Below are 95,283 nucleotides of genomic sequence, written 5' to 3'. Positions count from 1 at the left end.
TTTTTTGTGTCAACCATAAAAACAATACGCCCCCACCCCCCCTTATATATCAAAACTTTGGGGCGCGGCGGGGGGGGGGGCCCCCCCCCCCGCGGCAATGATTGCCGCGCTCGATACTGCCGCCAACCCGTCGTCGGTCCATGCCGAAGGTCGTGCCGCACGGCGGCTGATCGAGAATGCAAGGCGCGATGTGGCGCTGCTGGTCAACGCCGGCGCCGAGCATGTCGTGTTCACCTCCGGTGCGACGGAAGCCGCCTCGACGCTGCTGACGCCGGATTGGCAGATGGGGCGCGGCACTGTCCGCATGAGCCGGCTCTATGTCTGCGAAGCCGATCATCCTTGTGTGCTGAACGGCGGGCGCTTTCCGGCAGCCCGGGTAACACGCGTCGGCGTCGACGCCGACGGCATTGTCAGGCTGGACGCGCTGGCGGCGGCACTTGGCCGTCATGACAAGGCGGACGGCCTGCCGCTGGTGGCGATCCATGCCGCCAACAACGAGACCGGCGTCATCCAGCCGGTCGGGCGCATCGCCGAAATCGTCAAGGCGGCAGGCGGCATCCTGGTCGTCGACGCCGTGCAGGCAGCCGGTCGCATTCCGCTCGATATGTCAGCGGGTTATGCCGATTACTTGATTCTGTCTTCGCACAAGATCGGCGGCCCCATGGGCGTTGGCGCCATCGTCGCCGCCGCGGATCTGATGATGCCAAGGCCGTTGATCGCCGGCGGCGGCCAGGAAAAGGGTCATCGCGGCGGCACCGAAAACCTGGCCGCGATTGTCGGCTTTGGCGCAGCGGCGCGCGAGGCCCTGATCGGATTGAAGCGCATCGACGCCGTCGGCAGCCGCCGCGATGAGATCGAGGCGATCGTGAAAACGCTGGTGCCGGATGCGGAGATCTTCGGAACCGGCGCGCCGAGGCTTGCCAACACGACATTCTTCGCTATTGCGGGCATGAAGGCCGAGACGGCGCAGATCGCCTTCGACCTCGCCGGCGTGGCGCTGTCGGCCGGTTCCGCCTGTTCGTCGGGCAAGATCGGCCCGAGCCATGTGCTGAAAGCCATGGGATACAATGACAGCCTTGGCGCTTTGCGCGTGTCCATCGGCCACGCAACGAGCGCGCAGGACATCGAACTGTTCCGCACTGCGCTGGCCGGCATTGCCTCACGCCGCGCAGGCAGGGAAGAAGCCGCCTGAGCGCGGCAAACAAACGCAGGCTTTTTGGCCTGGTAGAGCCGTGCGTTTCATGGTGGCCGGGTGAATTCCCGGCAGTGACGCACTATATGGAACTTACGCCGCCTCGGGTGCCTCGCGGGTACTGGTTTCGCGGTGCCATAGTTTGAAAACTGCCGGGCCTTGACCCCGGCGTGGATGGAGAACGCTGATGCCTGCTGTGCAGGACACGATCGATCGGGTCCGAAAGATCGACGTCGACCAATACAAATACGGATTCCAGACCGAAATCGCGATGGACAAGGCCCCAAAGGGCCTGAGTGAAGACATTATCCGCTTCATTTCGGCGAAGAAGGACGAGCCGTCCTGGATGCTGGAATGGCGTCTGGAAGCGTATCGGCGCTGGGTGACGCTGGACGAGCCGAAATGGGCGCGCGTCCACTATCCAAAGATCGATTTCCAGGACCTCTACTATTATGCGGCGCCCAAGAGCACGCCAGGACCGACATCGCTGAGCGACGTCGACCCCGAACTGTTGAGGGTCTATGAAAAGCTCGGCATCCCGCTGAGGGAGCAGGAGATCCTCGCCGGTGTGCAGAAGACCGACGCGTCGGAACTCGAGGAAGCCAGCGACAATGTCTACAAGTCGGGCCGCGTCGCCGTCGACGCCGTGTTCGATTCCGTGTCCGTCGTCACCACCTTCAAGAAGGAGCTGGCGCAGGCCGGCGTCATCTTCTGCTCGATCTCGGAAGCCATCCGCGAGCACCCGGATCTGGTGAAGAAGTATCTCGGCTCGGTCGTGCCGACTTCGGACAATTTCTACGCCACGCTGAATTCGGCGGTGTTCACCGACGGTTCTTTCGTCTTCGTGCCCAAGGGCGTGCGCTGCCCGATGGAACTGTCGACCTATTTCCGCATGAACGAGAAGAACACCGGCCAGTTCGAGCGCACGCTGATCATCGCAGAGGAAGGGGCCTACGTCTCCTATCTCGAAGGCTGCACGGCGCCGCAGCGCGACGAGAACCAGCTTCACGCTGCGGTTGTCGAACTGATCGCGCTCGACGATGCCGAGATCAAATACTCGACGGTGCAGAACTGGTACCCCGGCGACGCCGAAGGCAAGGGCGGCATCTACAATTTCGTCACCAAGCGCGGCGACTGCCGCGGCCACCGTTCGAAGATTTCATGGACGCAGGTCGAGACCGGCTCGGCGATCACCTGGAAATATCCGAGCTGCATCCTGCGCGGTGACGATTCCAGCGGCGAGTTCTATTCGATCGCCGTGTCGAACGGCTACCAGCAGGTCGACAGCGGCACCAAGATGATCCATCTCGGCAAGAACACGTCGAGCCGCATCATCTCCAAGGGCATCGCCGCCGGCTTCTCGCAGAACACCTATCGCGGCCAGGTCTCGGCGCACCGCAAGGCGACCAACGCCCGCAACTTCACCAACTGCGACTCGCTGCTGATCGGCGACCAGTGCGGCGCCCACACCGTGCCCTACATGGAAGCCAAGAACGCAACGGCGCAGTTCGAGCATGAGGCGACGACGTCGAAGATTTCCGAGGACCAGAAGTTCTACGTCATGCAGCGCGGCATTCCCGAAGAAGAGGCGATCGCGCTGATCGTCAACGGCTTCGTCAAGGACGTCATCCAGCAACTGCCGATGGAATTCGCGGTCGAGGCGCAGAAGCTGATTGGGATCAGCCTCGAGGGCTCGGTCGGCTGACCGGACCGAAAATTTTCAGGAAAAGAAAAAATGCTTGAAATCAGAAATTTGCATGCTCGCATCGTCGATGACGGCACCGAGATCATCCGCGGCCTGAACCTGACGGTGAAAGCCGGCGAGGTCGCCGCCATCATGGGGCCGAACGGCTCGGGAAAATCGACGCTGTCCTACATCCTCGCCGGGCGCGAGGATTATGAGGTGACCGAAGGCGACATCCTCTACAACGGCCGGTCGATCCTCGAAATGGATCCTGCCGAGCGCGCCACATCAGGCATTTTTCTCGCCTTCCAGTATCCGATGGAGATACCCGGTGTGGCGACGATGGAATTCCTGAAAGTGGCGATGAACGAGCAGCGCAAGGCGCGCGGCGAGGAGCCGCTGAAGATCCCGGAATTCCTGAAGCGCGTGAAGGATGCCGCCGCCTTGCTCGACATGGACATGGCGATGCTGAAGCGGCCGCTCAATGTCGGCTTTTCCGGCGGCGAGAAGAAGCGCGCCGAGATCCTGCAGATGAAGCTTCTGGAGCCAAAGCTGTGCGTGCTCGACGAGACAGACTCAGGTCTCGACATCGATGCGCTGAAGATCGTTTCGGAAGGCGTCAACGCGTTGCGCGCGCCGGACCGCGCCATCGTCATCATCACCCACTACCAGCGCCTGCTTCAGTACATCGTGCCGGATAGCGTGCACGTGCTGTACAGAGGCCAGGTGGTCAAGTCGGGCGACAAGTCGCTGGCGCTCGACCTCGAGGCCAATGGCTATGCCGGCGTGATCGGCCAAGCTGCGTGAGATGCCAGAAGGCCAAGAAGGCAAGCCAAACAAGGCGAGACCGATGAATATACATACGACACCCCAGCGAACGCCGACTGAGACGGCGCTGATCGACGCCTTCAGCGACCGGCTGTCGTTGCTGCCCGGCGACGGCACGGTGATGCTGAAGCGCGACGACGCCATCGAGGCGATTAAGAGCGGCCTGCCGACGCGGCGCGTCGAATCCTGGCACTACACCGACCTGCGACGCCTATTGACTTCGGTTCCGGATTTCGATCCCGCAGCCGCCCCAAAAGCCATTGCGCCTGTCGTCGAAGGATCCGCTGTCCTGCCGGTGCTCAACGGCGTGTCCAGTGCGAAAATGCCTGAAATCGAGGGCATCGCCGTGCAGCGCCTGTCGGAGAAGCTGACCGACGGCAGCATCGCACCGGGCCTCGACCTCTATGGCGCCGACGATGCCATCGGCGCGCTGAACACCGCTTTCGTTGCCGACGGCTATTTTGTCGACATTGCCGACGGCACCGAGTTGGACAAGCCGATCGAACTGCAGAACCTGCAGGCCGGCGGCCAGACGCATGTCCGCCTCAGCGTCCGCGTCGGCGCCAGCGCCAAGGCCGTGATCGTCGAGCGCCAGGCGGGCGAGGGCGCCGCACTCGTCAGTTCGGTCAGCCAGCTTCTGCTTGACGAGGGCGCCGAGGTGACCTGGCTGATCGTGCAGGAGCAGCCGGATACGGCGACGCATCTTGCCCAGTTCAAGGCGCATCTTGGCAAAAATGCGAAGCTGACGCTGTTCGTGATGAATGCCGGCGGCAAGCTGGTGCGCCAGGAGATCGTGGTCAGAACGACAGGCGAAGGCGCCGATTTCACGCTGCGCGGCATCAACCTGCTTGCTGGTGATACCCATACCGACGTGACCATGGTGCTCGACCATGCGGTGCCGCACACGGCTTCGACGGAAGTGATCCGCAACGTGGTGACGGGAAGAGCGCGCGGCGTCTTCCAGGGGCGCATCAACGTCCACCAATACGCGCAGAAGACCAACGCCAAGATGGCCTGCAACACGCTGCTTCTGTCGGATGACGGCGAGTTCTCGACCAAGCCTGAGCTCGAAATCTTCGCCGACGATGTCGTTTGCGGCCACGGCGCCACCGTCACCGAGATCGATCATAGCCACTTGTTCTACCTGATGGCGCGCGGCATCGACGAGAAGGCCGCTCGTGGCCTGCTGGTCAAGGCGTTCGTCGCCGAGGTGATCGAGGAACTCGACGACGAAGCGATCGTCGAGGCGCTGGAAACGAGGCTCGACGGCTGGTTCGCGGCGCACGGGTGACAGTGGGTGAGGGTTTGGCGCTTCGGCCAACACCCCTCATCCGTCGCCTTCGGCGACACCTTCTCCCACAAGGGGAGAAGGAAGAGCGCCTCTCCTTCTCCCCTTGTGGAAGAAGGTGGATTGGCGCGTAGCGCCAAGACGGATGAGGGGTGCTGGAAGGAACGCGGCGTAGCAAGGACTTCGAGATGGACCAGAAAGTCGAAAACATCCCCTACGACGTCGAGGCGATCCGCCGCGACTTTCCGATCCTGTCGCGGGAAGTCTACGGCAAACCGCTGGTCTATCTCGACAACGGCGCCTCGGCGCAGAAGCCGCAGGCCGTGCTCGACGCCATCCAGCACGCTTATTCCCAGGAATATGCCAACGTCCATCGTGGCTTGCATTTCCTGTCGAATGCCGCGACCGACGCCTTTGAGAACGCGCGCAAGATTGTGCAAAGATTTCTGAACGCGCCTGATACCGACAACATCGTCTTCACCTCGAACACGACCGCGGCGATCAACACCGTTGCTTATGGTTATGGCATGCCCAATATCGGCGAGGGCGATGAAATAGTCCTGTCGATCATGGAACACCATTCCAACATCGTGCCGTGGCATTTCATCCGCGAGCGGCAGGGCGCGAAGCTGGTCTGGGTGCCGGTCGACGATCTCGGCATCTTCCACATCGAGGAGTTCGAGAAACGGCTGACCGACCGCACAAAACTGGTCGCCATCACGCACATGTCGAATGCGCTGGGCACGGTGACGCCGATCAAGGAGATCGTCCGCATCGCGCATGCGCGCGGCATTCCGGTGCTGGTCGACGGCAGCCAGAGCGCCGTGCACATGCCGATCGACGTGCAGGACCTCGACTGCGATTTCTTCGTCTTCACCGGCCACAAGGTTTATGGGCCCTCGGGCATCGGCGTGCTCTATGGCAAGAAGGACATGCTGGAGCGCATGCGCCCGTTCATGGGCGGCGGCGAGATGATTGAGGAGGTGACGCAAGACATCGTCACCTACAACGATCCGCCGCACCGTTTCGAGGCAGGCACGCCGCCGATCGTCCAGGCGATCGGGCTGGGTGCGGCGCTCGAATATATGGAAAAGATCGGCCGCGAGCGCATCGCCGCCCACGAGGCCGATCTTAGGGATTATGCCCATCAGCGGCTGCGCGCCATCAATTCGCTGCGCATCTTCGGCGAAGCGCCTGACAAGGGCGCCATCATCTCCTTCGAACTGCAAGGCATTCATGCCCACGACGTGTCGATGGTGATCGACAGGCAAGGCGTCGCCGTCCGTGCCGGCACCCATTGCGCCCAGCCGCTGTTGAAACGTTTTGGCGTAACCTCCACATGCAGGGCATCGTTCGGCATGTATAACACCAGAGCCGAAGTCGACGCTTTGGCCGATGCGCTCGAAAAAGCGCGAAAGTTCTTCGGATGACGATCATGGATGATGTAGGCCACACCGCTGAGACCACGTCGGAAACGGTAACCAATGAGGTGGTTTCCGCCTCGGCCATTCCCGCCGACGAACTGGCACGGCTGACCGACGACATCGTTTCGGCGCTGAAGACGGTCTACGACCCGGAAATCCCGGCCGACATCTATGAGCTCGGCCTGATCTACAAGATCGACATCGAGGACGACCGCTCGGTCAAGATCGACATGACGCTGACCGCGCCGGGCTGCCCGGTGGCCGGCGAAATGCCGGGCTGGGTGGAAAATGCCGTCGGCGCCGTCGAAGGCGTTTCCGGCGTCGAGGTCAACATGACCTTCGATCCGCCCTGGTCGCCCGACCGCATGTCGGAAGAGGCGCAGGTCGCGGTGGGCTGGTATTGAGGCGCACTTGCGCCAGGCAGAAAACTTCACCATTTTAGGTGAAGACTCATTCCGCAGGCCTTGAACCTGCGCGAACGCGGAGAAAAAGAATGGGACGCTTCGCCGTCATCACGATGACCGAAAAGGCTGCCGATCGGGTTCGCGAGATCGTCGCGACCCGTGAGAATGCGCATGGCATTCGCCTTGGCATCAAGAAGGGCGGCTGCGCCGGCATGGAATATACGGTCGACCTGGTGACCGAGCCCAACACCAGGGACGATCATATCGAGCGCGACGGCGCCCATGTCTATGTCGCGCCTGAGGCAGCGCTTTTCCTGTTCGGCACCGAGATGGATTTCGAGCAGACGACGCTGCGCACCGGCTTCACCTTCCGCAACCCGAACCAGAGCTCGGCCTGCGGCTGCGGCGAATCGGTGGAGCTCAAGCCGGCCGATCTGAAGGCCCTGGCCGAGGCGCGCGCATCGGCCTGATCTTCCTTCGCCCCCGTGTCCCCCTCATCCGGCCCTTCGGGCCACCTTCTCCCCGCTGGGGAGAAGAGGCTTGCATCAACGCTGGCCACCTCCTCTCCCCTCGGGGAGAGGTCGGATTGCCCCGAATTGCCCTTCGCAATTCGGTTGGCAATCCGGGTGAGGGGGCTTAGCCTATGCGAACGGGGAGAAGGGACCTAATCCACCCACATTCCCGTTCGTTTGTGCCAGTCTGCGATCGATTCCTCGGGATAGACGTCGAAGACCTTGTCGTCCTTGCCGATTTCGGGCTCGACCCAGTTCGCCCTGTATTCAGCATGAGGTGCACCTTTTCAGGCGGTTTCGGCAGGTCGGTGTCGATCGCCGAGGCGAAGGGGTGGACCAGTTCCGGCCAGGTCCGGTCGTAGAGCCACAGTGCCGATCCGCATTTCCTGCAGAAGTTCCGCTCGCCTGACGAGATCTCGCACTGCGGATGCTCATCATCCTCGATCTCGGCCTGGTAGGCGCCAAGATTGCGCTTGCCCTTGATTTTCAGCGTCTCGTAATCGGCGCCGAGATTGATGGCAAAGCCACCACCGCCCTGCTGCTTGCGGCAGATCGAGCAGTAGCACAGCATGAAAGGCACCGGCGTGTGGCTTTCCACCTCGAAGCGGACAGCATTGCACCGGCAGGACCCTTTGAGCAGAAGCGGCATGAAAAACTCGGACGAAATTGGTTTTCAACTTGTCAGGATGGTGCCGGTTGCGGCGATGACAAGGGGAAATCCGGATGACATGATTGCGGCATGGACAATGAACGCATTGCCGAACTTTTCGAAGCCCTCGGCCCGGTCAGCATTCGCAAGATGTTCGGTGGCAAGGGCATCTATTTTGATGGCGTTATCGTCGCCATCGTGGTGCGTGGCGAATTGATGCTGAAGGCCGACGCGGAAAGCGCGCCCGAATTCGAGGCGGCCGGCTGCCGGCAATGGACCTATACCGGGTCGCGGCACGGCAAGCTGGTGTCGATGCCGTATTGGAGCGTTCCCGACAGCGCCTTCGACGATCCGGATGAGATGGCGGTCTGGGCGCGGCGGGCCTATGAGGCGGGGCTGCGGGCCGGCAAGTAGCTGCTGGTCGTCACCTCATGCCAATTCCTGCGGCTCGGGCACAAGGGCCAGCGCGTCGGCAAAGTCTGCCGCCGTTAAGCCCGGCACAAGCCCGGCACTTTCGATCGCGAGCATTGCCGCGGCAACGCCGTCGCGCAGCGCTGCGCGCAGCGTCAGGCCGCGCAGCAGGGCGGCGACCGTTGCGCCCGCCAGCGCATCGGCGGCGCCGTCCGTGACTTTTTTCGGCGGCAGGATCGAGAAGGCGTCGGTTTCGTCGAAACCGAGCACTGGACCGTCGCCAGCGGTGACCACGCCGCTTTTCAGGCCGGCGCGTCTTAAGCCGTCGACAATGCCACGCTCGTCAGCATCGACGTCGGCGCCGGTAAGCGCGCCGGCCTCGTGCCGGGTCATGAAGGTCATCGCCAGAAACTCCAGCACCAGCGTCAGCCGCGCCGCCTTGCTGGGCGAAACGGCAAGTGCAAACACCGGCTTGCCGGCTGCAAGCGTCACCAGCCGCTCGAGCGCCGTCGACGGCAGGTTGGCGTCGCACAGAACCGCATCGGCGGTGCTGATTGCCTCGCGCACCTTGGCACGGCGGATCTGCTTGGCAAGCGCCAGGTCGTAGAGCGCTATGTCGGCAAGACCGACGATCAGCGCGCCGTCGCCGTCGAATATCGTCGTGTTGCTCGGCGTCGTGCGATCGAGGAACACCACGGACAGATCGGCAATGCCGGCCGCAGCGACGGCGCGCGCGACCGTATCGGCCAGAACATCGCCGCCGCGAACCGAAAGCAGCGAGCCGGAGACGCCGCGGCGCACGGCGCAGCGCAGCGCATTGAAGACGGCGCCGCCAACCTCCTCGCGCATCATGCCGGGATTTGACGCCGCCGGCACAAAGGCGCCGGCAAGCCGGCCGCGCCGCTCGATATAGACGCCGCCCACTGCCAGGATCGTCGGCGACTTCATCATGCCCAGTGAGATGACCTTGTTGCCCGGATGGAGACTAGGTTGTCCGGCGGAACCCGGCAACCCGAAGCGCGATTCGGAAGATGCCCAGCAGAATCCTGCGGGTGAAGCGGGATACATCCTGGGGTGAAAACGCGAAACAAAAAAAGAACAAATCCGGATACTGTTGGTTTTTCAATCGTTTGTCTCCCCTTGCCAGACGAGAACAAAAAAGGTACAAATTAGTAAGGATTACGGATTGTCCGGCCTTCATTGACGACCAAGGGGTGATGTATCATGGCTCAGAATTCTTTGCGGCTTGTAGAGGACAAAACGGTGGACAAATCAAAGGCTCTGGATGCGGCGCTGTCGCAAATCGAGCGTGCCTTCGGCAAGGGCTCGATCATGCGGCTCGGCGCAAACGAGCAGGTCGTCGAGATCGAAACGGTGCCGACCGGTTCGCTTGGCCTCGACATCGCGCTCGGCGTCGGCGGCCTGCCGCGCGGCCGTATCATCGAGATCTACGGGCCGGAAAGCTCGGGCAAGACGACGCTGGCGCTGCACACTGTGGCGGAGGCCCAGAAGAAGGGCGGCATCTGCGCCTTCGTCGATGCCGAGCACGCGCTCGACCCGGTCTATGCCCGCAAGCTCGGCGTCGATCTCGAAAACCTCTTAATCTCGCAGCCCGATACCGGCGAGCAGGCGCTGGAGATCTGCGACACGCTGGTGCGTTCCGGCGCCATCGACGTTCTGGTGGTCGATTCGGTCGCGGCGCTGACGCCGCGCGCCGAAATCGAAGGCGAGATGGGCGATTCGCTGCCCGGCCTGCAGGCCCGCCTGATGAGCCAGGCGCTGCGCAAGCTGACCGCCTCGATCTCGCGCTCCAACACCATGGTCATCTTCATCAACCAGATCCGCATGAAGATCGGCGTCATGTTCGGTTCGCCCGAGACCACGACCGGCGGCAACGCGCTGAAATTCTATGCTTCGGTACGCCTCGACATTCGCCGCATCGGCTCGGTCAAGGACCGCGACGAGGTCGTCGGCAACCAGACCCGCGTCAAGGTGGTCAAGAACAAGCTGGCGCCGCCCTTCAAGGTGGTCGAGTTCGATATCATGTATGGCGAGGGCGTGTCCAAGACCGGCGAGCTGGTCGACCTCGGCGTCAAGGCCGGCGTGGTCGAAAAGTCGGGCGCCTGGTTCTCCTACAATTCGCAGCGTCTCGGCCAGGGCCGCGAGAATGCAAAACTGTTCCTGCGCGACAATCCCGACACGGCGCGCGAGATCGAATTGGCACTACGGCAGAATGCCGGGCTGATTGCGGAGAAGTTCCTCGAGAATGGTGGTTCCGAAGGCGGAGACGACGGTTTCGAGGACGAAGCTGGCGCCATGTAGGCTTCGGCAATGGCCGGAGTTTGGCCATGATTCCCGCACATCACCTCCAGCCTGTGTAATCGAGTTCTGTATTGTTGCGTTCGAACCGCCGGCCTAGCGCCGGCGGTTTGCGTTTCAGCGGTGGCGCCGAGATGACCGGCAAGCCGGCAACGAGATGACCGGCAAGCCCCGCAAATTGGCCCAATACCGTGTTTCTGGACAGGGTGCAACGCGGCGGCTAAAAGGCCATGTCCATTTGCCGTCGGCCGGGCCGACGGCTCTCTCTAAAGCTAAAAGGCAGTGTTATTCATGAGTGGCGTGAATGAGATCCGGTCGACATTCCTCGACTATTTCCGCAAGGAGGGTCACGAGGTCGTCGCGTCGAGCCCGCTGGTGCCGCGCAACGACCCGACACTGATGTTCACCAATGCCGGCATGGTGCAGTTCAAGAACGTTTTCACCGGCCTGGAAAAGCGACCCTATTCGCGTGCCACGACAGCTCAGAAGAGTGTTCGCGCCGGCGGCAAGCACAACGACCTCGACAATGTCGGCTACACCGCGCGCCACCTGACCTTCTTCGAGATGCTCGGCAATTTCTCGTTCGGCGACTATTTCAAGGAGCGCGCCATCGAGCTTGCCTGGAACCTGATCACCAGGGAGTTCGGGCTGAAGAAGGACAAGCTGCTGGTCACGGTTTATCACACCGACGACGAGGCTGCCGGCTACTGGAAGAAGATCGCCGGCTTTTCCGACGATCGCATCATCCGCATTCCGACCTCGGACAATTTCTGGGCGATGGGCGACACCGGACCTTGCGGTCCGTGCTCGGAGATCTTCATCGACCGTGGCGAGCACATCTGGGGCGGCCCTCCCGGCAGCCCCGAGGAGGATGGCGACCGTTTCCTCGAATTTTGGAACCTGGTGTTCATGCAGTACGAACAGGTGACGAAGGACGAGCGCATCGACCTGCCGCGCCCGTCGATCGACACTGGCATGGGCCTGGAGCGCATGGCCTCCATTCTGCAAGGGGTCGAGAGCGTCTTCGAGACCGACCTGTTCCGTCACCTGATCGAGGCTGCGTCATCCGCGCTCGGCCGCGGTCCGGATGCCGACACCGTCGGATCGTTCCGCGTCATCGCCGACCATTTGCGTTCGTCCTGCTTTTTGGTGGCCGACGGGGTGCTGCCGTCCAATGAGGGCCGCGGCTACGTGCTGCGTCGCATCATGCGCCGCGCCATGCGCCATGCGCAGCTTCTGGGCGCCCATGATCCGCTGATGTGGCGGCTGGTACCGGCGCTGGTGCGCGAGATGGGCCAGGCCTATCCGGAACTGGTGCGTGGCGAACAGATGATCACCGAGACGCTGAAGCTTGAAGAAACCCGTTTCCGCAAGACGCTTGTGCGCGGCTTGGGCCTGCTTTCGGAAGCGACGGAAAAGCTGGGTGCCGGCGACATGCTGGATGGCGAGACCGCCTTCAAGCTCTACGACACCTATGGCTTTCCGCTCGATCTGACGCAGGACGCGCTGCGTCAGCGCAACATCTCGGTCGATCTTGCCGGCTTCACCAATGCGATGGAGCAGCAGAAGGCGGAGGCGCGCAAGAGCTGGGCTGGTTCCGGCGAGGCCGCGACCGAAACAGTGTGGTTCCCGGTGCGCGAGATGCATGGCGCCACCGAGTTCCTCGGCTACGAGACCGAGCAGGCGGAAGGCCTTATCCAGGCGCTGGTCAGGGACGGCAAGATCGTCGACAGCGCCGCCAACGGCGAGGCGGTTGCCGTGGTCGTCAACCAGACGCCGTTCTATGGCGAATCCGGCGGCCAGGTGGGCGATACCGGCGTCATTTCAGGCGAAGGGTTCTCAATCGAGATCTCCGATACGCAGAAGAAGGCCGACGGGCTTTTCGTGCATCTCGGCAAGGTGGCCGACGGCACCGTCGACACGGGCGCGACCGTAGAGCTGCAGGTCGACCATGCGCGCCGCTCCAGGCTGCGCGCGAACCATTCCGCGACGCATCTGATCCACGAAGCGCTGCGCGAGGTGCTCGGTACCCATGTCGCGCAGAAGGGCTCACTGGTCGCGCCCGAGCGTCTGCGCTTCGACATCTCGCACAACAAGCCGATCTCGCCTGACGAACTCGAAGAGGTCGAGCGGATGGCGAACGAGATCGTCGTCCAGAACAGCCCGGTCACCACGCGGCTGATGTCGGTTGACGATGCCATTGCCGAAGGCGCCATGGCGCTGTTCGGCGAAAAGTATGGCGATGAAGTGCGCGTCGTTTCGATGGGCACGGGCTTGCATGGCGCCAGGGCCAACCGGCCCTATTCGGTCGAGCTATGCGGCGGCACGCATGTCAGGGCGACCGGCGATATCGGTCTGGTGCGCATCGTGTCGGACAGCGCCGTCGCCGCCGGCATGCGCCGCATCGAGGCGCTGACCGGCGAGGCGGCCAGAAAGTATCTCGACGAGCAGGACAAGCGGCTGAAGGCGGCAGCGGCGGCGCTGAAGATTTCGCCGGCCGACGTGCCGGCGCGCGTCGAGGCGCTGCTCGACGAGCGCAAGAAGCTCGAGAAGGAATTGACCGAGGCACGCAAGAAGCTGGCGCTGGGCGACCGCTCGCCAGCCGGCGTGCCTGCCGAGAACGAGACCATTGCCGGTGTTGGGTTTCTCGGCAAGGCGGTTTCCGGCGTTTCGCCAAAGGATTTGAAGCCGTTGGCCGATGCCGGCAAGAAGTCGCTTGGCTCCGGCGTCGTCGTCTTCGTCGGCGCCGGCGAGGACAACAAGGCCAGCGTCGTGGTCGGCGTCACCGACGACCTGACCGGCCGCTTCAGCGCTGTCGATCTGGTGCGTGTGGCGTCCGCGGCATTGGGCGGGCAGGGCGGCGGCGGTCGGCCTGACATGGCCCAGGCCGGCGGCCCGGACGCCTCGAGGGCCGAAGACGCGATCGCTGCGGTGAAGGCGGCCCTGGAGGCGGCTTGATCGGTCGCCGGAGGTCTGGAGGCACCCCCCTCTGTCCTGCCGGACATCTCCCCATCAAGGGGGGAGATTGGCAGCTTCATTGCCCTGCCTTTTTCACAAACGTCGAAAATTGGCGAAAACAATCGTGACATCCGATCTCCCCCCTTGAGGGGGAGATGTCCGGCAGGACAGAGGGGGGTGCTGTCCCTCGGCCTTTCGGACTTTGTCACCCGGCCTTTTCGGTCTTCGCAAAACTCTCCCGTCCGGTGATGTGACCCCACCAGGCCTGGATATCGGCGAACTCGGCCAGCAGGTTTTGCCCCTCAGTGACCTTGACGAAATAGCCGATAATGGGTGCTGCATGCAGGTCGGCCAGCGTCAGTTGCGCTCCCAACAGCCACGGCCCCTCGGCTTTCAGCGATGAGAGCGCCTTAAGTGTCGTTCTCGCCTGCAGAAGCCCATTGGCGATCAAAGCCTCGTCGGGCGTTGTTTTCTCCAGTCGCTCGACGGCGACATCCCAGACCATGGCCCGATAGGCATAGGCGTCGAGCATGCCGATGATCTGGTTCATACGTGCGCGAGATCGGGCTTCGGCCGGTTGCAACGTGAGGCCTTCGAAGGCTTCGTCGACATAGCGGGCGATCGCGCTGGTCTCGAAGAGGCGGAACCCGTCATGCTCGAAGGCCGGGATGCGGCCGAACGGCTGATGGTCGAGATACCAGCCCGGAATGCCGTCCGCCGCAAAGATGTCGACCGGCACGAGTTCGTAGCCGATGCCTTTTTCCTCGAGTGCGAGGCGGACGATGCGCACATAGACGCTGTAGTCCGCCCCGTAGACGACGGGCCTGCTCACAGCGCTGGTCAGGCCATCGCCTTCTGCAGATTCTCGTCGATCTTGTCGAGGAAGCCGGTGGTCGAAAGCCATGGCTGGTCGGGACCGATCAGCAGCGACAGATCCTTGGTCATGAAGCCGGCTTCGACGGTCTGGATGCAGACTTTTTCCAGCGTCTCGGCAAAACGCATCAGCTCGGCATTGTCGTCGAGTTTGGCGCGGTGCGCCAGGCCGCGCGTCCAGGCGAAAATCGAGGCGATCGAATTGGTCGAGGTTTCCTCGCCCTTCTGGTGCTGCCGATAATGACGGGTAACGGTGCCGTGCGCCGCCTCTGCCTCCACCGTCTTGCCGTCCGGCGTCATCAGCACCGAGGTCATCAGGCCGAGCGACCCAAAACCTTGCGCCACGGTGTCCGACTGAACGTCGCCATCATAGTTCTTGCAGGCCCAGATATAGCCGCCCGACCATTTCAGGCTGGAGGCAACCATGTCATCGATCAGCCGGTGCTCGTACCAGAGCTTCTTGGCTTTGAACTCGGCTTCGAACTCTGCCTCGTAGACTTCCTGGAAAATGTCCTTGAAGCGGCCGTCATAGGCCTTGAGGATGGTGTTCTTGGTCGAGAGGTAGACCGGGTAGTTGCGCAGCAGGCCGTAATTGAGCGAGGCGCGGGCGAATTCGCGGATCGAGTCGTCGAGATTGTACATGGCCATGGCGACGCCGGCGGCCGGCGCCTCGAACACGTCATGCTCGATCACCTTGCCGTCCTCGCCGACGAACTTGATCGTCAGCTTGCCCTTACCGGGGAAGCGGAAGTCGGTGGCGCGGTACTGGTCGCCGAAGGCATGACGGCCGACGATGATCGGCTTGGTCCAGCCGGGCACCAGCCGCGGCACGTTCTTCATGATGATCGGCTCGCGAAAGATGGTGCCGCCGAGGATGTTGCGGATGGTGCCGTTCGGCGACTTCCACATCTTCTTCAGCCCGAATTCCTCGACACGCTGCTCGTCGGGGGTGATCGTCGCGCATTTCACGCCGACGCCATGCTTCTTGATGGCATTGGCCGAATCGATGGTCACCTGGTCGTTGGTGGCGTCGCGGTGCTCAACGCTGAGGTCGTAATATTCAAGCTTGAGGTCGAGATAGGGGTGGATCAGCTTGTCCTTGATGAACTGCCAGATGATGCGGGTCATCTCGTCGCCGTCGAGTTCGACGACCGGGTTCGCCACCTTGATCTTCGCCATGGAAAGAATGCCTCATTGTTGGGGATCGGAACGGCCTTGCCCGCATGGCTTTGGCCGGGGATGCGGCCCGTATATCAAAGCATTTTTGGCCGCGCAAACGGCGATCCGCGCCAGCGGGCTCGCCCCTGGCATCGGCCGCTCCTTGCCAAAGCTTCATTTTCGCGGCCGGATATGGCAGGGGACGCTGAAATGCCGCAAACAGCAGTTCATTGAGACAATGCAAGCCAGCAACGACATCCTTCCTGCCACCGGCCCGGCGATCATCCTGGTCGAGCCGCAGCTCGGCGAGAATATCGGCATGGTCGCGCGCGCCATGGCGAATTTCGGTTTGTCCGAGCTGCGCCTCGTCAATCCGCGCGACGGCTGGCCGAGCGAAAAGGCGCGCGCTGCCGCGAGCCGCGCCGATCACGTCATCGATGCCGCAGTAGTATATGACGATCTGGCCTCGGCGGTCGCCGACCTCAATTTCGTCTTCGCCACCACGGCGCGCGCGCGCGATAATTTCAAACCGGTGCGCGGACCGGTCGAGGCGGGCAGGGCGCTGAGAGCGCGGCAGCGATCCGGACAGCGCACCGGCATCCTGTTCGGCCGCGAGCGGTTCGGGCTCTACAATGACGAGGTCGGCCTCGCCGACGAGATCGTCACCTTCCCGGTCGATCCCGCCTTCTCCTCGCTCAACATCGCCCAGGCCGCCTTGCTGATGTCCTATGAGTGGATGAAGTCGGGCCTGGAAGACGAGACCAAAACCAACTTTTCCAGTCCCGACATGATGCCGGCGACCAAGGAACAGTTGCACGGCCTGTTCGCATATCTGGAAGGCGCGCTCGAAGCGCGCGGCTATTTCCGCCCGGCGGCGAAGAAGCCGAAAATGGTCGACAACCTGCGCGCGGTGCTGACGCGCGCCGGCTTCGCCGAGCCGGAGCTCAAGGTGCTGCGCGGCATAATATCATCGCTGGACAGGTTTTCGCCGGCCATGCCGCGCGGCGACGGATCGCCGGGCGATGATCCCAGGCGGCTTCCGGCAGCGGCCCGCGCCGCCAAGGCGACAGACAAGGACCAGGCCTGAGAGACAGGCTCTAGCCGTAACCGAATGTTATTTGCTGTGGTCCATCATCCCAAAAATGATGGATCAGGCCTAAAATGATGAATAGGGATTTGTGACCATCTTCCCGCCGCGGACCCGCAGCCTTCTCCGCCTTCTCCTGTAGACGATGACAATGACCGATCCTTCAAGCGCCCGCCCGATCCTGATGTTCGATTCCGGCATCGGCGGCCTGACGGTGCTGCGCGAAGCGCGGGTGCTGATGCCCGACCGCCGCTTCGTCTATGTCGCCGACGACGCGGCTTTCCCTTACGGGGCTTGGGAGGAAGCGGCACTGAGGGCACATGTGCTGGAGCTGTTCGGCAAGCTGCTTGATCGTTTTTCGCCGGCCATTTCGGTCATCGCCTGCAACACCGCCTCGACTCTGGTCATCGATGCGTTGCGCGAAAGATTTCCCGGTCATCCTTTCGTCGGCACGGTGCCGGCGATCAAGCCGGCAGCGGAACGCACGCGCTCCGGGTTGGTTTCGGTGCTGGCGACGCCCGGCACAGTCAAGCGCCAGTATACCCGCGACCTGATCGGCAAATGGGCGCAGAAATGCCATGTCCGCCTGGTTGGCAGCGACAATCTGGCAGGACTGGCCGAAGTCTATATGCGCGATGGCTTTGTCGATGAAGAGGCGGTGCGTGCCGAGATCGCGCCGTGCTTCGTCGAACATGACGAACTGCGGACCGACATCGTCGTGCTTGCCTGCACCCACTATCCCTTTCTGGCCAATCGCATGCGCAAGACGGCACCCTGGCCGGTCGATTGGCTCGATCCCGCCGAGGCGATCGCGCGACGGGCGCTCTCGCTGCTCGCGGGCGCCGAGGCCAGCCACCGCGGCGAGGCGTTGCCGGAAGGCGCCGACCTTGCTGTCTTCACCTCGAAGCGGGCCGATTTCCCGACTCGCTGCCTGATTCAGGGGTTTGGGCTGGCGATTTCCTGATATCTGGGAACATCACCACGACCGCTGCGTTTTTCTCTCATCGCAAGACGGGAGAAACGATCATGCCAGCCACTTCAAAATCCCAGCAGAAAGCCGCCGGCGCGGCATTGTCCGCCAAGCGTGGCGAGACCAAGAAGAGCGAGCTCAAGGGCGCTTCGAAGGGAATGTACAAATCGATGAGCGAAAAGCAGCTCGAGGAGTTCGCCGAGACCAAGCGCAAGGGCCTGCCCGAGAAGAAATCGAAACACTAGCCGCTTGTCCCACCTGCAGGACAGGTCCCATGATTGATAGCCGCGGTCCCGCACACAGCGCGCGGGGATACCGCGGCGTATCGGCTGCCATCATCGACGCCTACCGCGACCTTGACACCAGTCAAATCTCCGTCTAATCAGCCCCCAACGTCGGGCCGCAACGTCCGGTGGTTTCTTTATGTGCAATGACGTGTCCCGTGGGTTTTCCGCCGCGTTGCGTGGGAGAACCCTGTCAGGTCTCGAAAACGGGGGCCAGAGGAGGGCGCGTTTCCTTCACCCGGACCATGAGGTGCCGGGTGTGTCTTTTTGAAAGGGAATGCGATGAGCAAGCGCGAATCCGCGAAATACAAGATCGACCGCCGTCTCGGCGAAAACATCTGGGGCCGCCCGAAGTCCCCGGTCAACAAGCGCGAATACGGTCCTGGCCAGCACGGCCAGCGCCGCAAGGGCAAGCTTTCCGATTTCGGCCTGCAGCTGCGTGCCAAGCAGAAGCTGAAGGGTCACTACGGCGACGTGTCGGAAAAGCAGTTCCGCAAGGTCTATGAAGAGGCGAACCGCCGCAAGGGCGACACCTCGGAGAATCTGATCGGCCTGCTCGAGTCTCGTCTCGACGCGGTCGTCTACCGCGCCAAGTTCGTGCCGACCATTTTTGCCGCTCGCCAGTTCGTCAATCACGGCCACATCAATGTCAACGGCAAGCGCGTCAACATCGGCTCGTACCGCTGCAAGCCGGGCGATGTCATCGAAGTGCGCGAAAAGTCGAAGCAGCTGGTGATCGTCCTGGAATCGGTAGGCCTGGCTGAGCGCGACGTGCCTGATTACATCGAGGTCGACCATAACAAGATGACGGCGTCCTTCGGGCGCATCCCCGGGCTGTCGGATGTTCCCTTCGCCGTGCAGATGGAACCGAACCTGGTCGTCGAATTCTATTCGCGCTGATTGATTTTTTTCATCTGCGACATCATCGAAGGCCGCCCTCGAGGCGGCCTTTTCTTTGGGGCTCCGAAAATCGATTTCGATTTTCGGGCCGATGCGCTACTCCGGGCAGCAACAAGGATTTTTGGGCCGCCGCGCCATGAACATGCTGCCAGAAACAATCGAACCGATCACTGACGCCGCAGGCGGCTTTCATCCGCTGTTTGCCGATGTGCCGTCCTCCGTCGAATTCAACAAGCTGCGCAAGCGGCTGCTGCGTCTCGCCCGTCAGGCGATCGACGATTTTTCGATGGTCAGGCCCGGCGATCGCTGGCTGGTCGCCTTGTCCGGCGGCAAGGATTCCTACGGCCTGCTTGCGTTGCTGCTCGACCTCAAATGGCGCGGGCTGCTGCCGGTCGACCTGCTGGCCTGCAATCTCGACCAGGGCCAGCCGAACTTTCCAAAGCACATTCTGCCCGATTATCTCAACACATACGCCATTGCGCACCGCATCGAATATCAGGACACCTATTCGGTGGTGACCGACAAGCTTCCCCAGGGCAGCACCTATTGTTCGCTGTGCTCGCGGCTCAGGCGCGGCCATCTCTACCGCATCGCGCGCGAGGAGGGCTGCTCGGCTTTGGTGCTCGGCCACCACCGCGAAGACATTCTCGAAACCTTTTTCATGAACCTGTTGCATGGCGGACGCCTCGCCGCCATGCCGCCAAAACTGCTCAACGACGACGGCGACGTCATGGTGCTGCGGCCGCTCGCCTATTGCGCCGAGGCCGATCTCGAAAAATTCGCCGGCGCCATGAAGTTCCCGATCATTCCGTGCGATCTGTGCGGCAGCCAGGACGGCTTGCAGCGCAATGCGATGAAGGCGATGCTCGACGACCTGGAAAAGCGCATGCCCGGCCGCAAGGACACGATGATCCACGCCATGACCAATGTGCGGCCCTCGCATCTGCTCGACAGAAAGCTGTTCGATTTCGCCGGACTCAACGAAACCCTGACCGCAAGGCAAGACGTTCCCGATGACATTTGACGATACCGCGATCGACTGGCTCGCCACGCTTCTGTCCGACGCTGCCATTGCCGAGATCATGCCGCGCTTTCGCCGGCTGGATGAGGGCGACATCCGCCAGAAGACCTCGGCAGCCGATCTGGTGACGGAGGCCGATGTGAGTGCCGAGCGGCTCATCACCGTCAGGCTGCGTGAGCGCTACCCGCAGGCGATGATCGTCGGCGAGGAAGCCTGCTCCGACGACCCGGCGCTGCTCCAGGGCCTCGGCGAAGCCGATCTCGCCTTCGTCATCGATCCGGTCGACGGCACTTTCAATTTCGCCTCCGGCGTGCCGCTGTTCGGCGTCATGCTCGGCGTCGTGGTGAAGGGCGAGACCGTCGCCGGCATCATTCACGATCCCATCGGCAAGGACTGGCTGATCGGCGCCAGCGGTGCTGGCAGCCACATACGGCATGCGCATGGCACTTTGGAGAAGGTGCATGTCGCCGAGCCTGCGCCGCTCTCGCAAATGACCGGCGCGGTTTCCTGGCAATATATGCCCGAGCCGGAACGGTCACGGCTGGCGCGCAACCAGACGAAATCCTTGTCGCAATTCGGCTATCGCTGCGCGGCTCACGAATACCGCCTGCTGGCGAGCGGCCACGCCCACTTCATCGTCTACAACAAGCTGATGCCGTGGGATCATCTGGCCGGTGTGCTGATCCATGCCGAGGCCGGTGGTTACGCCGCGCGTTTCGACGGCAGCACCTATCGGCCGTCGCATGTCGGCGGTGGCCTTCTTGTCGCACCGGACGAAGCAAGCTGGCGCGAACTGCGCCGGGAACTGTGGGCGGAATAGGCCGTTTGGCATCGGCCGGATGAAGCCAGCCGAGGATTGTGGCGCCGAGCTGATGCATTCGCACGACATGGAGAACTTCAAGACTTACATGCATTTCTACGGCCGATCGCCGCCGATGCGGAGACAAGACCATGCGCTATCTCGAACACGCCGAACCGGTCATCACGCTTACTGCCGGGCCGGTGAACGCCTATCCCGACGTGCTGCGCGGCCTCGGCCGCACCGTGCTCTACGATCACGACCCGGCGTTCCAGCTCTTTTACGAGCGTGTGGTCGACAAGGCGCAGAAGGCGATGCGGCTGTCGAACAAGCCGGTCATCCTGCATGGCGAGCCGGTGCTTGGCCTGGAGGCGGCGGCAGCCTCCCTGATCACGCCCGACGACGTCGTGCTCAACCTTGCCTCGGGAGTCTACGGCAAGGCGTTTGGCTATTGGGCGAAGCGCTATTCGCCGCATCTGCTCGAAATCGAGGTGCCCTATAACGAGGCGATCGACCCGCAGGCGGTTGCGGCAATGCTGGCAGCGCATCCGGAAATCAGCATCGTTTCCGTCTGCCATCACGACACCCCGTCGGGCACCATCAACCCGATCGACGCCATCGGCGCGCTGGTTTCGGCGCATGGCGCCTATCTGATCGTCGATGCCGTTTCGTCCTTCGGCGGCATGAAAACGCATCCGGAGGACTGCAAGGCCGATGTTTATGTCACCGGCCCGAACAAATGCCTTGGCGCGCCTCCTGGTCTGACGATGATGGGCGTCAGCGAGCGGGCCTGGGCGAAGATGAAGGCCAACGAGGCAGCGCCACGCGGATCGATGCTCAGCATCGTCGACTGGGAGCATACGTGGTCGAAGGACAAGCCGTTTCCGTTCACGCCGTCCGTCGCGCAGATGAACGGGCTCGACGTTGCGCTCGACCTCTACCTCAACGAGGGACCGGCGGCGGTGTGGGCGCGCCACGCGCTCACCGCCAAGGCCATGCGCGCCGGGGTCGCCGCCATGGGTCTGTCGATCTGGGCGGCCAGCGACATCATCGCATCGCCGACCACGACCGCTGTCAGGACACCCGAAGGCATCGACGAGGAGGCGCTTCGCCAGGCCGCACGCGCCCGCTACGGCGTGGTGTTCTCGTCTGGCCGCGGCGAAACATTGGGCAAGCTGACGCGTATCGGCCATATGGGCCCGACCGCCCAGCCGATCTATGCGATCGCGGCGCTGACGGCACTTGGCGGCGCGATGAATGCATTGGGCGAAAAGCTTGCGGTCGGCAAAGGCATCGATGCGGCGCTCGCCGTTATCGACGCCGACGTCTGAAAGGATCCATCCGCAGCGCTGATACTCGATGGAAGCTTTCGTCGATAAATTCGATTACATTTATCGCGCGAAACCGGAGACCCGAGATGAAACCTCGGTCCGCAATTGTCGCCCTTACCCTTGCCCTGGTTGCCGGTCCTAACGCGGCAACATCGCAGGAGCGCGGCTGTCGCAGTCCCGAACCCGTCGACACCATAAACGAGATGTTCTCCGCGATCGTCGCCTGTTGGGAGCCGCCGCCCGGAACCGCGGGCATGACCCTGACGCTGCAGTTCTCAATTCGCCGAAACGGCACACTTATCGGCAAGCCTCGCGCCACCTACTCCCGTCTGGGGGGTGATGGCAGCCTCAACCGGGCTTTCGTCGCTTCCGTCCTCGAGGCCCTCGACAAGGCTCTGCCACTGCCGGTTTCGGACAGGATGGGTGGGGCGATCGCAGGGCGTTTGCTGTTCCCTCGCTTCACCGCAGCGAGCGGGGATGAATCCTGAAACGCGTTCGGCCTTAAACCGGCGGGTTCTGCGGCTGGAAGAATTTGCCGCGCTCGGCGATCAGCACCATCACCAATGCGCCAAGCGAAACGCTGCAGAATCCGGCGGCCAAGGGCGTCACCGTGCCGTTGAAGGCTTGGCCGATCAGCGTGCCGAGCACGCCGCCGAGGAAGGTCTGCATGAAGCCCAGAATGGACGACGCTGTCCCGGCCAACTGGCCGAGCGGCTCCATGGCGAGCGCGTTGAAATTCGCGCCGAGTGCGCCGAACGGGACCATCGTGCAGGCAAAGAAGGTGATGAAAAGCCAGAGCGGCATCTTCATCTGGATGGAAACGACCAGCCAGGCGAGGCTGATGGCCAGAAACAAGAGCAGCGCGCTTTGCGACAGGCGGCGCATGCCGATGCGGCCGACAAGGCGCGAATTCAGATAGCTCGAAAAGGAGAGCACGCCGGCGATCCCTGCGAAAATCACCGGGAACATCTCGCCGACGCCGAAGACGTCGACATAGATCTGCTGCGCCGAGTTGATGAAGCCGAACATCGCACCGAAGGCAAAAGTGCTGGCGAAGGCATAGCATAGCGCGATGCGATTGGTCAGCACGATGCGGAAACCGCCAAGGACGGATGATGCCGTCAGCGGCCGGCGATATTCGGGATGCAGCGTTTCGGGCAGCCGCAGCAGCGCCCACGCCGACACGATCAGCGCCCCGGCCGCCATGGTGATGAAGATCCAGTGCCAGGAGGCAAACAGCATGATGACCTGGCCGATGCCTGGCGCCACCACCGGAATGGCCATGAAGACCATGAAGATCAGCGACATGACTTCGGCCATGCGCCGACCGTCGAAGGTGTCGCGCACGATCGAGACGGCGATGACGCGTGTGGCCGCCGCGCCGATGCCTTGCACCACCCGGCATAGAATAAGCGTGGCAAATGTCGGGGCGATTGCCGCCGCACTCGCCGCGGCGACGTAGATAACCAGTCCGACGACGAGCGGAGCGCGGCGTCCGAAGCGGTCCGAGATCGGCCCGAAGAAGAGCTGTCCGCCGCCAAAGCCGAGAATATAGGCGGCAATCACATATTGGCGATGGTTTTCATTTTCCACGCCCAGCGAGGCGCCGATCTGCTGCAGCGCCGGCAGCATGATGTCGATGGCCAGCGAGTTGAGCGCCATCAACGCCGCGCACAGCGCGATGAATTCCCAGCGCGGAATAGGCAAGGTGCTTGCCTGTTGCTGCGCTTCTGCATGCTGATCCACGGCAAAGTCCGATCTTCAAACGAAAAAGCGCCGGCGCACCGGCGCATTCATTCGTCTTGTGCCCCGATACCGGGGAGATAATCAGCTTGGCGAAGTGCCCTAAATGTTCGTCAGGCGGCGCCTTTGACGCTGACGCCCTTTTCGACGAGGAACGTCTGCAGTTCGCCAGCCTGGAACATCTCGCGGACGATGTCGCAACCGCCGACGAACTCACCTTTGACGTAGAGCTGAGGGATTGTCGGCCAGTTGGAGTATTCCTTGATACCTTGCCGCAGCTCGGCCGAGGTCAGCACGTCGACGCCCTTGTAGTCGGCCCCGATGTAGTCGAGGATCTGCACGACCTGACCGGAAAATCCGCATTGCGGAAAACCGGGCGTGCCCTTCATGAAGAGAACGACGTCGTTGGCCTTCACTTCGCTGTCGATGTAGTCGTTGATACCGCTCATAGAAAATCCTTTCATGCCCGCGGGAGCCGGGCTCGAAACATACCCTTTCAAATAAACCCATAGGTTGCCTGAAACAAGACGTTTGCCGCCTCGTCACGCAAATGGCGCAAAGGATGGCCTGGGCCAAGAGCATCGGACGGCTATCTTCCCAAGCCAGCAAGCCCTAAAAAAGCCTATTCCGGCACGCTGGTCTGCAGTGCGAGCGCGTGCAGCACGCCGCCCATATTGCCCTTCAGCGCGTCGTAAACCATCTGGTGCTGCTGGACGCGGCTTTTGCCGCGAAAGCTCTCGGCCACGACTTCGGCCGCATAATGGTCGCCGTCGCCGGCCAGGTCGCGAATCGTCACCTTGGCATCCGGAATGCCTTCCTTGATCAACCGTTCGATGTCGTGCGCGTCCATTGCCATGTGAGGATTCCTTGTTCAGATCTCATAGATATGATCGAAACGGCGGATGAACCACACCGCAACGACCCCGCTCGATCAAATCAGGGGTCCACGACCTCATTTGCCATGAAGCGAGGAAACCAGGATTCGTGGGCAGCGGTCAATTCGCCGACAGGAATCGCCCGCGCCTCGCCGAGTTTCAGGTCGCTGCCGCCGGTCGAGCCGATCCACGGCGCGAAGATGCCGAGCTTGCTCTGCTGTTCGCGAATGGCGTCCCATTCCTTGCTTTGCGGATCGATCGACAGTGTCAAGAGGTAGCGGCCCTGATCCTCGCCGAACCAGACCGGGATCGGATCGGTCCCGACCAGGCCGGGGACGGTCGCGCCGATGCCGGACGCCATCGCCATCTCGGCCAGCGCGACGGCAATGCCGCCATCGGAAACGTCATGCGCTGATGTGACGACGCCGGAGGCGATCAGGGCGCGCACATGGTCGCCGACGCGCTTTTCATGGTCGAGATCGACCGGCGGCGGCGGGCCGTCGGTGCGGCCATGGATGTCGCGCATATAGGCCGACTGGGCGAGATGCGTTCCCCACATCGCCGGCGCGCCGACCAGCAGGATCATCTGGCCCTCGGCGGCAAAGCCGATCCGCGCCATCTGGGACCAGTCGGCGATCAGTCCGACGCCGCCGATGGTCGGCGTCGGCAAGATGCCTTGCCTGTTGGTTTCGTTGTAGAGCGAGACATTGCCGGAGACGATCGGAAAGCCGAGCGCGCGACAGGCGTCGCCGATGCCTTTCACGGCGCCGACCAACTGGCCCATGATCTCGGGTCGTTCCGGGTTGCCGAAATTGAGGTTGTCGGTGGCCGCGAGCGGCAGGGCGCCGGTGGCGGTAAGATTGCGCCAGCATTCGGCCACCGCCTGCTTGCCGCCCTCGTAAGGGTCGGCCTCGCAATAGCGCGGCGTCACGTCGGAGGAGAAGGCGAGCGCCTTGGTCGGATGGCCCTCGACGCGCACCACGCCGGCATCGCCACCCGGAAGCTGCAGCGAATTGCCCTGGATCAGCGTGTCGTATTGTTCCCATACCCAGCGACGCGAGGACAGGTCGGGCCCGCCAAGCAGTTTCAGCAGCGCCTCAGCGACATCCGCTTGCGGTGCATCGCCGGCCGCCAGCGGCGCCGGCTTCTTCGGCTCGGTCCAGGGACGGTCATATTCCGGCGCCTGGTCGCCAAGGTCCTTGATCGGCAGATTGGCGACTTCGTCGCCCTGGTGCAGCACGCGAAAGCGCAGATCGTCGGTTGTCTTGCCGACGATGGCGAAGTCGAGGCCCCATTTGTGGAAGATCGCCTCGGCTTGCTTTTCCTTTTCGGGGCGCAGCACCATCAGCATGCGCTCCTGGCTCTCCGACAGCATCATCTCATAGGCGCTCATGCGCTCCTCGCGCACCGGCACATTGTCGAGGTCGAGCTCGATGCCGAGGTCGCCCTTGGCGCCCATCTCGACCGCCGAGCAGGTGAGGCCGGCAGCACCCATGTCCTGGATGGCGATGACGGCGCCGGACGCCATCAGTTCGAGGCAGGCTTCGAGCAGGCATTTTTCGGTGAACGGGTCGCCGACCTGGACGGTGGGCCGCTTCTCGTCGATCTTGTCGTCGAATTCGGCCGAGGCCATGGTGGCGCCGCCGACACCGTCGCGGCCGGTCTTGGCGCCGAGATAGACGACCGGCAGGCCGACTCCCTTGGCTTCCGACAGGAAGATCGCATCGGTCTTGGCCAGCCCCGCCGCAAACGCGTTGACCAGGATGTTGCCATTGTAGCGCGCGTCGAAATTGACCTCGCCGCCGACCGTCGGCACGCCGAAGGAATTGCCGTAGCCGCCGACGCCGGCAACGACGCCGGCGATGAGGTGCCTGGTCTTGGGGTGGTCCGGCGCGCCGAAGCGCAGTGCGTTCATTGCCGCGATCGGCCGCGCGCCCATGGTGAAGACATCGCGCAGGATGCCGCCGACGCCGGTCGCCGCGCCCTGATAGGGCTCGATGAAGGAGGGGTGGTTATGGCTCTCCATCTTGAAGACCACGCAGTCGCCGTCGCCGATATCGACCACGCCGGCATTCTCGCCCGGGCCCTGGATGACCTGCGGCCCGGTGGTGGGCAGCGTGCGCAGCCACTTTTTCGAGGATTTATACGAGCAGTGCTCGTTCCACATCGCCGAAAAGATGCCGAGCTCGGTAAAGCTCGGCTCGCGCCCGACCAGGTCGAGGATGCGCTGATATTCGTCGGGCTTCAGCCCGTGCGCGGCAATGAGTTCCGGAGTGATCGGCACGGAATTAGAAATGGTCATGGGCGGCAATTTATGTCCTTGGGATCGAGTCCCGTCTTATCGCAAGCTTTGCAGCCGATACACCCATCAAGCGACGAAAAACGATGGAAAGGGTGCAGCAAGTAGCGAAAGATCGCCACTCCGCCCGCCGGTTTCAAGCCGGTTCAGGAGAAACTGTCGTAGCCGGCGCGGCCCTCGTCCAGCAGCCGCCGGATCACGCCGATGCCGCCGGCGATGTCCTCTCGTCGCTCCGGCTGTGAAACGCCAAACCGCACGCCGTGAAAAACCTGCTCGGAACGCCCGGCCTTGAACTCGTCCTCGTCGTCGATGAGCACGCCATGTTCGAGACAGGCGTTCTTGAAGGTGCCGGAAAGCCATGGATCGGGCAGGGTGAGCCAGACGAAGGGCACATTGTCTAGTGCGTTGAAGTCGAACCCGGCTAGTGTCTCGCGCACGATCGCCACGCGCGCGTTGATCTCGACGATGCTGCGCTTGCGCATCTCGCTGGCCTGGCCGGACAGAACCAGTCGGCTACACACTTCCGCCAGCAGGAAGGGGAGGCCACCCGTCAGCATCTTGTGAGCGACCCGGATCCGGTGGCGATAGGCCGGCGGACAGGCGAGCCAGCCGCCGCGAACGCCGGCCGCAACCGATTTCGACAGGCCGCCGGCAACGATGGTCCGTTCGGGGGCATATTCGGCCAGGAGCGGCGTCGGGTCGTCGGTCAGATCGCCATAGAGATCGTCCTCGATCAGGATGACATTGTATTCGCGCGCGACGCGCGCGATGGCCTCGCGGCGCGTTGCCGACAGTGTCACCAGTGTGGGGTTCTGTGCCGTCGGCATCAGGAACATCATTTTCGGGTGTTTTTGCGCGCAGACGCGCTCGAAATCCTCTGGATCGAGCCCTTCCGCGTCCGACGTCACCAGCGCGGTGCGGCGGCCGATCAGGCCGGCGCTGCGAGAAATCTGCGAATAGGTGAGGTGCTCGAAGACGATATAGTCGCCGGGCGTGGTCAGCGCGGCAATCGCCGCCATAACCGCGGCATGGGTGCCGAGCGTCGGAACGATGCCATCGGGGCTTGGGCGAAACGAATTTCGCGACAGCCAGCTGCAGCCGGCCTCGACCCAGCGGTTGGGAAAATCCCGCGTATAGCTTGAAATCTCGTACGGATGCTCCTGCGCCGTGCGCGAAAGCACATCGGCGACAATGGCGCCCTGGCCGGTATCAGGCGCAGTCGTGCTGTCGAAGCGCAGTTTGCCGCGAGGCGCATCGATATAGCGCGTGCCTTCCACCTGCGGGTCGGGCGCCAGCAGATCGGTCTTGGTGTCATGCCGGCCAAGCACATAGGTTCCGCGTCCGACTTCGCCGCTCACTAGGCCCCGCTCGCGCAACAATTGGTAGGCCCTGCCGACCGTGCCGACGGTCGTGCCGATGTCGTATGCCAGATCGCGCTGCGGCGGCAATTTTGCCCCGGCGGCGATCACGCCACGGTCGATGTCCGTTTCGATGGAATCTGCAAGCCGCTGATAGAGCGGCCCGGAGCCGGCGGAAAGGTCGGGAAGCCAATTTGTCATGGTGACAATTTTCTATATTGCACCGTTTTGAGAGTCAATACATATGGTGACCGAGCAACAAATAGGTACAATCTCGAATTTTGGTAGCAAGAAAATGACTGCAATCGATACAATCCGTTACATGAGAGCTGGATTGCCCGGAGCCCGCCCGTCAGGCCGTCAAGGCTATGTCCGTCGCTTGGTGCGAAGGGTCAGCTCACTTGCAAACCGGATCGGCCGCTTGCTGGATCGCCGGCGCAGTCGGCTGGTCTTGCTGGAAATGACCGACGATCAGCTTAGGGATATCGGCATCTCGCGTGCCGACGCCCATCGTGAGGGTCTGAGGCCGTTCTGGGCCTGAGAATACGCGCTGAAATAGAAGACCAGCGAGCCGACAAAACTGCGGCCGGCTGCCATCGACGCCTGAACGGTGGTGCAGATTTGCAGGACAAGGGCGGCCAGGCCGATGCCTAGACCGGCGACCTGCGCGAAGCGGCGCGCAGCCCTATGCAGCCGCACCGCAGGCCTGATTGCCAGCCTGCCAGCGGGCAATGTCCGAGCCGATGCGTGCGCCGAGCGGTTCGGCCATCAGCGGACCGTACACGTCAACCCGGCGTGAATTGCCCTGTGCCTGCACGACCAGCAACGGCTTTCCGCCATAATGCTTGACCGGAACCAGCAGGAAGCGCGGCGTGCCGGTGAACGAATTCAGCTCGTTGGCCATCTGATAGGGCTTGAAAGCGGGATCCTTGCTGGCGATCCAGCATTTGTGGGCGGCGATCGCCACCTGTTCCATGGCAAGCAGCGCCGCACTCTTGCCCGAAGGCGCCGGCGCGTTCTTCGGCTTCGACTGGCAGGAGGCGAGCACAAGGCAGGCGGCGGCGACAAGAGCGAGGCGGGCGATCGTCTGTCTCGGGCTCATGCGGCGCCTATTTCGAATTCGGAAAAAAGATGAACGCTGAAGATATTAAGCGGCGATGCCAAGCGCACTTTCGAACAGCGCCCGGCCGTCGCTGCCGCCATGCGCCGCTTCGATCAGGTTCTCGGGATGCGGCATCAGGCCGAGCACATTGCCCTGGCCGTTTATGATGCCGGCAATGTCGTTGATCGAGCCGTTGGGATTGGTGCCTTCGGCATAGCGGAACACGACCTGGCCTTCGCCTTCGAGCCTGCGCAGCGTCTCGGCGTCGGCAAAGTAATTGCCGTCATGATGCGCCACCGGCGAGCGGATGATCTGGCCCGGCTGGTAGCGGCGGGTGAACATTGTGTTGGCGTTGGCGATCTGCAGCTTGACCTGTCGGCAGACGAATTTCAGCGACGTGTTGCGCATCAAGGCGCCTGGCAAAAGGCCGGCCTCGACCAGGATCTGGAAGCCGTTGCAGACGCCAATGACCATCACGCCCTTGGCCGCCTTTTCGGCGACCGCCCGCATCACCGGCATGCGCGCCGCAATGGCGCCGCAGCGCAGATAATCGCCGAAGGAGAAGCCACCGGGAATGGCGATCAGGTCGACGTCGGGGATTTCGGTATCGGTTTGCCAGACCGTGACCGGCGGCGTTCCCGAAATCTTGGTCAGCGCCGCGATCATGTCGCGGTCACGGTTGAGGCCCGGCAGAAGAACGACGGCTGATTTCATTTCGGTTCGTAAGGCCCCTGGGCTTCGGCAAGTCCACGCAATTCGAGACGGCGCTCTATACGTTCGAGACGATCGTCTTGACGGCCAAGAATGCCGTAGATGTTATGGATGTCGCTTTGCGTTGCGACCATGTGACCCCGAATTGCGTTCAACTCCCGCTTCACTTCGGATACATCTGGTCGAAGTTCAGCAACTTCGTGGTGCACACGCTTCAGGAGCTCGTACATCAACTCGTTCGTGGCTTCAGTCATATACCCTCCGGCACAACCTCAGGTAATGGCCACACTATAGTTCTCAATCACCGTATTCGCCAGAAGCTTGTCGCACATGGCTTTGAGATCGGCCTCGGCCTTGGCCTTGTCGCTCTCGGCAAGCTCGACGTCGAAAACCTTGCCCTGCCGCACCTGGCCGACGCCGTCAAAGCCCATCCCGGACAATGCGTGTTCGATCGCCTTGCCTTGCGGGTCGAGCACGCCGTTCTTGAGAGTGACGGTAATGCGGGCCTTGATCACGCTGGACATGCTCCTGTTCGACGTTGAGCGGCAAGAAATCTCAGTGCGGCTTGCCTTTGAGGCCATCGGTCGAGGCGACGAGCACCGGCCCGGCGGGACGCGGCGGCTCGTTCTCGTTCATGATGCCGAGGCGGCGGGCGACTTCCTGATAGGCTTCGACCAGACCGCCCATGTCGCGGCGGAAACGATCCTTGTCGAGCTTGTCCTGGGTCGCCACGTCCCACAGACGGCACGAGTCCGGCGAGATCTCATCGGCAACGACGATGCGCATCATGTCGCCTTCGAACAGCCGGCCGCATTCGATCTTGAAGTCGACAAGCTGGATGCCGACTCCCATGAACAAGCCGGAGAGGAAGTCGTTGACGCGGATGGCCAGCGCCATGACGTCGTCGATCTCCTGCGGGCTTGCCCAGCCGAAAGCAGTGATGTGCTCTTCAGACACCATTGGGTCGTCGAGCGCATCGGCCTTATAATAGAATTCGATGATCGAGCGCGGCAGCACGGTGCCTTCCTCGATGCCGAGACGCTTGGCCAGCGAGCCGGCGGCGACATTGCGCACGACCACCTCGAGCGGGATGATCTCGACTTCCTTGATCAGCTGCTCGCGCATGTTGAGCCGGCGGATGAAATGGGTCGGAATGCCCATCCGGTTGAGATGGTTGAAGATGTGCTCGGAAATGCGGTTGTTGAGCACGCCCTTGCCATCGACGATTTCGTGCTTCTTCTTGTTGAAAGCGGTCGCGTCGTCCTTGAAGAACTGGATCAGTGTTCCCGGCTCAGGGCCCTCATAGAGGATCTTGGCCTTGCCTTCATAAATGCGGCGGCGATTTTTCATCTGATCTTTTCTCTGGATTTCCGGGCAGGCGGCAAGCGACCAGTTCCTGTCCGTATGCCTAAATTAGTGCGGCAACGGTAGGGGTTCAATGCCGGTGTCTATCCCAATCGCAGTGTTTGCTCAATCGGCAAATCCTTTCAATCACCGCTTTCCGGAATGAAATGCCGCAGCGCAGCAAGTGATGTAGCATATTGACCGGCCCGCGGCCTTTTGGTTTGTGCTGGGCAAGACACATATTTCGACTGCCAACCAAATCGGATTTGACCGGAGGGATGCCATGAGCAGCATGAAAGATCGCGAGGAGGGCTTCGAGCGCAAGTTCGTAATCGACGAGGAACTCCGGTTCAAGGCTGCGGCCCGCCGCAACAAAGCGCTCGGCCTGTGGGCCGCCGAAAAGCTCGGCAAGGCCGGTGCCGACGCCGAAGCCTATGCCAGCCAGGTCGTCCTCGCCGATATCGAGGAAGCCGGCGACCACGACGTTTTCCGCAAGATCCGCAAGGATTTCGACGAAGCTGGAGTCGCCCAGTCGGATCATCAGATTCGCCGCACCATGGACGATCTGATGGCGCAGGCAATCGAGCAGATCAAGAACACCTGACCCTTGCTCTGAGCCAATCGACACGCTGGACCAATCGACCGCCTCGCCCCTCCGGGCGGTTTTTCTTTGCCTTTGCAGCTGTTTCCGGCTGAACTGCATTAGAGCGACGTGCATCCATTCGGAAAGTACGAGGTACGCTCAACTTTGACTCCTCGCATCGGGCTTGCCGATTTTGGGCCGATGCGAGGTCGAATAAGGAAGGCGCCCATGTCCCTCAAGTCACGCCTTGCGGCCGATGAAACCTTGTGCACCGCATGGTCTGGCGTGCCTGATGCCCTGACGGTCGAGATTCTTGCCAGACAGGGGTTCGATGCCGTCACGCTCGACATGCAGCATGGCGGACATCATGAGGACAGCGTGCTGCGCGGCCTTGGGCCGGTGCTGGCCGCCAACAAACCGGCGCTGGTGCGCATTCCGGTTGGCCGCTTCGACATGGCCAGCCGCGCGCTCGATTTCGGCGCCGAGGCGGTGATTGCGCCGATGGTGAATTCGGTGGCGGATGCCAGGCTGTTCGCTGCCGCCATGAAGTATCCGCCGCTCGGCGAGCGCTCCTGGGGCCCGACTTATGCCTTTCCGCGTCATGGCAAGGGCGACTATGCCGACTGGCTGCGCGACAGCAACGCGCGCACCATGGCCTTCGCCATGGTCGAAACGCGCGCCGCGCTCGATGCACTCGACGGCATCCTCGACACGCCGGGTATCGACGGCATCTTCCTCGGGCCATCGGATTTTTCGATTGCCTGGTCGAACGGCGCCGCCGTCAACTCGACGCTCGAAAGCATGATGGAAACAGTCGCCTCGATCGCCGAGCGGACGCGCAAGGCCGGCAAGCATGCCGCGATCTACGTCATCGAGCCGGCCATCGCCGGCCGTGTGGTGTCGATGGGCTATCGGCTGCTGGCGATGGGCTCCGAGCACGCGTTGATCGGGCTGGGGGCAAAAACCCTGCTGAAGAGCGTGAGGGACTCGATCAGCGCCTAAAGCGCGTCGCATTGAAGGGAATGTAACGCGCTTAAAGTCTTTGTTTTATGCATGTCGTCCCAAAACCGCTTCGCACCCTCGGGTCAGGCCCGAGGGCATGCTTTTGGGCGACATGCACTAAAGGTCGGTCAGGAATTTCGCAAAAGTCATCGAGCCTTCCGGCCACGGGCCGAAGCCGGCATCGGCGTTGAGATGTCCGGACTCGCCGGCGTCGATGAACAGCGAGCCCCAGGCGCCGGCAATGTCCTCGGCCACCTCGAAGGTGCAGAACGGGTCGTTGCGGCTGGCGATCACCACCGAGGGAAATGCCAGCGGCTCGCGCGGATAAGGTCCGAAGGTCATCAGGTGCCTGGGTTTTATCTCTGGGTTGGCGACGTCGGGCGGCGCCACGAAGAAGGCTCCGGCGACCGGACGCTGGAACTGCGGCATTGCCTGGATCACGGCAGCGACGCCGAGTGAGTGCGCGACGATGACGACCGGTCGCTCGGCCTCGTTGACCGCCTTCGCCACGCTCGCCGTCCAGTCTTCGCGCACTGGCTTCGACCATTCCGCCTGCTCGACGCGCCGCGCCGTCGACAATTTCGATTGCCAGCGGCTCTGCCAATGGTCGGGACCGGAATTGGTGTAGCCCGGCACGATGAGAATGTCTGCATCCCTGACTTTCATGGCGCGCATGTAGCGAGGGACACGGTTTCGTGCAACCGCGCATGATCCCAAAAAGTGTGAAGCGGTTTTTGAACAAGATCATGCGCAACTGGGTCTGATCATTTTGCGATTGCTCATAATTGTGAACACCATGTTCGCTTCTTGACGTCTTGTGTGAACGATCAAGAACGACGATCTGTCATCGGGAAAAGAAACAGCCGTGTACATGAGACCCAGGACTTGGAACTGACACGACGTACGATGGTAGGTGGCGCGGGCTCCTGGTTTTGGGGATCTCGTCGAAGGCCGGCCAAACGGAGACTTTGATGAGCGAATTGCCTTTTGCCGCCACGACCCCGGTCAGCGTTGCCCGCGTCGGGCTGCGGGCGCGAGATGCCGAAAGCTTGGCCGCTTACTATCGCGATGTCATCGGGCTGCAGGAACTGAGCCGCACCGGTGGCACGATCACGCTGGGCGCCGCCAATCGTCCCTTGCTCGACATCGAAGCGGTTGCAGCGGCGAAGCCTGACGATCCGCGCAGCGCCGGCCTGTTTCACACTGCCTTCCTGCTGCCCAGCCGGGCCGACCTCGGGCGCTGGATCAACCACGCCATCGCCAACAATATCGGCATCGACGGCGCTTCCGACCATCTGGTCAGCGAGGCGCTCTACCTGACCGATCCCGAAGGCAACGGCATCGAGATCTATTCCGACCGCCGCCATGAGGACTGGAAGTGGAATGGTGACAAGATAGCGATGGCGACCGAACGGCTGAATATTTCGTCGGTCGTCGCCGACGTGCCCGCCGGCAATGCCGCCTGGCAGGGCATGCCGGACAACAGCATCATCGGCCATGTCCATCTGCGCGTCGGACGGCCGGAAGACGCCGAGGCCTGGTGGCACCAGGAATTCGGCTTCGATACCATGGCGAAATATGGTGGCGCGGCGGTGTTCCTGTCGTCAGGCGGCTACCACCACCACATAGGCGCCAATTCGTGGCAGAGCGCCGGCGCCGGCCGTCGCGATCCTTCCCGGTCCGGCCTCGCCTGGGTCGAAATGCGGTCCGACAATGTGACTGATGCAGCGACGCGCGAGGACCCGTGGGGAACGGTGATCAGGACCGTTCCCGGCAAGGCTTGATTATTTGAACCTGACGGTGCGCGCTGAGCAGGTGAAGGCTGCGCTAGGCTGGAACACCCCTCATCCGTCTCGGCGTTGCGCGCCGGTCCACCTTCTCCCCCCCAAGGGGAGAAGGGCGAGCCTGCCGATTGCGCTTCGGCAAATCTCGCAGTTTGATGGTTGGCGACGAGGTCGTGTTCCAGCTTGGAACCGCCAGCCAGGACCGGTCAAAACCGCGTGGCCTCACGCTTCTCCGAACACCCGCTTGAAGATCGTGTCGACATGCTTGGTATGATAACCCAGGTCGAATTTTTCACGAATTTCGGCCTCGGGCAAGGCTGCGGTGACCTCCTTGTCGGCCAAAAGTTCCTCAAGGAAATCAGCGCCTTGCTCCCATACTTTCATGGCGTTTCGCTGCACCAGCCGGTAGGCGTCCTCACGGCTGACGCCGGCCTGCGTCAGCGCCAGCAGCACACGCTGCGAATGCACGAGGCCGCGGAACTTGTTCATGTTCTTCAGCATGTTGTCGGGATAGACGAGCAATCTGTCGATGACACTGGTCAGCCGCGATAGCGCGAAATCGAGTGTCACAGTCGCATCCGGGCCGATCATGCGCTCGACCGACGAATGCGAAATGTCGCGCTCGTGCCAGAGCGCCACGTTCTCCATCGCCGGCATCGCGAACGAACGCACCATGCGGGCAAGCCCGGTGAGGTTTTCGGTCAGCACCGGGTTACGCTTGTGCGGCATCGCTGACGAGCCCTTTTGCCCGGGCGAAAAATACTCTTCGGCCTCCAGCACCTCGGTGCGCTGCAGATGGCGGATTTCCGTCGCCAGCCGTTCGATCGACGAGGCGATGACAGCGAGCGTCGCAAAGAACATCGCATGGCGGTCGCGCGGGATCACCTGCGTCGACACCGGCTCCGGCTTCAATCCGAGTTTCTTCGCCACATGCTCTTCGACATAGGGGTCGATATTGGCGAAGGTGCCGACTGCACCTGATATGGCGCATGTCGCAATATCCTCGCGCGCGTGCACCAGCCGCTCGCGGCAGCGCGAGAATTCGGCATAGGCCTGCGCCAGCTTGACGCCGAAGGTGGTCGGCTCGGCATGGATGCCGTGGCTGCGACCGATGGTGACGGTGTCCTTGTGTTCGAAGGCGCGGCGCTTGAGCGCCGCAAGCAGGCCGTCGATGTCGGCCAGAAGGATGTCGCCGGCGCGGGTGAGCTGCACGGCAAAGCAGGTGTCGAGAACGTCCGAGGACGTCATGCCCTGATGAATGAAGCGGGCGTCCGGACCGACGAATTCGCTGAGGTGGGTGAGGAAGGCGATGACGTCGTGCTTGGTGACGCGCTCGATCTCGTCGATCGCCTCGACGTCGAACTTGGCGGCCCCGCCTTTTTCCCAGATGGTTTTGGCGGCTTCCTTCGGGATCACGCCGAGCTCGGCCAGTGCGTCGCAAGCGTAGGCCTCGATCTCGAACCAGATGCGGAACCGGGTTTCGGGCGACCAGATGGCCACCATTTCCGGCCGGGAGTAGCGAGGGATCATCGGTCAGTCCTGACTTGCGAGGGCGTTCGCCCGCGTCGTAACAGAGGCAGACAAAATGCTCAACGCTGCTGCCGCGCAAACCAGATGCTGGCGAGAGCAAGCGCGATGAAACCGAGCGGAAAATAAAGCCGGATGCCCAGCACGATGAATTGATAGAACGCCGTCGCCATGGTGTGCACGAACTGGATGGACCAGCCAATGGTCAGTGCAGGTTCATGCCACTGGGCATAGTAGGAACGGTATTGCAGCGCAAAGAGCCCACCGGTGAAGCCGATCGTGGTGGCAAGAAGGCAGACAAAGGCGGCCGCCAAGGCTACTTGCCAATGCCGCCCGAGCGAGACGAGCCGCGCCAGGAACAGGCCAACCGGAAAGGCGAGCGCACCGCCCGCCGCATAGAGCAACGAGACGAAGCGGATATTTGCCGGGGTCACCCGGTCGTCCAGCAGCAGATTGACAAGTGCGCTGGCGCCCATCGCTGCGGCCCACAGCAGCGCGCCGCAAACTGCGGCGGACGGCGACGGCAAGGCCTTGCGGATGCGATCCAGGACGCTGTTGCGTATGGCGGGGAGCGACGTCACAGCCGGCCGGTCACCGCGATCCAGCGATAGTCAGGCCCTTCGAAGCCGTACTGGCGCACCGCGATCAGCACGGCATAGGCGCTGAGGCCCTGCATGGAAAATGTCTGCACCGCGCCGATCCGATAGCCGTTCGGGCAGCCCCTGCTTTTGGGGATCGACTTGTCTTCGTGCAGGAGTTCAGTCTTGCCGCCGCCTTTCGCCTCGATGCGCATCAGGCGAAAGCCGTTGATCTCGCCAAGGTTTTGGCAGGTTTCGGTATCGTTCATGCCGATCTCGTCGAGCCGGAACTCGAGCGGATCATCGACCGGCGAAAAGATCGGCCGCGGGTTGACCACCATGCGGAACGGATCGGCCGAAAGCTCGGTCACCGGGTTGGAGCCGGCGGTGATGCCGCGATTCGCGGTCAATTCCGCCTGTTTGATGATAGCTTCACCTTTCTGCCGGGCTGCAAGGCGCGCCGCATCGAGCGTTGCGTTCTCGTCGTCAAGCCGCACCCTGATCGGCGTGCCCTTGAGAAAACTGTCGTCGGCGGTATTGATGTAATAGCGATTGGCATAGGGAAACCCCGACCCGTCCTGGACGCCATACTCCTCGAAGACGAAGGCGCCGCCATCCCCGGTGAAGCCGAGGATTTCAAGCTCGGCAACATCGCCGGCATGCGCAGCGAGCGAAGTTGCAAACTGGGCAAGGAGGGACACAGCAAACAGGACGAGAATTCGCATCGGATTTCCGTTTGAGCAGCCAGCGTTGTTTCGATCACTATCACGACATCGTCAAAACGTCGTGCGCTCTGAGACGCAACCCGATGCATCCAATCGTGCCGTCATTTGTTTATGTTGGCAGCTTCACCGCATCGACCCGAAAATCGGAATCGATTTTCGGAAAGTACGATGCGTTGATTTAAAGTGTTAGAGCGTCCTTTGCGCGGCCAAGGACGCGCGGCGCTCTAATGGAGAACCCACAATGACCGATGCAGCCAGCATTCGCGAACATATGGAAGTGATCGGCGCCGACGGCGTCCATGTCGGCACTGTCGACAAAGTTGAGGGACAACGAATCAAGCTGACCAAGCGCGACAGCGGCGAGGGCGCCCACAGGGGGCATCACCACTTCATTCCGCTCAGCCTCGTAGCCGAAGTCGAGGGCCAGAAAGTCCGGCTGTCGGCAAATTCGGATGTCGCGGTCACGTTCGAGGAAGAAAAATCCGACCCCACCTGATGACGGGCCGCGGCAGCCCGCATTCAGCGCGACGACCAGACCGGAAACAGGTCGCCATCGGCGGGCGTCGCGGCAAAGACGCCGCGGCTGATGGCGCGCGCCATGGTGGCGCCGGCCGCGGCGTAAAGCTCGATGGCGTCGTTGGGCGCGAGCTCGATGCCGCTCTTGCCGGTCGCCAGCGCGAAAACCAGATCTCCGTCGGCCGGCGTATGTGTCGGCCAAATGGCGCGCACGAAGCCGTCATGCGCTGATATCGCCAGGCGTTTTGCGGCGGCCTTGGTGAGAAGGGCGTCCGTGGCGATGACGGCGATGGTCGTGTTGCCTCCGACGTGCTTGTCGCGAAATTTCAGCAGGATCCTTTTCGCGTCCTTCGGCATCGGCGTGGGATAACCGAGCCCGCCGAACTCGTCGCCGATCTCGAAGGGCGCTGCCCAGAAGTGCCTGCTACGGGCGATCGTCACCGAGCCGGTCGGATTGACAGCGGCGAGTGCGCCGATGGTGACGCCGCTGTCGAGCACCGTCGAGGCCGATCCGAGGCCGCCCTTGAGGCCGGAACTCAGGGCACCGGTGCCCGCGCCGACCGTGCCGAGCGCAAAATCGATGCCGACTGCCTGTGCCGCCTCATAGCCGAGATCGCGGTAGGGCGGATAGCGGCCCCAGTCCTTGTCGCCGCCGTTGCGCAGGTCGAACAGGATCGCCGCCGGCACGATCGGCACGCGAAAGCCGCCGACCTCTACGCCGATGCCGTTTTCGCGCAGTGCCGCCTGTACGCCGGATGCGGCATCGAGGCCGTAAGCCGAGCCACCCGAAAGCACCACGGCATGGATCGCCTCGATCGAATTGTGCGGATCGAGCAGGTCGGTCTCGCGGGTGCCTGGCGCACCGCCCAGGATCTGGACACCGGCCACCGCCGGTTCGTCGCAGACGATGGTGGTCACCCCGGACTTCAGCCTAACATCGGAAGCGTTGCCGACGCGCAGGCCGGCGACATCGGTGATGAGATTGCGCGGCCCTGTCCGAAACATCATTTGGCCTCCGCCGGCACGAAATGTGCGCCGTTGAAACGGAAGACCCGATAGAGGTTCTCGGTCAAGTCGCCCTTGCCGTCAAAGCGGATGGGCCCGATCGCGGAGCTGAAGTCATGCGCGGTAAGCGCATCGGCCAATGGCTTGCCGGAGGTTTCCGCCAGCGCCGTCGCCGCTTCGGCGATCTCGACCGCCGCAAAGGCCGGCAGCGTGTAGCCGTCCGGCACGATGTTTTGTGCGGCAAAGCTTTCGAGCACCCTGGAGTCGGCGACATCGGCCCATTCGGGCGGCGCAATCATCAGCGTGCCCGTGGCATAAGGCACGTCGCCGGGCGGTGTGCGCAGCGCTTCGCCGCCGGCAAAAATGATGCCGGCATCGAGTTGGCCGGCGTCGCGGCCCATGATGGCGATGTCTTCGCCGTCGCCGCCGGCGAAGACATGCGTTGCACCGGCCTTCCTCAGCCGCCCGATCAGTCCGATCTGGTTGTCGAGCTGCGGCCTGAATGTGTCGACGAACACCGGTTTCAGCGCCGCCTGCTCGGCTGCCGCCCGAAGCGTCTCGGCGATTTCGCGGCCGTAAATCGTGCCGTCGTCGATGATGGCGAACAGCTCGTTCTGCCATTGGCGGGTGAGATTGAAGGCGACGGCGTTGCGCTCGTCATCGCCGCGCGGCCCGAGCCGAAAGATCGGCCAGCCGGTCTTGGCGCGCCGGTCGGTCAGGCTTTCGGTGCGCACGCCGACGGTGATGACCGGTATGTCGGCGTCCTTCAGGATCGGCAGTGCCGCCTCGATCGCCTCGGTGCAGAGGAAGCCGACGACCACGCCGACTTTCGACGCAACGAATTTCCTCGCCGCGGCAGCCCCGCCATCGGCCGTGCAGGCGTCGTCGACAACCTTGAGTTGAGCACCGTTCGCCGCTGCCGCCAGGCCGGCGCCCGCCTCGATCTGCTTGCCGAGGGTCGCCGACGGCCCGGACAGTGGTGCTGCGACGCCGACCAGCAGCATCTCAGCGTTCGCATCACCGGCGAGAGACAGCCAAGCCAGCACCGCTATTGTCGTTGTCGTGCCTATTGTCCGGGGTCGCATGCGAGCGAAGATTTCCTCCGCGCCGGTCGCGTGTTTGCCGGCGCCACTTCCTGCCAAGACCTAAAGGCTGGTCAGCTTTCACGCAACACGCGAAATTCAGGATGCATGTCAACCACTTCGCTTGTGGCATGCAATATCCCGCCATATATAACGGTTGGGTTCATCTCGCTTCAAACCAATGGAAATCGCCGGTGCTGAAGAAGAACGACATAGGGCCGCAGGCCTATCGCGACGCGATGGCCCATTTTGCCGGCCACGTCCATGTGGTCACCACCGATGGTTCCGCCGGCAGGCGGGGTGCGACTGTCATTGCAGCCTGTTCGGTGTCGGACACGCCGCCGACCATCCTGGTCTGCCTCAATCGCGAAAATCCCAAGAACGAGCCGTTCGTGAAGAATGGCAGGTTCGCCTTGAACGCGCTGGCTTCGGACCAGGAGGCGCTGTCGGTCGGCTTTTCCGGCCTCACCGGCCTGCCCGTCGAGGAACGCTTCGCGCTCGGCGAGTGGGATATGATCTCGACCGGCGCGCCGACGCTGAAGGGCGCGCTCGCCGTGTTCGACTGCGAACTGATCGACACCAAGGATCTGGCCACCCACCGTGTGCTTTTTGGCAAGGTGACAGGCCTGCGCACCGGCGATAATTTGCGGCCGCTGATCTATCACGACCGCGGCTATCACGCTCTGTAGAGGCCCTGGATGGCTGCACCCACGGAGAAAGAATGACCGAGTTGAAACCGCGTCCCGCACCGCGGACGATCGATGAGACGCTCGATCTGCTGACCGGTGCGGACTATGTGGCAGACCGGTCGCTGGCGACCGTGCTGTTTCTATCGCTGCGCATGAAGCGGCCGCTGTTCCTTGAGGGCGAGGCCGGCGTCGGCAAGACCGAGATCGCCAAGGTGCTGGCGCAAGCGCTCGGCCGCCGGCTGATCCGCCTGCAATGCTATGAAGGCCTCGACGTCTCGTCCGCCGTCTACGAGTGGAACTACGCCGCGCAGATGATCGAGATCCGCATGGAAGAGGCGGCCGGCAAGGTCGACCGCTCCGACATGGAGCGCAACGTCTTTTCCGAAAAATACCTGATCCGCCGCCCGGTGCTCGACGCACTGACCGGCAAGGCGGGCGCCGCCCCGGTCTTTCTGATCGACGAGCTCGACCGCACCGACGAGGCCTTCGAGGCATTCCTGCTCGAAATTCTCTCCGACTTCCAGGTCACGGTGCCCGAGCTCGGCACGATCAAGGCGGAGGAGCCGCCGATCGTCATCATCACCACCAACCGCACCCGCGAGATCCATGACGCGCTGAAGCGCCGCTGCCTCTATCACTGGGTAGACTACCCGAATGCCGAGCGCGAGCTGGAGATCGTGCGCAGAAAAGTACCGCAGGCCAACAGCCGGCTGTCGGCAGAGGTGGTTTCGTTCATACAGAAGCTGCGCCAGATCGAGCTGTTCAAGGTGCCGGGGGTTGCCGAGACCATCGACTGGGCCAGCGCGCTGACCGAACTCGACAAGGTGGCGCTCGATCCGGAAACCGTTTCCGACACGATCGGCGTGCTGCTGAAATACCAAGACGACATTGCCCGTATAGAACAGGGCGAAGGCCGGCGCATCCTCAACGAGGTGAAGGCCGAGCTTTCGGCGGCGGAGTAGGCGATGGCAACGCCGCATCCCGAACCGAAAGAGGCCACGCCCGATGGGAGGATCGCCGATAACATCGTCTATTTCGCCCGCACCCTACGCAAGGCCGGCATGCGGGTCGGCCCGGCCTCGGTAAAGGATGCGATCGAGGCGGTGCTTGCCGCCGGTATCGGCTCTCGCGACGATTTCTACTGGACGCTGCACGCCGTACTGGTGTCGCGGCACGAAGATCACCCTACCTTCGACGAGACTTTCCGGCTGTTCTGGAAATCGCACGAGCTGATCGAAAAGATGCTGGCGATGTTTTCGCCGGTGGCGCCTGATATCAGAGAGAAGCAAAAGCCGCGGGCTGCGGAAAACCGCGTCAGCCAGGCAATGTTCGAGGGCCACCAGAAGAACCAGCCGGTGCAGGAAATCCCCGAGATCGAGGTCGACGCTCGCTTCACGTTTTCCGGCAACGAGGTGCTGAGGGGCAAGGATTTTGCCCAGATGAACGCCGCCGAGATGACTGACGCCAAGAAGGCGATCGCCGAGTTGCGGCTGCCCTTCGACATGGTCAGGACACGGCGTTTCAAATCCAACGCGCATGGCCGACGTATCGATCCGCGCGCCATGATGCGTTCGGCCGCGCGGACAGGCGGCGAACTGATCCTGCCGAAATTCCGGTCGCCGCGCGAGGTTCACCCGCCGCTGGTCGTGCTTGCCGATATTTCCGGTTCGATGAGCCAGTACACGCGCATTTTCCTGCATTTCCTGCATGCGCTGACGGAAAAGCGCCGGCGCGTGCACGCCTTCGTCTTCGGCACCAGGCTGACAAATCTGACGCGGCAGATGCGCCATCGCGATCCTGACGCGGCACTCGCCGATTGTTCGGCGGCGGTGATGGACTGGTCGGGCGGCACCCGCATCGGCGATACGCTGGCCGAATTCAACCGGTTGTGGTCGCGGCGTGTGCTGGGGCAGGGTGCGGTGGTTCTCCTGATCACCGACGGGCTGGAGCGCGACGACGTTGCCGGCCTGTCGGAGGAAATGGAGCGCCTGCGCAAATCCTGCCGGCGGCTGATCTGGCTGAACCCGCTGCTGCGCTTCGACGGCTTCGAGGCGCGCGCCCGCGGCGTCAAGGCGATGCTGCCGCATGTCGACGAATTCCGCTCGGTGCACAATCTCGATGCGCTCGCCGACCTGTGCGCGTCGCTGGACAAGACTTCGGCGCGCTCCGTCGACCCACGCAGATGGATTGAGGGTGGCGCGAGAGACGCCGCATAGTCATATGTTTTCTCCGGGAGAAACGGTGATGGAAAACAGCATTTATCTCGATGAGGCCCGCGATCCGCTGATCATCGCGGAAGGCTGGATGAAAGACGGCAAGGATGTCGCCATTGCCACCGTGGTCGAGACCTGGGGCTCGGCGCCGCGCCCGGTCGGCAGCCACCTTGTCATCGACGCGGACGGCAATTTCCACGGCTCCGTCTCTGGTGGCTGCGTCGAAGGCGCGGTGGTCACCGAGGCGGTCGACGTCATCGACAGCGGCAAGGCCAAGATGCTGGAGTTCGGCGTCGCCGACGAGACCGCCTGGCAGGTCGGCCTGTCCTGCGGTGGCCGCATCAAGGTCTATGTCGAGCGGTTGGGTTAGAAGCATGATCCCGCAAAGTGGGAACCGGTTTGCCGACAAGAATCATGCTTAAACAAGAGATATTTCGATGGATCCCTACGCGCTGAAAACGCTGAACGCCGAACGCCGCGCCCGCCGCGCGGTGATCCTGGTCACCGATCTCGGCGATGGCCGCGATCGCATCGTGAGGGAGGGCGATCAGGTCGCCGGCGAATTGGGCGCTGCGATCGCCAAGGCGTTTCGATCAGGCAATTCCGGGTCGGTCGAGGCGGAAGGGCAAACCTTCTTCCTCAACGCCTACCTGCCGCAGCCGCGCCTGGTGGTGATCGGCGCAGTCCATATCAGCCAGGCACTGGCGCCGATGGCCAGGATCGCCGGCTACCCCGTGGAGATCGTCGATCCGCGCACGGCCTTTGCCACCGCAGACCGCTTTCCCGACGTCGCGCTGCATGCCGAATGGCCGGAGGATATCCTGAAGCGCCAGCCGCTCGACAGCTATACGGCGCTGGCCGCCGTCACCCATGATCCGAAGATCGACGATTTCGCGCTGAAGGCGGCGCTCGACGCCAACTGCTTCTATGTCGGTGCGCTCGGCAGCCGCAAGACCCATGCGAAGCGGGTTGAGCGCCTGCTGGCATTGGGCGCGACCGCCGACCAGATCGCCCGCATCCACGCGCCGATCGGTCTCGACATCGGTGCGGCGAGCCCGGCCGAAATAGCTGTGGCGGTGTTGGCGCAAGCGATCCAGGCGTTTCGTTCGCGCGGCCACGAATCCAAGGAAGCGGTGGCGTGAAGTTTGGGCCAATCCCCGTAGATACGGCCGAAGGCGCAGTGCTGGCGCATGCCACCACGGCCGGAGAACGGCGCTTGCGCAAGGCACGCAGGCTGAGCGCCGAGGATGTGACTTTGCTCAAGTCAGCAGGGATTTCGCAGGTCGTCGCGGCCGTTCTTGCTCCCGATGATTTGAGCGAGGACGCTGCCGCCGAAAAGATCGCCGAAAGCATGATCCATCGCAATGTCGAGGCGAAGCCCGCCGCGACCGGCCGGGTTAATCTGCACGCCCGGGCGGCCGGTATCTTCACGGTCGATGCCGCGATGATCAACGCCATCAACGCCGTCGATCCGACCATCACCATCGCCACGCTGGCGCAGCACGCACCGGTCGAAAATGGCCAGATGGTCGCAACCGTGAAGATCATTCCCTTCGCCGTTGCTTCTGCCCTGGTCGATGCGGTGGCAAGGATCTGCGCCAGCGGCGAGATCTTTGCCGTCAATGCCTATCAGCCGGTGCGTGTCGGCGTCATTCAGACGGTTCTGCCCGGCATCAAGCCGAGTGTGCTCGACAAGACATTGCGGGTCACCGAAGCCCGTCTTGCGCGCTCAGGTGGCCGGCTGACGGCCGAGCGCCGCACGCCGCACGAAATTGGCGCCGTTGCGGAGGCTGCGGGCTCGCTGGCGCGTGACAACGATATTGTGGTGATCTTCGGCGCCTCGGCGATGAGCGATTTTGGCGACGTCGTCCCGGCAGCGATCGAGAAGGCCGGCGGCACCGTCATCCGCGCCGGCATGCCGGTCGATCCCGGAAATCTCCTGGTGCTCGGCGCGCTTGCCGGCAAGCGCGTCATCGGCGCGCCGGGCTGCGCCCGCAGCCCCAAGGAGAACGGCTTCGACTGGGTTCTCGACAGGTTGATCGCCGGTCTCGACGTGACGGCCAAGGATATTGCCGGCATGGGTGTCGGCGGTCTGTTGATGGAAATCCCGACCCGGCCACAGCCGCGCGAGCCGCTGCCGGCGCCAAGGTCTGAGAGTGCCGAGTTGAAGGTCGATATCGTGCTGCTGGCCGCCGGCCGCTCCAGCCGCATGGGCGGCCCGAACAAGCTGCTGGCGCTGTTCGACGGCCAGCCGCTGGTGCGCCGCAGCGCCGAGCGCGCGCTCGGCTCCAAAGCTTCGGGCACCGTCATCGTCACCGGCCATCAGCGTGAGCGTGTGCGCGCCGCGTTGTCGGGACTGGATGTGACTTTCGCCGATAATCCGGATTTCGCCGAGGGCCTGTCTTCATCGCTGAAGGCCGGCATCGCGCGGGTCAGAGCCGATGCTGCCGGCGCCATGATCGTGCTTGGCGACATGCCTGGCATCGCGTCAGCCGACCTCGACAGGCTGATCGATGCATTCCGCAAATCCGAGGGCCGATCGGTGGTGCGGGCCTCGCATGAGGGAAAGCGAGGCAATCCTGTGTTGCTGCCGCGTTCGCTGTTTGCGGCGATCGCTCATCTGGAAGGCGATACCGGCGCGCGCCATTTGGTCGAGGCCGAAGGGCTCGATGTCATCGATGTCGAGATCGGCAAGGCAGCGTCCATCGATGTCGACACCCCCGAGGCGCTGGCAGGCGCCGGCGGCGTGCTGCAGGATTGACAAACCGAGGCCGAAAAACGATGCCTGTGGGATGGCTGTTCGTACCGTCCTATCCCCCTGCGCCCTTCTGACTTCAATATTTTTCTTGTTTTCTTGCGCCGCTTACGCCGACGTCCTCACGCTAAAGCCCTTCAAAGACGATCTGTTCGCCTATCCGGCCATCCTCTCGTCCGAGGGCGCCTATACAGTCGTCGACTATCGCGAGCTGCGCGATATCAACGCCCGCGACCAAGTGCCGGAGCGCCGCGCGCAGGCGCAGTATGTCGACACCGGTGTGCGCAAGGTGCAGCAGGATCTGCTGCTGAAGACCGACGCCGGCAATATCCGCCACGTCGCCGTCGGTCGCACGCAAGGCGCCGGCATCATCGTGCTCTATCTCCACGGGCAGGGCGGCAGCCGTAAGCAGGGCGTCGACGATTTCACCTTCGGCGGCAATTTCAACCGCATCAAGAACCTGATGGCCGGCAATGGCGGCCTCTATCTGTCACCGGACTTTTCCGATTTCGGCGACACAGGTGCTGCCCAGATCGCCGCGCTGATCGGCCACTATGCCGAACGGTCGCCGGACGCGAAGATCTTTGTTGCCTGCGGCTCGATGGGCGGCGCACTGTGCTGGAAGCTGGCCGCCCGCAAGAATACTGGCGGCCGCATCGGCGGGCTGCTGCTGCTCGGTTCGCTGTGGGATGAAAGTTTCCTCTCGAGCCCGGCCTTCAGCCGCCAGGTTCCGGTCTTCTTTGGCCAGGGCAGCAAGGACCCGGTGTTTCCAGTCGAGAAACAGGAAGCCTTCTTCCGTTCGATCCTGGCCAAATCGAAAACCTATCCGGCTCGCTTTGTCCGCTTCGAGACCGGCACGCACGGCACGCCGATCCGCATGACCGACTGGCGCGGCACGCTTAACTGGATGCTGTCGAAGGCCCCTTAAGGCGGTGTGTTGTAGTCCACCACTGTCTGCGGATTGATCTCGCCGTCATAGGAGGCGTCGACATCGTACTGCACCAGCGAGAAATTGCCGTTGCGAAATAGATACGTGCCGGCCGACGCGGCATCGCCGACACCGCGCCACTTGTTGAGCGACGAGATCGTCTTGGTGGCGTCGTCATACTCGGAATTGACCAGCTGGTCGTCGGTCTGGAAGCCGGTGACGTTGATCGCCTCGACCTTGCCTTCGCTATCGTTGTTCTCATAGTGGATATCGAGTTCCGGCGAGGCGAACTGCAGCTGCCGGACGCCTGACACATCGTCGTGGACATAGTAGACGGCACTCTCATTGTAGGCAGCCATCGAGCAGAAGAAGCGAAACAGCCGCGTCTCGCGTTCGGGCTGATCGGCCTCGGCGCCGGCATCCTTGTAGCGCAGGGAGTAGGCGTCCGGCTCTGCCAAGGGCTCGCCGCCAGGCATTTCCTTGTCGCACTGGTCGCCATAAGTGGCCGCAAACGCATTCTTGGCTTGCTCCAGCGCGGCATCCTTCTTCGGTGGCGGCGGTGCGTCGCCGCAGCTTGCCGGCACGGCGTCCTCGAATTCGGCCTTGGACGGTTTCAGCGCGCCCTTGTCGATGAAGATCGGGCGGAATGGCGGTTCCTGGATCGAGGCGTTGACCTGGCGCAGGGTGTAGCAGCCGGCAAAGACATTTTCGCTGCCGTCCTTGGCTGTCGCCCGGATGGCGACCGGAACATTGTAATAGATGCTGCCGGCCGCACCGTCTTCGGACACGCCACCGGTTTTGACCTCGACCCTTTCGGTGCCGTCATAGCCCTTGACGAAGGCGTCGAAATCCTGGACCGGCTTGGTTTCGCCGAAATAGTCCCAGGCGCGCGCGAATTCTTGCCGGTTGATGGCGCTGTAGAACGAGCGGATGACCGCTTCGGCGTCCGACCTGTCGTCGACATAAGGCGCTTCGGCGGCGAGCACCGGTTGGCCTGTCACGGCAAGGGAGAAAAAAGCGGTCGCTGCAAAAAGGGCGCTTCTCATCGGGAATCTCCACCGGATGGGAAATCCTATCATAGCGATTGCGGCGACGTGGTGACGCTTGAAGAATCGCCTGCGCAGGCGCTAGGTGCCGCCGTCGGCGTTCCCGCCGGGATAGGAGATTCACGTGACCATATCGATGTACGAAGCGTCCATTCCGGTGTTTTCGGCCAGGTTGAAGGCGCTATCCAACGTGCTGAACATCGCCGAGCAAAATGCGCTCGACCGCAAGATCGATCCGCAGGTGTTTTTGACGTCCAGGCTGGCGCCGGACATGTATGCGTTGACCAGGCAGGTGCAGATCGCGACCGACCACGCCAAGGGCGCGCCGTCGCGGCTTGCCGGTCGCGAGGTGCCGAAATACGAAGACAACGAGGCGAGCTTTGCCGATCTCCAGGCGCGCATCGCCAAGACCGTCGACCTTCTGGCGACATTCGCGGCTGCCGATATGGACGGCTCCGATGACAGAATGATCGAGCTGAAGCTTGGCCAGCGCGAATTCTCGATGGCCGGCATGCAATATCTGCTGCATCTCGCCATGCCCAATTTCTATTTCCACGTGACCACGGCCTACGACATCCTGCGCCACAATGGCGTGCCGCTGAGCAAGGCGATTTTCATGGGATCGCGTTGAAGAATAGCGAGGAGATATCCCGGTCGAGCCGGGATATCCGTGACTAACGTGAGGACATTTCGCGGGCGACGCGCGGAAAATCGGCCGGTTTGATGCCGATGTCGGCACGGTCGGCATTGCTCATCGAATGAAGCAGCGCCAGAGCCGCGCGGTAGCGCAGATGTTCCTGCGGACGCGGACGGGCGAACATTTCAGTGAGGAAACCCATGATTCAAGCCCCTGGTTGGTCCTCCCAAGCCCCAATATAGGCAAACCGTGACAATTGTGCAGTGCAGCATTAGCATGGCAGCCATGCCGCCCTGATTTTTTGACGTCGCCGAGCGCCCCCTGCTTCGGCCTCTCGAAAAAGTCGCTGGCCACTGGCGCCCGGGTTGGAGACAGCCCGCGCATTCCTGTATGCTGCGGCTTCCTTCCCGCGCAGCCGCGCAAAAGAGTTCCCGCCGGAGAAATTACCATGCAAAAACGCCGCCTTGGTCGGACCGATCTTCTTGTTTCCCAGATTTGCCTGGGATCGATGACCTGGGGCCAGCAGAACACCCAAGCGGATGGCCACGCCCAAATGGATCTGGCATTTTCGCGCGGCGTCAACTTCATCGACACCGCCGAGCCCTACCCGATCCCGCCCAAGGCGGAGACGCAAGGCTGGACCGAGAAGATCATCGGCAGCTGGATGAAAGCGAAGGGCAACCGCGATCAAGTGGTCATCGCCTCGAAGGTGGTTGGCCGCACCGCCAACACATGGTTTCGCGGCAACCGCCCGTCGAAGCTGGTGCGCGCCGACATCTTCGATGCCGTCGAAAAATCGCTGACCAGGCTCAACACCGATTATCTCGACCTTTACCAGATCCATTGGCCGGAACGGGACGTGCCATGGGGCGCCAATCCGAACCGCGTCGGTGCCGTGCCGCTGCGGACAGATTCCGCCGGTGCACCGGGCGGCGAGACGCCGATCACCGAAACGCTCGCCGTCTTCGAAGAATTGGTGAAGGCCGGAAAAATCCGCCATTTCGGCCTGTCGAACGAGAGTTCCTGGGGCGTCATGCGGTTTATCGGCGAAGCCGACAAAGGCGTCGGCCCGCGCCTGGCGTCGCTGCAGAACGCCTATAATTTCGTCAACCGCGGCTTCGAGGTGAACCTTGCCGAGGTCTGCGAGCGCGAACAGGTTTCCCTGCTCGCCTATTCGCCGCTGGCGCAAGGCTACCTGACCGGCAAATACGATCATGGCGCGCGGCCGCAAGGCTCGCGTTCTCAGCTTTTCAACCGTGGCCAGCGCTACGAGACGCCCAATGCCGCGGAGGCGCAGCTCCAGTATAACGAACTGGCGCGCTCTTTCGGCATGGAGCCGGCATTGTTTGCCAACGCTTATGTCACGAGCCGGCCCTTCGTCACTTCGAGCATCATCGGCGCGACGACCCTTCCGCAGCTCGAAATGGCGCTGTCTTCCGCTGATGTCGTCTGGACCGAGGATATGCAGAAGGCGGTCGATGCAATCCACCAGCGTGTCGGCAACCCGTGTCCGTGAGCTGCTTTCCGGCTCTGTAGGTGTGACTGCCAAACGATTTCAGTAGGGAGGGGGAAAAAGTGAATTTTCCGATTGAGGTCGTGCGCGAGAAATTTCCGGCACTGTCGCTGACCGACAAGGGCCGTCGCCGCATCTATCTCGACAACCCTGCCGGCACGCAGGTGCCGCAGGCGGTCGCAGACGCGGTGTCACGTTGCCTGCTGACAACAAACGCCAATCTCGGCGGCTTCTTCGAAACCACGATCGCGGCGCAACAGATCGTCGATGACGCCCATGCGGCGATGGCCGATTTCCTCGGTGCTGCAAGCCCGCAGGAAATCATCATCGGCGCCAACATGACGACGCTGACTTACCACATGTCGCGCACCCTCGGCCGCACGATGAAACCCGGTGACGAGATCATCCTCACCCGTATGGACCACGAGGGCAACGTTTCGCCGTGGCTGCAGCTCGCCGAAGATCTTGGCCTTGTCGTGCGCTGGCTGGCTTTCGATGAGCAGAGCTGGCAGATCGAGGAGGCGGCGCTTGCTGCGCTGCTCACCGACAGGACGCGGCTTGTCGCCTTGAACTACGCCAGCAATCTGACCGGCTCGATCAACCGGGTGAAGGCGCTGACCCGCATCGCCAGGCAGGCCGGCGCGCTGGTCTATGTCGACGCCGTGCAGTTCGCGCCGCACGGCCTGATCGACGTCAGGGATCTCGGCTGCGATTTCCTGGCCTGCTCGGCCTATAAATTCTTCGGGCCGCACATGGGCATAGTGTGGGGCCGGCTGAATGTCATCAACGCGCTGACACCGTACAAATGCCGCTGTTCGTCCAACGCTCTGCCGGAGCGGTTCGAACTCGGCACGCCGCAGATCGAGTTGATGGCCGGCCTGAGCGCCGCGGTCGATTATTTTGCGGAGCTGGGCGCCGCCGCCGGTGAGGATGGTTTGCGACGTGCCAGGATAGGCAAGGCGTTTGAAATTTCAATTGCTTACGAGAACAGGCTGACGCAAAAGTTGATCGACGGGCTGTCGGCTATTTCAGGCCTGACCATCCACGGCATCACCGATCCGGCGCGCTTCGGAGAGCGCGTGCCGACGGTCTCGTTCACTGTCGACGGCATCGTGCCGGAGACGATCGTGCGGCAGATGAATGCGGAAAACATCTTCCTGTGGTCCGGCCACAACTATGCCTGGGAGATCGTGCACCAGCTTGGCATTCCGGCCGAGCAGGGTGTCGTGCGCATCGGCATCGCCCACTACAATACGGCGGCCGAGATCGATGAGACGCTGGAGAGCGTGCACCGGGTTATCGCCATGCTGCGACAGGAGCGACTCTGAAGCGGCATCCGGCTGATATTAGCGTTTCTTGCCGCCGCCGAACCCGGTGAGGAACGCAGTAAGATTGTCGCCGAATTCGTCGCAGAGATAGCCACCTTCCTGGACGATGACCGTCGGCAGGCCGCAGCCCACAATGGCCTCGCCGATGCGCGAGAAGCCCTGCGTCGTCACCGACAGACCGCCGAACGGATCGCCTTCGAAGGCGTCGAGGCCGAGCGCCACGACAAGCGCTTCCGGCGCAAAGGAGTGGATGCGCTGGAACGCCACGTCGAGTGCTTCCAGGAACGCGGCATCGCCGGATTTGCGCGCCAGCGGCAGGTTAAGATTGTAGCCGAGACCAGGCCCTTCGCCGCGTTCGTCGGCATGACCCCAGAAGAACGGATAGAAGCGCAGGGGATCGGCATGCAGCGAGACGGTGAGCACGTCCGGCCGGGCATAGAAAATGCCTTGCGTGCCGTTGCCGTGATGCAGGTCGACGTCGAGGATCGCCACCCGCGCAGCTTGCTTGCGCAGCACCTGTGCCGCGACCGCCGAATTGTTGATGAAGCAGAAGCCGCCGGCGACGTCGGCAAAGGCGTGGTGGCCGGGCGGACGGCAGAGCGCATAGGCAGCCGGCGCGCCTGACATCACGCCCTCAGCGGCCTCGACCGCGCTCCAGGCGCTCCACAGCACGCTCCGCCACGTCTCGCCGGAGATCGGGCAAGCGGTGTCGGCCATGTGGTAGCCGGCCTGGCCGACCGCCGAGGCCGGATAGGAGCCGCCCCGGGCGATCGGATGGATGTTGGGGATCACTTCGGCCGAAGCGCCTTCGATTCGCTGCCAGCGCGCGAAGATGTGCTCGAGAAAATCGAGATATTCGGGCGTATGCACAGCGGCAACCGGACCAAGCCCGTGATCTCTCGGCCGTTCGATCGTGCAGCCGGCAGCCTCGGCGCCGGCGAGCAGCCGTTCGACGCGCTCCGGCTTTTCCGGATTGGGCTTTTGGGCGCCGCTGGAGAGGAACGCCTTGGGATCGTGGCGCTTCTGCTCTTCGGCATAAAAGGCTTTCATGATTTCCCTCATTCCTCTGGTGCATCGGCGAAGGCAAAGAACGCGTCGCCGACGATCTTCTGCACCTGCTCGTAGCTCGACCAGGCAATGCCCAGCCTTTCGTAAAAGGCCTTGGCGGTTTCATTGTCGCTGTCGACGGACAGTCTGAGATAGGCGCCGCCGTCCTTCCGGCATTCTCGGGCGACACGCCGCAGCAGGCGTTCGCCGATCCTGCGGCCGCGAAACCGATCTTCGACATAGAGATCCTGCACATAGACGCCGGGCCGCCCCATCCAGGTCGAGAAGATCGGGAAATGCAGGCACAGGCCGGCAAACTCGCCGTCGACTTCGGCGATCAGAGTCGAGAAGGCAGGTTTTTCGCCAAAGCCACAGGTGCGCAGGTCTTCGGGCGTAGAAGTGATTTCCTGGTGTGCGCCGGTATGCGCGCCAAGCCGCAGGATCGCGGCATGGATGGTTTCGACGTCGTCGATGCGGCCGGGGCGAATGAGGACGTTTGTTGATGGCGTAGTCACGACAGGCAGGGCGCCCAGGCACCCCCCTCTGGCCTGCCGGCCATCTCCCCCTCAAGGGGGGAGATCGGACGACACGAATGCTTTCGCCAACTACCAACGTTGCAAAGACGGGCACAGCGGCGAAGCTGCCAATCTCCCCCCTTGAGGGGGAGATGCCAAGTGGTGGTAAAGAGGGCAGGACAGAGGGGGGTGGGACGGAACGCAAGCATCTCAGGCCATAACCATCTCAGAACGCCACCCGGTCACCGCCCTTGAGCGCCAGCATCTCGCGCGCCTCGGTGGGCGTGGCGACGTCCAGCGACAGCCCGTCGAGCACGCTGCGGATGCGGCGCACCTGGTCGGCATTGGACTTTGCCAGCTGGCGGCCGTCGTAAAGGCTGTCCTCCAGCCCGACGCGGACATTGCCGCCCATCGCCGCCGCAATCGCAATCATCGGCATCTGGTGGCGCCCGGCGGCCAGCACCGAAAACTGGTAGCTGTCGCCGAACAGTTTGTCGGCGATGCGCTTCATATGGACCAGATTGTCGGGATCGGCGCCGATACCGCCGAGAATGCCGAACACGAACTGGATGAACAGAGGTCCCGACACCAGACCTCGATCGCGAAAATGCGCCAGTGAATAGAGGTGGCCGACATCGTAGCATTCAAATTCGAAGCGTGTGCCGCAGCCCTTTCCAAGTCTTTCGAGCACGGTCTCCATATCGGCAAAGGTGTTTTTGAAGATCGTGTCGCGGGTCGCTTCCAGCAGTTTCGGCTCCCACCCGTGCTGCCACTCCCTTGACCGGTCGAGCATCGGGAACAGCGCGAAATTCATCGAGCCCATGTTGAGCGAGCACATTTCGGGCTCGGCCCTGAGTGGTGCGGCCAGCCGCTGGTCGAGCGTCATCAGCGAGGAGCCACCGGTGGTGATGTTGATCACCGCTGATGTCGCCTGCTTGATGCGCGGCAGGAACTGCATGAACACATCAGGATCGGCGGTCGGCCGCCCGTCCTTCGGATCACGGGCGTGAAGATGCAGGATCGAGGCGCCGGCTTCGGCAGCCGCGATCGCCTCTGCGGCGATCTGGTCCGGCGTCACCGGCAGATGCGGCGACATCGACGGCGTGTGCACCGACCCGGTGACGGCGCAGGTGATGATGACTTTTCGCGGCGCCATGGCTCAGCCTTCGACCGGCAGGTCGAGTTCGCCGGCCAGCACCTGCAGCGAGTCACCGATGATGGCGACGATCTCGCCGATCTGCTCGGCCGTGACGATCATCGGCGGCGCCACCATGAAATTATCGCCGTCGACCCCGCCCTTGACCTTTCGCCCATAGATGATCAGGCCGCGCTCATAGGCGAGGTCGAGCAGGCGCTGGGTGGCCTTCTTCGCCGGTGCGATCGGCCGCAGCGTATCGGGGTCGGCGACCATCTCGGCGCCTAGCAGCAGTCCCTTGCCGCGCACGTCGGCGACGAACGGAAACCGCTTGGCCAAGCCCTTCAACTCAGCCATCAAAAGATCGCCCATGCCAGCCGCATTGGCGATCAGGTCGAGACGGTCCATTTCGCCAAGCACGGCGAGCCCGGCGGCGCAGGCGAGCGGATTGCCGGCATAGGTATGGCCATGCTGGAAGCCGCCGGAGGCGAGCAGCGGCTGCACCAGCCGCATGGATGCCGCCAGCGCGCCGAGCGGCGCATAGCCCGAGCCCAGCCCCTTCGACAGCGCGACGATGTCGGGCTTGCAGTCAAAATGGTCGCCGCCGAGGAATTTACCGGTGCGGCCGGCACCGCTCATCACTTCGTCATGGATGAGCAGGATGCCGTAGCGGTCGCAGATTTCGCGGATGCGCGGATAATAGCTGTCCGGCGCCACCAGCGCCGCGGTGGCAGCGCCGCCGACCGGCTCCATGATGAAGGCGAGCACGCTTTGCGGCCCCTCTGCGAGGATCTTCTCCTCCAGCATGTCGGCGTAGCGGACGCCGCGCTGTTCCATCGAGAGATTGTCGCGGTCGCGCCAGGCTGCCGGCGCCGGCACGGTCGGCATGACCTGCATCATCGGCGCAAAGGTTTCGGCCAGCGCATCGTCGCCGGTGACGGCGAGCGCCCCGAGCGTGCCGCCATGATAGGATGGAAAGCGCGTGATCACCTTCCAGCGGCTGGCCTGTCCGGTGGCGACAGCCCATTGCCGCGCCAGCTTGACGCAGGATTCCGTCGCTTCCGAACCGCCCGAGACAAAGAAGATGCGGTCTAGGCCTTCGGGCAGCTTTCCGGCCAGTTCCCGTGCCAGGTCCTCGGCCGGCTCGTTCTCGAAATGCAGCCGGTAGGCGAAGGTGGCGCGATCCATCTGCCGCTTCATCGCATCGAGCACGTTGCGGTTGGAATGACCGATATTGGCGACCATCGGTCCGCTCGACCCGTCGATGAAGCGGCGGCCGTCCTGCGTCCAGATGTAGATGCCTTCGGCGCGGTCGACCAGCGGCCGGCGCAGGCTGGACAGATAGAACAGATGCGACGGCAGGCGGGTCTCGGTATCCGGGGCAGGGGTCTGGGACTTCAGCATGTCAGGACTTTCCGAGATAGCGGTCGAGTACATTCCTGGTGACGCGCTCGACCATCGCGTCCTGCCTTAGCAGGCCGGCGACCCATTCGCAGCTTCCGGCGTGAAACACCTCGCCCTTGCCGCGCCGGAAATTGACGATCATGCCGTTGCCGCGCTTGACCTTGTCGAGATTGGCGTCGCTCGCCTCGCCGAACAGCGTTTCGGCGGTGAAGCGTCCATCCTCGTCGCCGAGAAACTGGTGTTCGAACGGGATGTCGGCGCTCTCCTCGACTTGCGCAGCCATGCCGACCGCAAGGATTTCCAGCCCATCCGGCGCGCCGCTTTCGGGCGTCGGGTAGGGCAGGCCGCCACGGATCTCGTGGTCGAGCCCGTCGACCTCATAGCCATAGACATGGCTGTCGGCGCCGAGCAGGTCGCCGTAATAGATGCCTGTGCCGGCGAACGCCCAATGCTCAGGCCGGTAGACCGGAAAGCCGCGCACGCCGCGCGGCGCGCATCCGCCCCAGCCGGCGTAGATGCCCCTGGTCGCATTGAGCCCGAAGGTCGTCGCACCCGGCCGGCCGATTTCCGGTGCTTCCCAGGAGTTGGTGGCGCGGGTCACGTCGCCGCCGCGATAGGCCGGATCCTCGGCGCGGGCGCGGTATTTGTAGCAGACCTGCCGGCGGCCCTCGTCCTCCAGTCTGGTCTGCCACATGAAATTGCCGGCGAAGCGCGCCGCATGGCCGCCGCGCTCGACATAGGCGTCGACAGCGTCGCGCATCTCCCAGGTCCAGTATTCGTCATGGCCGACGAAGGCGACGCAGTCATAGCCGTCGAGGATTTCGGGCGAGAAATGCAATTCGTGCTGGCTGGCAAGGTCGACCGCATAGCTGGCACGCTCGGCAAAACGAAAGAAGTGGCTGTCATAGCTTGCCCAGCCGGAAGAGGCATATTTCTTGGAATGGCCGGTGGCGAAGGCCCATTCCATATGCGGATAGCGCGGCACGGTTTTGGGCGGGACGGCGACCTCGAGCGGCACGCGCGGCGCCTCCTTCGGCAGATCAACAAAGCCGCGGCACCATGGCCGCTGCGTCGACACCATTGGGGCATACTGGTCGCGGTTCGGGCCGGTGATGCCTTCGTAATGATTAGAGCCGCCCCAGGTGTTGTAGGCAAGCCAGGTGCCGGTGGCCGCGACCTGCAGCACACCACCGCGTTGCTTGCCGGGCTGCGGGGTAACGATGAAAAGATGGTGGCAGCGGACCGGCTTGGCATCGCGGCCATCCGCCGTCAGCGTGACGCGGTAGGCGCCGGACGGCCAGTCGTCGCCGACGCGGAATTCAAACGACGCGTCCCAGCCGCAGCCTAGGACCGAACATTGGTCGGGTGTATCCTGCCAGCGTGCCGTGATCCCGGCCTTCTCGAACATTTTCGTCTCGATGCCGCCGTCGCGGACGATCGCCATGCTGAAGCTGGAGGCCGTCGAGCTGACATGCAGCGTCACCGTCTCGCCCCGACGGTATGAGAAACGGTCGCTGTAGCACCAGATCTCGCCATGTTCGCCGTCCATGCCCGGCCATTCCCAGTAGTGGCCGCGCACCGCTTGCCGGCGCTGGTGGGGCGTCAGTCCGAAATCGGGGAATTCGGTCGGCAAGTCAGTCATGGCTACCGGCATGATCGAAGATGGCCATTTCGGCCATCTGCTCGGCAAGCGTCAATCGGAAACGATCGGGCCAGCGATAGCTGACAGCCGGCCTTGGCCTTGCCTGTCAAACCGACTATCTCTCAAAAGGCGGCCTTTTCCGCCGCGGGAGCCGACATGCTGAGAGTGCAAAAGGTCAGGGTGGACGACATCTACGTGCCGACCGCGCGCAGGAAGACGCTGCATCCCGAGACCGTTCGGCATCTGGCCGAGGACATTCTGGAAAACGGCATGAAGACGCCGATCCAGGTGCGCCACGACGGCAAGCGCCATATCCTGGTTGAAGGCCTGCACCGGCTGGAAGCGGCGAAGTGGCTCGGCGAGACCGATATCGACGCCTATCTGGTGCAAGCCAAGCGCCACTAAGCTCTCATTCGGCGTCCGCCGGAATCGGCCTGGCGAAGTTTTTCGCGAAACCGTGTCGGGCTGCGCGTTGCCCACTCGTCCTTGAGACGGAAACCGGCATTCAAGCAACCCTTTTGCAAGCAAGTGAGGAGACCATCATGACGACCAAGCTCGACATCGCCCCCAGCTCCGACCGTGAACTGGTTCTTGCCCGCATCATCGATGCGCCGCGCGAGAACATCTATCGCTGCTGGACCGAGCCGACGCTCGTGACGCAATGGTTCGCGCCAAAGCCGTGGACGACGCCGCGCGCCGAAATGGACGTACGCACCGGCGGCTCCAGCCTGGTTGTGATGGCCGGTCCCGACGGCAACGAATTCCCGAACCCCGGGGTCTTCCTCGAAGTCGTGCCGGGCAAAAAGATCGTTCTCACCGACGCCTACACAAAGGCCTGGGAGCCGTCCGAAAAGCCGTTCATGACGGTCGTGCTGACCTTTGAGGATGAGGGCGAGGGCAAGACCCGCTACATCGCCCGGGTTGCGCATTGGTCGGTCACTGACCGCGAAGAGCACGAGAAGATGGGCTTTCACGAGGGCTGGGGCCAGTGCGCCGACCAGCTCGAAGAAGTCGCCAGGCGGCTTTGATATCGGCGGGACGCAAGGAGACCGACATGTCCAGATCGATGTTTTTCGCCATTTTCGCCTCGGCCGCGGCGTTGTTCGCCGCGCCGGGCGCCAGCAATGCCGAGGACGTAAAGCCGTCCATGACCAGCGAAACGAAAGCCATGCCGAAGCCGGCGAAATCCGGCCTGCTGCCGATCAACGGCCTGAATTATTATTACGCCGTCTATGGCCGGGGCGAGCCGCTGCTTCTGCTGCATGGTGGTCTCGGCACCACAGACATGTTCGCGCCGATCCTGCCGAAGCTTGCCGAAAGCCGCACCGTCATCGGCGTCGACCTGCATGGTCACGGCCGCACCGCGCTCGGCGATCGGCCGTTGAGCCTTGAGGCGATGGGCGACGACATGGCGGCGATCGTCTAGGCGCTCGGCTACGACAAAGTCGACGTCATGGGTTACTCGCTGGGCGGCGGCGTCGCCTTCCGCATGGCCGTCCAGCATCCCGAGACAGTGCGCCGGCTGGTGCTGGTCTCGACCGGCTATGCCTCGGACGGCTTCTATGCCGACATGCGTACTCAGCAGGCGCAGGTCGGCGCGGCGATGGCCGACATGATGAAGGACACGCCGATGTACAAATCCTACGTGGCGGTCGCGCCGCACCCGCAGGATTTTCCAAAACTGCTCGACCAGCTCGGCACCCATATGCGCAAGGACTACGACTACTCCGCCGACGTGGCGAAGCTGAAGATGCCGGTCATGCTGATATTTGGCGACAGCGACATGTACCGGCCCGAGCATGAGATCAAGTTCTATCAGATGCTCGGCGGCGGGCTGAAGGACGCCGGCTGGATGCGCGAGAACCTGTCGCAGAACCGCTTGGCCATCCTGCCGAACCGCACCCACTACGACGTGTTTTTCGCGCCGGAACTGGTGGCCGCCGCACTGCCCTTCCTCAATGGCGAGACCAAGGTCAAGACCTGGGACGAGATCGTCAGAGAAACGCACTGACCGCCTGACAACTGCCTGCCGGCCGTCCTCCCGCGAGATGGCCGGCGACGCTCGTTGCGCATCGCGCCTGATCGTACATTCGGCCTGCCGCATCACGCCAACAGATGGCGCCATCAAAGCTTTTCAATTGACGCTCCTATCCCGGCAGCTACCTTCCTGCCAATCTTCAGAAAGACGGGCTAAGGCAATGGCGAAATATCAGGGTGGCTGCCTGTGCGGGGCAGTGCGCTACCGCACTGAGGCCGCGCCGATCAACGAGCGCGTCTGCCATTGCCGGCTTTGCCAGAAGGCGCTGGGCGCGGCCTTCAACGCCCGCGTGCTGTTCCGTATCGACGATGTGACCATTGACGGGCCGGTGGCGACGGTGAATTCCTCGCCCGATCTCAAGCGCGGCTTCTGCCCGGGCTGCGGCACGACGATGTTTTCCCGGCGCGACTCCGCCGGCATCATCGGCATCACCTCCGGCTCGCTCGACGATCCTTCCATGTTCAAACCGCAGATGCATATCTGGACCGCCTCGAAGCAGCCCTGGGTGCAACTCGACGACGAACTGCCGCAATATGAAGGCGCCCCCCCGCCCAACTGAGGCGCAGGGCGTGCCCAAATTTTTTTCGTCCGGGACACGAGATAGTCGGCAAAGCGTCATTGGCGAGCCATCATTGCCGCCTATCTATTGCCTGCGGGTCGGCAGTCGAAGGAGGCGACGGATGAATGACAGAATTAACACCCTGGATGAGCTTTTGAGCGATCCAATGGTCAAGCTGGTGATGGAGCGTGACCGCGTGCAGCCGGCCGAGCTTCGCTCGCTGCTTGAAGAAAAGGTCCGCCGGGATGACGATGCGTCGGTCAATCCCGTCACCGATCGCCCAAACTCCGATCGCCTTGGCACCGACCGCTCCGTCCCGCCCGCTCATATGGTAGCCGAGAGCTGCCACAAGCTATGGTTGTGCGGCTAAGCAGCGGCCTGCAGGCGTCGGCGATCCTTCGCGCGCCTAAGGTCCTGCGGCGTTTCCAGGCTCTCACCGCTACGGTGATGGAGCGAGCGCCTTACCCAGCCCCTCTGCCCTAACAATTTGATTCAAACTTTGTTGGTAATTTCTTGTTAGTAATCCGGACTGGTTTGTCCGGCGGCGTTGTCTTGCCCTCGGTCTGTTGTGTTCTGCGTACAGGTCCAGATGCGGTTATCAGGCGTCGTCATCTTCTCGATCGCGTCACTTTGCCTTGCCGGCTGCACGTCCACGTCCGGCGTCGACGCGCTGCAAGTGCCGTCCAGCGAGACGACCAGTTCGGTTGTGCGGCCGCCCGCGCCGGTGGCGTCGGTCGGCGCTGCCGATGTCGAACCCGACTTCGCGCAGGAGGAGGCGACGGAGCAGACTGTGGCGATGGCCACTCCGGAGCCCGCCGAAAGCATCGAGCCACCCCTCGAGCCGATTGCCCTGGTGGCGCCGAAGCGGCTGGCACGGGCAGCACCGATCCTTGCCGAGCCGGTCCAGCGCTATCGGTTCCGTGACGCCAAGCCGATCAATTTCGGCAGGGCATCGCCCAGACACCTCGCCGTTCACGGCGTCGACGTCTCGCGCTGGCAAGGCAACGTGAACTGGGCGAAGCTGCGCGCGCAGGGCGCGAACTTCGCCTACATCAAGGCGACCGACGGCGGCGATCACCTCGACCCAATGTTCAGGAAGAACTGGCGCAATGCCGACGCCGCCGGCCTCAAGCGCGGCGCCTATCACTTCTTCTACTGGTGCCGCACCGCTGGTGAGCAGGCTGACTGGTTCATCCGCAACGTGCCGAGGGTCGAGGGCGCCTTGCCGCCGGTGATCGATGTCGAGTGGAACGGCGAATCCAGCTGCAAGCGGCGGCCGACGCGGCAAAAGGTGCTGGAGAAGATGCAGGTCTTCATGGACAAGCTCGAGCGCCACTACGGCCAGCGGCCCATCATCTACACCGCGCCTGATTTCTACCGCGACAATCTCAGAGGCGCATTTCTGGACTATCCATTCTGGCTGCGCGCGGTGGCACAGCACCCGTCAAAGGTCTATCCCGGCCGCAAATGGGTGTTCTGGCAGTATTCCGGCTCCGGCCTGTCGCATGGGGTGAGGGGCCGCATCGACCTCAACGTCTTCCACGGCGACGAGAGAGCCTGGCGGAACTGGGTTGGCGGGCGGCAGATGGTGGCCGAGGCGGAGTAGGCGGCCAACAAAGTGTCCATTTGCAGACCAGCATGAGGTGAATATCGACGGACCTGACCGCCTGTCGCGGAAGTGTCATCGATCCGTCATCGCTTTGAAATGTCGTTCCCCCAATCAGGTGGCTTCCATTCGAACAGGAGACGCCACCCGTGCCCCGCCATTCCGCGCTTTTCGTCCTGACGGCAGCGCTTGCTGCCTCGGTTTCGCTGCCGGCCCATGCCGACATGATGTTCAACCGGGTCGCGAGCTTCGCACTCGCCGGAAACCTCCCGGCGGATGTCGAGAAGACCACGCCGACTTCGTCCGAGATCATCACGGCGAGCGAAGACGGCATGACGCTGGTTTATTCCGATAGCCCGCTCGGTGCGGTCGGCTTCATCGACATCGCCGATCCCAAGGCGCCCAAGGCCGGCGGCATCGTCAAGATCGACGGCGAGCCGACCTCGGTTGTGGTCATCGGCGGCAAGGTGCTGGCCGGCGTCAACACGTCGGAAAGCAAAGCCAGGCCTTCGGGCAACCTCACCGTTATCGATCTTGCCTCCAAGGCGATCGAAAGCACCTGCGACCTCGGCGGCCAGCCGGACTCGCTGGCGTTCAGCAAGGACGGCAAGTTTTTGGCCATCGCCATCGAGAACGAGCGCGACGAGGATCTGAACGACGGAGAAATTCCGCAGATGCCGGCCGGCGACCTCAAGATATTCACGCTTGCCGAAGGCCAGCCTGATTGTGCGACGATGAAAACCGTCAACCTGGCGGGCATTGCCGAAGTCGCTGGGGAAGATCCGGAGCCGGAATTCGTCGCCTTCAACGAGGCCGGCGAGATAGCAGTCACGCTGCAGGAAAACAACCACATCGCCATCGTCAACGCCGAAACCGGCGCGATCGTCGCGCACTTTTCCGCAGGCTCCGCCACGCTGGACAAGATCGACACCAAGAAGAACGGCGCCTTGTCGTTCGATAGCAAGATCGAAAACGTCGCGCGCGAGCCCGACGCCGTGAAATGGCTCGACAATGACCGCCTCGTCGTTGCCAACGAAGGCGACTACAAGGGCGGCTCGCGCGGCTTCACGATCTTCAGCAAGAAGGGCGAGGTCCTCTACGATTCCGGTTCGTCCTTCGAGTACCAGGTCGCCAATGCCGGCCATTATCCCGACGACCGCAACAAGAAGGGCGTCGAGCCGGAAGGTCTCGAGACCGGCACGTTCGGCGAGGACAGGCTGCTGTTCGTCGCTTCGGAGCGTGGCTCCGTTGTCGGCGTCTACAAGGACACCGGTGCGGAGCCTCGGTTTGTCCAGATCCTGCCGTCCGGCATCGGTCCGGAGGGCCTGGTCGCGATCCCGTCGCGCAATCTCCTGGTCACCGCCAACGAGGCCGACCTGGTCGAGGACGGGCTCGCCCGCTCGCACGTGATGATCTACGAGCGCTCCGAGGGCCCCGCCACTTACCCGATGATCACGGCAAACCTTACGGCAGACGGCACGCCGCTCGGCTGGGGCGCGCTTTCGGCGCTCGCGGCCGGCGACTCTACCGGCAAGCTGTTCGCTGCCTCGGACTCGTTCTACGCCAACGCGCCCTCGATCTTCGAGATCGATGCCACCCAGACGCCGGCGCTGATCACCGGCAAGACCCTCGTCACGCGTGATGGCCACCCTGCACAGAAGCTCGACATCGAAGGCATCGTCGCCGACGGTGAAGGCGGCTTCTGGCTGGCCAATGAAGGCGATCCGGCAAAGCTCGTCCCGCACGCCATCCTGCGCGTCGACGACAAGGGCGAGATCAAGCAGGAAATCGGCTTCCCGATGGAACTGCTCGCCCACCAGAGCCGCTTCGGTCTCGAAGGCATTACTGCGGTCGGCGAGGGCGACGACCTGACGCTGGTGATGGCCGTGCAACGCGAATGGGCCGACGATCCCAAGGGCCAGGTCAAGCTTCTGGCCTACAAGCCCAAGGCCAAGGAATGGTCGGCGGTGCGTTACCCGCTCGAAGCGACCGAAGCTGGCTGGATGGGCCTGTCGGAGATCACCACGCATGACGGCAAGCTCTACATCCTCGAACGCGACAACCAGATCGGCGATCTGGCCAAGGTGAAGCGCGTCTATTCGGTGGCGCTCGACGCCTTCAAACCTGCCAAGCTTGGTGGCGACCTGCCGTTGGTCGAAAAGACGCTGGTGCGCGACATCGACGGCGACCTGAAATCAGCCACCAACGGCTATGTCATCGACAAGGTCGAAGGTTTCACCATCGACAAGAACGGCGATATCTTCGTCGCCACCGACAATGACGGCGTCGATGATTCTTCCGGCGAAACGCTGTTTTTACGCCTCGGCAACATCAGCGCCGTGAACTGAGGGTGTTTCCCTCCCCCTTGAGGGGAGGGTCGATCCGCGAAGCGGATCGGGGTGGGGTCGTTTCGGCCGCGCGACGTCTTCCCGGACGGGACATCGACAGCCGCAGAATCTTCGCTGCGGCTGTTTTCGTTGACGACATGCGCGGCGGGTTTCCGCGAAACCTGAGCCGCCAGCACGTCGGTCGCGCCGTGGCGGCGCCCCCTCAAAGGTCTATCCCGGCCGCAAATGGCTGTTCTGGAGACGTTTCGGCTCCGGCCTGTGCACGGCTGAGAGGCCGCATCGACCTCAACGTGTTCCACGGCGATGAGCGCGCCTGGCGGGCGGGTGGGCAGCCGGGAGATGGTGGCCGAGGCGAAGTAGCCTGAGCTGTCTTCACTTTGGCAGGATGCAGCGATGAATAGCGCCATCAGATCGGTCGTCTGGATTTGCGCCCTGGTTGCCTCCGCGACGATAGCTGCTGTGGCGCGCGCAGACGAGCCGGCGCCGTCGCGCCCGTCATTCGAAAGCTCAATCTGGATCAAGTGGACCGAGATTGGCTAGGCATGAGCGAAAAATATTGCACAACTATGCTGTTGGTTTAATCCAAGCTCTGTAGTAAATTCCGATAATATCAAAGTCATCTTGGTTTCTTAGCGCGCCATTGTGGGCCACGATGTTTCGGAACGTTCCGGCATCATCGTATCGGTGTAGAAAAGAAATCTCGCCGATATATTTCTCAAACTGCGGCTGAAATTTGCGCATTAGTGTTATTAGGTCGGTCCAGTCGAGGGCGTACAACGGGCCGAATTCCGATCGCGTCGGAGCCCACCTCTTGGTCTGCTCATTCTGAGAGCGATCTGCGTTTTTCTTCTTCATCGAAGAGTTCGCTGCGTGTTCCCACCAATCGGGTCCTAGGTGTTCACTGAGAACTTTCTCAATGAGCCCGCGCATTGAATTCTCCAGCAGGAAAAGCTGAGCGTAGACGGGAAGCATCCGGGCTAAGTCGGCCCTACGTTCTGGCGCTACGAAAGGTGGCAATGGAATCTTGTCCATTTCGAAGTCAGCCATGGCGTCTGGTAGCGTTTCGCCAAACTGACCCTTCATATGCTGTGAGAACTCCCTTGTGGGGCTATATCGACCCGCATTCACCGAGCGCACGTTGCGAGACTTGCGGAAATGATCCTTAAGCCTCGTGGGATTGGGTTTTGCCAAACCTAGTTCTCCGAACTGGTCGCGCAAATCTGAAATGGCGATGCCACTCTTCCCGGTATCATTACAGGTCATGGCCCATAGCAGCATCTCAGCTTGCTGTGATTTGTCTGCATCGGAAAAAGCTTGGGTGCTCGCTAGCGTGTCAGTCTCGATCATTTCTTGTCATCTTTCGGCGGCAGATCGTGCTTTACGATGTCTTCGGCTTTGAAGTTCGCAATGAACTTCTTGTCCATGACTTTGCCGAGCCCCGATCCTGTCATGTTGCCAAATACTCCCACAAGGTTGCGCGGTGTTTTGGCATTCACGATCTGAAATGCTGTATGGATCTCATGCCCATCGAATCCGGGTCTGGCCGTAAGCTCCTTTAGTTTGAAGGCCAGAACGGCGACTTGTTCGTTCTGATTTCGGGGACGCTTGTCCCTATAGAAATCCTTGAGCGATGCGCGACCTGGCTCGTCTAGCAAGGCTTCTACGATGCGCCAGTTTGTTGTCTTGGAACCTCCGTTGCGGCGGCGTTGGCTGCCAGGCGTCCGACCATGGGCTTCCAAGGAAGCCTTATCCGAGGAGGACTCGATCCGACCAGAGTATCCTCTTGCAGATGTCGAACCACCGCCGCGTGAGGCATTTCCAAAGTGCCCGTCAAGCGCGCTACGACCAGTCTTTGTTACGTAGTAGCTACCAGTTGCATCGGGATCTTCAGCAACCCAACCATTCTTGAGGACGAGTGCAAAATCACGCGGAAAATTTGCTGGAGTTGGTTCGGCCGCAGACTTGAATCGGGCCTTAATATCTTCGCCATTGAAAGTCGTCTTCTGTTCCTGAACGTTTAGAAACTCCGCGATGGCAACAATTTTTTCTGTATTTCTCGTAGCTCGAGTTTCATTTAGGAATTCTCGCAGGGAAAGTCGGCGGCTCGACTTTGCGTAGGGGTCGTCTGGCGCTGAGGGCGCCTCCGCTGGATTCGGTTGGCCCATCCCATACGTTGGTTTGCCGCCCATGATAATAGCTATGAGCGCCATGGCAACGTCAGCTGTGACCTCTCGCTCCAACGCCAATCCGGTCCCTTTTTATAGAAACGCTGAAGCCGCCTGCCGGTTCACCTGCCATTTTAATCTCTCCACGAGGCCGTTAACCTCTGGAACAAATGTAGATCAAAAAAGTTGGCGGCGCAAGCGTCGGAAAACAAGGTCGCTTCTAGGTATGGGGCATACAGACAGGAAATCCGCAGATTGACGTTAAATGGTTGAATTAACACAAAATCGTGCTTGGTAGTGTATGAATTGCAAAATTTGAGACGTTTTTAGTACGTTGTGTTGGAGGCTTGTGGTTGTGTGCGGAAAAGAAAATGGCCCCATGTGGGGCCATTTCGAAGTCTAGGTGCTGGTTGCGGTTAGTCCTCAGCTGCACCCGCTCGTCGAGCCACAGGTGTCGCACTTCTCGCAGGTGCCGTTCCGCACCATCGTAAAATTGTGGCATTCCGAGCATTCGTTGCCGGTGTAGCCCTGCATCAAGGATTGCTGACGCCTTGTAGCGGCAAGCGCCTTGGCCTCGGCCGCTTCTTTTGCGGCATCGTCGGTGAACAACCCAGTCGGGTCGGTTGCCTCCTCGTAGACGATGTCCTCGACCAGTTCCTTCGCCCGCTCTTCGTAGTCTCGCTTATAGGCGATCGCTTCGTCGCTGGCCGGCTTCAGCGCCAGCACATTGGAGCCTGAGAACGCCGTCGGCGCCGAGCGAGTGGGAGCGGGAGAGGGACTTGAACCGCCGAACCCCTTGGGGTCGGCACCCATGCCCGATACCAGCTTGACCGGCGAGACGCCGCGGGTCAGCCCCTTCGAGAACGGCGTCGCCTTGCCTTCGTTGATGCCGCGGCCGAGTGCGGTCTTGTCGAAATCCGACTGGTCGACATGGGCGAGGTCATGGCGGGCAAGATAGGACACGGCAAGCTCGCGGAACACGTAGTCGAGGATCGACGTGGCGTTCTTGATCGCGTCGTTGCCCTGCACCATGCCGGCCGGCTCGAATTTGGTAAAGGTGAAGGCTTCGACATATTCCTCGAGCGGCACGCCATATTGCAGGCCGAGCGAGATGGCGATGGCGAAGTTGTTCATCATCGCCCGGAAGGCCGCACCTTCCTTGTGCATGTCGATGAAGATCTCGCCGAGGCGACCGTCGTCGAATTCGCCGGTGCGCAGATAGACCTTGTGGCCGCCGACGACCGCTTTCTGGGTATAGCCCTTGCGGCGGTTCGGCAGCTTTTCGCGGTCGCGATAGAGGCGTTCGACGACGCGTTCGACGATCTTTTCGGTCACCTGCACGGCGCGCTGTGAAGCAGGTGCTGCGATCAACTGCTCGACGGCATCGTCCTCGTCGTCTTCGACGTCGGCAAGCAGCGAGGCATTGAGCGGCTGCGAGAGTTTCGAGCCGTCGCGATAGAGCGCGTTGGCCTTCAGCGCCAGCTTCCACGACAGCATGTAGGCGCCCTTGGCGTCTTCCACCGTCGCGTCGTTCGGCATGTTGATGGTCTTGGAAATGGCGCCGGAGATGAAGGGCTGGGCTGCCGCCATCATCTGGATGTGGCTGTTGATCGACAGTGAACGCTTGCCGATCTTGCCGCACGGGCTGGCGCAGTCGAACACCGGCAGATGTTGGTCTTTCAGAAATGGTGCTCCCTCAAGGGTCATCGCACCGCAGACATGGATGTTGGCGGCCTCGATGTCCTTCTTCGAGAAGCCGAGCGCCGGCAGCATCTCGAACGAGAAATCGTTGAGCTGCTCGTCGGTGAAGCCAAACGTCTCCTTCACCCAGTCGGCACCCAGCGTCCACTGGTTGAAGACGAACTTGATGTCGAAGGCCGACTTCAACGCTGCGTTGAGCGCCGCGATCTTGTCGTCGGTAAAACCCTTGGCCCTAAGCGAGCCGGGGTTGATGGCAGGCGCCTGGTTCAGATTGCCGTGGCCGACCGCATAGGCCTCGATCTCGGCGATCTGGCTTTCCAAATAGCCGAGCGTGCGCAGCGCTTCAGGGACGGCGCGGTTGATGATCTTGAAATAGCCGCCGCCGGCCAGCTTCTTGAATTTGACCAGCGCGAAGTCGGGCTCGATACCGGTGGTGTCGCAATCCATGACCAGGCCGATCGTGCCGGTCGGCGCGATCACGGTCGCCTGCGCATTGCGGTAGCCATGCTCCTCGCCGAGCTCGATGGCGCGGTCCCAGGCAGCCTTGGCATGGGCGGCAAGCTCCGGCTGCTTCAGGTCGGAGGCGACCAGCGGCACCGGGTTGACGGCGAGTTTCTCGTAGCCGTCCTTGTCGCCATAGGCGGCTCGGCGATGGTTGCGCATGACACGCAGCATGTTCTGGGCATTGCGGTCGTAATCGGGGAAGGCGCCGAGCTCGGCGGCCATTTCGGCCGAGGTGGCATAGGCGGTGCCGGTCATGATGGCCGTGAGTGCTGCGCAGATGGCGCGGCCCTCGTCGGAATCATAGGGAATGCCCGAGGTCATCAGCAGGCCGCCAATATTGGCGTAGCCGAGGCCGAGCGTGCGGTATTCGTAGGAGAGCTTGGCGATCTCCTTCGACGGGAACTGCGCCATCATGACGGAAATTTCCAGCACCATGGTCCACAGCCGAACCGTGTGCTCGTAGGCAGCGATGTCGATGGTGCCGTCGGCGTTGCGATAGGGCAGCAGGTTGATCGAGGCCAGGTTGCAGGCGGTGTCGTCGAGGAACATGTATTCCGAGCACGGGTTGGACGCCCGGATCGCACCGGCCGCGGCGCAGGTGTGCCAGTCGTTCATCGTCGTGTTGAAGTGCAGGCCCGGGTCGGCCGACGCCCAGGCGGCATAGCCGATCTTCTCCCACAGATCCCTGGCCTTCAGCGTCTTCATCACCTTGCCGTCCTTGCGGGCGGTGAGATGCCAGTCGCCGTCCTGCTCTACGGCGCGCAGGAAATCGTCCTTCAGCGAGACCGAATTGTTGGAGTTCTGGCCCGAAACCGTGAGGTAGGCGTCCGAATCCCAGTCGGTGTCGTAGGTCTTGAACGACATCGAGGTGTAGCCCTGCCTGGCGAACTGGATGACGCGGTAGATGTAGTTCTCCGGCACCCCGTCCTTCTTGGCCAGCTTGATCTCACGCTTCAGCGCGGTGTTGATGGCCGGGTCGAAGCAATCGTGGTCCTGGCCTTCGCAGTTGATGCAGGCCTTCATGATCGCTTCAAGGTGCTTCTTGACGATCTTCGAGCCGGTGACCAGCGAAGCGACCTTCTGCTCCTCATTGACCTTCCAGTCGATGAACTCCTCGATATCGGGATGGTCGGCGTCGACGATGACCATCTTTGCAGCGCGGCGGGTCGTGCCGCCCGACTTGATGGCGCCCGCCGCGCGGTCGCCGATCTTGAGGAAGCTCATCAGGCCGGACGAACGGCCGCCGCCGGACAGCTTTTCGCCTTCGCCGCGCAGGAACGAGAAGTTGGAGCCGGTGCCGGAGCCGTATTTGAACAGGCGCGCTTCACGCACCCACAAATCCATGATGCCGCCTTCGTTGACGAGATCGTCCTGCACGCCCTGGATGAAGCAGGCATGCGGCTGCGGATGCTCGTAGGAAGACTTCGACTTGGTCAGCTTGCCGGTGAACGGGTCGACATAGAAGTGGCCCTGGCTCGGGCCGTCGATGCCGTAGGCCCAGTGCAGGCCGGTGTTGAACCATTGCGGCGAATTCGGCGCAACGCGCTGGGTGGCCAGCATATAGGCGAGCTCGTCGCGGAAGGCGCGCGCGTCTTCCTCCGCGTTGAAGTAGCCGCCCTTCCAGCCCCAATAGGTCCAGGTGCCGGCAAGACGGTCGAAGACCTGGCGGGCGTCGGTCTCGGAGCCGTAGCGCTCGGCCTCCGGCAGCTTTGCCAACTCGGCCTCGTCGGCGACGGAGCGCCACAGGAAGGAGGGAACGTCGTTCTCCTCGACCTTCTTCAGCCGTGCCGGCACGCCGGCCTTGCGGAAATACTTCTGCGCCAGGATGTCGGCGGCAACCTGGCTGAACTGCGCCGGCACATCGATATTGTCCAAGCGGAACACCACCGAGCCATCCGGATTCTTGATCTCCGAAAGCGCCTTGCGGAATTCGATCTCCGAATAAGCAGACTGCCCTTGCTTGGTGAAACGACGCTCGATGCGCATTGGTCCTATCCCTTTGTGTCTAGATATAGCGCCTTTCCCAGGGGATTTCTGCCCCCATTGCGAAACGCGCATGTCCGCCGTCTGCCGGCGTTCCAAAACGGCCGGCTCCTTTTCACGAGGCTCCGCCCGCCCTGCTGGTCGAACTCCTTGCGAAGTAGTCGTCCAACGCGCCGACGGACCCTGCGGGTCCCTCAAGACTGAAACTTTTTTGCGACTCCCTCAATCGAGGGAACTTCACACTATCTAGCGTCGAACCTACCTGCAAACACTAAATATAGTATTAACAGACAATTTATTCCAGTCCGACATTTTTCCCTTTTCGTCCCCAAAGACCCCACAATCCCGACGCCTCCGCCGGCCCCGTAGCCAGGGCGGAAATGCGGCCAAACGCACATAATCCGGGAAAAAAGACCGGGCTCAAAACTTTCCGGTCGCGCTCTCAACAGGAGCGCATGACCTATAAAAGGCGACTCGTTTTGCGCCGTCAAGGATTCGTTTGCGTAGCTTTTGTGACCCCAACATCTTGTGTGTCACATATGTGGATAACGGGGAAAGAAGTAGCCGCAGGATTTTCGATTCTTACCACGTGCAGGCCGCCGGCCCGACAGCGCATGCCCAAAGCTGGAGTAGCCAAATCGATTCGCTTTGCCAAGAACATCGCCGGTGATGCGCGGCAGGTGCGCGGCTTTGGCCGCTATGCTCAGGAGAACTGGTGCGGGTCGGCACAGAAATAGGCGATGATCTGGCCAAGGTCCGGCTCGTTGACCATGCGCACGGCCTCGGCTGGGCTAACCCATTTGCGGGTGCGCGAGCGCTTTTCCTTCCACCGGTCGGCGATCTTGTCGACCCGCAGCGGAAACACCAGGACTTCACAAGGCACTTCCTCGCCGGAAGCCAATGCCTTGGCATAGAAGTAGCGGCCGGCTTCGTGGTGGGAGACCGTGCCGCGCAGTCCGGCTTCCTCGCCGGCCTCGCGCGCCGCCGCTTCGCAAAGCAGTTCCTTGGCCTCAGGCCAGCCCTTGGGAAGCACCCAGCGGCCGGTATCGCGGCTGGTGATAAGCATGATCTCGACGCCATGGCCGGTACCGCGCCAGGGCAATGCTGCAACCTGCAGACGGCACGGCGCTGTGCCGAAGAGCCGCTGGACCCTTTCGGCCAAATGGTTGTGCGTTACTGGCCTCGTCAACATCGGAGAAGCTTGCCCCAGCCTCCAGAATCACTTGCCGTCTCGTGAATCTTACGGCTAATCATAAGCAATAAAAGTAAAAAACCTCATACGCACGAATTAACCACACACGAGACGTCGATTCAGGAATATTGTGCGCCGCGGCACTCTTTCAAGAAGTGCGCCGGCAAGAAGGCCGCGCCGGTATGTTCCGGGAGGAGAAAACGCAGCTGCCGCGAATCAGCCGGCGTGGTCGTCGGCGATCGGCTTCTGGTAGGTGAAGCCCATGTCCCACGGAAAATAGATCCAGGTGTCCTGGCTGACCTCGGTGACGAAGGTGTCGACCAGCGGCCTGCCTTTCGGCTTGGCGTAGACGGTGGCGAAATGTGCCTTGGGCATCATGGCGCGGACGATGCCCGCGGTCTTGCCGGTGTCTGTGAGGTCGTCGATAATCAATACGCCGGCGCCGTCATCGGCGAGCAGTGCCGGCGTGACCTCCTTCAGCACCTGCAACTGCCCCTGGCTGGCGTAGTCGTGATAGGAGGCGACGCAAACCGTCTCGATGACCCGGATGCCGAGTTCACGCGAGATGATGGCGGCCGGCACCAGGCCGCCGCGGGTGATGCAGACGATCGCTTTCCATTGGCCTTTGTTGGCGCCGGCAAGCCGCCAGGCGAGCGCACGCGCGTCGCGGTGGAACTGATCCCAGGAGACGGGAAAGGCCTTTTCGGGAAGGGACATTTTTCTGCGCACTCCGCTGCGCGCGAAAACGCGCGCAGACACTTGAAGGAACGCGCGGAATTAACTGGAAAGCCTTGGCCCTGGCAAGGGCGGCGGCAGGCGATCCCTGTGGACTTGCCGCCTGTGGACTTGCCGCTTGTCGATTTACCGCGACAGGAAAGCTGCCACCGGCAGGGTGCGCAGCACCGTGCGGGTGACCCCGCCGAACAGAAGCTGGCGCAGCCAGGAATGGCTGTAGGCGCCGAGCACGAGCAGGTCGGCGCCAGTTTCGGCAACCCTGGTCTGGAGCACCTCGTCGACCGAGTGGCCGGCCGATTGCAGCACCGAGACGCTGACCGTGGCGCCATGCCTGGACAGGGCGGCGGCGATTTCGGCGCCGGCCGCCTCCGGGGCCTCGTCGAGCGTGTCCGGCGGGTCGATAACGACAATATCGGTTTGTTCGGCCTCTATGATGAAGGGCAGGGCGTCGAAAGCGGCGCGCGCCGCTTCCTTGCTGCCGTTCCAGGCGAGCAGCACATGCTTGAAGCTGGTGATCAGCGGGCCTGAGTGCGGCACGACCAGCACCGGCCGGCCGGCGTCATAGACCAGCGTGTCGACATCGGCGTTTTGATCGCCGCCCGTCTCGCGCTGCGCGGCGATGATCAGGTCCGCGGTGCGAACGGTCGGGATGCCGGTCAGCGCGCTGTCTCCTGAAAAGCTCTCGAGGCTGCGCCACTCGAAGGACAGGCCGGACTCTTCGACATGCCGGAGGAAAACCGCCCGCAATTTTTCAGCGCGTTCCTTGTTCATGTCGGCCGAAACCTGCAGGAACTCGGTGTCGGGAAAGCCGGTGGCCGAGGTGTAGGGGACCGGAAGCGCTTCGGCATGAATGCCGATGAGATGGCTCTCGAACTTGTCGGCAAGCGGGACGGCGCATTCGAGCACGCGCTCCGCGTCCTGTTCGTTCTGCAGTATGGCGACGATAGTCTTGAATCGCATGGCAACCCCTCAATTCGCGGGCGAGCGAACTCGCCCGCATGAAACGTTACAGCACTATGCTTGGTTCCGGTTAGCCCGGATATGGCCTAATGTATGTCGCCCAAAAGCATGCCCTCGGGCGCGTGGTGCGCAGCGGTTTGGGGCACCATGAATAAAGACAAGAAGGCGCGTCGCATGAATCCTCTCAGGCGCGACGCGCTTTGGATCAGTTGGCCGCGCTGGCGAGCCCTGCGACCATCGCTTCGACATCGGCGCGGGCGGCGTCCAGCGCTTGCTGGCTGCGGGCACGGACGACCAGCTCGGTCCAGAACTTGCCGTCGCTGTATTTCGGGTAGGAGCCGATGATCGTGTCCGGATGCGCCCTCTGGATCTCGCCCAGCGGTGCGCCGACTAGGCCTTCGCCGAACGGACAGTGCACCGTGGCCGACAGCATTTTGGTGCCGGCCTTCAGCGTCGGCACCACATTGTCGAGCATCGCCTGGAAAATCGCCGGCACGCCGGCCATGACATGGACGTTGCCGATGCGAAAGCCCGGCGCGATCGACACCGGGTTGTCGACATGGTCGGCACCGCGCGGCATCCGCGCCATGCGCTTGCGCGCCTCGGTGTATTCGATGCCGCGCGCCGCGTAGCTCGCTTCCAGCATGGCATAGGCCTTGGCGTCGTAGTCGCAGGGCACGCCGAACGCCCTGGCAATGGCATCCGCGGTGATGTCGTCATGCGTCGGGCCGATGCCGCCGGTGGTGAAGACATAGGTGTAGCGGGCACGCAGGGCGTTCACTGCGGCGACGATCTCGTCTTCCTCATCGGCAACGATGCGCACCTCCTTCAGGTCGATGCCGATCGCCGTCATGATGTCGGCAAGGTGGCCGATATTCTTGTCCTTGGTGCGGCCGGACAGAATCTCGTCGCCGATGACGAGCATGGCGGCGGTCACGATTTGGGGCATTGGCAGGCTCCGGCAGAAGGTCAGTTGAGGCAGACAAGGTCGCCTGGGCAGACAGCGTCGCCTGAGGCAGACAGGGTCGCCTGAGATAACGCGGCGGATGGTTGGCGGCAATGCGCCTCTTCTTCCTTCTCCCCTTGTGGGAGAAGGTGGATTGGCGCGCAGCGCCAAGACGGTTGAGGGGTGTTGGACGGAGTGCTGTTGGTGCCAAGCTGGAACACCCCTCATCCGACCTCGCTTCGCGAGGCCACCTTCTCCCACAAGGGGAGAAGGGAGAAGGCGCCCCGCAGGGCGCTATTCCTTCACCGCTCCGGTCATCGAGGAAACGTAGTGCTCGACGAAGAACGAATAGAGCACCACCACCGGCAGCGAGCCGATCAGGGCTCCGGCCATCAGCGCTCCCCATTCATAGACGTCGGAGCGGACAAGCTCGGTGAGCACCCCGACCGGCACAGTCTTGTTTTCGGACGACTGGATGAACGTCAGCGCATAGATGAATTCGTTCCATGACAGGGTGAATGCGAAGATGCCGGCGGAAATCAGGCCGGGCACCGACAGCGGCAGCACGATCTTCATGAGGATCTGCCAGCGGCTCGCCCCGTCGATGAGCGCGCATTCTTCCAGTTCGAACGGGATCGAGCGGAAGTAACCCATCAGCAGCCAGGTGCAGAAAGGGATCAGGAAGGTCGGGTAGGTCAGGATGAGCGCGAACGGGGTGTCGAAAAGCCCAAGGTTGAACACCATCACCGACAGCGGGATGAACAGGATCGAGGGCGGCACGAGATAGGCGAGGAAGATCGCGAGCCCGACGTGCCGCGCTCCCGAAAACCGCAGCCGTTCGATCGCATAGGCCGCGAACACCGCAGCCAGCAGCGACAGGAACGTGGCGGCGGTGGAGATGATGATCGTGTTGAGCAGCCAGCCCGGATAGGACGTGTCGAACAAGAGATAGCGGATGTGCTCGAATGTCGGATGCACGACCCAGAACGGATTGAAATTGGCGTAGTCGGTCATCTCGTGATTGGGCTTGATCGCCGTGATCGTCATCCAGTAGAACGGGAACAACAGCACGATGACGAACACCAGCAACGGCAGATAGACCGTCACCACGCGCCGCGGCAGGCTCTGAAGATAGCCCATGCCGCCTTCGTCGAGTTCCTGCCGTTTCGTTTTCTTGATCGCGGTCTCAGCCATGTCAGTCTCCTCCGCCCTGCTGCCATTTGCGGCGTTGCAGGCCGAAATAGCTGAACAGGATCGCCGCAAGCAGGAACGGGATCATGGCGACCGCGATGGCGGCGCCCTCGCCAAGCTGGCCTCCCGAAATGCCGCGCTGAAACGACAATGTCGCCATCAGATGGGTGGCATTGACCGGTCCGCCGCGGGTCAGCACATAGATCAGCTGGAAATCGGTGAAGGTGAACAGCACCGAAAACGTCATGGTGATGGCGATGATCGGCGTCAGCAGCGGCAGCGTCACAAAACGGAACAATTGCCAGCGACTGGCGCCGTCGAGCGTGGCGGCCTCGTAAAGCGACTGCGGTATCGTCTGCAAGCCGGCAAGCAGCGTGATGGCGACGAACGGAATGCCGCGCCAGACATTGGCGGCGATGACCGAAGCGCGCGCGTTCTCCGGATCGCCGAGGAAATTGATGCGATGGTCGATCAGGCCCATTTCCATAAGTGCCCAGGACAGGATGGAGAACTGCGAATCGTAGATCCACCAGAAGGCGATGGCCGACAGCACCGTCGGCACCACAAACGGCAGCAGGATGATCGCGCGGAAGAACGATTTGATGGGAAGGTTCTGATTGAGAATGAGCGCCAGCCAGAGGCCGAGCGCGAACTTCAGGATCGAGGCGCTTATCGTGTAGAGCAAGGTGTTGAAGACGGAGAGCCAGAAGACGGCGTCATCCGACAGATATTGGTAGTTTTCGATGCCTATGAAGATACCGGGGCGACCGATGCGGGTATCCGTGAAGCCGAGCCAGACCCCGAGCCCGAGCGGATAGGTGAGGAAGACCAGCAGCAGCGCTGCCGCCGGCAGCATGAAGCCGAAGCTAAGCGCGTTCCGGCTGTCGGCCAGGAGCGACAGGCTCCGCGACAGGATCGACGGACGCGGCTGAACGGCAGCGGACGACACGGCCATGGGACAGCTCCTCATAGGGTCTAGTGGCATGGTGGCCTGAGTGGCGGCCACGCGATTTCAGAAACCAGACCGGGCAGCGCGGTCGCGGCTGCCCGGCTGCGCTGCGATCAAACGCGATAGTAGCGGTTGGCGCGTTTCTCCGCCTCTTCCATCGCCTCCTGCGGCGTCGCCTGGCCGGTCACCGCCTTGGCGAACATGTCGACCAGGACATAGTCGGCCATGGTCGCCGCCGAGGCGTAGCCGAGCGGCCCGGCATAACCGTTGGGTCGCAGCGTCGCCGAGGCTTTGGCGTAAGCTGCGTTGTTCGGGTCGGCCGTCCACACAGGATTGTTCTCGAAGGCTTTGAGTGTCTGGCAGCAATAGCCGGCGGAGGAGGTGATCCACTCTGCCATTTGCTGTTCCTCGAACATGAACTGCAGATAGGCTTTGGCCGCGTTGGGGTAGGGCGTGTAGTCGAAGATCACGGCCGTGGTCACCTGGAACAGCTCGACCGATTTTCCGACAGGACCGATCGGCAGGCTGGTCGTGCGCATGTCCTTGGCGATTTCAGCCAGTTTCGGATCATTGTCCTTGTTGGTCTTGGCCGTGTTATACACGGAAATGCCGTTGGCGATGACGCCCAGTTCGCCGGCCAGGAAGGCGCGGTTGTTGTTCACGTCGAGCCAGCTTTCGGTGCCGGGGATGAAGGTCTTGTAGAGTTCCTGCGCGTATTCGATCGCCTTGAGCGTCTCGGGGCTGTTGATCGTCACCTTTCCGCTCTCGTCGACCATCTGGCCGCCATGGCTCCAAAGCAGCCAATGAGCATAGTTGTTGCCGTCGCCGACGCCATGGCCGTGCGTGAAGCCGGCCGGATGCCCCTTCGCCTGCAAGGCCTTGCAAAGCTCGAGGAAGCCCGCCGTGTCCTTCGGAAACTCCGAGAAGCCGGCCTCCTTCACCCAGCTTTCCCGATAGACGATGGCATTGCCGATGGTGGCCAGGGGCAGACCGAGGAATTTTCCCTCCCGCGTCGCATACTGCTTTGGTCCGTCGTGCCAGCCGCCATATTTCGTGCCGAGATACTCACCCAGTTCCGACACGTCGTGCAGCTTGTCGGGGTACTGGTGCGGGTCGTCGAACCAGACCAGCATCAGATCTGGACCGGAGCCGACATTGGCGGCAACCGCCGCCTTGGGGCGAATGTCCTCCCAGCTTTCCTTGTCGACGCGGACCTCGACGCCTGTCGCCTCGGTGAACCGCTTGGTGTTGGCCAGCCATTGGTCTTCATCGCCCTGAACGAACGGCGACCAGCGCAGCATGCGCAGCTTTGCGCCGTCTTCGGGCTTGTACGTCAACCCCTCCTGGGCAAAGGCGGAAGAGCCGACGAAGCGGCTTCCCAAGGCTCCCGCCGCCACGCCGGCGGTCGTGCGGATCACGTCACGTCTGGTGAATTTCATGCTCGTTTCCTCCTGTTTATTGTCCTTGCCTTATGGATCCTACTGCCGGGCGCGCAGTTCGAAGCGCTGCCCGGTTTCGCCATGAAAGAGATGGATGAGGCCCGGCTCGGCCGTGAGCCGTACGGTCTCGCCCGGCGTGAAGGAATGGCGCTCGCGGAAATTGGCGACGATCTCGTCACCGCCGGCCGTCCGGCCGATGAGCTGCACTTCCGACCCGGTCGGCTCGACCACCACGACGGTGACTGGAATGCCGTCGTCCTGGGATAGCCGCAGATGCTCGGGGCGTATCCCCAGCACCACCTGCTCGCCGCTGCCGGTCGACGGCACTGCGGCCAGCGGCAGGGAAATCCCGCCGGAGCCGCGAAAAGACGGTGAGCCGCCATCCGTCGCGATTTCGCCCCGCAGCATGTTCATGGCGGGCGAGCCGATAAAGCTGGCGACAAAAAGGTTGTTGGGCCGGTCGTAGAGCTCCAATGGCGGCCCGATCTGCTCGACGATGCCGTCATGCATGACGACGATCTTGTCGGCCATGGTCATCGCCTCGATCTGGTCGTGGGTGACATAGACCGTCGTGGTCTTCAGGCGCTGGTGCAGTTCCTTGATCTCGGCGCGCATCTGCACCCTGAGCTTGGCGTCGAGATTGGACAGCGGCTCGTCGAACAGGAAGACCGCCGGATCGCGCACGATCGCCCGGCCCATGGCGACGCGCTGGCGCTGGCCGCCGGAAAGCTGCCGGGGATAGCGCTCCAGCAATGGCACCAGCCCCAGGATTTCGGCGGCGCGCTTGACGCTGGCAGCGCTTTCGGCTTTCGCAACACCCTTGAGCATCAGCGAGAACGCCATGTTCTCGGCGACGGTCATGTGCGGGTAGAGCGCGTAGTTCTGGAACACCATGGCGACGTCGCGTTCTTTTGGCGCAACGTTGTTGACGACGCGCTCGCCAATCGCGATCTGACCGCGCGAAATCTTTTCCAGGCCGGCGATCATCCTGAGAAGGGTCGATTTTCCGCAGCCCGACGGCCCGACCAGCGTGACGAACTCGCCGTCCTCTATATCGACGCTGACACCGTGCAGAATCTCGACGGTTCCGAATGATTTGTAGACATCGCCAATCGCGACAGACGCCATCGATTTCCTCCCGAATGCTTCCTGCGACGTCTTCGAAGGAAACCGCTTTCCTGACTGGCCGCGGCAGTTCCCAAAGCTCCTCCCTGGTCACGCGCGATGATGAAACGGTAGCGCTACCAGACTGCCCTGTAAAGCGGCTGCGTGGCAAGCGCCCTTCTTCGTCGCGCCTGATCGTGAGCGTTCCCAGCGGGACTGTAATTCGCCATGGCCGGGATCATAGCAAGAGCATGACTTGTCAAGCCCCAGCTCTTGAAACCGAGGTGCGAGAACGACACCAGCCTAATCGGAAACTTCGGTTTGCGGCCGGTCCCGGCCGTCGGCGAGCTCGTCGTGCCATTTGCCTTCGGCGTCCTCGTACTGGATGCCGTCGGTGGTGCCGGCGACCTGCTGTTCGGCCGAAGCGATCTCGGCGGCGCGCAGCGCGTCCTCGTGAGTAGGAAACGTCTCCGAAAATGTCTCGCCGACCTTATAGGCCCAGCCCCCGTCATGCTCGACGATCTTGTAGGTCAGCTTGGCCATGAAATCCTCCAGTGGAAAAAGCTCGGGTTGCTCAATGCGGTTTGCGGTCGGGCAGTTTGCCTTCGGGCAATCTCTCTTCGGGAACCAGCACGTCCGATTCCATGGCGGCCTCTACCAATGCCCGGCGCGCATCCGCTGTCGAACGATAACCTTCCAGCACTTTTAGGCAAGTGTCGAGAGCATCGCGATGCCGCGGGCCACGATTGAGCGGCCAGACGGTCATCAGGCACTCCGCAGCTTCCTGGGTGCTGCGGATCTCACGGTATTTGCCGACACGGCCAAGTTCGACCACGACCGGCTTTTCAAAAGGCTTGCTGTCCATCATCGCCGCCAACGCGGAGCCGCTGATTTGGTTGCACGCCCCTCGGCGTGCGCAAATGTCTCGGGGTAACGGTCGTTGCGGCGGCGGCCCTGCAATCGGGCCGGTCAGCCGGCCGCCTTCATCCAGTGCTGCATCGTCGTCACCGAGCGGGCAAGCTGCGGCGCCGGCTGGATTTTTTCGCCGAAGGTGGCCGCGGCGCGCCACGCCCACCGCGGATCGGCGAGGAAGGCGCGGGCCAGGGCCACCATGTCGGCACGGCCCTCGGCGACGATCGCCTCGGCCTGCTTCGGATCGTCGATCAGGCCGACGGCCCTTGTCGGGATTCCGGCGCCGTTGCGAACGGCCTCCGCCAGGTGCACTTGGTAGCCGCGACCTGCCGGCAGCTTCTGCAGGGGCGAATTGCCGCCGCTCGAGCAGCAGAGATAGGCGACGCCCGTTGCCTTCAGCGCCTTGGCCACTTCGATTGCGTCGTCGACGTCGAAGCCGCCATCGACCCATTCCTTGACCGACAGACGCGCCCCGAGCATCAGCCCGGGCACTGCCTTTCTCACTGCCTTGGCGATCTCGACGACAAAACGCATGCGGTTTTCCAGCGAGCCGCCCCAGCGGTCGGTGCGCTGGTTGGAAAGCGGCGACAGGAACTGGAAGATCAGATAGCCGTGCGCGGCGTGCAATTCGATGAAATCGAAGCCGGCACGTTCGGCCCGCCTTGCCGCCTCGGCGAAGCGTTCGATGATCTGCAGGATCTCCTCATCCTCCAGCGCCCTCGGCACCTGCCAGCCGGTGTCGTAGGCGATTGCCGAGGCCGACACGATCGGCCAAGGGTCCTGATCGGCGTTCAGCGGCCCGCCGCCTTCCCAAGGTTTTTGGTTGGAGGCCTTGCGGCCGGCATGGGCAAGCTGCGTACCGAACCTGGTGCCGGGAGCGGCAACGCGCTTGGCCGCATCGAGCGCGCGCCGGGCGGCCGCCTCGTTGTCGTCGGAATAAAGGCCGAGGCAGCCATGCGAGATGCGGCCGCGCCGCTCGACGTCGGTCATCTCGACGGTGACCATGCCGGCGCCGGACATCGCCAGGTTCATCCAGTGATACAGGTGCCAGTCGCTGGCCGAGCCGTCTTCAGCGGAATACTGGCACATCGGCGCCACCGCGATGCGGTTGGGAAAGGTGAGGCCGTCAAGCGTGATCGGCTGGAAAAGGGATGGGGTCATCAGGAAACTCCGGGGAGGGGCTGTCGCTATTTAGGCAATGGTTTGCGCCCGCGCCATACACGAGGCGGTGAAGCGCGCCTCTGCTGGATGAAGCCGCGATCCTTCGCTGAAGCGATTGCCCTGAATTGCTGTCGGGATTGCGCGAAGGCCCGATCACCGCTACGCCTCGCGGCAACAGGAGTTCACCATGGAAGACCGCATTCGCATCCGTTCGGAGGAAGTCCTTTCCGACGACTGGGCCGTCCTGAAAAAGACCGTCCTCGACTATCGCCGGCGCGACGGGCAGTGGGAGACGCAGATCCGCCAGACCTACGATCGCGGCGACGGCGCGGTGATCCTGCCTTACGACCCGGAGCGCTCGACGGTTCTGCTGGTGCGGCAGTTCCGCTACGCGGCCTACGCCACCGGCCACCGCGAGCCGCTGATCGAGGCCTGCGCCGGCCTGCTCGATGAACATGATCCCGAAACCTGCATCCGCAAGGAGGCGGAAGAGGAACTCGGCTATAGGCTGAAGGACGTCGAACGGCTGTTTTCGCCCTTTATGAGCCCCGGCAGCGTGACCGAGCGGCTCTGGTTCTTCGTCGCCCGCTATTCACCGACCGACCGCATCTCCGACGGTGGCGGCGCACCGGGAGAAGGCGAAGACATCGAGGTCCTGGAAATGCCGCTCGACGAGGCGCTGGCCGGCATCTCCGACGGCAGCATCATCGACGCCAAGACCATCATCCTGATCCAGCATCTGAAGCTGAACCCGATCCGCGTGTGATCCAAGCCCGAACCTGCATGCGCCAGCGCGGTGGCGCCGGCGTTGCTGGTGCGGACGACGGGAATCGAACCCGTACGATCAGAGATCGAGGGATTTTAAGTCCGAGGTGAGGTGGTGCGAGCGACGGGGATCGAACCCGTAAGCCATTGTAGTGGCGGCAGATTTTAAGTCTGCTGAGTTTACCAGTTTCTCCACGCTCGCTGGCACAGTTGGCCCTGTTTGGCACAGCCGTGTCACTGTGTCACGAAGGTTTCTCAGCAGGATTGGCACGGGCAAACTTGGTGCGCTGCTGCGGTGCAGAACCTTTTGATGGCGGAGCGAGGCGCCCCCCCTCTGTCCTGCCGGACATCTCCCCCACGAGGGGGGAGATCGGCAGCTTCGCGGACAGCGTCCTTTCTTGCCAGGTTGGTGTTGGCGAAATCAGTGATGAAGGCCGATCTCCCCCCTCGTGGGGGAGATGTCCGGCAGGACAGAGGGGGGCGCGAAGGACCGCTACGGAGCGCTTTTATTCTGAGCCGTAGCATTCTTCGGCTGGCGTAACGGCATGGATCCCAGGGTCTGCGCGGCGTCGCTAGGATGACGAAGGCGCGGCGGCTTTCGGCCAATCGCAGACGTTGGAGACTTGGCGGCTGCAGGCCGGTCAGCAGCGACGGGCCATCCACTGATTCAAACTTGATCAAAATCATCCCGGAACCATTTCGCAACGGTTGAGTTTCGGGCTAAAGCTACTGGAACCCCTGACATGGCAGAGTTTGACACAGGACAAGGGAAGTCTGTTGCCAACGCGGTACGGCAATTGCTGCGTTCCGAAGACTATCGCCGGCATTTGCACGGCGTGCTGAATCTTGCCGTCGACCCACGACTGCCCAGCACCTTTGTCCCATTGCTTGAGGCGCTTGATCAGGCCGGGTGGGAACTGTTTTCGCATTCCCGGAGCCCAAACGAGCGATAACCGAGAAATCGCGCCAATCTTCTCCTGCACCCGCTAATCTCCTCCTGCACTCCATGACTCAACGCTACGACACTGAGAAGACACCTGAAGGCACCTGGGACATCATCGATGTGTTCACGGGACTGCCGGTTGTCGAGGTCGGCGTCCCGTTGATCGACATGCCGATCGAAGAGGCCGACGATCTGGTCGAGCTTCTCAACTGCCGCGACAGGGAACAACGGGGCGATACTTGAGCGCCCGATTTCGATCGAAACTCCCGAACAAGCTGATTTGCCGCAACCGGACTCGTCTTCCGGTTGAGGCATTTTGTCGTGGACGGCGCCTCGCAGCGCCGCCGACGGCGCCTCCGGCAACGAGAGGTGAAGACCGAGTAGCCGCACACGACCCACAAGTTCCCCGCTGGTCAAAATCCGCGCGGCTTGGCACAGTCGGGAAAACAGGAGTCTCCTCATGGCGAAGACCGCGCGTGCGACGAAACCAAAACCCTGGGCCGAGGCGGCGACGCATCTGGTCGACGTCGCCATGGGCAGGAGGCCCGCCGATCTCGTCATCCGCAACGGGCGCTGGGTCAACGTTCATTCCGGCGAGATCATCGCCGGCACCGACATTGCCATTGCCGGCGGCCGTTTCGCCTATTGCGGGCCGAATGCCGGTCACGCCATCGGCCAGGGCACCAAGGTGGTCGACGCCGGCGGGCGCTATCTGGTGCCGGGCCTTTGCGACGCGCACATGCATGTCGAGAGCGGCATGGTGACGGTGACGGAGTTCTGCCGCGCGGTCATCCCGCATGGCACCACCTCGATGTTCATCGACCCGCACGAGATCGCCAACGTGCTCGGCCTGCCGGGTGTGCGGCTGATGCATGACGAGGCGGTCGCCATGCCGATCAACGTCCTTGTGCAGATGCCGTCCTGCGTGCCTTCTGCACCTGGGCTGGAGCATGCCGGCGCCGAGCTGACGGTTGCCGATGTGACCGAGGCGATGGGCTGGGAAAACATCGTCGGACTTGGCGAGGTGATGAACTTTCCCGGTGTCGCGGCCAACGATCCGGTGATGGCCGGCGAGATCGCCGCGACGGTGAGGGCGGGCAAGACCGTCGGCGGCCATTATGCCTCGCGCGATCTCGGCCTGCCGTTCCACGGCTACGTCGCCGGCGGCCCCGAGGACGACCACGAAGGCACGCGCGTCGAGGACGCCATCGCTCGCGTCCGCCAGGGCATGAAGGCAATGCTGAGGCTGGGCTCGGCATGGTACGACGTCGCCTCGCAGATCAAGGCGGTGACGGAGAGCGGGCTCGATCCGCGCAACTTCATCCTGTGCACCGACGACAGCCATTCCGGGACGCTCGTCCATGAAGGCCATATGGACCGGGTGGTCCGCCACGCCATCGGCCAGGGGGTGAAGCCGGTGACCGCGATCCAGATGGCGACGCTCAACACCGCCCAGCATTTCAGGCTGGAGCGCGAGCTGGGGTCGATCGCGCCGGGGCGGCTCGCCGATCTGCTGATCGTCTCCGATCTCGCCGCAATGACCATCGACGAGGTCTATGGCCGCGGCGTCAGGCTGGCCAAGGGCGGCAAGCTCGACATCGACATTCCGGCCTATGACTATCCGAAGACGGCAAAGAACACCGTCAAGCTCGGCAAGAAGCTCAGACCGGGGGATTTCGACATCGTGGCGCCTGTCGGCGCCAACGAAATTCGGGTGCGGGTCATCGGCGTGATCGAGAACCAGGCGCCGACGCGGGCGCTCGAGGCCGACCTTCCGGTGGAGGACGGGCTGGTCGCCATGGACCGTCGCAACGACGTCTGCCAGATCGCGCTGGTCGAGCGCCACCGCGGCACGAGCGGCGTCACCAACGCCTTCGTCTCCGGCTTCGGCTATATGAGCGACTGCGCCATGGCCTCCAGCGTGGCGCATGATGCGCACCACATCATCGTCGTCGGCACCTCCAAGCAGGACATGGCATTGGCGGTCAACCGGCTGGGCGAGGTCGGCGGCGGCGTCGTGCTGTTCTCCAGGGGCAAAGAACTGGCGCTGGTCGAAATGCCGATCGCCGGCCTGATGTCGGACGAGCGCGCCGAAATCGTCGCCGCCAAGGCCGACAAGCTGACCGAGGCAATGCGCAAGATGGGCTGTTCGCTGAACAACGCCTACATGCAGCACTCGCTGCTGGCGCTGGTCGTCATCCCGGAACTGAGGATTTCCGATGTCGGCCTGATCGATGTGACGACGTTCCAGAAGGTCGACCTGTTCGTCTGACAACGACCAAGGGCGTGTCCACTCCTCATCCGCCGGTGGCGATGGTCAGCACCTTGAACGGCGTGGTGATGACGATCTCGGCGACGGAGCCGACGGCCTTGCCGATGCCATGGCCGAGATTGTCGATCGGACGCGCCGGATCGACCTCGTCTGATGCCAGGCCGGCCGGGGCGCGCAGCCGGTCGCCGAGCAGTTGCACCAGGAACGGGTTGTCGGCGAATTTGGCGTGGTTCAGGCGGTCGCCGCCTTTGGTCTTGCTCAGGTCGACCACCGACACGCCATAGCTGGCGAGGTCGGCCGCGTCGCCATAGTCGCCGACGCGCGGCTTGTCGCCGGAGATCAGCGAGGACAGCCTCAGGGCGCGATCGTCGCCCGAAAGCAGGATGGCGAAAGGCTTGTCGGGCTTGCCGTAGCGGATCATCTGCTTCTTGAATACATCGACATCGATGTCGGGCGAGGCCAGGATGACATAGCCGAGCTTGTCGCCGAGATCACGGTCGCCGGTGATGGCAAGCTGGCGCAACGCCTCCATCGTCACCCAGGTGCCCATCGAATGAGCGATGATGTCGATGCTCTTGGCCTTGGTCTTGGCCAGCATCCGCAACGTCTCTTCGAGATCGTCGCGCGCCGCGTTGGCGCTTTCCTTGTCGTAGATATAGCCCGTGGTCTTGCCGCTCGACGCCCATGAGAACAGCACCGGCGTGCCGGAATATTTTGTGTCGTGTGCGATCTGCGTCAGCCGGTAGATGCCGTCGTCGAAACCGTTGTTGAAGCCGTGCACGAAAACCAGGGCGCGGTCGCCGCGCATGGCGATGTCGGCGCCGACCGCCTTGGCGAATTGCGGGGCGCCTTCGTAGAATTCGACCTCAGTTGCCGTGAAGTCCTTCGCCGGGTTGCTGTTGGCGGAGCCCCTGACCCGCTCGATGGCGCCGACCTGATGGGTTTTCGGGACGGTGACTTCGACACTGGCAAAACTGGTGGTCGGTGAACGGTCACCGTCGAACACCTGCCGCGGGTCCTTCGTCGCCTTTTTTCGGGTGGTGGCGACGAAGATCTCATGCGTGGCGGCGATGTCGGAGGCAGGCACCGTCACGGTCGTCGTGTTGAGAAGGTCGTGGGTCTTGCGGCCGGCGCAGCCGGTCACCGCGAGCGCAAACGCTACGACGAGAAAAGTCTTCGAACGCACCTCACTGCCCGAGCAGGCTGATGCGGTCGGTCACCTCGCGGTCGCTGGCAAATCCGTCATCCTCGCGCAGCCGCTGGCCGATCATCTTCACCAGCTCGGGGTTGTCGGCAAATTTGGTGTGGTTGAAGCGATCCGATCCCTTGACGCTGGAGAGATCGACGACGCTCACGCCATAGTCGGCGAGGTCGGCCGCGTCCTTGTAGTCGCCGACGCGCGGCCGCGAGCCGGCGATCAGGCCGGAGAGCCGCAGCGCCCGGTCGTCGTCGGACAAAAGCAGGATGAAGGGCTTGTTCGGCTTGCCGTAGCGGCGCATCTGGCTCTTGAACACGTCGACATCGATGTCGGGCGAGGCCAGCACGACGTCGCCGAGCTTGCCGCTGAGATCGCGGTCGCCATTGATGGCGAGCTGGCGCAGCGCTTCCATAGTAACCCAGGTCCCCAGCGAATGGGCGACGATGTCGATGCGCCGCGCGCCGGTCTGCGAGAGCATTCTCAGCGTGACTTCCAACTGGTCGCGGGCAGCACTGGCGCTTTCCCTGTCATAGACATAGTCCCGGGTCTTGGCGCCCGATGCCCAGGAAAACAGCACCGGCGTGCCCGGGTAGCCGGAATCATGGGCGATCTGGGTGACGCGGTAGACGGCGGCGTCGAAGCCGGTGTTGTAGCCATGGACGAAAAGCATGACGCGGCCGCCGCGCGCGGCGATGTCGGCACTGAGCGCGTTGGAGAATTTCGGTGCGGTGTCGTAGCCGACGACGTCGGAGGCCATGAAATATTTGGCAGGGTCGTTCGACTTGCCGCGTGAGCGCCGCTCGATCTGACCGGCTTCGTGGGTCCCCGGCACGGTGACGTTGACGCGGGCATAGTTCAGCGTGGCCGAGCGCTCGCGGTCGAAAACCTTGCTGGGATCGTCGGAGCGCTTGCGCGTCGTGGCGATGAAGATGCTGTGGTTGCCGGCGATATCGGTCACCGGCGCCGACACCATGGCGCTGCCGAGCAGTTCCTCGGTCTGCCGGCCGCCACAGCCGGCAACGAGCAAGGCAAGGACAAGGATACAAATCTTCTTCAACTCTAGAATTCCACTCCGGCCGAAAGGCTTGATCCAACCTCCGCGACCCCTCCCGGACAGCCGAAGTGCGGCAGAAGTAAGTCGTTTCCTGCCGAAATGCGCTCAGCGGCTTGCGACAGTCATCGCACTGTTGCGCGAAAGCCAAAACGATTGCCCTGATCAAACACGTACGGCGTGTGCTAGCTTCGCGGACACCACAGACGATCCGGGGTAATTTTTTCGATGACCAGTTTCTCTTCCCGCGTCGCGGTCGCCGCTGCCGCGATCCGCCAGATCTTCCCGGAAACACCGCTGCAGGAAAACGACTATCTGTCGAAGAAGACCGGCGCGCGCGTGCTGCTGAAGCGCGAGGACCTGTCGCCGGTGCGCTCCTACAAGATCAGGGGCGCCTTCAATTTCTTCCGCAAGGCGCTCGACGCCGGCAACGATGCCGAGCTGTTCGTCTGCGCTTCCGCCGGCAACCATGCCCAGGGCTTTGCCTTCGTCTGCCGTCATTTCGGCAAGCGAGGCGTGGTGTTCATGCCGGTGACGACACCGCAGCAGAAGATCGACAAGACGCGGCTGTTCGGCGGCGAATTCGTCGAGATCAGGCTGGTCGGCGACTTTTTCGACGACTGCTACCGCGCCGCCTCCGAATTCACGGAAAGCGCCGGCGCGCACATGGTGCCGCCGTTCGACCACAAGGACATCATCGAGGGGCAGGCGACGGTCGCCTACGAGATATCAGGCCAGATGCCGGGCGCGCGCATGCCCGACATCATCATGCTGCCGGTCGGCGGCGGCGGTCTGGCAGCGGGTGTGACGCATTATTTCGCCGACCAGCGCCGCGACACGCGCTTCGTCTTCTGCGAGCCGGCCGGCGCGCCAAGCCTGAGCGAGAGCCTCGCCACCGGCAAGCGCATCAAGCTTGCCAGGGTCGACAATTTCGTCGATGGCGCCGCGGTGGCCGAGATCGGCCGCGAGCCGTTGCGGCATCTCAGGGCGTTTGCCACCGAAGCGGTGCGGCTGATCCCAGAAAACCGGCTCTGCGCGACGATGATCGAGATGCTGAACGTCGAAGGCGTGGTGCTGGAGCCGGCCGGCGCACTGGCGATCGACGCGCTGAAGGATTTTTCGAAGAAGGAAATCAGGGGCAAGACCATCGTCGCGGTGGTTTCGGGCGGCAATTTCGATTTTGAGCGGCTGCCGGACGTGAAGGAAAGGGCGCTGCGCTTCGAGGGGCTGAAGAAGTACTTCATCATCCGCTTTCCGCAGCGGCCGGGCGCGCTGCGCGACTTCCTCGAATTGCTCGGTCCCGACGACGACATTGCCCGCTTCGAATATCTGAAGAAATCGGCGCGCAATTTCGGCTCGGTGCTGATCGGCATCGAAACCAAGGACCGCCGCAATTTCGAGCTGCTCAACGCCAATTTCGAGGCCGAGGGCGTCCAGTATCAGGACATCACCGACAACGAGACGCTGGCCGGGTTCATCATATGAGCGCCCGAATATGAGTGCCCGGGCGAAGATTTTCGTTGCGTTGTTTTCCGGCATCAATGTCGGCGGCAACCGCATCGTCAAGATGGCGGAGTTGCGGTCGTTCTTCGAGGAGCTCGGCTTTGGCGACGTCGCCAGCTATGTGCAGAGCGGCAATGTCGTGTTCCGTTCGGCAAAGGGCGACGCGGCCACGCTGGCCAAACAGATGGAAACGGCCTTCGAGAAGAAATGGGGATTTCACTCGCGCATCATGGTGCGCGATCTCGGCTGGTTCGAGCGGCTGGTGGCAGAAAATCCCTATCCGGAAATTGCCGGCGAGCCGACGAAGCTTCACGCCTATGTGCTGGAGCGCCCGCCGACCGCCGACGAGGTCGCGCGGCTGGCCGAAAAATGCACCGGTCCCGAACGGTTCGAGGTCAGGGGCGACGTGCTTTACCTGCTCGCACCAGAAGGCCTCGGCAAATCGGTATTTGCCAACCTCATCCCGCGCACGCTGAAAGTGCCCGCCACCGCGCGCAACTGGCGCACGGTGCTGATGCTGCTAGAGATGGCCGGCCGGAATGGCGGAGCGTAGTCGCCTACGCTGCCGAAGCCTTTTTCCAATCGAAGGTCAGCTGTTCGCGGAAAGCGAAGCGTTTGATGTGTTCGGCGACGACCGTCTCCAGCCGCTCCAGCGAGCCGGCTTCGTCAGCGGTTACCGCGATATGCAGCGCTGCCGGGTCGGCATCGAGAACCGTGCGGCCCAGTGAGAGATCGATGGTGCCGTGGTTCGGATCGAACGCGACGGGAAACTTGTGCGCCCAGTGTTTGCAGAGCTGCTGCAGATAGCGGCTCGCATGTTCAGTGACGACATCGGCATGGCTGGTCGGCATGAATGAATTCTTCCCCAATGCGGCCCGTTACCAGCTTCCGGTATTGGGCATCGACGCCCAGGGCTCGGCCTTGGCCTTGGCCGGGCCTTTCTGCAAAAGCTCGATCGAGATGCCGTCCGGCGATTTGACGAAAGCCATGTTGCCGTCGCGCGGCGGCCGGTTGATGGTGACGCCCTTGTCCATCAGCTGCTGGCAGGTGGCGTAGATGTCGTCGACCTCGTAGGCGAGGTGGCCGAAATTGCGGCCGCCCTTGTAGTCTTCCGGATCCCAATTGTAGGTGAGCTCGATCAGCGGCGCCTTGTCGGTGATGCCGCTTTGCTCGTCTTCGTCAGCTGCGAGGAAGATCAGCGTGTAGCGCCCCTGTTCGTTTTCGTGGCGGCGCACTTCCTTGAGGCCAAGCTTGTTGCAGTAGAAATCGAGCGAGGCATCGACGTCGGCGACACGGACCATGGTGTGGAGGTAGCGCATGTGATTTTCCTCGAAATGTTGCTTTGCGGCGGAACATAGGGGCCACCCGGCCAAAGGGCAATTCCCGATAGCTGCTCCTGCCGGCAAACAACAAATCCGGTATTCCCGCAATGAACCGTGAAAAAACGCAGCTCAGGTCTTGCACACACCGGAAACGGAAGTGTTAATCTAACGTCAAGAATCAGTTGCGGTATTCTTGGAAAAAGGGGGGCGTTGTTATGGGGGAAAAAGCCTCTTTCATGGGGCGGGACGGAACCGGTCACGACGCCTTGCAAAGAGACGAGAGCGGCGACACGGCCGGTCTTGTCGAGATTGCGGGCGCTATCAAATGGTTCGACGTGGCCAAGGGTTACGGTTTCATTCTTCCCGATGACGGCTCTTCCGGCGATATTCTCCTCCATGTGACATGTCTTCGAAAAGACGGTTTCCAGACCGCCTTGGAAGGTGCGCGCGTCGTCTGCCTGGTCAAGCAAGGTGAGCGCGGATTGCAGGCATTCCGCGTGCTCTCCATGGATCTCACCACGGCGACCCATCCGGCGGAGATGCAGGAGCAGCGCACCCACGTCTCGGTGACGCCGGAAAGCGGCCTCGAACGGGCGCTGGTGAAATGGTTCAACCGCACCAAGGGGTTTGGTTTCCTGACCCGGGGCGAGGGCACCGAGGACATTTTCGTCCACATGGAGACGCTGCGCCGTTACGGTATTACCGAACTCAGGCCGGGGCAGGTCGTGCTGGTCCGCTTCGGGCGCGGCGACAAAGGCCTTATGGCTGCCGAAATTCACCCGGATATGGGGACCTTGCCCGTCTCGCATTAGGTGCGTTGATATTCAGGCCTTACTCAGATCTTTTCGAACGTTTGCGCTGCCCCTCACCTGCCTGCCGGCATCCTCTCCCCGTATAGTGACGGGGAGAGGGGCGCTGTCATCAATGATTTCGCCAATTTCCGGCCGTTGTAGAAATGTATGCCATCGTTGCGGCCAGCCCCTTCTCCCCGTCACTATACGGGGAGAAGTGCCCGGCAGGGCGATGAGGGGCAGCGCTGAGATCAACAATTGGTGGGTCGCAAGCGCAGGGAACTATATACAGGCTGGAACCACTTGAATATCAACATACCTAGGACGATGGCCGAGGAGTCTGAATGACTTACAGGAACTGGCTGACAACGGGCATAGTCTGCGCCGCGATCGCCTTTGTCATCGCCACAGGCGCTTTCTTCCATTCGCAGCGACCGGCTTCGGCAGACAGCCGGGCGATGATCCTTGCCGTCGACCCGCAGCCGCTGGTCGCGGTGACGAAAGGCGGCGAACGCTCTTTCTCCGTCGAAATCGCCGACACCTCGGCCGAGCGCGAGGCTGGCCTGATGTTTCGCGAGGAGATGGCCGACGATCATGGCATGCTGTTCGTGTTCGAGGAGGCTCGGGATGTCAGCTTCTGGATGAAGAACACGCCGATGCCGCTCGACCTGATCTTTGTCGGTCAGGACGGCAGAATCCGGGCGATCAAGCAAGGCGAGCCGCAATCCGAGGCGATGATCTCGCCCGGCGAGCCGGTTTGCTTCGTGCTCGAGCTCAAGGCGGGCACGGCCGCCAGGAGCAGCATCGAGGACGGCGACCTGTTGCGTCACCCGGCAATCGGCACTGCGCACAACTGAACGCGCAGGATCCATCGCAGATGCAGTTTTTCGCCCATGACGGTTTTGACCTTGCCTTCCTCGACCGCCAGCCGGCATCGGGGCAGGGCGATCCGGTGCTCATGATCCATGGCTTTGCCTCGACCCATTACGTCAACTGGGTGTCGCCCGGCTGGTTCAAGGCGCTGAACGATGCCGGCTACCGCGCCATCGCCTTCGACAATCGCGGCCACGGCGCCTCGTCGAAGAGCTATCAGGACGCCGATTATACGCCGGCAAGGATGGCGTCCGACGGGGCAGCGTTGCTGAACCATCTCGGCATCGAACGCGCCCATGTCATGGGCTATTCGATGGGCGCGCGGATTTCCGCGTTCCTGGCGCTTTCCGACCCGGATAAGGTGGCGACGCTGGTCTTCGGCGGTCTCGGCGTCGGCATGGTCGACGGCGTCGGCGACTGGGACCCGATCGCCGCCGCCCTTCTGGCCGACGATCCAGATAGCACCAGCCATCTACGCGGCCGCTCGTTTCGCGCCTTCGCCGACCAGACCCGGAGCGACCGCCGGGCGCTGGCCGCCTGCATTGCCACCTCGCGGGAATTGCTGGCCGAGGCCGACATTGCGCGCATTGCCCAGCCGACGTTGATTGCCGTCGGCACCAAGGACGATATCGGCGGTTCGCCCGACGAACTGGCCGCCTTGATGCCGAACGCCAGGGCTTTCCATATCGAGGGCCGCGACCACATGCTGGCCGTCGGCGACAAGTCCTTCAAGCAGCGGGTGCTGGAGTTTTATGCCGATAATCCGCTGTGAGTACATCGGTGGTTGAGTTGGGGTGACCCAAGGCCGGCATCAAAGGTGCTGCACCCGCAGCAGCGCTCATGCCCCGAGGGCTTCGAGCGAACGCGCCATGTTTTGCCGAGCCTGAGCCTCGAACCGCTGCCGGAACTCCTCGGTGTAGAAGATGTGCGGGCGGGCGAGGAAGCCCTTCAGGACAGCACTGCGGCCGGCACGCCACATCGGCTCTTCCACCCAGCCATATTCGCGGCGAACCGCCTGTTCATAGGCGTCGAACGCATCAGGCGGCGCCCCCAGGATCGCCAGGTCCATGTCGAGGAACAGCGCTGCGTCGCGGGCGGCATTTTCGTCGTCAAACTGCGGTAACTCATGAGTGGCGGTGGCTGATATCATCGTCGTGATGCGGCCAAGGCGCTGCGCATCGGTGCGGCCGGCGAGCTTTTTCTCGGCAAGGACGGCACTCCTCGCCTCGTTGTCCTTGACCCGGCTGTTATAGATGGCGTCGTGGAACCAGATCGCCGCTTCGACCGCCTTGGGATCGTGCAACGATGCCCGATAGTGGCCGGCCAGCGCCAGCATCGCCTCGATATGGCCGAGGTTGTGATAGTGACGACCCTCCGCCTCATAGAGCGCGGAAAGCTCGCGCTTCAGCGGCTCGTCGATCAAGGCTTGGTCTTCCATCGCCGCTTGAATTTCCGTGAACCAAATCCATTTGACAAAGCACTAAGGAAAATTGAGTTCAACCGTGCTATGATCTGGCTTATAGAGCATGTCGCGCAAAAGTGCGCAGCGGTTTTGGTGCCAAGCCGGAGACATTAGGCCGGAGACCATTGATGAACAGCGTTACGATTGCCCGCCCGACCATGGTGAAGCCGATCGACCCGATCTGGCGCTCGATCCGCGACGAAGCGATGGAGGCGGTCAACCGCGATCCGCTGCTGGCGGCGTTCCTCTATTCGACCATCCTCAACCAGGAAAGCCTGGAGGAAGCGGTCATCCATCGGCTGGCCGAGCGGCTCGCCCATCAGGATATCGGTTCCGATCTCATCCGCCAGACATTCAAGGCGATGGCAGCCGACGACAAGGATTGGGCGTCGACGGTGCGTGTCGACATTCAGGCCTACTACGACCGCGATCCGGCCTGCGACCGCTTCATCATGCCGGTGCTCTATTTCAAGGGTTTTCATGCCATCCAGACGCACCGGCTGGCGCATTGGCTGTGGAACCAGGGCCGCCAGGATTTCGCGCTCTACCTGCAGAGCCGGTCGTCCTCGGTGTTCCAGACTGACATCAACCCGGCCGCCCGCATCGGCAAGGGCATCTTCCTCGACCACGCCACCGGCCTCGTCGTCGGCCAGACGGCGGTGATCGAGGACGACGTGTCGATCCTGCACGGCGTGACGCTGGGCGGCACCGGCAAAGCCGGCGGCGACCGCCATCCAAAAATCCGCTACGGCGTGCTGATCGGCGCCGGCGCCAAGATCCTCGGCAACATCGAAGTCGGCCATTGCTCCAAGATCGCGGCAGGCTCGGTGGTGCTGTCGCCGGTGCCGCATAACAAGACGGTTGCCGGCGTGCCGGCCCGCGTCGTCGGCGAGACCGGCTGCGACCGGCCCTCGCGGCAGATGGACCAGCTTTTGCCGTCGCAGTCGATGGACCACGTCGTCAGCTTCGATATTTGAGCGCTCGGGCAGGGGCCCTTTGCAAAGGCGTCTTTCTCCCGTCACTATACGGGGAGAAATGCCCGGCAGGGCAATGAGGGGCAGCGCAAACCTCAAGCGATTGCCCTGTCTCTCTCGCCGGCTTGCCTTTACATCGCCATTGTCGACGTGCCAGAAGCGCGCTCAAACGAGCAAGACCGACGATCGGAGAAGACTTTTGAAGCCGGACGAAATCAGAAAGCTGGACGCCTATTTCAAGCGCGTCTTCCAGAACCCTAAGCTTGAAGTGAAGGCGCGGCCGCGCAAGGATGATTCGGCCGAGGTCTACGTCGGCGACGAATTCCTCGGCATCGTCTTCAAGGACGAGGACGACGGCGACTATAATTTCTCGATGGCGATCCTCGACATCGACCTCGCCTGAGCCGGGAGGCGATCGGTGCGGGCCGACCTTGAGCCAGCTTGCTCGCCGCACCCTCTTCTTCAACGTTGGCGATTGGCGAAAGAAGAACGAATAGCCAATCTCCCCCCTTGAGGGGGAGATGCCCGTAGGGCAGAGGGGGGTGCTGGGGGGTGCTGTCCCGCCGACGTCGCGCAAATTTCTGCGCTGCTGCGCGATCAAAAGTCACTGAGCAGATTTTCGCACGGTTCGCTTCATCATCATCCTAATGCCCGGCCTTCAGCATACGCGCAGCCTTGGCGGCGATGGCTGCGTCGAGCGCCTGCCAGTCGCCCAGAAATTCCATGGGAAAGCGGTAGGTGAGGCTGAGATTGTCGCCGACCAGAATGTCGCGTTCGCAGGGCGCCAGCGATTGCGCAGCACTTGGGCCGCTCAGGCAGCGGGCCACGAACGGGTGCTTGCCCCGGCGATTGCCGACCACCAGCACCTCGTTGAAATAGCCCGATTTTTCATTGAAGCCGTAAAGCGTCGTGCCGCCCGGACCGGGCGTGCCGGGTTCGACAATCAGGGCGCTGTAGATCGGCGCGAAGCGGCCGCTCATGTCTCGCGACATGACCTGTCGTTCGAACGACAGAAAGATGATGCTCTTGCTGGGTCCAGTGTGGTTGAAATCGTCGCGGGCCGCCTCGCTGTAGCCGTCCATTTCGGGATAACGCAGATAGAGGTCGAGGCGCGAGGCGATGCCGTCGCGCCGCGCCTGGTCGAAGCGGATGACATTGGCCGGCACGGCGATGACGTTGTTGCCGATCACCACCTCGTGGACTGTCGTGTCGTCGGTATATCCGGCCATGGCGATTGAGCGGCCCAACCATTTGCCGCCAAGGCTGATCGTCATCGAAAGCACTGCCAGCGCAGCGAACACGTAGAACACCCGCTTCATCAGCTTGGAATCGACGACGGTGAGTTGCGGACCGTTGGCGGTGGCTGCCTGCTTCATCGCGATCCCCGATTATCGCGTGGCACGGCTCTTGCGGCACGCCTGTCGAAACACGACTGTGCGATTTCATGGTAAATGGAAG

96 protein-coding genes, 1 tRNA gene and 3 pseudogenes are annotated in these 95,283 nt (G+C 62.6%); 52 read left to right on the top strand and 48 right to left on the bottom strand.

Features of this window, described 5'->3' with window-relative positions:
• Positions 1-46: 46 nt before the first annotated feature.
• The 7 genes from AC0L2M_RS08365 (at position 47) to sufA (ending at position 7,290) form a co-directional block, all read left to right on the top strand.
• A complete protein-coding gene (locus tag AC0L2M_RS08365; protein ID WP_473534658.1) occupies positions 47-1,192 on the top strand; it encodes a cysteine desulfurase family protein in 1,146 nt (381 codons plus the stop codon).
• A 187-nt stretch (positions 1,193-1,379) separates the two neighbouring features.
• Positions 1,380-2,897, top strand: coding sequence for a Fe-S cluster assembly protein SufB (gene sufB / locus AC0L2M_RS08360; RefSeq protein WP_023798290.1), 1,518 nt, complete (start codon positions 1,380-1,382; stop codon positions 2,895-2,897).
• Between the two features lie 30 nt (positions 2,898-2,927).
• Positions 2,928-3,683 carry a Fe-S cluster assembly ATPase SufC gene (gene sufC / locus AC0L2M_RS08355; protein WP_091591425.1) on the top strand — a complete coding sequence of 252 codons (756 nt, stop codon included), beginning with the start codon at positions 2,928-2,930 and terminating at the stop codon, positions 3,681-3,683.
• A 43-nt stretch (positions 3,684-3,726) separates the two neighbouring features.
• Positions 3,727-4,995 (top strand): Fe-S cluster assembly protein SufD, encoded by a 1,269-nt coding sequence (gene sufD / locus AC0L2M_RS08350; protein WP_473534558.1) that lies wholly within the window; start codon positions 3,727-3,729, stop codon positions 4,993-4,995.
• A 185-nt stretch (positions 4,996-5,180) separates the two neighbouring features.
• The gene (locus AC0L2M_RS08345; RefSeq protein ID WP_473534557.1) at positions 5,181-6,422 is read left to right on the top strand and encodes a cysteine desulfurase; all 1,242 of its coding nucleotides are present in this window, start codon (positions 5,181-5,183) and stop codon (positions 6,420-6,422) included.
• Between the two features lie 5 nt (positions 6,423-6,427).
• Positions 6,428-6,820, top strand: a complete 393-nt coding sequence (locus AC0L2M_RS08340) for an SUF system Fe-S cluster assembly protein (protein ID WP_473534556.1) — start codon at positions 6,428-6,430, stop codon at positions 6,818-6,820.
• A gap of 89 nt (positions 6,821-6,909) precedes the next feature.
• Positions 6,910-7,290, top strand: coding sequence for a Fe-S cluster assembly scaffold SufA (gene sufA / locus AC0L2M_RS08335; RefSeq protein ID WP_473534555.1), 381 nt, complete (start codon positions 6,910-6,912; stop codon positions 7,288-7,290).
• Between the two features lie 194 nt (positions 7,291-7,484).
• Here the strand turns inward: sufA and AC0L2M_RS08330 are convergent.
• Positions 7,485-7,981 (bottom strand): annotated as a pseudogene (locus tag AC0L2M_RS08330) (GFA family protein).
• Between the two features lie 90 nt (positions 7,982-8,071).
• Here AC0L2M_RS08330 and AC0L2M_RS08325 point away from each other — a divergent pair.
• Positions 8,072-8,395, top strand: a complete 324-nt coding sequence (locus AC0L2M_RS08325) for a TfoX/Sxy family protein (RefSeq protein WP_473534554.1) — start codon at positions 8,072-8,074, stop codon at positions 8,393-8,395.
• 15 nt (positions 8,396-8,410) lie between these two features.
• Here the strand turns inward: AC0L2M_RS08325 and AC0L2M_RS08320 are convergent, their stop codons facing one another.
• Positions 8,411-9,343, bottom strand: coding sequence for a PfkB family carbohydrate kinase (locus tag AC0L2M_RS08320; RefSeq protein ID WP_473534553.1), 933 nt, complete (start codon positions 9,341-9,343; stop codon positions 8,411-8,413).
• 273 nt (positions 9,344-9,616) lie between these two features.
• Between AC0L2M_RS08320 and recA the strand changes: the two genes are divergently transcribed.
• Together recA and alaS are read left to right on the top strand one after the other, a co-directional pair.
• Positions 9,617-10,714 carry a recombinase RecA gene (gene recA, locus AC0L2M_RS08315; RefSeq protein ID WP_023798282.1) on the top strand — a complete coding sequence of 366 codons (1,098 nt, stop codon included), beginning with the start codon at positions 9,617-9,619 and terminating at the stop codon, positions 10,712-10,714.
• Positions 10,715-11,002: 288 nt separating this feature from the next.
• The gene (gene alaS / locus AC0L2M_RS08310; protein ID WP_473534552.1) at positions 11,003-13,669 is read left to right on the top strand and encodes an alanine--tRNA ligase; all 2,667 of its coding nucleotides are present in this window, start codon (positions 11,003-11,005) and stop codon (positions 13,667-13,669) included.
• Positions 13,670-13,874: 205 nt separating this feature from the next.
• On the opposite strand, the gene AC0L2M_RS08305 is transcribed toward alaS, so the two are convergent.
• Positions 13,875-14,501, bottom strand: a complete 627-nt coding sequence (locus AC0L2M_RS08305) for a glutathione S-transferase family protein (protein ID WP_473534551.1) — start codon at positions 14,499-14,501, stop codon at positions 13,875-13,877.
• A gap of 8 nt (positions 14,502-14,509) precedes the next feature.
• Positions 14,510-15,721, bottom strand: a complete 1,212-nt coding sequence (locus AC0L2M_RS08300) for an NADP-dependent isocitrate dehydrogenase (RefSeq protein WP_287317578.1) — start codon at positions 15,719-15,721, stop codon at positions 14,510-14,512.
• A 217-nt stretch (positions 15,722-15,938) separates the two neighbouring features.
• Here AC0L2M_RS08300 and AC0L2M_RS08295 point away from each other — a divergent pair, with 217 nt between their 5' ends.
• From AC0L2M_RS08295 to AC0L2M_RS08260, 8 genes are all read left to right on the top strand, one after another.
• Positions 15,939-16,787, top strand: coding sequence for an RNA methyltransferase (locus AC0L2M_RS08295; protein WP_473534550.1), 849 nt, complete (start codon positions 15,939-15,941; stop codon positions 16,785-16,787).
• Positions 16,788-16,938: 151 nt separating this feature from the next.
• Positions 16,939-17,751, top strand: coding sequence for a glutamate racemase (murI, locus tag AC0L2M_RS08290; RefSeq protein WP_473534549.1), 813 nt, complete (start codon positions 16,939-16,941; stop codon positions 17,749-17,751).
• Between the two features lie 62 nt (positions 17,752-17,813).
• Positions 17,814-18,002: a DUF3008 family protein gene (locus tag AC0L2M_RS08285; RefSeq protein ID WP_473534548.1), complete on the top strand. Its 189-nt coding sequence runs from the start codon at positions 17,814-17,816 to the stop codon at positions 18,000-18,002.
• 321 nt (positions 18,003-18,323) lie between these two features.
• Positions 18,324-18,941, top strand: coding sequence for a 30S ribosomal protein S4 (gene rpsD, locus AC0L2M_RS08280; protein WP_023798277.1), 618 nt, complete (start codon positions 18,324-18,326; stop codon positions 18,939-18,941).
• A 136-nt stretch (positions 18,942-19,077) separates the two neighbouring features.
• Complete coding sequence (gene ttcA, locus AC0L2M_RS08275) at positions 19,078-19,965, top strand: tRNA 2-thiocytidine(32) synthetase TtcA (protein WP_473534547.1); 888 nt, start codon at positions 19,078-19,080, stop codon at positions 19,963-19,965.
• Positions 19,955-20,782 (top strand): inositol monophosphatase family protein, encoded by an 828-nt coding sequence (locus tag AC0L2M_RS08270; protein ID WP_128173170.1) that lies wholly within the window; start codon positions 19,955-19,957, stop codon positions 20,780-20,782. The genes ttcA and AC0L2M_RS08270 overlap by 11 nt, the downstream gene beginning before the upstream one ends.
• 131 nt (positions 20,783-20,913) lie before the next feature.
• A complete protein-coding gene (gene ppaT, locus AC0L2M_RS08265) occupies positions 20,914-22,092 on the top strand; it encodes a pyridoxamine--pyruvate transaminase (RefSeq protein ID WP_287228925.1) in 1,179 nt (392 codons plus the stop codon).
• Positions 22,093-22,178: 86 nt separating this feature from the next.
• Positions 22,179-22,580: a hypothetical protein gene (locus AC0L2M_RS08260; RefSeq protein ID WP_473534546.1), complete on the top strand. Its 402-nt coding sequence runs from the start codon at positions 22,179-22,181 to the stop codon at positions 22,578-22,580.
• A gap of 13 nt (positions 22,581-22,593) precedes the next feature.
• Here the strand turns inward: AC0L2M_RS08260 and AC0L2M_RS08255 are convergent, their stop codons facing one another.
• The 5 genes from AC0L2M_RS08255 to AC0L2M_RS08235 all read right to left on the bottom strand — a co-directional run bounded on the left by AC0L2M_RS08255 (position 22,594) and on the right by AC0L2M_RS08235 (position 28,568).
• The gene (locus AC0L2M_RS08255; protein WP_287237517.1) at positions 22,594-23,838 is read right to left on the bottom strand and encodes a multidrug effflux MFS transporter; all 1,245 of its coding nucleotides are present in this window, start codon (positions 23,836-23,838) and stop codon (positions 22,594-22,596) included.
• A gap of 110 nt (positions 23,839-23,948) precedes the next feature.
• A complete protein-coding gene (gene grxD / locus AC0L2M_RS08250; protein ID WP_023798253.1) occupies positions 23,949-24,284 on the bottom strand; it encodes a Grx4 family monothiol glutaredoxin in 336 nt (111 codons plus the stop codon).
• A gap of 173 nt (positions 24,285-24,457) precedes the next feature.
• Positions 24,458-24,691 (bottom strand): BolA/IbaG family iron-sulfur metabolism protein, encoded by a 234-nt coding sequence (locus AC0L2M_RS08245; protein WP_023798252.1) that lies wholly within the window; start codon positions 24,689-24,691, stop codon positions 24,458-24,460.
• 80 nt (positions 24,692-24,771) lie between these two features.
• On the bottom strand, positions 24,772-27,012 hold the full coding sequence (gene purL, locus AC0L2M_RS08240) for a phosphoribosylformylglycinamidine synthase subunit PurL (protein WP_473534545.1): 2,241 nt from the start codon (positions 27,010-27,012) through the stop codon (positions 24,772-24,774).
• Between the two features lie 143 nt (positions 27,013-27,155).
• The gene (locus AC0L2M_RS08235) at positions 27,156-28,568 is read right to left on the bottom strand and encodes an aminotransferase-like domain-containing protein (protein WP_473534544.1); all 1,413 of its coding nucleotides are present in this window, start codon (positions 28,566-28,568) and stop codon (positions 27,156-27,158) included.
• A gap of 43 nt (positions 28,569-28,611) precedes the next feature.
• On the opposite strand from AC0L2M_RS08235, the gene AC0L2M_RS08230 reads away from it, so the two are divergent.
• Complete coding sequence (locus tag AC0L2M_RS08230) at positions 28,612-28,908, top strand: DUF1127 domain-containing protein (protein WP_473534543.1); 297 nt, start codon at positions 28,612-28,614, stop codon at positions 28,906-28,908.
• Between the two features lie 144 nt (positions 28,909-29,052).
• On the opposite strand, the gene AC0L2M_RS08225 is transcribed toward AC0L2M_RS08230, so the two are convergent.
• From AC0L2M_RS08225 to purC, 5 genes are read right to left on the bottom strand one after another with little or no spacing between them, the layout of a single operon-like run.
• Complete coding sequence (locus AC0L2M_RS08225) at positions 29,053-29,469, bottom strand: hypothetical protein (protein WP_128246630.1); 417 nt, start codon at positions 29,467-29,469, stop codon at positions 29,053-29,055.
• A gap of 45 nt (positions 29,470-29,514) precedes the next feature.
• On the bottom strand, positions 29,515-30,183 hold the full coding sequence (gene purQ, locus AC0L2M_RS08220) for a phosphoribosylformylglycinamidine synthase subunit PurQ (protein ID WP_023798248.1): 669 nt from the start codon (positions 30,181-30,183) through the stop codon (positions 29,515-29,517).
• A complete protein-coding gene (locus tag AC0L2M_RS08215) occupies positions 30,180-30,434 on the bottom strand; it encodes a hypothetical protein (protein ID WP_023798247.1) in 255 nt (84 codons plus the stop codon). The genes purQ and AC0L2M_RS08215 overlap by 4 nt, the downstream gene beginning before the upstream one ends.
• Positions 30,435-30,452: 18 nt before the next feature.
• Positions 30,453-30,695, bottom strand: a complete 243-nt coding sequence (purS, locus tag AC0L2M_RS08210) for a phosphoribosylformylglycinamidine synthase subunit PurS (protein WP_023798246.1) — start codon at positions 30,693-30,695, stop codon at positions 30,453-30,455.
• A 40-nt stretch (positions 30,696-30,735) separates the two neighbouring features.
• Positions 30,736-31,530, bottom strand: a complete 795-nt coding sequence (gene purC / locus AC0L2M_RS08205) for a phosphoribosylaminoimidazolesuccinocarboxamide synthase (protein ID WP_023798245.1) — start codon at positions 31,528-31,530, stop codon at positions 30,736-30,738.
• 277 nt (positions 31,531-31,807) lie between these two features.
• Here purC and AC0L2M_RS08200 point away from each other — a divergent pair, with 277 nt between their 5' ends.
• Together AC0L2M_RS08200 and AC0L2M_RS08195 are read left to right on the top strand one after the other, a co-directional pair.
• The gene (locus tag AC0L2M_RS08200; protein WP_027154189.1) at positions 31,808-32,128 is read left to right on the top strand and encodes a DUF1476 domain-containing protein; all 321 of its coding nucleotides are present in this window, start codon (positions 31,808-31,810) and stop codon (positions 32,126-32,128) included.
• A gap of 207 nt (positions 32,129-32,335) precedes the next feature.
• Complete coding sequence (locus AC0L2M_RS08195) at positions 32,336-33,109, top strand: HpcH/HpaI aldolase family protein (RefSeq protein ID WP_023798243.1); 774 nt, start codon at positions 32,336-32,338, stop codon at positions 33,107-33,109.
• Positions 33,110-33,226: 117 nt separating this feature from the next.
• Here the strand turns inward: AC0L2M_RS08195 and AC0L2M_RS08190 are convergent, their stop codons facing one another.
• Positions 33,227-33,775, bottom strand: a complete 549-nt coding sequence (locus AC0L2M_RS08190; RefSeq protein WP_473534657.1) for an RBBP9/YdeN family alpha/beta hydrolase — start codon at positions 33,773-33,775, stop codon at positions 33,227-33,229.
• A gap of 305 nt (positions 33,776-34,080) precedes the next feature.
• On the opposite strand from AC0L2M_RS08190, the gene AC0L2M_RS08185 reads away from it, so the two are divergent.
• Positions 34,081-34,893 (top strand): VOC family protein, encoded by an 813-nt coding sequence (locus AC0L2M_RS08185; protein ID WP_473534542.1) that lies wholly within the window; start codon positions 34,081-34,083, stop codon positions 34,891-34,893.
• A gap of 222 nt (positions 34,894-35,115) precedes the next feature.
• On the opposite strand, the gene purB is transcribed toward AC0L2M_RS08185, so the two are convergent.
• From purB to AC0L2M_RS08170, 3 genes are read right to left on the bottom strand one after another with little or no spacing between them, the layout of a single operon-like run.
• The gene (purB, locus tag AC0L2M_RS08180; RefSeq protein WP_287171909.1) at positions 35,116-36,423 is read right to left on the bottom strand and encodes an adenylosuccinate lyase; all 1,308 of its coding nucleotides are present in this window, start codon (positions 36,421-36,423) and stop codon (positions 35,116-35,118) included.
• A gap of 59 nt (positions 36,424-36,482) precedes the next feature.
• Positions 36,483-37,001, bottom strand: coding sequence for a hypothetical protein (locus tag AC0L2M_RS08175; RefSeq protein ID WP_473534541.1), 519 nt, complete (start codon positions 36,999-37,001; stop codon positions 36,483-36,485).
• Positions 36,998-37,723 carry a DUF2259 domain-containing protein gene (locus tag AC0L2M_RS08170; protein WP_287210962.1) on the bottom strand — a complete coding sequence of 242 codons (726 nt, stop codon included), beginning with the start codon at positions 37,721-37,723 and terminating at the stop codon, positions 36,998-37,000. The genes AC0L2M_RS08175 and AC0L2M_RS08170 overlap by 4 nt, the downstream gene beginning before the upstream one ends.
• Positions 37,724-37,964: 241 nt before the next feature.
• On the opposite strand from AC0L2M_RS08170, the gene AC0L2M_RS08165 reads away from it, so the two are divergent.
• Positions 37,965-38,219, top strand: coding sequence for a DUF2171 domain-containing protein (locus AC0L2M_RS08165; protein ID WP_023798236.1), 255 nt, complete (start codon positions 37,965-37,967; stop codon positions 38,217-38,219).
• A 23-nt stretch (positions 38,220-38,242) separates the two neighbouring features.
• Here the strand turns inward: AC0L2M_RS08165 and AC0L2M_RS08160 are convergent, their stop codons facing one another.
• A complete protein-coding gene (locus AC0L2M_RS08160; protein ID WP_473534656.1) occupies positions 38,243-39,244 on the bottom strand; it encodes a P1 family peptidase in 1,002 nt (333 codons plus the stop codon).
• On the bottom strand, positions 39,244-40,329 hold the full coding sequence (locus tag AC0L2M_RS08155; protein ID WP_473534540.1) for a branched-chain amino acid ABC transporter substrate-binding protein: 1,086 nt from the start codon (positions 40,327-40,329) through the stop codon (positions 39,244-39,246). Before AC0L2M_RS08155 ends, AC0L2M_RS08160 begins: the two co-directional genes overlap by 1 nt.
• Positions 40,330-40,520: 191 nt before the next feature.
• Here AC0L2M_RS08155 and AC0L2M_RS08150 point away from each other — a divergent pair, with 191 nt between their 5' ends.
• From AC0L2M_RS08150 to AC0L2M_RS08120, 7 genes are all read left to right on the top strand, one after another.
• Positions 40,521-41,015 (top strand): flavin reductase, encoded by a 495-nt coding sequence (locus tag AC0L2M_RS08150; protein WP_473534539.1) that lies wholly within the window; start codon positions 40,521-40,523, stop codon positions 41,013-41,015.
• A gap of 32 nt (positions 41,016-41,047) precedes the next feature.
• Positions 41,048-41,977 (top strand): AAA family ATPase, encoded by a 930-nt coding sequence (locus tag AC0L2M_RS08145; RefSeq protein WP_287228940.1) that lies wholly within the window; start codon positions 41,048-41,050, stop codon positions 41,975-41,977.
• 3 nt (positions 41,978-41,980) lie between these two features.
• A complete protein-coding gene (locus AC0L2M_RS08140; protein ID WP_287237543.1) occupies positions 41,981-43,231 on the top strand; it encodes a vWA domain-containing protein in 1,251 nt (416 codons plus the stop codon).
• A gap of 28 nt (positions 43,232-43,259) precedes the next feature.
• On the top strand, positions 43,260-43,598 hold the full coding sequence (locus tag AC0L2M_RS08135) for an XdhC family protein (protein ID WP_027154201.1): 339 nt from the start codon (positions 43,260-43,262) through the stop codon (positions 43,596-43,598).
• A 67-nt stretch (positions 43,599-43,665) separates the two neighbouring features.
• A complete protein-coding gene (locus AC0L2M_RS08130; protein ID WP_287237546.1) occupies positions 43,666-44,370 on the top strand; it encodes an XdhC family protein in 705 nt (234 codons plus the stop codon).
• A complete protein-coding gene (locus AC0L2M_RS08125; RefSeq protein ID WP_287237549.1) occupies positions 44,367-45,989 on the top strand; it encodes a molybdopterin-binding/glycosyltransferase family 2 protein in 1,623 nt (540 codons plus the stop codon). The genes AC0L2M_RS08130 and AC0L2M_RS08125 overlap by 4 nt, the downstream gene beginning before the upstream one ends.
• Positions 45,990-46,020: 31 nt before the next feature.
• Positions 46,021-46,911, top strand: a complete 891-nt coding sequence (locus AC0L2M_RS08120) for an alpha/beta hydrolase family protein (protein WP_473524533.1) — start codon at positions 46,021-46,023, stop codon at positions 46,909-46,911.
• Here the strand turns inward: AC0L2M_RS08120 and AC0L2M_RS08115 are convergent.
• Positions 46,908-47,957: a DUF1176 domain-containing protein gene (locus AC0L2M_RS08115; protein WP_287237551.1), complete on the bottom strand. Its 1,050-nt coding sequence runs from the start codon at positions 47,955-47,957 to the stop codon at positions 46,908-46,910. The genes AC0L2M_RS08120 and AC0L2M_RS08115 overlap by 4 nt on opposite strands.
• A gap of 124 nt (positions 47,958-48,081) precedes the next feature.
• Between AC0L2M_RS08115 and AC0L2M_RS08110 the strand changes: the two genes are divergently transcribed.
• On the top strand, positions 48,082-48,588 hold the full coding sequence (locus AC0L2M_RS08110) for a DUF1993 domain-containing protein (protein WP_287237552.1): 507 nt from the start codon (positions 48,082-48,084) through the stop codon (positions 48,586-48,588).
• A 43-nt stretch (positions 48,589-48,631) separates the two neighbouring features.
• On the opposite strand, the gene AC0L2M_RS08105 is transcribed toward AC0L2M_RS08110, so the two are convergent.
• Positions 48,632-48,796: a hypothetical protein gene (locus AC0L2M_RS08105; RefSeq protein ID WP_023798224.1), complete on the bottom strand. Its 165-nt coding sequence runs from the start codon at positions 48,794-48,796 to the stop codon at positions 48,632-48,634.
• 246 nt (positions 48,797-49,042) lie between these two features.
• Between AC0L2M_RS08105 and AC0L2M_RS08100 the strand changes: the two genes are divergently transcribed.
• Both AC0L2M_RS08100 and AC0L2M_RS08095 read left to right on the top strand, forming a co-directional pair.
• The gene (locus AC0L2M_RS08100) at positions 49,043-50,110 is read left to right on the top strand and encodes an aldo/keto reductase (protein ID WP_473534538.1); all 1,068 of its coding nucleotides are present in this window, start codon (positions 49,043-49,045) and stop codon (positions 50,108-50,110) included.
• A 59-nt stretch (positions 50,111-50,169) separates the two neighbouring features.
• Complete coding sequence (locus AC0L2M_RS08095; protein ID WP_473534537.1) at positions 50,170-51,435, top strand: cysteine desulfurase-like protein; 1,266 nt, start codon at positions 50,170-50,172, stop codon at positions 51,433-51,435.
• 18 nt (positions 51,436-51,453) lie between these two features.
• Here AC0L2M_RS08095 and AC0L2M_RS08090 read toward each other — a convergent pair whose 3' ends face one another.
• From AC0L2M_RS08090 to AC0L2M_RS08070, 5 genes are all read right to left on the bottom strand, one after another.
• Positions 51,454-52,485: a histone deacetylase family protein gene (locus AC0L2M_RS08090; protein ID WP_473534536.1), complete on the bottom strand. Its 1,032-nt coding sequence runs from the start codon at positions 52,483-52,485 to the stop codon at positions 51,454-51,456.
• Between the two features lie 8 nt (positions 52,486-52,493).
• Entirely contained in the window at positions 52,494-52,997 is a 504-nt protein-coding gene (locus tag AC0L2M_RS08085) for a GNAT family N-acetyltransferase (RefSeq protein WP_473534535.1), read from the bottom strand.
• Positions 52,998-53,223: 226 nt separating this feature from the next.
• Complete coding sequence (gene kce / locus AC0L2M_RS08080) at positions 53,224-54,153, bottom strand: 3,5-dioxohexanoate:acetyl-CoA acetone transferase (protein ID WP_473534534.1); 930 nt, start codon at positions 54,151-54,153, stop codon at positions 53,224-53,226.
• A gap of 3 nt (positions 54,154-54,156) precedes the next feature.
• A complete protein-coding gene (locus tag AC0L2M_RS08075) occupies positions 54,157-55,536 on the bottom strand; it encodes an aminotransferase family protein (RefSeq protein ID WP_287237561.1) in 1,380 nt (459 codons plus the stop codon).
• Between the two features lies 1 nt (position 55,537).
• On the bottom strand, positions 55,538-57,178 hold the full coding sequence (locus AC0L2M_RS08070) for a N,N-dimethylformamidase beta subunit family domain-containing protein (RefSeq protein WP_473534533.1): 1,641 nt from the start codon (positions 57,176-57,178) through the stop codon (positions 55,538-55,540).
• A 156-nt stretch (positions 57,179-57,334) separates the two neighbouring features.
• Here AC0L2M_RS08070 and AC0L2M_RS08065 point away from each other — a divergent pair, with 156 nt between their 5' ends.
• The 8 genes and pseudogenes from AC0L2M_RS08065 to AC0L2M_RS08030 form a co-directional block, all read left to right on the top strand.
• Positions 57,335-57,583, top strand: coding sequence for a ParB N-terminal domain-containing protein (locus tag AC0L2M_RS08065; protein WP_027154214.1), 249 nt, complete (start codon positions 57,335-57,337; stop codon positions 57,581-57,583).
• A gap of 137 nt (positions 57,584-57,720) precedes the next feature.
• Complete coding sequence (locus AC0L2M_RS08060) at positions 57,721-58,206, top strand: SRPBCC family protein (RefSeq protein WP_473534532.1); 486 nt, start codon at positions 57,721-57,723, stop codon at positions 58,204-58,206.
• 26 nt (positions 58,207-58,232) lie between these two features.
• Positions 58,233-59,189, top strand: a pseudogene (locus tag AC0L2M_RS08055) (alpha/beta fold hydrolase).
• A gap of 187 nt (positions 59,190-59,376) precedes the next feature.
• The gene (locus AC0L2M_RS08050; protein ID WP_128168487.1) at positions 59,377-59,775 is read left to right on the top strand and encodes a GFA family protein; all 399 of its coding nucleotides are present in this window, start codon (positions 59,377-59,379) and stop codon (positions 59,773-59,775) included.
• 121 nt (positions 59,776-59,896) lie between these two features.
• Positions 59,897-60,145 (top strand): hypothetical protein, encoded by a 249-nt coding sequence (locus AC0L2M_RS08045; RefSeq protein ID WP_128173211.1) that lies wholly within the window; start codon positions 59,897-59,899, stop codon positions 60,143-60,145.
• Positions 60,146-60,364: 219 nt separating this feature from the next.
• On the top strand, positions 60,365-61,381 hold the full coding sequence (locus tag AC0L2M_RS08040) for a glycoside hydrolase family 25 protein (RefSeq protein ID WP_287237567.1): 1,017 nt from the start codon (positions 60,365-60,367) through the stop codon (positions 61,379-61,381).
• A gap of 149 nt (positions 61,382-61,530) precedes the next feature.
• Positions 61,531-63,729, top strand: a complete 2,199-nt coding sequence (locus AC0L2M_RS08035; protein WP_473534531.1) for an esterase-like activity of phytase family protein — start codon at positions 61,531-61,533, stop codon at positions 63,727-63,729.
• Between the two features lie 199 nt (positions 63,730-63,928).
• Positions 63,929-64,126, top strand: a pseudogene (locus AC0L2M_RS08030) (hypothetical protein); the annotation flags it as partial.
• Positions 64,127-64,293: 167 nt separating this feature from the next.
• Here AC0L2M_RS08030 and AC0L2M_RS08025 read toward each other — a convergent pair.
• The 14 genes from AC0L2M_RS08025 to AC0L2M_RS07960 all read right to left on the bottom strand — a co-directional run bounded on the left by AC0L2M_RS08025 (position 64,294) and on the right by AC0L2M_RS07960 (position 80,671).
• Positions 64,294-65,076 (bottom strand): Swt1 family HEPN domain-containing protein, encoded by a 783-nt coding sequence (locus AC0L2M_RS08025; RefSeq protein WP_473534530.1) that lies wholly within the window; start codon positions 65,074-65,076, stop codon positions 64,294-64,296.
• A complete protein-coding gene (locus tag AC0L2M_RS08020) occupies positions 65,073-65,939 on the bottom strand; it encodes a hypothetical protein (protein WP_473534529.1) in 867 nt (288 codons plus the stop codon). Before AC0L2M_RS08020 ends, AC0L2M_RS08025 begins: the two co-directional genes overlap by 4 nt.
• Before the next feature lie 378 nt (positions 65,940-66,317).
• Positions 66,318-70,085, bottom strand: a complete 3,768-nt coding sequence (locus tag AC0L2M_RS08015) for a vitamin B12-dependent ribonucleotide reductase (protein ID WP_473534528.1) — start codon at positions 70,083-70,085, stop codon at positions 66,318-66,320.
• Positions 70,086-70,785: 700 nt separating this feature from the next.
• The gene (locus AC0L2M_RS08010; protein WP_473534527.1) at positions 70,786-71,274 is read right to left on the bottom strand and encodes an NUDIX hydrolase; all 489 of its coding nucleotides are present in this window, start codon (positions 71,272-71,274) and stop codon (positions 70,786-70,788) included.
• A 216-nt stretch (positions 71,275-71,490) separates the two neighbouring features.
• A complete protein-coding gene (gpt, locus tag AC0L2M_RS08005; protein ID WP_023798205.1) occupies positions 71,491-71,991 on the bottom strand; it encodes a xanthine phosphoribosyltransferase in 501 nt (166 codons plus the stop codon).
• Between the two features lie 144 nt (positions 71,992-72,135).
• Positions 72,136-72,969, bottom strand: a complete 834-nt coding sequence (locus tag AC0L2M_RS08000; protein ID WP_128168493.1) for a universal stress protein — start codon at positions 72,967-72,969, stop codon at positions 72,136-72,138.
• A gap of 205 nt (positions 72,970-73,174) precedes the next feature.
• A complete protein-coding gene (locus tag AC0L2M_RS07995) occupies positions 73,175-73,918 on the bottom strand; it encodes a competence/damage-inducible protein A (RefSeq protein ID WP_473534526.1) in 744 nt (247 codons plus the stop codon).
• Positions 73,919-74,209: 291 nt separating this feature from the next.
• Entirely contained in the window at positions 74,210-75,109 is a 900-nt protein-coding gene (locus tag AC0L2M_RS07990) for a carbohydrate ABC transporter permease (protein WP_128168495.1), read from the bottom strand.
• 1 nt (position 75,110) lies between these two features.
• Positions 75,111-75,962, bottom strand: a complete 852-nt coding sequence (locus AC0L2M_RS07985) for a carbohydrate ABC transporter permease (protein WP_287062084.1) — start codon at positions 75,960-75,962, stop codon at positions 75,111-75,113.
• Between the two features lie 206 nt (positions 75,963-76,168).
• The gene (locus tag AC0L2M_RS07980) at positions 76,169-77,494 is read right to left on the bottom strand and encodes an ABC transporter substrate-binding protein (protein ID WP_128246597.1); all 1,326 of its coding nucleotides are present in this window, start codon (positions 77,492-77,494) and stop codon (positions 76,169-76,171) included.
• A gap of 39 nt (positions 77,495-77,533) precedes the next feature.
• Positions 77,534-78,622, bottom strand: coding sequence for an ABC transporter ATP-binding protein (locus AC0L2M_RS07975; RefSeq protein WP_236389981.1), 1,089 nt, complete (start codon positions 78,620-78,622; stop codon positions 77,534-77,536).
• A 279-nt stretch (positions 78,623-78,901) separates the two neighbouring features.
• Positions 78,902-79,141: a DUF2188 domain-containing protein gene (locus AC0L2M_RS07970; RefSeq protein WP_023798198.1), complete on the bottom strand. Its 240-nt coding sequence runs from the start codon at positions 79,139-79,141 to the stop codon at positions 78,902-78,904.
• A 31-nt stretch (positions 79,142-79,172) separates the two neighbouring features.
• On the bottom strand, positions 79,173-79,466 hold the full coding sequence (locus tag AC0L2M_RS07965; RefSeq protein WP_287248156.1) for a DUF982 domain-containing protein: 294 nt from the start codon (positions 79,464-79,466) through the stop codon (positions 79,173-79,175).
• 101 nt (positions 79,467-79,567) lie between these two features.
• Positions 79,568-80,671 carry an NADH:flavin oxidoreductase/NADH oxidase gene (locus AC0L2M_RS07960; protein WP_128168499.1) on the bottom strand — a complete coding sequence of 368 codons (1,104 nt, stop codon included), beginning with the start codon at positions 80,669-80,671 and terminating at the stop codon, positions 79,568-79,570.
• A gap of 187 nt (positions 80,672-80,858) precedes the next feature.
• Here AC0L2M_RS07960 and AC0L2M_RS07955 point away from each other — a divergent pair, with 187 nt between their 5' ends.
• Entirely contained in the window at positions 80,859-81,437 is a 579-nt protein-coding gene (locus tag AC0L2M_RS07955; RefSeq protein ID WP_473524552.1) for an NUDIX domain-containing protein, read from the top strand.
• Positions 81,438-81,549: 112 nt separating this feature from the next.
• On the opposite strand, the gene AC0L2M_RS07950 is transcribed toward AC0L2M_RS07955, so the two are convergent.
• Positions 81,550-81,638, bottom strand: a tRNA-Leu gene (locus AC0L2M_RS07950).
• 541 nt (positions 81,639-82,179) lie between these two features.
• Between AC0L2M_RS07950 and AC0L2M_RS07945 the strand changes: the two genes are divergently transcribed.
• From AC0L2M_RS07945 to ade, 3 genes are all read left to right on the top strand, one after another.
• Positions 82,180-82,389, top strand: coding sequence for a hypothetical protein (locus AC0L2M_RS07945; RefSeq protein ID WP_473534525.1), 210 nt, complete (start codon positions 82,180-82,182; stop codon positions 82,387-82,389).
• A 53-nt stretch (positions 82,390-82,442) separates the two neighbouring features.
• Positions 82,443-82,622 carry a hypothetical protein gene (locus tag AC0L2M_RS07940; RefSeq protein ID WP_128173227.1) on the top strand — a complete coding sequence of 60 codons (180 nt, stop codon included), beginning with the start codon at positions 82,443-82,445 and terminating at the stop codon, positions 82,620-82,622.
• A gap of 217 nt (positions 82,623-82,839) precedes the next feature.
• Complete coding sequence (ade, locus tag AC0L2M_RS07935) at positions 82,840-84,651, top strand: adenine deaminase (RefSeq protein ID WP_473534524.1); 1,812 nt, start codon at positions 82,840-82,842, stop codon at positions 84,649-84,651.
• A 25-nt stretch (positions 84,652-84,676) separates the two neighbouring features.
• On the opposite strand, the gene AC0L2M_RS07930 is transcribed toward ade, so the two are convergent.
• Positions 84,677-85,837, bottom strand: a complete 1,161-nt coding sequence (locus AC0L2M_RS07930; protein WP_473534523.1) for an alpha/beta hydrolase — start codon at positions 85,835-85,837, stop codon at positions 84,677-84,679.
• Position 85,838: 1 nt separating this feature from the next.
• The gene (locus AC0L2M_RS07925; protein ID WP_023798191.1) at positions 85,839-86,906 is read right to left on the bottom strand and encodes an alpha/beta hydrolase; all 1,068 of its coding nucleotides are present in this window, start codon (positions 86,904-86,906) and stop codon (positions 85,839-85,841) included.
• A gap of 222 nt (positions 86,907-87,128) precedes the next feature.
• On the opposite strand from AC0L2M_RS07925, the gene ilvA reads away from it, so the two are divergent.
• Positions 87,129-88,385 (top strand): threonine ammonia-lyase IlvA, encoded by a 1,257-nt coding sequence (gene ilvA, locus AC0L2M_RS07920; RefSeq protein WP_128168504.1) that lies wholly within the window; start codon positions 87,129-87,131, stop codon positions 88,383-88,385.
• A gap of 10 nt (positions 88,386-88,395) precedes the next feature.
• Positions 88,396-88,956, top strand: coding sequence for a DUF1697 domain-containing protein (locus AC0L2M_RS07915; RefSeq protein ID WP_128168505.1), 561 nt, complete (start codon positions 88,396-88,398; stop codon positions 88,954-88,956).
• A gap of 4 nt (positions 88,957-88,960) precedes the next feature.
• Here the strand turns inward: AC0L2M_RS07915 and AC0L2M_RS07910 are convergent, their stop codons facing one another.
• Both AC0L2M_RS07910 and gloA read right to left on the bottom strand, forming a co-directional pair.
• Positions 88,961-89,254 (bottom strand): DUF2218 domain-containing protein, encoded by a 294-nt coding sequence (locus tag AC0L2M_RS07910; RefSeq protein ID WP_473534522.1) that lies wholly within the window; start codon positions 89,252-89,254, stop codon positions 88,961-88,963.
• Between the two features lie 27 nt (positions 89,255-89,281).
• Positions 89,282-89,722, bottom strand: coding sequence for a lactoylglutathione lyase (gene gloA, locus AC0L2M_RS07905; RefSeq protein WP_128168507.1), 441 nt, complete (start codon positions 89,720-89,722; stop codon positions 89,282-89,284).
• A 239-nt stretch (positions 89,723-89,961) separates the two neighbouring features.
• On the opposite strand from gloA, the gene AC0L2M_RS07900 reads away from it, so the two are divergent.
• The 3 genes from AC0L2M_RS07900 (at position 89,962) to AC0L2M_RS07890 (ending at position 92,161) form a co-directional block, all read left to right on the top strand.
• Complete coding sequence (locus tag AC0L2M_RS07900; RefSeq protein ID WP_329608822.1) at positions 89,962-90,537, top strand: cold-shock protein; 576 nt, start codon at positions 89,962-89,964, stop codon at positions 90,535-90,537.
• A 323-nt stretch (positions 90,538-90,860) separates the two neighbouring features.
• A complete protein-coding gene (locus tag AC0L2M_RS07895) occupies positions 90,861-91,373 on the top strand; it encodes a DUF192 domain-containing protein (RefSeq protein WP_473534521.1) in 513 nt (170 codons plus the stop codon).
• A 20-nt stretch (positions 91,374-91,393) separates the two neighbouring features.
• Positions 91,394-92,161, top strand: coding sequence for an alpha/beta fold hydrolase (locus tag AC0L2M_RS07890; RefSeq protein ID WP_473534520.1), 768 nt, complete (start codon positions 91,394-91,396; stop codon positions 92,159-92,161).
• Positions 92,162-92,227: 66 nt separating this feature from the next.
• Here AC0L2M_RS07890 and AC0L2M_RS07885 read toward each other — a convergent pair whose 3' ends face one another.
• Complete coding sequence (locus AC0L2M_RS07885) at positions 92,228-92,827, bottom strand: HD domain-containing protein (protein ID WP_473534519.1); 600 nt, start codon at positions 92,825-92,827, stop codon at positions 92,228-92,230.
• A 152-nt stretch (positions 92,828-92,979) separates the two neighbouring features.
• On the opposite strand from AC0L2M_RS07885, the gene cysE reads away from it, so the two are divergent.
• Together cysE and AC0L2M_RS07875 are read left to right on the top strand one after the other, a co-directional pair.
• Positions 92,980-93,828 (top strand): serine O-acetyltransferase, encoded by an 849-nt coding sequence (gene cysE, locus AC0L2M_RS07880; RefSeq protein WP_023798183.1) that lies wholly within the window; start codon positions 92,980-92,982, stop codon positions 93,826-93,828.
• Positions 93,829-94,024: 196 nt separating this feature from the next.
• Entirely contained in the window at positions 94,025-94,228 is a 204-nt protein-coding gene (locus AC0L2M_RS07875) for a DUF3126 family protein (protein ID WP_013531334.1), read from the top strand.
• A gap of 241 nt (positions 94,229-94,469) precedes the next feature.
• Here AC0L2M_RS07875 and AC0L2M_RS07870 read toward each other — a convergent pair whose 3' ends face one another.
• Complete coding sequence (locus AC0L2M_RS07870; protein ID WP_473534518.1) at positions 94,470-95,201, bottom strand: hypothetical protein; 732 nt, start codon at positions 95,199-95,201, stop codon at positions 94,470-94,472.
• Positions 95,202-95,283: the final 82 nt, after the last annotated feature.

Source organism: Mesorhizobium sp. WSM4806 (assembly GCF_055811635.1).
Note: the sequence above shows the minus strand (reverse complement) of the source record. Positions and strands in the feature narration are given on the sequence as shown.

What these genes read in the sequence shown, in the direction of transcription:
- purL (WP_473534545.1), bottom strand. Translation starts at nt 27,012, where the DNA reads ATGACCATTTCTAATTCCGTGCCGATCACTCCGGAACTCATTGCCGCG.
- AC0L2M_RS08120 (WP_473524533.1), top strand. Translation starts at nt 46,021, where the DNA reads ATGGCTGTTCGTACCGTCCTATCCCCCTGCGCCCTTCTGACTTCAATA.
- ade (WP_473534524.1), top strand. Translation starts at nt 82,840, where the DNA reads ATGGCGAAGACCGCGCGTGCGACGAAACCAAAACCCTGGGCCGAGGCG.
- gloA (WP_128168507.1), bottom strand. Translation starts at nt 89,722, where the DNA reads ATGCGCTACCTCCACACCATGGTCCGTGTCGCCGACGTCGATGCCTCG.
- AC0L2M_RS08260 (WP_473534546.1), top strand. Translation starts at nt 22,179, where the DNA reads ATGAAACCTCGGTCCGCAATTGTCGCCCTTACCCTTGCCCTGGTTGCC.
- AC0L2M_RS07975 (WP_236389981.1), bottom strand. Translation starts at nt 78,622, where the DNA reads ATGGCGTCTGTCGCGATTGGCGATGTCTACAAATCATTCGGAACCGTC.
- AC0L2M_RS07970 (WP_023798198.1), bottom strand. Translation starts at nt 79,141, where the DNA reads ATGGCCAAGCTGACCTACAAGATCGTCGAGCATGACGGGGGCTGGGCC.
- purQ (WP_023798248.1), bottom strand. Translation starts at nt 30,183, where the DNA reads ATGAAATCAGCCGTCGTTCTTCTGCCGGGCCTCAACCGTGACCGCGAC.
- AC0L2M_RS08065 (WP_027154214.1), top strand. Translation starts at nt 57,335, where the DNA reads ATGCTGAGAGTGCAAAAGGTCAGGGTGGACGACATCTACGTGCCGACC.
- alaS (WP_473534552.1), top strand. Translation starts at nt 11,003, where the DNA reads ATGAGTGGCGTGAATGAGATCCGGTCGACATTCCTCGACTATTTCCGC.
- sufB (WP_023798290.1), top strand. Translation starts at nt 1,380, where the DNA reads ATGCCTGCTGTGCAGGACACGATCGATCGGGTCCGAAAGATCGACGTC.
- gpt (WP_023798205.1), bottom strand. Translation starts at nt 71,991, where the DNA reads ATGTCCCTTCCCGAAAAGGCCTTTCCCGTCTCCTGGGATCAGTTCCAC.
- AC0L2M_RS08170 (WP_287210962.1), bottom strand. Translation starts at nt 37,723, where the DNA reads ATGCGAATTCTCGTCCTGTTTGCTGTGTCCCTCCTTGCCCAGTTTGCA.
- AC0L2M_RS08295 (WP_473534550.1), top strand. Translation starts at nt 15,939, where the DNA reads ATGCAAGCCAGCAACGACATCCTTCCTGCCACCGGCCCGGCGATCATC.
- AC0L2M_RS08015 (WP_473534528.1), bottom strand. Translation starts at nt 70,085, where the DNA reads ATGCGCATCGAGCGTCGTTTCACCAAGCAAGGGCAGTCTGCTTATTCG.
- AC0L2M_RS08075 (WP_287237561.1), bottom strand. Translation starts at nt 55,536, where the DNA reads ATGCTGAAGTCCCAGACCCCTGCCCCGGATACCGAGACCCGCCTGCCG.
- AC0L2M_RS07985 (WP_287062084.1), bottom strand. Translation starts at nt 75,962, where the DNA reads ATGCTGCCGGCGGCAGCGCTGCTGCTGGTCTTCCTCACCTATCCGCTC.
- AC0L2M_RS08155 (WP_473534540.1), bottom strand. Translation starts at nt 40,329, where the DNA reads ATGCGACCCCGGACAATAGGCACGACAACGACAATAGCGGTGCTGGCT.
- AC0L2M_RS07900 (WP_329608822.1), top strand. Translation starts at nt 89,962, where the DNA reads ATGGGGCGGGACGGAACCGGTCACGACGCCTTGCAAAGAGACGAGAGC.
- AC0L2M_RS08270 (WP_128173170.1), top strand. Translation starts at nt 19,955, where the DNA reads ATGACATTTGACGATACCGCGATCGACTGGCTCGCCACGCTTCTGTCC.
- kce (WP_473534534.1), bottom strand. Translation starts at nt 54,153, where the DNA reads ATGGCGCCGCGAAAAGTCATCATCACCTGCGCCGTCACCGGGTCGGTG.
- AC0L2M_RS08300 (WP_287317578.1), bottom strand. Translation starts at nt 15,721, where the DNA reads ATGGCGAAGATCAAGGTGGCGAACCCGGTCGTCGAACTCGACGGCGAC.
- purB (WP_287171909.1), bottom strand. Translation starts at nt 36,423, where the DNA reads ATGATCCCTCGCTACTCCCGGCCGGAAATGGTGGCCATCTGGTCGCCC.
- murI (WP_473534549.1), top strand. Translation starts at nt 16,939, where the DNA reads ATGACCGATCCTTCAAGCGCCCGCCCGATCCTGATGTTCGATTCCGGC.
- AC0L2M_RS08185 (WP_473534542.1), top strand. Translation starts at nt 34,081, where the DNA reads ATGAGCGAATTGCCTTTTGCCGCCACGACCCCGGTCAGCGTTGCCCGC.
- AC0L2M_RS08190 (WP_473534657.1), bottom strand. Translation starts at nt 33,775, where the DNA reads ATGAAAGTCAGGGATGCAGACATTCTCATCGTGCCGGGCTACACCAAT.
- AC0L2M_RS08135 (WP_027154201.1), top strand. Translation starts at nt 43,260, where the DNA reads ATGGAAAACAGCATTTATCTCGATGAGGCCCGCGATCCGCTGATCATC.
- AC0L2M_RS08130 (WP_287237546.1), top strand. Translation starts at nt 43,666, where the DNA reads ATGGATCCCTACGCGCTGAAAACGCTGAACGCCGAACGCCGCGCCCGC.
- AC0L2M_RS08215 (WP_023798247.1), bottom strand. Translation starts at nt 30,434, where the DNA reads ATGACTGAAGCCACGAACGAGTTGATGTACGAGCTCCTGAAGCGTGTG.
- ttcA (WP_473534547.1), top strand. Translation starts at nt 19,078, where the DNA reads ATGAACATGCTGCCAGAAACAATCGAACCGATCACTGACGCCGCAGGC.
- AC0L2M_RS07910 (WP_473534522.1), bottom strand. Translation starts at nt 89,254, where the DNA reads ATGCCGACCAGCCATGCCGATGTCGTCACTGAACATGCGAGCCGCTAT.
- AC0L2M_RS07885 (WP_473534519.1), bottom strand. Translation starts at nt 92,827, where the DNA reads ATGGAAGACCAAGCCTTGATCGACGAGCCGCTGAAGCGCGAGCTTTCC.
- purC (WP_023798245.1), bottom strand. Translation starts at nt 31,530, where the DNA reads ATGAAAAATCGCCGCCGCATTTATGAAGGCAAGGCCAAGATCCTCTAT.
- AC0L2M_RS08225 (WP_128246630.1), bottom strand. Translation starts at nt 29,469, where the DNA reads ATGAGCCCGAGACAGACGATCGCCCGCCTCGCTCTTGTCGCCGCCGCC.
- AC0L2M_RS08020 (WP_473534529.1), bottom strand. Translation starts at nt 65,939, where the DNA reads ATGGCGCTCATAGCTATTATCATGGGCGGCAAACCAACGTATGGGATG.
- AC0L2M_RS07870 (WP_473534518.1), bottom strand. Translation starts at nt 95,201, where the DNA reads ATGAAGCAGGCAGCCACCGCCAACGGTCCGCAACTCACCGTCGTCGAT.
- AC0L2M_RS08165 (WP_023798236.1), top strand. Translation starts at nt 37,965, where the DNA reads ATGACCGATGCAGCCAGCATTCGCGAACATATGGAAGTGATCGGCGCC.
- AC0L2M_RS08090 (WP_473534536.1), bottom strand. Translation starts at nt 52,485, where the DNA reads ATGAAAGCCTTTTATGCCGAAGAGCAGAAGCGCCACGATCCCAAGGCG.
- AC0L2M_RS08060 (WP_473534532.1), top strand. Translation starts at nt 57,721, where the DNA reads ATGACGACCAAGCTCGACATCGCCCCCAGCTCCGACCGTGAACTGGTT.
- AC0L2M_RS07940 (WP_128173227.1), top strand. Translation starts at nt 82,443, where the DNA reads ATGACTCAACGCTACGACACTGAGAAGACACCTGAAGGCACCTGGGAC.
- ppaT (WP_287228925.1), top strand. Translation starts at nt 20,914, where the DNA reads ATGCGCTATCTCGAACACGCCGAACCGGTCATCACGCTTACTGCCGGG.
- AC0L2M_RS07915 (WP_128168505.1), top strand. Translation starts at nt 88,396, where the DNA reads ATGAGTGCCCGGGCGAAGATTTTCGTTGCGTTGTTTTCCGGCATCAAT.
- AC0L2M_RS08010 (WP_473534527.1), bottom strand. Translation starts at nt 71,274, where the DNA reads ATGTTGACGAGGCCAGTAACGCACAACCATTTGGCCGAAAGGGTCCAG.
- AC0L2M_RS08115 (WP_287237551.1), bottom strand. Translation starts at nt 47,957, where the DNA reads ATGAGAAGCGCCCTTTTTGCAGCGACCGCTTTTTTCTCCCTTGCCGTG.
- AC0L2M_RS08145 (WP_287228940.1), top strand. Translation starts at nt 41,048, where the DNA reads ATGACCGAGTTGAAACCGCGTCCCGCACCGCGGACGATCGATGAGACG.
- grxD (WP_023798253.1), bottom strand. Translation starts at nt 24,284, where the DNA reads ATGAGCGGTATCAACGACTACATCGACAGCGAAGTGAAGGCCAACGAC.
- AC0L2M_RS07990 (WP_128168495.1), bottom strand. Translation starts at nt 75,109, where the DNA reads ATGGCTGAGACCGCGATCAAGAAAACGAAACGGCAGGAACTCGACGAA.
- AC0L2M_RS08340 (WP_473534556.1), top strand. Translation starts at nt 6,428, where the DNA reads ATGGATGATGTAGGCCACACCGCTGAGACCACGTCGGAAACGGTAACC.
- AC0L2M_RS07955 (WP_473524552.1), top strand. Translation starts at nt 80,859, where the DNA reads ATGGAAGACCGCATTCGCATCCGTTCGGAGGAAGTCCTTTCCGACGAC.
- AC0L2M_RS08345 (WP_473534557.1), top strand. Translation starts at nt 5,181, where the DNA reads ATGGACCAGAAAGTCGAAAACATCCCCTACGACGTCGAGGCGATCCGC.
- sufA (WP_473534555.1), top strand. Translation starts at nt 6,910, where the DNA reads ATGGGACGCTTCGCCGTCATCACGATGACCGAAAAGGCTGCCGATCGG.
- ilvA (WP_128168504.1), top strand. Translation starts at nt 87,129, where the DNA reads ATGACCAGTTTCTCTTCCCGCGTCGCGGTCGCCGCTGCCGCGATCCGC.
- AC0L2M_RS08140 (WP_287237543.1), top strand. Translation starts at nt 41,981, where the DNA reads ATGGCAACGCCGCATCCCGAACCGAAAGAGGCCACGCCCGATGGGAGG.
- AC0L2M_RS08000 (WP_128168493.1), bottom strand. Translation starts at nt 72,969, where the DNA reads ATGCGATTCAAGACTATCGTCGCCATACTGCAGAACGAACAGGACGCG.
- AC0L2M_RS08285 (WP_473534548.1), top strand. Translation starts at nt 17,814, where the DNA reads ATGCCAGCCACTTCAAAATCCCAGCAGAAAGCCGCCGGCGCGGCATTG.
- AC0L2M_RS08040 (WP_287237567.1), top strand. Translation starts at nt 60,365, where the DNA reads ATGCGGTTATCAGGCGTCGTCATCTTCTCGATCGCGTCACTTTGCCTT.
- cysE (WP_023798183.1), top strand. Translation starts at nt 92,980, where the DNA reads ATGAACAGCGTTACGATTGCCCGCCCGACCATGGTGAAGCCGATCGAC.
- AC0L2M_RS07890 (WP_473534520.1), top strand. Translation starts at nt 91,394, where the DNA reads ATGCAGTTTTTCGCCCATGACGGTTTTGACCTTGCCTTCCTCGACCGC.
- AC0L2M_RS08100 (WP_473534538.1), top strand. Translation starts at nt 49,043, where the DNA reads ATGCAAAAACGCCGCCTTGGTCGGACCGATCTTCTTGTTTCCCAGATT.
- AC0L2M_RS08235 (WP_473534544.1), bottom strand. Translation starts at nt 28,568, where the DNA reads ATGACAAATTGGCTTCCCGACCTTTCCGCCGGCTCCGGGCCGCTCTAT.
- AC0L2M_RS07965 (WP_287248156.1), bottom strand. Translation starts at nt 79,466, where the DNA reads ATGATGGACAGCAAGCCTTTTGAAAAGCCGGTCGTGGTCGAACTTGGC.
- AC0L2M_RS08070 (WP_473534533.1), bottom strand. Translation starts at nt 57,178, where the DNA reads ATGACTGACTTGCCGACCGAATTCCCCGATTTCGGACTGACGCCCCAC.
- AC0L2M_RS08045 (WP_128173211.1), top strand. Translation starts at nt 59,897, where the DNA reads ATGAATGACAGAATTAACACCCTGGATGAGCTTTTGAGCGATCCAATG.
- rpsD (WP_023798277.1), top strand. Translation starts at nt 18,324, where the DNA reads ATGAGCAAGCGCGAATCCGCGAAATACAAGATCGACCGCCGTCTCGGC.
- AC0L2M_RS07945 (WP_473534525.1), top strand. Translation starts at nt 82,180, where the DNA reads ATGGCAGAGTTTGACACAGGACAAGGGAAGTCTGTTGCCAACGCGGTA.
- AC0L2M_RS08320 (WP_473534553.1), bottom strand. Translation starts at nt 9,343, where the DNA reads ATGATGAAGTCGCCGACGATCCTGGCAGTGGGCGGCGTCTATATCGAG.
- sufD (WP_473534558.1), top strand. Translation starts at nt 3,727, where the DNA reads ATGAATATACATACGACACCCCAGCGAACGCCGACTGAGACGGCGCTG.
- AC0L2M_RS08025 (WP_473534530.1), bottom strand. Translation starts at nt 65,076, where the DNA reads ATGATCGAGACTGACACGCTAGCGAGCACCCAAGCTTTTTCCGATGCA.
- AC0L2M_RS08245 (WP_023798252.1), bottom strand. Translation starts at nt 24,691, where the DNA reads ATGGCAATGGACGCGCACGACATCGAACGGTTGATCAAGGAAGGCATT.
- AC0L2M_RS07960 (WP_128168499.1), bottom strand. Translation starts at nt 80,671, where the DNA reads ATGACCCCATCCCTTTTCCAGCCGATCACGCTTGACGGCCTCACCTTT.
- AC0L2M_RS08105 (WP_023798224.1), bottom strand. Translation starts at nt 48,796, where the DNA reads ATGGGTTTCCTCACTGAAATGTTCGCCCGTCCGCGTCCGCAGGAACAT.
- AC0L2M_RS08230 (WP_473534543.1), top strand. Translation starts at nt 28,612, where the DNA reads ATGGTGACCGAGCAACAAATAGGTACAATCTCGAATTTTGGTAGCAAG.
- AC0L2M_RS08200 (WP_027154189.1), top strand. Translation starts at nt 31,808, where the DNA reads ATGAGCAGCATGAAAGATCGCGAGGAGGGCTTCGAGCGCAAGTTCGTA.
- AC0L2M_RS07895 (WP_473534521.1), top strand. Translation starts at nt 90,861, where the DNA reads ATGACTTACAGGAACTGGCTGACAACGGGCATAGTCTGCGCCGCGATC.
- AC0L2M_RS07980 (WP_128246597.1), bottom strand. Translation starts at nt 77,494, where the DNA reads ATGAAATTCACCAGACGTGACGTGATCCGCACGACCGCCGGCGTGGCG.
- AC0L2M_RS08050 (WP_128168487.1), top strand. Translation starts at nt 59,377, where the DNA reads ATGGCGAAATATCAGGGTGGCTGCCTGTGCGGGGCAGTGCGCTACCGC.
- AC0L2M_RS08160 (WP_473534656.1), bottom strand. Translation starts at nt 39,244, where the DNA reads ATGTTTCGGACAGGGCCGCGCAATCTCATCACCGATGTCGCCGGCCTG.
- AC0L2M_RS07995 (WP_473534526.1), bottom strand. Translation starts at nt 73,918, where the DNA reads ATGCCCCAAATCGTGACCGCCGCCATGCTCGTCATCGGCGACGAGATT.
- sufC (WP_091591425.1), top strand. Translation starts at nt 2,928, where the DNA reads ATGCTTGAAATCAGAAATTTGCATGCTCGCATCGTCGATGACGGCACC.
- AC0L2M_RS08195 (WP_023798243.1), top strand. Translation starts at nt 32,336, where the DNA reads ATGTCCCTCAAGTCACGCCTTGCGGCCGATGAAACCTTGTGCACCGCA.
- AC0L2M_RS08325 (WP_473534554.1), top strand. Translation starts at nt 8,072, where the DNA reads ATGGACAATGAACGCATTGCCGAACTTTTCGAAGCCCTCGGCCCGGTC.
- recA (WP_023798282.1), top strand. Translation starts at nt 9,617, where the DNA reads ATGGCTCAGAATTCTTTGCGGCTTGTAGAGGACAAAACGGTGGACAAA.